The organism is Aliiroseovarius marinus (assembly GCF_050881025.1).
Taxonomy (GTDB): domain Bacteria; phylum Pseudomonadota; class Alphaproteobacteria; order Rhodobacterales; family Rhodobacteraceae; genus Aliiroseovarius; species Aliiroseovarius marinus_A.
This window is the reverse complement of sequence record NZ_JBNNXQ010000003.1, coordinates 1-110,526: the sequence shown is the minus strand read 5'-3', so window position 1 is coordinate 110,526 and position 110,526 is coordinate 1. Positions and strand designations below refer to the sequence as shown.

The 110,526-nt window shown below is 59.7% G+C and carries 116 protein-coding genes and 1 tRNA gene (1 of these 117 only partly in view); 62 read left to right on the top strand and 55 right to left on the bottom strand.

Features of this window, described 5'->3' with window-relative positions; all coding sequences use genetic code 11:
- A protein-coding gene (locus ACRY08_RS09780) for a hypothetical protein (RefSeq protein WP_432449733.1) crosses the window boundary here: on the bottom strand, positions 1-24 show its beginning. It extends 240 nt beyond the left edge of the window; only the first 24 of its 264 coding nucleotides appear in the window; it begins with the start codon at positions 22-24; its stop codon lies beyond the left edge, outside the window.
- 304 nt (positions 25-328) lie between these two features.
- On the opposite strand from ACRY08_RS09780, the gene ACRY08_RS09775 reads away from it, so the two are divergent.
- From ACRY08_RS09775 to ACRY08_RS09740, 8 genes are all read left to right on the top strand, one after another.
- Entirely contained in the window at positions 329-688 is a 360-nt protein-coding gene (locus ACRY08_RS09775) for an SUF system Fe-S cluster assembly protein (RefSeq protein WP_432449732.1), read from the top strand.
- A 118-nt stretch (positions 689-806) separates the two neighbouring features.
- On the top strand, positions 807-1,457 hold the full coding sequence (locus ACRY08_RS09770) for a MarR family transcriptional regulator (protein ID WP_432449731.1): 651 nt from the start codon (positions 807-809) through the stop codon (positions 1,455-1,457).
- Complete coding sequence (locus ACRY08_RS09765) at positions 1,450-2,157, top strand: DUF3307 domain-containing protein (RefSeq protein ID WP_432449730.1); 708 nt, start codon at positions 1,450-1,452, stop codon at positions 2,155-2,157. Before ACRY08_RS09770 ends, ACRY08_RS09765 begins: the two co-directional genes overlap by 8 nt.
- A 29-nt stretch (positions 2,158-2,186) precedes the next feature.
- A complete protein-coding gene (locus ACRY08_RS09760) occupies positions 2,187-2,579 on the top strand; it encodes a HesB/IscA family protein (RefSeq protein WP_432450276.1) in 393 nt (130 codons plus the stop codon).
- 113 nt (positions 2,580-2,692) lie between these two features.
- Positions 2,693-3,439: a triose-phosphate isomerase gene (gene tpiA, locus ACRY08_RS09755; protein ID WP_432449729.1), complete on the top strand. Its 747-nt coding sequence runs from the start codon at positions 2,693-2,695 to the stop codon at positions 3,437-3,439.
- 157 nt (positions 3,440-3,596) lie between these two features.
- Positions 3,597-4,994 (top strand): pyridoxal phosphate-dependent decarboxylase family protein, encoded by a 1,398-nt coding sequence (locus tag ACRY08_RS09750; protein WP_432449728.1) that lies wholly within the window; start codon positions 3,597-3,599, stop codon positions 4,992-4,994.
- 142 nt (positions 4,995-5,136) lie between these two features.
- Positions 5,137-5,778: a PAQR family membrane homeostasis protein TrhA gene (gene trhA / locus ACRY08_RS09745; RefSeq protein WP_432449727.1), complete on the top strand. Its 642-nt coding sequence runs from the start codon at positions 5,137-5,139 to the stop codon at positions 5,776-5,778.
- Between the two features lie 217 nt (positions 5,779-5,995).
- Entirely contained in the window at positions 5,996-7,534 is a 1,539-nt protein-coding gene (locus ACRY08_RS09740) for a trimethylamine methyltransferase family protein (protein ID WP_432449726.1), read from the top strand.
- Between the two features lie 341 nt (positions 7,535-7,875).
- On the opposite strand, the gene ACRY08_RS09735 is transcribed toward ACRY08_RS09740, so the two are convergent.
- Together ACRY08_RS09735 and ACRY08_RS09730 are read right to left on the bottom strand one after the other, a co-directional pair.
- Positions 7,876-9,711 (bottom strand): ABC-F family ATP-binding cassette domain-containing protein, encoded by a 1,836-nt coding sequence (locus tag ACRY08_RS09735; protein ID WP_432449725.1) that lies wholly within the window; start codon positions 9,709-9,711, stop codon positions 7,876-7,878.
- A gap of 51 nt (positions 9,712-9,762) precedes the next feature.
- Positions 9,763-10,509 carry a GNAT family N-acetyltransferase gene (locus ACRY08_RS09730; RefSeq protein WP_432449724.1) on the bottom strand — a complete coding sequence of 249 codons (747 nt, stop codon included), beginning with the start codon at positions 10,507-10,509 and terminating at the stop codon, positions 9,763-9,765.
- Between the two features lie 123 nt (positions 10,510-10,632).
- Between ACRY08_RS09730 and msrB the strand changes: the two genes are divergently transcribed.
- The gene (gene msrB / locus ACRY08_RS09725) at positions 10,633-11,040 is read left to right on the top strand and encodes a peptide-methionine (R)-S-oxide reductase MsrB (RefSeq protein WP_432449723.1); all 408 of its coding nucleotides are present in this window, start codon (positions 10,633-10,635) and stop codon (positions 11,038-11,040) included.
- 75 nt (positions 11,041-11,115) lie between these two features.
- Here the strand turns inward: msrB and ACRY08_RS09720 are convergent, their stop codons facing one another.
- Positions 11,116-11,586 (bottom strand): outer membrane protein assembly factor BamE, encoded by a 471-nt coding sequence (locus ACRY08_RS09720; protein WP_432449722.1) that lies wholly within the window; start codon positions 11,584-11,586, stop codon positions 11,116-11,118.
- Positions 11,587-11,710: 124 nt separating this feature from the next.
- On the opposite strand from ACRY08_RS09720, the gene ACRY08_RS09715 reads away from it, so the two are divergent.
- From ACRY08_RS09715 to ACRY08_RS09680, 8 genes are all read left to right on the top strand, one after another.
- Positions 11,711-12,301 carry a YceD family protein gene (locus ACRY08_RS09715; RefSeq protein ID WP_432449721.1) on the top strand — a complete coding sequence of 197 codons (591 nt, stop codon included), beginning with the start codon at positions 11,711-11,713 and terminating at the stop codon, positions 12,299-12,301.
- Positions 12,302-12,547: 246 nt separating this feature from the next.
- Positions 12,548-12,757 carry a 50S ribosomal protein L32 gene (gene rpmF, locus ACRY08_RS09710; protein WP_432449720.1) on the top strand — a complete coding sequence of 70 codons (210 nt, stop codon included), beginning with the start codon at positions 12,548-12,550 and terminating at the stop codon, positions 12,755-12,757.
- A gap of 56 nt (positions 12,758-12,813) precedes the next feature.
- Complete coding sequence (gene plsX / locus ACRY08_RS09705; protein ID WP_432449719.1) at positions 12,814-13,902, top strand: phosphate acyltransferase PlsX; 1,089 nt, start codon at positions 12,814-12,816, stop codon at positions 13,900-13,902.
- Entirely contained in the window at positions 13,899-14,873 is a 975-nt protein-coding gene (locus ACRY08_RS09700) for a beta-ketoacyl-ACP synthase III (protein ID WP_432449718.1), read from the top strand. Before plsX ends, ACRY08_RS09700 begins: the two co-directional genes overlap by 4 nt.
- A 130-nt stretch (positions 14,874-15,003) precedes the next feature.
- The gene (gene ihfA / locus ACRY08_RS09695; RefSeq protein WP_432449717.1) at positions 15,004-15,306 is read left to right on the top strand and encodes an integration host factor subunit alpha; all 303 of its coding nucleotides are present in this window, start codon (positions 15,004-15,006) and stop codon (positions 15,304-15,306) included.
- Between the two features lie 62 nt (positions 15,307-15,368).
- Complete coding sequence (locus ACRY08_RS09690) at positions 15,369-16,535, top strand: MerR family transcriptional regulator (protein ID WP_432449716.1); 1,167 nt, start codon at positions 15,369-15,371, stop codon at positions 16,533-16,535.
- Positions 16,536-16,646: 111 nt separating this feature from the next.
- A tRNA-Pro gene (locus ACRY08_RS09685) sits at positions 16,647-16,723 on the top strand.
- Positions 16,724-16,808: 85 nt separating this feature from the next.
- The gene (locus tag ACRY08_RS09680; RefSeq protein ID WP_432449715.1) at positions 16,809-17,882 is read left to right on the top strand and encodes a 2'-deoxycytidine 5'-triphosphate deaminase; all 1,074 of its coding nucleotides are present in this window, start codon (positions 16,809-16,811) and stop codon (positions 17,880-17,882) included.
- 6 nt (positions 17,883-17,888) lie between these two features.
- Here the strand turns inward: ACRY08_RS09680 and ACRY08_RS09675 are convergent, their stop codons facing one another.
- The 8 genes from ACRY08_RS09675 to ACRY08_RS09640 form a co-directional block, all read right to left on the bottom strand.
- A complete protein-coding gene (locus tag ACRY08_RS09675) occupies positions 17,889-18,572 on the bottom strand; it encodes a phytanoyl-CoA dioxygenase family protein (RefSeq protein ID WP_432449714.1) in 684 nt (227 codons plus the stop codon).
- Between the two features lie 56 nt (positions 18,573-18,628).
- Positions 18,629-18,838, bottom strand: a complete 210-nt coding sequence (locus tag ACRY08_RS09670; protein ID WP_432449713.1) for a hypothetical protein — start codon at positions 18,836-18,838, stop codon at positions 18,629-18,631.
- Positions 18,839-18,983: 145 nt separating this feature from the next.
- A complete protein-coding gene (scpB, locus tag ACRY08_RS09665; protein WP_432450275.1) occupies positions 18,984-19,643 on the bottom strand; it encodes an SMC-Scp complex subunit ScpB in 660 nt (219 codons plus the stop codon).
- 34 nt (positions 19,644-19,677) lie between these two features.
- Positions 19,678-20,472, bottom strand: coding sequence for a segregation and condensation protein A (locus tag ACRY08_RS09660; RefSeq protein WP_432449712.1), 795 nt, complete (start codon positions 20,470-20,472; stop codon positions 19,678-19,680).
- A 28-nt stretch (positions 20,473-20,500) separates the two neighbouring features.
- A complete protein-coding gene (locus ACRY08_RS09655; protein ID WP_432449711.1) occupies positions 20,501-21,499 on the bottom strand; it encodes a glycoside hydrolase family 3 N-terminal domain-containing protein in 999 nt (332 codons plus the stop codon).
- A 4-nt stretch (positions 21,500-21,503) separates the two neighbouring features.
- Positions 21,504-22,571 carry an SPOR domain-containing protein gene (locus ACRY08_RS09650; RefSeq protein WP_432449710.1) on the bottom strand — a complete coding sequence of 356 codons (1,068 nt, stop codon included), beginning with the start codon at positions 22,569-22,571 and terminating at the stop codon, positions 21,504-21,506.
- A 346-nt stretch (positions 22,572-22,917) separates the two neighbouring features.
- Positions 22,918-24,639, bottom strand: a complete 1,722-nt coding sequence (gene argS, locus ACRY08_RS09645; RefSeq protein ID WP_432449709.1) for an arginine--tRNA ligase — start codon at positions 24,637-24,639, stop codon at positions 22,918-22,920.
- A gap of 67 nt (positions 24,640-24,706) precedes the next feature.
- The gene (locus tag ACRY08_RS09640) at positions 24,707-25,849 is read right to left on the bottom strand and encodes a deoxyguanosinetriphosphate triphosphohydrolase (RefSeq protein WP_432449708.1); all 1,143 of its coding nucleotides are present in this window, start codon (positions 25,847-25,849) and stop codon (positions 24,707-24,709) included.
- A gap of 154 nt (positions 25,850-26,003) precedes the next feature.
- On the opposite strand from ACRY08_RS09640, the gene ACRY08_RS09635 reads away from it, so the two are divergent.
- Positions 26,004-26,339, top strand: a complete 336-nt coding sequence (locus ACRY08_RS09635) for a HesB/IscA family protein (protein WP_432450274.1) — start codon at positions 26,004-26,006, stop codon at positions 26,337-26,339.
- 11 nt (positions 26,340-26,350) lie between these two features.
- Here the strand turns inward: ACRY08_RS09635 and ACRY08_RS09630 are convergent, their stop codons facing one another.
- Positions 26,351-26,767: a globin gene (locus ACRY08_RS09630; protein ID WP_432449707.1), complete on the bottom strand. Its 417-nt coding sequence runs from the start codon at positions 26,765-26,767 to the stop codon at positions 26,351-26,353.
- Positions 26,768-26,908: 141 nt separating this feature from the next.
- On the opposite strand from ACRY08_RS09630, the gene ACRY08_RS09625 reads away from it, so the two are divergent.
- From ACRY08_RS09625 to ACRY08_RS09590, 8 genes are all read left to right on the top strand, one after another.
- Complete coding sequence (locus ACRY08_RS09625) at positions 26,909-28,099, top strand: NAD(P)/FAD-dependent oxidoreductase (protein ID WP_432449706.1); 1,191 nt, start codon at positions 26,909-26,911, stop codon at positions 28,097-28,099.
- A 63-nt stretch (positions 28,100-28,162) separates the two neighbouring features.
- Positions 28,163-28,942 (top strand): exodeoxyribonuclease III, encoded by a 780-nt coding sequence (gene xth / locus ACRY08_RS09620; RefSeq protein WP_432449705.1) that lies wholly within the window; start codon positions 28,163-28,165, stop codon positions 28,940-28,942.
- A 9-nt stretch (positions 28,943-28,951) separates the two neighbouring features.
- Positions 28,952-29,890: a nucleoside hydrolase gene (locus ACRY08_RS09615; protein ID WP_432449704.1), complete on the top strand. Its 939-nt coding sequence runs from the start codon at positions 28,952-28,954 to the stop codon at positions 29,888-29,890.
- On the top strand, positions 29,887-30,333 hold the full coding sequence (locus ACRY08_RS09610) for a GNAT family N-acetyltransferase (RefSeq protein WP_432449703.1): 447 nt from the start codon (positions 29,887-29,889) through the stop codon (positions 30,331-30,333). The genes ACRY08_RS09615 and ACRY08_RS09610 overlap by 4 nt, the downstream gene beginning before the upstream one ends.
- 34 nt (positions 30,334-30,367) lie before the next feature.
- On the top strand, positions 30,368-31,777 hold the full coding sequence (locus ACRY08_RS09605) for a protein adenylyltransferase SelO (RefSeq protein WP_432449702.1): 1,410 nt from the start codon (positions 30,368-30,370) through the stop codon (positions 31,775-31,777).
- Positions 31,778-31,844: 67 nt separating this feature from the next.
- Positions 31,845-32,540, top strand: a complete 696-nt coding sequence (locus ACRY08_RS09600) for an endonuclease/exonuclease/phosphatase family protein (RefSeq protein ID WP_432449701.1) — start codon at positions 31,845-31,847, stop codon at positions 32,538-32,540.
- A gap of 89 nt (positions 32,541-32,629) precedes the next feature.
- Entirely contained in the window at positions 32,630-33,886 is a 1,257-nt protein-coding gene (locus tag ACRY08_RS09595; protein WP_432449700.1) for a cation:proton antiporter, read from the top strand.
- A complete protein-coding gene (locus ACRY08_RS09590; protein WP_432449699.1) occupies positions 33,886-34,722 on the top strand; it encodes a PhzF family phenazine biosynthesis protein in 837 nt (278 codons plus the stop codon). The genes ACRY08_RS09595 and ACRY08_RS09590 overlap by 1 nt, the downstream gene beginning before the upstream one ends.
- Before the next feature lie 120 nt (positions 34,723-34,842).
- On the opposite strand, the gene ACRY08_RS09585 is transcribed toward ACRY08_RS09590, so the two are convergent.
- Complete coding sequence (locus tag ACRY08_RS09585) at positions 34,843-35,505, bottom strand: TetR/AcrR family transcriptional regulator (RefSeq protein ID WP_432449698.1); 663 nt, start codon at positions 35,503-35,505, stop codon at positions 34,843-34,845.
- Positions 35,506-35,701: 196 nt separating this feature from the next.
- Between ACRY08_RS09585 and ACRY08_RS09580 the strand changes: the two genes are divergently transcribed.
- The 5 genes from ACRY08_RS09580 to ACRY08_RS09560 all read left to right on the top strand — a co-directional run bounded on the left by ACRY08_RS09580 (position 35,702) and on the right by ACRY08_RS09560 (position 39,808).
- Positions 35,702-36,118: a Fur family transcriptional regulator gene (locus ACRY08_RS09580; RefSeq protein ID WP_432449697.1), complete on the top strand. Its 417-nt coding sequence runs from the start codon at positions 35,702-35,704 to the stop codon at positions 36,116-36,118.
- Between the two features lie 121 nt (positions 36,119-36,239).
- Positions 36,240-37,112 (top strand): DMT family transporter, encoded by an 873-nt coding sequence (locus ACRY08_RS09575; RefSeq protein WP_432449696.1) that lies wholly within the window; start codon positions 36,240-36,242, stop codon positions 37,110-37,112.
- Positions 37,113-37,195: 83 nt separating this feature from the next.
- Entirely contained in the window at positions 37,196-38,470 is a 1,275-nt protein-coding gene (gene eno, locus ACRY08_RS09570) for a phosphopyruvate hydratase (RefSeq protein WP_432449695.1), read from the top strand.
- Between the two features lie 130 nt (positions 38,471-38,600).
- Entirely contained in the window at positions 38,601-39,377 is a 777-nt protein-coding gene (locus tag ACRY08_RS09565) for a hypothetical protein (RefSeq protein WP_432449694.1), read from the top strand.
- Between the two features lie 5 nt (positions 39,378-39,382).
- Positions 39,383-39,808: a cupin domain-containing protein gene (locus ACRY08_RS09560; protein WP_432449693.1), complete on the top strand. Its 426-nt coding sequence runs from the start codon at positions 39,383-39,385 to the stop codon at positions 39,806-39,808.
- A 3-nt stretch (positions 39,809-39,811) separates the two neighbouring features.
- On the opposite strand, the gene ACRY08_RS09555 is transcribed toward ACRY08_RS09560, so the two are convergent.
- On the bottom strand, positions 39,812-41,299 hold the full coding sequence (locus ACRY08_RS09555; RefSeq protein WP_432449692.1) for a divergent polysaccharide deacetylase family protein: 1,488 nt from the start codon (positions 41,297-41,299) through the stop codon (positions 39,812-39,814).
- 130 nt (positions 41,300-41,429) lie between these two features.
- Between ACRY08_RS09555 and ACRY08_RS09550 the strand changes: the two genes are divergently transcribed.
- The 6 genes from ACRY08_RS09550 (at position 41,430) to lexA (ending at position 46,389) form a co-directional block, all read left to right on the top strand.
- On the top strand, positions 41,430-42,041 hold the full coding sequence (locus ACRY08_RS09550) for an anthranilate synthase component II (protein WP_432449691.1): 612 nt from the start codon (positions 41,430-41,432) through the stop codon (positions 42,039-42,041).
- Complete coding sequence (gene trpD, locus ACRY08_RS09545) at positions 42,038-43,054, top strand: anthranilate phosphoribosyltransferase (protein WP_432449690.1); 1,017 nt, start codon at positions 42,038-42,040, stop codon at positions 43,052-43,054. Before ACRY08_RS09550 ends, trpD begins: the two co-directional genes overlap by 4 nt.
- A 23-nt stretch (positions 43,055-43,077) precedes the next feature.
- Positions 43,078-43,878, top strand: coding sequence for an indole-3-glycerol phosphate synthase TrpC (gene trpC / locus ACRY08_RS09540; protein WP_432449689.1), 801 nt, complete (start codon positions 43,078-43,080; stop codon positions 43,876-43,878).
- On the top strand, positions 43,875-44,363 hold the full coding sequence (gene moaC, locus ACRY08_RS09535) for a cyclic pyranopterin monophosphate synthase MoaC (protein WP_432449688.1): 489 nt from the start codon (positions 43,875-43,877) through the stop codon (positions 44,361-44,363). Before trpC ends, moaC begins: the two co-directional genes overlap by 4 nt.
- Positions 44,360-45,532: a molybdopterin molybdotransferase MoeA gene (locus ACRY08_RS09530; protein WP_432449687.1), complete on the top strand. Its 1,173-nt coding sequence runs from the start codon at positions 44,360-44,362 to the stop codon at positions 45,530-45,532. The genes moaC and ACRY08_RS09530 overlap by 4 nt, the downstream gene beginning before the upstream one ends.
- Before the next feature lie 158 nt (positions 45,533-45,690).
- Positions 45,691-46,389: a transcriptional repressor LexA gene (gene lexA / locus ACRY08_RS09525; protein ID WP_432449686.1), complete on the top strand. Its 699-nt coding sequence runs from the start codon at positions 45,691-45,693 to the stop codon at positions 46,387-46,389.
- A gap of 134 nt (positions 46,390-46,523) precedes the next feature.
- On the opposite strand, the gene phaR is transcribed toward lexA, so the two are convergent.
- From phaR to ACRY08_RS09510, 3 genes are all read right to left on the bottom strand, one after another.
- Positions 46,524-47,090: a polyhydroxyalkanoate synthesis repressor PhaR gene (phaR, locus tag ACRY08_RS09520; RefSeq protein ID WP_432449685.1), complete on the bottom strand. Its 567-nt coding sequence runs from the start codon at positions 47,088-47,090 to the stop codon at positions 46,524-46,526.
- A 172-nt stretch (positions 47,091-47,262) separates the two neighbouring features.
- Positions 47,263-47,706 carry a phasin, PhaP gene (locus ACRY08_RS09515; protein ID WP_432449684.1) on the bottom strand — a complete coding sequence of 148 codons (444 nt, stop codon included), beginning with the start codon at positions 47,704-47,706 and terminating at the stop codon, positions 47,263-47,265.
- Positions 47,707-47,854: 148 nt separating this feature from the next.
- Positions 47,855-49,660, bottom strand: a complete 1,806-nt coding sequence (locus ACRY08_RS09510) for a PHA/PHB synthase family protein (protein ID WP_432449683.1) — start codon at positions 49,658-49,660, stop codon at positions 47,855-47,857.
- Positions 49,661-49,773: 113 nt separating this feature from the next.
- Here ACRY08_RS09510 and phaZ point away from each other — a divergent pair, with 113 nt between their 5' ends.
- Positions 49,774-51,084, top strand: a complete 1,311-nt coding sequence (gene phaZ, locus ACRY08_RS09505; protein ID WP_432449682.1) for a polyhydroxyalkanoate depolymerase — start codon at positions 49,774-49,776, stop codon at positions 51,082-51,084.
- A 53-nt stretch (positions 51,085-51,137) separates the two neighbouring features.
- Here phaZ and ACRY08_RS09500 read toward each other — a convergent pair whose 3' ends face one another.
- From ACRY08_RS09500 to ACRY08_RS09485, 4 genes are read right to left on the bottom strand one after another with little or no spacing between them, the layout of a single operon-like run.
- Positions 51,138-51,848: an alpha/beta fold hydrolase gene (locus ACRY08_RS09500; protein ID WP_432449681.1), complete on the bottom strand. Its 711-nt coding sequence runs from the start codon at positions 51,846-51,848 to the stop codon at positions 51,138-51,140.
- 60 nt (positions 51,849-51,908) lie between these two features.
- On the bottom strand, positions 51,909-52,880 hold the full coding sequence (locus ACRY08_RS09495) for an alpha/beta hydrolase (RefSeq protein WP_432449680.1): 972 nt from the start codon (positions 52,878-52,880) through the stop codon (positions 51,909-51,911).
- The gene (locus ACRY08_RS09490) at positions 52,877-53,638 is read right to left on the bottom strand and encodes an alpha/beta fold hydrolase (RefSeq protein WP_432449679.1); all 762 of its coding nucleotides are present in this window, start codon (positions 53,636-53,638) and stop codon (positions 52,877-52,879) included. Before ACRY08_RS09490 ends, ACRY08_RS09495 begins: the two co-directional genes overlap by 4 nt.
- A 13-nt stretch (positions 53,639-53,651) precedes the next feature.
- On the bottom strand, positions 53,652-54,320 hold the full coding sequence (locus tag ACRY08_RS09485) for a DNA-3-methyladenine glycosylase I (protein WP_432449678.1): 669 nt from the start codon (positions 54,318-54,320) through the stop codon (positions 53,652-53,654).
- Between the two features lie 160 nt (positions 54,321-54,480).
- On the opposite strand from ACRY08_RS09485, the gene thrS reads away from it, so the two are divergent.
- The 5 genes from thrS (at position 54,481) to ACRY08_RS09460 (ending at position 59,471) form a co-directional block, all read left to right on the top strand.
- Positions 54,481-56,427, top strand: coding sequence for a threonine--tRNA ligase (gene thrS, locus ACRY08_RS09480; protein WP_432449677.1), 1,947 nt, complete (start codon positions 54,481-54,483; stop codon positions 56,425-56,427).
- A 425-nt stretch (positions 56,428-56,852) separates the two neighbouring features.
- Positions 56,853-57,149, top strand: a complete 297-nt coding sequence (locus ACRY08_RS09475) for a BufA1 family periplasmic bufferin-type metallophore (protein ID WP_432449676.1) — start codon at positions 56,853-56,855, stop codon at positions 57,147-57,149.
- A 100-nt stretch (positions 57,150-57,249) separates the two neighbouring features.
- The gene (gene bufB, locus ACRY08_RS09470) at positions 57,250-58,116 is read left to right on the top strand and encodes an MNIO family bufferin maturase (protein WP_432449675.1); all 867 of its coding nucleotides are present in this window, start codon (positions 57,250-57,252) and stop codon (positions 58,114-58,116) included.
- Entirely contained in the window at positions 58,113-58,901 is a 789-nt protein-coding gene (locus tag ACRY08_RS09465) for an HvfC/BufC N-terminal domain-containing protein (RefSeq protein ID WP_432449674.1), read from the top strand. The genes bufB and ACRY08_RS09465 overlap by 4 nt, the downstream gene beginning before the upstream one ends.
- 21 nt (positions 58,902-58,922) lie before the next feature.
- Positions 58,923-59,471, top strand: a complete 549-nt coding sequence (locus tag ACRY08_RS09460) for a DoxX family protein (protein ID WP_432449673.1) — start codon at positions 58,923-58,925, stop codon at positions 59,469-59,471.
- Positions 59,472-59,554: 83 nt separating this feature from the next.
- Here ACRY08_RS09460 and ACRY08_RS09455 read toward each other — a convergent pair whose 3' ends face one another.
- The 3 genes from ACRY08_RS09455 to ACRY08_RS09445 form a co-directional block, all read right to left on the bottom strand.
- A complete protein-coding gene (locus tag ACRY08_RS09455; protein WP_432449672.1) occupies positions 59,555-60,898 on the bottom strand; it encodes a uracil-xanthine permease family protein in 1,344 nt (447 codons plus the stop codon).
- Between the two features lie 328 nt (positions 60,899-61,226).
- Entirely contained in the window at positions 61,227-61,583 is a 357-nt protein-coding gene (locus ACRY08_RS09450) for a hypothetical protein (protein WP_432449671.1), read from the bottom strand.
- A gap of 35 nt (positions 61,584-61,618) precedes the next feature.
- Positions 61,619-61,954 carry an arsenate reductase family protein gene (locus tag ACRY08_RS09445; protein WP_432449670.1) on the bottom strand — a complete coding sequence of 112 codons (336 nt, stop codon included), beginning with the start codon at positions 61,952-61,954 and terminating at the stop codon, positions 61,619-61,621.
- A 263-nt stretch (positions 61,955-62,217) separates the two neighbouring features.
- Between ACRY08_RS09445 and ACRY08_RS09440 the strand changes: the two genes are divergently transcribed.
- A complete protein-coding gene (locus ACRY08_RS09440; RefSeq protein WP_432449669.1) occupies positions 62,218-62,436 on the top strand; it encodes a cold-shock protein in 219 nt (72 codons plus the stop codon).
- 88 nt (positions 62,437-62,524) lie between these two features.
- The gene (locus ACRY08_RS09435) at positions 62,525-62,647 is read left to right on the top strand and encodes a hypothetical protein (protein ID WP_432449668.1); all 123 of its coding nucleotides are present in this window, start codon (positions 62,525-62,527) and stop codon (positions 62,645-62,647) included.
- A gap of 85 nt (positions 62,648-62,732) precedes the next feature.
- Here the strand turns inward: ACRY08_RS09435 and ACRY08_RS09430 are convergent, their stop codons facing one another.
- Both ACRY08_RS09430 and thyX read right to left on the bottom strand, forming a co-directional pair.
- A complete protein-coding gene (locus ACRY08_RS09430) occupies positions 62,733-63,635 on the bottom strand; it encodes a hypothetical protein (RefSeq protein ID WP_432449667.1) in 903 nt (300 codons plus the stop codon).
- Positions 63,632-64,540: an FAD-dependent thymidylate synthase gene (gene thyX, locus ACRY08_RS09425; RefSeq protein ID WP_432449666.1), complete on the bottom strand. Its 909-nt coding sequence runs from the start codon at positions 64,538-64,540 to the stop codon at positions 63,632-63,634. Before thyX ends, ACRY08_RS09430 begins: the two co-directional genes overlap by 4 nt.
- A gap of 152 nt (positions 64,541-64,692) precedes the next feature.
- Here thyX and ACRY08_RS09420 point away from each other — a divergent pair, with 152 nt between their 5' ends.
- The gene (locus ACRY08_RS09420; protein WP_432449665.1) at positions 64,693-65,121 is read left to right on the top strand and encodes a VOC family protein; all 429 of its coding nucleotides are present in this window, start codon (positions 64,693-64,695) and stop codon (positions 65,119-65,121) included.
- A gap of 136 nt (positions 65,122-65,257) precedes the next feature.
- Here ACRY08_RS09420 and ACRY08_RS09415 read toward each other — a convergent pair whose 3' ends face one another.
- The 3 genes from ACRY08_RS09415 to ACRY08_RS09405 all read right to left on the bottom strand — a co-directional run bounded on the left by ACRY08_RS09415 (position 65,258) and on the right by ACRY08_RS09405 (position 66,620).
- Positions 65,258-65,755 (bottom strand): MarR family winged helix-turn-helix transcriptional regulator, encoded by a 498-nt coding sequence (locus tag ACRY08_RS09415; protein ID WP_432449664.1) that lies wholly within the window; start codon positions 65,753-65,755, stop codon positions 65,258-65,260.
- A gap of 155 nt (positions 65,756-65,910) precedes the next feature.
- The gene (locus ACRY08_RS09410) at positions 65,911-66,219 is read right to left on the bottom strand and encodes a succinate dehydrogenase assembly factor 2 (protein WP_432449663.1); all 309 of its coding nucleotides are present in this window, start codon (positions 66,217-66,219) and stop codon (positions 65,911-65,913) included.
- Positions 66,219-66,620 (bottom strand): helix-turn-helix domain-containing protein, encoded by a 402-nt coding sequence (locus tag ACRY08_RS09405; RefSeq protein ID WP_432449662.1) that lies wholly within the window; start codon positions 66,618-66,620, stop codon positions 66,219-66,221. The genes ACRY08_RS09410 and ACRY08_RS09405 overlap by 1 nt, the downstream gene beginning before the upstream one ends.
- 107 nt (positions 66,621-66,727) lie before the next feature.
- Between ACRY08_RS09405 and ACRY08_RS09400 the strand changes: the two genes are divergently transcribed.
- Both ACRY08_RS09400 and ACRY08_RS09395 read left to right on the top strand, forming a co-directional pair.
- Entirely contained in the window at positions 66,728-67,930 is a 1,203-nt protein-coding gene (locus ACRY08_RS09400; protein ID WP_432449661.1) for a pyridoxal phosphate-dependent aminotransferase, read from the top strand.
- A gap of 13 nt (positions 67,931-67,943) precedes the next feature.
- Positions 67,944-68,336: a hypothetical protein gene (locus ACRY08_RS09395; RefSeq protein ID WP_432449660.1), complete on the top strand. Its 393-nt coding sequence runs from the start codon at positions 67,944-67,946 to the stop codon at positions 68,334-68,336.
- A gap of 22 nt (positions 68,337-68,358) precedes the next feature.
- Here ACRY08_RS09395 and ACRY08_RS09390 read toward each other — a convergent pair whose 3' ends face one another.
- The 5 genes from ACRY08_RS09390 to ACRY08_RS09370 form a co-directional block, all read right to left on the bottom strand.
- Entirely contained in the window at positions 68,359-69,729 is a 1,371-nt protein-coding gene (locus ACRY08_RS09390; protein WP_432449659.1) for an MATE family efflux transporter, read from the bottom strand.
- Between the two features lie 116 nt (positions 69,730-69,845).
- Complete coding sequence (locus ACRY08_RS09385) at positions 69,846-71,000, bottom strand: lytic murein transglycosylase (RefSeq protein WP_432449658.1); 1,155 nt, start codon at positions 70,998-71,000, stop codon at positions 69,846-69,848.
- Between the two features lie 210 nt (positions 71,001-71,210).
- A complete protein-coding gene (gene ppk2, locus ACRY08_RS09380) occupies positions 71,211-72,191 on the bottom strand; it encodes a polyphosphate kinase 2 (protein WP_432449657.1) in 981 nt (326 codons plus the stop codon).
- 341 nt (positions 72,192-72,532) lie between these two features.
- Positions 72,533-74,824, bottom strand: a complete 2,292-nt coding sequence (locus ACRY08_RS09375; RefSeq protein ID WP_432449656.1) for a glycosyl hydrolase family 28-related protein — start codon at positions 74,822-74,824, stop codon at positions 72,533-72,535.
- 231 nt (positions 74,825-75,055) lie between these two features.
- The gene (locus ACRY08_RS09370; protein WP_432449655.1) at positions 75,056-76,717 is read right to left on the bottom strand and encodes a lysine--tRNA ligase; all 1,662 of its coding nucleotides are present in this window, start codon (positions 76,715-76,717) and stop codon (positions 75,056-75,058) included.
- 179 nt (positions 76,718-76,896) lie between these two features.
- On the opposite strand from ACRY08_RS09370, the gene ACRY08_RS09365 reads away from it, so the two are divergent.
- Both ACRY08_RS09365 and ACRY08_RS09360 read left to right on the top strand, forming a co-directional pair.
- On the top strand, positions 76,897-77,268 hold the full coding sequence (locus ACRY08_RS09365) for a tellurite resistance TerB family protein (protein ID WP_432450273.1): 372 nt from the start codon (positions 76,897-76,899) through the stop codon (positions 77,266-77,268).
- Positions 77,269-77,371: 103 nt separating this feature from the next.
- On the top strand, positions 77,372-78,070 hold the full coding sequence (locus tag ACRY08_RS09360; protein WP_432449654.1) for a glutathione binding-like protein: 699 nt from the start codon (positions 77,372-77,374) through the stop codon (positions 78,068-78,070).
- Positions 78,071-78,124: 54 nt separating this feature from the next.
- On the opposite strand, the gene dacB is transcribed toward ACRY08_RS09360, so the two are convergent.
- Both dacB and ACRY08_RS09350 read right to left on the bottom strand, forming a co-directional pair.
- Positions 78,125-79,612, bottom strand: coding sequence for a D-alanyl-D-alanine carboxypeptidase/D-alanyl-D-alanine endopeptidase (gene dacB / locus ACRY08_RS09355; protein ID WP_432449653.1), 1,488 nt, complete (start codon positions 79,610-79,612; stop codon positions 78,125-78,127).
- A 64-nt stretch (positions 79,613-79,676) separates the two neighbouring features.
- A complete protein-coding gene (locus ACRY08_RS09350; RefSeq protein ID WP_432449652.1) occupies positions 79,677-80,273 on the bottom strand; it encodes a nicotinate-nucleotide adenylyltransferase in 597 nt (198 codons plus the stop codon).
- A gap of 146 nt (positions 80,274-80,419) precedes the next feature.
- Between ACRY08_RS09350 and ettA the strand changes: the two genes are divergently transcribed.
- Complete coding sequence (gene ettA, locus ACRY08_RS09345; protein ID WP_432449651.1) at positions 80,420-82,075, top strand: energy-dependent translational throttle protein EttA; 1,656 nt, start codon at positions 80,420-80,422, stop codon at positions 82,073-82,075.
- 43 nt (positions 82,076-82,118) lie between these two features.
- A complete protein-coding gene (locus ACRY08_RS09340; RefSeq protein ID WP_432449650.1) occupies positions 82,119-83,015 on the top strand; it encodes an SDH family Clp fold serine proteinase in 897 nt (298 codons plus the stop codon).
- A gap of 223 nt (positions 83,016-83,238) precedes the next feature.
- Here the strand turns inward: ACRY08_RS09340 and ACRY08_RS09335 are convergent, their stop codons facing one another.
- From ACRY08_RS09335 to ACRY08_RS09300, 8 genes are all read right to left on the bottom strand, one after another.
- Entirely contained in the window at positions 83,239-83,619 is a 381-nt protein-coding gene (locus tag ACRY08_RS09335; RefSeq protein ID WP_432449649.1) for an acyl-CoA thioesterase, read from the bottom strand.
- Positions 83,620-83,698: 79 nt separating this feature from the next.
- Positions 83,699-84,124 (bottom strand): homoprotocatechuate degradation operon regulator HpaR, encoded by a 426-nt coding sequence (gene hpaR / locus ACRY08_RS09330; protein ID WP_432449648.1) that lies wholly within the window; start codon positions 84,122-84,124, stop codon positions 83,699-83,701.
- Positions 84,075-84,524, bottom strand: a complete 450-nt coding sequence (locus ACRY08_RS09325; RefSeq protein WP_432449647.1) for a hypothetical protein — start codon at positions 84,522-84,524, stop codon at positions 84,075-84,077. The genes hpaR and ACRY08_RS09325 overlap by 50 nt, the downstream gene beginning before the upstream one ends.
- Before the next feature lie 74 nt (positions 84,525-84,598).
- Complete coding sequence (locus tag ACRY08_RS09320; RefSeq protein WP_432449646.1) at positions 84,599-85,831, bottom strand: Tm-1-like ATP-binding domain-containing protein; 1,233 nt, start codon at positions 85,829-85,831, stop codon at positions 84,599-84,601.
- On the bottom strand, positions 85,828-87,195 hold the full coding sequence (locus ACRY08_RS09315; RefSeq protein WP_432450272.1) for an aldehyde dehydrogenase family protein: 1,368 nt from the start codon (positions 87,193-87,195) through the stop codon (positions 85,828-85,830). Before ACRY08_RS09315 ends, ACRY08_RS09320 begins: the two co-directional genes overlap by 4 nt.
- Complete coding sequence (locus ACRY08_RS09310; protein ID WP_432450271.1) at positions 87,177-88,796, bottom strand: tripartite tricarboxylate transporter permease; 1,620 nt, start codon at positions 88,794-88,796, stop codon at positions 87,177-87,179. The genes ACRY08_RS09315 and ACRY08_RS09310 overlap by 19 nt, the downstream gene beginning before the upstream one ends.
- Positions 88,797-88,824: 28 nt before the next feature.
- Complete coding sequence (locus ACRY08_RS09305) at positions 88,825-89,514, bottom strand: tripartite tricarboxylate transporter TctB family protein (RefSeq protein ID WP_432449645.1); 690 nt, start codon at positions 89,512-89,514, stop codon at positions 88,825-88,827.
- Positions 89,515-89,592: 78 nt separating this feature from the next.
- On the bottom strand, positions 89,593-90,534 hold the full coding sequence (locus tag ACRY08_RS09300) for a tripartite tricarboxylate transporter substrate-binding protein (RefSeq protein ID WP_432449644.1): 942 nt from the start codon (positions 90,532-90,534) through the stop codon (positions 89,593-89,595).
- A 197-nt stretch (positions 90,535-90,731) separates the two neighbouring features.
- Between ACRY08_RS09300 and ACRY08_RS09295 the strand changes: the two genes are divergently transcribed.
- Both ACRY08_RS09295 and ACRY08_RS09290 read left to right on the top strand, forming a co-directional pair.
- On the top strand, positions 90,732-91,538 hold the full coding sequence (locus tag ACRY08_RS09295; RefSeq protein ID WP_432449643.1) for an IclR family transcriptional regulator: 807 nt from the start codon (positions 90,732-90,734) through the stop codon (positions 91,536-91,538).
- Positions 91,535-92,887: an aspartate aminotransferase family protein gene (locus ACRY08_RS09290; RefSeq protein ID WP_432449642.1), complete on the top strand. Its 1,353-nt coding sequence runs from the start codon at positions 91,535-91,537 to the stop codon at positions 92,885-92,887. The genes ACRY08_RS09295 and ACRY08_RS09290 overlap by 4 nt, the downstream gene beginning before the upstream one ends.
- A 48-nt stretch (positions 92,888-92,935) precedes the next feature.
- Here the strand turns inward: ACRY08_RS09290 and ACRY08_RS09285 are convergent, their stop codons facing one another.
- Genes ACRY08_RS09285 through ACRY08_RS09270 form a run of 4 tightly spaced genes read right to left on the bottom strand, consistent with a single transcriptional unit; the run spans position 92,936 to position 96,287 of the window.
- Entirely contained in the window at positions 92,936-93,304 is a 369-nt protein-coding gene (locus ACRY08_RS09285; protein ID WP_432449641.1) for a VOC family protein, read from the bottom strand.
- 52 nt (positions 93,305-93,356) lie between these two features.
- Complete coding sequence (locus ACRY08_RS09280; RefSeq protein WP_432449640.1) at positions 93,357-93,668, bottom strand: 2Fe-2S iron-sulfur cluster-binding protein; 312 nt, start codon at positions 93,666-93,668, stop codon at positions 93,357-93,359.
- Between the two features lie 26 nt (positions 93,669-93,694).
- Positions 93,695-94,984, bottom strand: a complete 1,290-nt coding sequence (locus ACRY08_RS09275) for a glutamine synthetase (protein ID WP_432449639.1) — start codon at positions 94,982-94,984, stop codon at positions 93,695-93,697.
- A gap of 43 nt (positions 94,985-95,027) precedes the next feature.
- On the bottom strand, positions 95,028-96,287 hold the full coding sequence (locus tag ACRY08_RS09270) for a cytochrome P450 (RefSeq protein WP_432449638.1): 1,260 nt from the start codon (positions 96,285-96,287) through the stop codon (positions 95,028-95,030).
- A gap of 86 nt (positions 96,288-96,373) precedes the next feature.
- Between ACRY08_RS09270 and ACRY08_RS09265 the strand changes: the two genes are divergently transcribed.
- Positions 96,374-97,084: a type 1 glutamine amidotransferase gene (locus ACRY08_RS09265; protein ID WP_432449637.1), complete on the top strand. Its 711-nt coding sequence runs from the start codon at positions 96,374-96,376 to the stop codon at positions 97,082-97,084.
- A gap of 3 nt (positions 97,085-97,087) precedes the next feature.
- Here the strand turns inward: ACRY08_RS09265 and ACRY08_RS09260 are convergent, their stop codons facing one another.
- Positions 97,088-97,738, bottom strand: coding sequence for a GntR family transcriptional regulator (locus tag ACRY08_RS09260; RefSeq protein WP_432449636.1), 651 nt, complete (start codon positions 97,736-97,738; stop codon positions 97,088-97,090).
- Positions 97,739-97,990: 252 nt separating this feature from the next.
- Between ACRY08_RS09260 and ACRY08_RS09255 the strand changes: the two genes are divergently transcribed.
- From ACRY08_RS09255 to pta, 6 genes are all read left to right on the top strand, one after another.
- Complete coding sequence (locus tag ACRY08_RS09255; RefSeq protein ID WP_432449635.1) at positions 97,991-99,388, top strand: aspartate aminotransferase family protein; 1,398 nt, start codon at positions 97,991-97,993, stop codon at positions 99,386-99,388.
- A gap of 96 nt (positions 99,389-99,484) precedes the next feature.
- Positions 99,485-100,072: a GNAT family N-acetyltransferase gene (locus ACRY08_RS09250; RefSeq protein ID WP_432449634.1), complete on the top strand. Its 588-nt coding sequence runs from the start codon at positions 99,485-99,487 to the stop codon at positions 100,070-100,072.
- 96 nt (positions 100,073-100,168) lie between these two features.
- Entirely contained in the window at positions 100,169-100,471 is a 303-nt protein-coding gene (locus tag ACRY08_RS09245; protein ID WP_432449633.1) for a hypothetical protein, read from the top strand.
- Between the two features lie 55 nt (positions 100,472-100,526).
- Complete coding sequence (locus tag ACRY08_RS09240; protein WP_432449632.1) at positions 100,527-101,990, top strand: PLP-dependent aminotransferase family protein; 1,464 nt, start codon at positions 100,527-100,529, stop codon at positions 101,988-101,990.
- Positions 101,991-102,116: 126 nt separating this feature from the next.
- Complete coding sequence (gene xsc, locus ACRY08_RS09235; RefSeq protein ID WP_432449631.1) at positions 102,117-103,892, top strand: sulfoacetaldehyde acetyltransferase; 1,776 nt, start codon at positions 102,117-102,119, stop codon at positions 103,890-103,892.
- Between the two features lie 126 nt (positions 103,893-104,018).
- Positions 104,019-105,023, top strand: a complete 1,005-nt coding sequence (gene pta, locus ACRY08_RS09230; RefSeq protein ID WP_432449630.1) for a phosphate acetyltransferase — start codon at positions 104,019-104,021, stop codon at positions 105,021-105,023.
- Here the strand turns inward: pta and ACRY08_RS09225 are convergent.
- The 4 genes from ACRY08_RS09225 to ACRY08_RS09210 are packed head-to-tail and all read right to left on the bottom strand — an operon-like array spanning position 105,020 to position 107,949.
- Entirely contained in the window at positions 105,020-105,883 is an 864-nt protein-coding gene (locus tag ACRY08_RS09225) for a phosphate acyltransferase (protein WP_432449629.1), read from the bottom strand. The two genes, pta and ACRY08_RS09225, sit on opposite strands and share 4 nt — an antisense overlap.
- A 17-nt stretch (positions 105,884-105,900) precedes the next feature.
- Positions 105,901-106,695: a metal ABC transporter permease gene (locus ACRY08_RS09220; protein ID WP_432449628.1), complete on the bottom strand. Its 795-nt coding sequence runs from the start codon at positions 106,693-106,695 to the stop codon at positions 105,901-105,903.
- Positions 106,688-107,461 (bottom strand): metal ABC transporter ATP-binding protein, encoded by a 774-nt coding sequence (locus ACRY08_RS09215; protein ID WP_432449627.1) that lies wholly within the window; start codon positions 107,459-107,461, stop codon positions 106,688-106,690. The genes ACRY08_RS09220 and ACRY08_RS09215 overlap by 8 nt, the downstream gene beginning before the upstream one ends.
- Entirely contained in the window at positions 107,458-107,949 is a 492-nt protein-coding gene (locus tag ACRY08_RS09210) for a Fur family transcriptional regulator (protein WP_432448864.1), read from the bottom strand. The genes ACRY08_RS09215 and ACRY08_RS09210 overlap by 4 nt, the downstream gene beginning before the upstream one ends.
- 72 nt (positions 107,950-108,021) lie before the next feature.
- Here ACRY08_RS09210 and ACRY08_RS09205 point away from each other — a divergent pair, with 72 nt between their 5' ends.
- On the top strand, positions 108,022-109,119 hold the full coding sequence (locus tag ACRY08_RS09205; protein WP_432448865.1) for a zinc ABC transporter substrate-binding protein: 1,098 nt from the start codon (positions 108,022-108,024) through the stop codon (positions 109,117-109,119).
- Positions 109,120-109,272: 153 nt separating this feature from the next.
- On the opposite strand, the gene ACRY08_RS09200 is transcribed toward ACRY08_RS09205, so the two are convergent.
- Positions 109,273-110,526: methyl-accepting chemotaxis protein (locus tag ACRY08_RS09200; RefSeq protein ID WP_432449626.1), on the bottom strand; the 1,254-nt coding region annotated here is incomplete at its 5' end.

The following is a 110,526-nucleotide window of genomic DNA, read 5'->3' as shown; positions in this document are numbered from 1 at the left end:
CGCGGGGTCATCACTCCTATCCATCAGCACTACTCCTGGCCTTGATCATACTCTTCACCACAAACTCAAGCGCAACACTCTGACCCACTCTGGCCGGTTTGCCATGGGTGAGGGTTACTGGCCCGATCCTGTTCGCACATCGACCTATATCAACTTTTCACGGCAATTTCAGGCTGTTTTCCATCTTCTCCCGGCTTTGTGAAGGAAATACGGCGTATCGCAGGGCGTTGCGCAGCGGGATGGGAGATCAAGGGCGCACAGCCCCTCTGGACGTTGGCAACCGCTATCCTTATATGTTCGCTCAGGATTAACAAACTCCGAGAACATCATGACCGCTTCCGACCGGATAGAAGGCGAACCGCTGATCAAACCTTCCAGCGTGGAACATGCGCTCTATGACAGTATTGTCGAAGCCTGTCGCACGGTGTTCGACCCCGAGATCCCGGTGAACATCTTTGACCTTGGGCTGATCTATACTATTGAGATCAATGACCAAAACGAGGTCGACGTGATCATGACCCTGACCGCACCCGGCTGCCCTGTGGCAGGCGAGATGCCCGGCTGGCTGATCGAGGCAATCGAACCCGTTGCCGGTGTGAAGCAGGTCAATGTCGAACTGACATGGGAGCCGCCCTGGGGCATGGAGATGATGTCCGACGAGGCGCGGCTGGAACTGGGCTTCATGTAAGCCCAGCGCAACCCAAAAGGGTTGCACATAAGGAAAAGCACCCCTTTTAGGGTGCACAACACCAAACGCAACCAAAAAAGGTTGCGTTTTTCGCTTCGCAACCTATTATGGTTGCACCATGAGTGAAAAACAGACCCATATCGCTGTCCTGACCGGGGACATCATCGGCTCGACCCAATTGTCGCCCGAGGACTTGGAACGTGCCTTTGAGGCGCTGTCCATCTCAGCGGAGGTTCAAGCTGATTGGCACGGCGAAAGCCTGCACTTCACACGACAGCGCGGCGATGGCTGGCAAGTCAGGTTGGCTCGCCCGGAACTGGCATTGCGTACGACACTAGCCTTTCGTGCTGCCTTGCGAAGTGAGGGCAAACAGTTCTCTACGTTTATGGCCGTGGCAGAGGGAGACGCCACACCAATCACACCGGGAGCCGATCTCAACACAGCAGCCGAAACCGTATTTGTTGAAAGCGGGCGACTACTGGATTGGTTGAAGGACCAAGAGAAGCCAATTCAGATCGCGCACGACCAAGGAGGCGCAACCGGCGCAGCGCTTATCCTCGCCGACCACATTTCTCAAGGGTGGACTCCTGCACAAGCCGCAGCAATCCGTCCCCTCCTGATACCTGACAGGAAACTCTACTACACGGATGTCGCCGACTTCCTTGGAAAGTCACGGCAGGCCGTTACCAAAGCACTTGACGGCGCAGGCTTTCACTCCATCTGGATGGCTCTGATTGCCTTCGAACACGAAGAAGCCCAAAATGATTGAAACCTTCACCGCCCTCCTCTTCGCCCATATCCTTGCCGACTTCGTGTTCCAAACCAATTGGATCAACGACAACAAGCACCGCGCGCCGGTTCTGTTTCTGCACGCACTCATTGTGCTGGCCACGGCGCAGGTTGCGCTGGGCATCTATGACGCGCCGGAACTCTTGGTGCTGGCCGTGGCTCATCTGATCATCGATGCGGTGAAGCAATGGGCTGGCGCGCGAAAGCTGTCTGGCTTTTTGTGGGATCAGGCAGCACATCTTGTGACCCTTCTGGCGCTGGCCGCCTATGCGCCCGGCCTTTGGGGCACATGGCCCGATGCCGCCCTGCCCCTGATGGCCCTGGCAGGCGGTTTCATCATCGCCACCCGCGTGGGCGGCTTTGCTGTTGGGCTTTTGATGCGCCCGCATTCCCAGCGCATCCGCAACAATGGCCTGAAGGGCGGGGGCTGGACCATTGGCGTGCTGGAACGTGGCCTCGTTTTCGTGCTGATCCTCGCCGGCCTGCCCTTGGGCGTGGGCTTTCTGATCGCCGCCAAATCCATCCTGCGCTTTGGCACCGCCAGCCGTGACCAGCGCACGGCAGAATATGTGATCATCGGCACGCTGGCCAGTTTCGGCTGGGCCATATTGGCGGGTTTCGCCACACAAGCCCTGCTTTCCGCGCTGCCCCCGCTTGAGATCGCCGCCCTGCTCGCCTAGATATGGGTGAAGCGAAAAGGATCACCCACATGTTCGGCATTCCCGGCAAATCCCCCATCTCGATGACCCAAGCGGCCGAGGCACAAATCGCCAAGCTGATGGCCCGTGATGGCCATAAGGGGCTGCGCATCGGCGTCAAGAAAGGCGGCTGTGCAGGCATGGAATACACGATGGATTACGTGGACGAGGTCGAAGCCCATGACGAAGTGGTCGAACAGGGCGACGCCCGCGTGATGATCGCCCCCATGGCACAGATGTTCCTCTTTGGGACCGAGATCGACTATCAGGTCTCGCTCTTGGAAAGCGGGTTCAAGTTCAACAACCCCAATGTGACCGAGGCTTGCGGCTGCGGGGAATCGATCAAGTTTGACGACGCGCTTGAGGCACCCGCCGATCTGACCGCCCCGCCAAAGCTTTCCTGAGCCGCCTTCGCCTTCAACCCAGACCACCCTCCGCAATCGATTGATGGCGCAACCGGGCTTGACGCCCCCTGCCCCGCGTTTCACAACACTGCGAGACAATGAGGGAGATCGACATGCGGCGCAAACTGGCAGCTGGCAACTGGAAAATGAACGGCTTGCAAGCGAGCCTGGCCGAGCTTTCGACCCTTGCGGCGGAACATGCAGAGGCTTCGAGCGAGGTCCTGATCTGCCCCCCCGCCACATTGATCGGCGCGGCCGTAGCAGCCTCTGACGGCGCGATTGGCATTGGCGGGCAGGATTGCCACGCCGAGGTTTCAGGCGCACATACTGGCGATATCTCGGCCCAGATGCTGAAAGACGCAGGCGCGACCCATGTGATCCTTGGCCATTCCGAGCGGCGCGAAGATCACGGCGAAAGCGACACGGATGTGCGCACGAAAGCCCGCGCAGCCATCGACGCGGGCCTGAAAGTGGTGATCTGCATGGGCGAAAGCCTGGACGAACGCGAGGCCAACAACACGCTCGACATCATCGGCGGACAACTGGCGGGTTCGATCCCGGATCAGGTGACCGGCGAGAACCTGATCGTCGCCTATGAACCCATTTGGGCCATTGGCACCGGCAAGGTCCCGACGCTGGACCAGATCGGCGAGGTACATGATTTCGTACGCGCGCGTCTGGAAAAACGCTTTGGCGAAGGTGTTGGCCGGTCCGTGCGCATCCTTTATGGCGGCTCGGTCAAACCCGGCAATGCAGCCGAGATCTTCGCCGTGTCCAATGTCGACGGGGCCTTGGTTGGCGGGGCCAGCCTGAAGGCCAAGGATTTCGGGCCGATCATCACCGCCCTGGACAATTCATGATCCCAAAACCCCGGCCCCAGCGCCGGGGTTTTCTTTGAAGGCGCTCCCATATGAGCGGGCACGCTATCGAATGTGGGCATGCTTTGGGCTTGACGTGGCACACCTTTTTGTTAACAAGTTAACTTAATTGCCCCAATTGCAGCACAAGAGGCCCGCGATGACCTATGACGACTTGGCAGAATGGCAAAAACGCGCCGCAGATTGGGCGCGTGACTATCACGCTGGCCTGCGTGACCGCCCGGTGCGCCCGGACATCGCCCCCGGTGACTTCCTGTCAAAAATCGAGGCGCCCGTGCCAGAGGTGCCCGAACCCATCGCGACCATCTTTGACGATTTCACCCGGCTTGTGCCGGACGCCATGACCCATTGGCAGCACCCGCGTTTCTTTGCCTATTTCCCGGCCAATGCGGCCCCGGCCTCGATGCTGGCCGAACAGCTGGCCAATGCCATGTCAGCGCAGGCCATGCTGTGGCAAACCGCGCCTGCGGCCAATGAAATGGAGGATCTGGTGATCCGCTGGCTGCGTGACGGCATGGGGTTGCCCGCCGATTTCACCGGCACCATTCATGACAGCGCGACCACCGCGACCTTTTCCGCCGTGACCACCATGCGCGAGCTGGCGCTAGGACATACAGGCATCACCAAAGGACTGTCCGGCGCGCCTGAGCTGCGCATCTATGCCAGCGCGCAAACCCATTCCAGCGTCGACAAGGCCGTGCGCCTGTCAGGCATCGGGCAGGACAATCTGGTGAAAGTGCCAACCATTCCCGGCCACCCCACATGGTCGATGGACCCAAAGGCGCTGGACCGCCTGATCCACGAAGATATCAAGGCGGGGCGCAAGCCCGCGGGCGTGGTGCTTTGCGTCGGCGGCACCTCGATCGGGGCCTGTGACGACATCGGGGCCTGTATCGACATCGCCCATGGCCATGGCCTGACGGTGCATGTGGATGCCGCCTGGGCCGGGTCCGCAATGATCTGCGAAGAGTTCCGCCATCTCTGGGCCGGGATCGAGCGCGCCGACAGCATCATCTTCAACCCACATAAATGGCTGGGCGCGCAGTTTGACTGTGCCGTGCAATTCCTGCGCGACCCTGCCCCGCAAATCGGAGCGATGGGTTTGAGGCCGGAATACCTGAAGACGCAAGGCGCGGATGAGATCGTGAACTACAACGAATGGACCCTGCCGCTGGGTCGTCGGTTCCGGGCGCTGAAAATCTGGTTCCTACTACGCGCCGAGGGGCTGGAGGGGCTTCGCGCTCGTATCCGCAACCACGTGGCTTGGGCCAATGACGCCTGTCGGGCCATCGAGGCCCTTCCCGGCGTCACGATCACCACACCCCCCATCCTGTCCCTGTTCACCTTCCGGTTTCAGGATGACGCCGCCACCGCCGCGTTGCTTGATCGTGTGAACCGCGACGGGCGCATCTATCTGACCCAGACCCAGCATGATGGTCACTATGTGATCCGTGTCTCTGTAGGACAGTTCAATTGCACGCGAGAGGATGTGATGATGATCCCCGAAGTTCTGAGCGCGCTGACGCAAGAGCTGTAGCGGCATGAAATCTTTACCTTTCTTTGCCACGCTGGATTTTGCGCGGCGGTGGGTCACGTTTACCTGACAGAATCTTGACCCGGCTTCGGCATGCTGACGCCCCGATTGGGTGATATCTGTAAGGCAAGCAGAGGGTGAAATAATGGAGTTCGACAAGGAATTTACCTACGAAGAATATGTCGCGGACGGTGTGGTTCACGGCCTGGGTGTGATCGCGGCTTTGGCAGGAGCCCTGTCGCTGATCCTTTGGGCCGGCAGCGAAGCGCCGATGGGGCATTTACCGCCGATCCTGGCCTATGGCGCGGGGCTGATTGCCAGTTTTTCCCTGTCCGCTGCTTACAATATGACACTTCACAAATCTGCCCGCCGGGTGCTTCGCCGTTTTGATCATGCGGCGATTTTTCTTTTGATCGCAGGCACCTACACACCGATTGCCCTGATCGGGATCGGGGGCACAAACGGTTGGGCCTGGGCCGCACTCGTGTGGAGCGTCGCGGCTTTCGGCATGGTACTGAAGCTTTTCTTCTTTCGCCGGTTCGAACGGTTAAGCTTCATGCTGACGCTGATGCTGGGCTGGATCGGTGTCTTGATGGTCGGCCCGATGCTGGCCGCCTTCAGTTTCCCGGTTCTGGTCCTATTGGTCGGCGGTGGGGTGTTGTTCACGCTTGGTGTGCTGTTTCACGTCAGCGAACATTGGCGTTTCAACCGGGCCATCTGGCATGTTCATGTCTTGCTGGGCGCAATGGCCCACTATGCGGCCGTGGTGATTGTTGCCGGATCGTGATGTGAAAATCCGACCTTGATGACGCAAACAAGACAGACCTGCCGCATTTCGCCCTTCTAGGCTTTGTGCAGGGAGGACGCATTTGGACCGGATGGACTGGATCATTGCCATTGTCATACGCACCATTGGTGCGGAACGCGGCCGCGCGGCCCGAGGTCGTCCGTTGAACGCCTGATCGCTTTTCATTGATCTGACGCTCAACACATGGACCACAAATATGACAGCACAACCCAGCCGCCGCTCTGGCGGTCGCACAGCCCGTAAAGCGCTCCGTGCCGCCCCGCTTGCCGCAGAAGCCCGCCCTATCCGCGCAGGGCTTGAGGGTGGACAATTTAAACCCCTTACCGCGGAAGGCATGGCACGCATTCACCACGCCGCCCTTGACGCACTGGAACAAATCGGACTGGCCGATGCGCCCCCCTCGGGCATCGACATCATGACCCGCGCGGGCGCCATTTTGGGCGATGATGGTCGCCTTCGCTTTCCCCGCGCGCTGGTGGAAGACATGCTGGCCAAGGCCAAGAAAGACGTCGTGCTATGTGGCCGCGACCCACGACATGACCTCGACCTGTCCGGCACGCGGGTGCACTACGGCACGGCAGGTGCCGCTGTGCATATGGTCGATGTGGACGGGCGGGAGTATCGCGATTCAACCGTGCAGGACCTGCATGACGCCGCCCGCATCGCCGACCAGCTGGACAATATCCACTTTTTGCAGCGCCCCATGGTCTGTCGCGATATCCCCGACAATCGCGAGATGGACTTGAACTCGATCTATGCCTGCACCACCGGCACCACCAAACATGTGGGCGTCTCTTTCACCGAGCCCGGTTTCGTGGATGACGGGATCGAAATGTTGCACATGATCGCAGGCGGTGAAGAGGCGTGGCGCGCGCGGCCGTTTGTGTCCAACACCAATTGTTTCGTGGTGCCGCCTATGAAGTTCGCCACCGAAAGCTGCGAGGTGATGGAGAAAGTGATCGCGGCCGGTATGCCTGTGCTGCTTTTGTCAGCCGGCATGGCCACCGCCACGGCGCCCCCCACACTGGCCGGTGCCATCATGCAGGCGGTGGCGGAATGTCTGGCGGGCGTGGTTTATGTGAACGCCATCTCGCCCGGGCACCCGGCGATTTTTGGCACATGGCCCTTCGTGGTCGACCTGCGATCAGGCGCAATGTCGGGTGGGTCGGGCGAACAGGCGCTCTTGTCAGCCGGTTGCGCGCAGATGCACCAGTTCTATGGGCTGCCCGGCGGGGCGGCGGCCGGGTTTTCGGACGCCAAACTGCCCGATATGCAAGCCGGGTGGGAACAGATGTGTTCAAACGTTCTGGCTGGGCTGTCGGGGTTGAACATGGTCTATGAGGCCGCCGGGATGCATGCGTCATTGCTGGGCTTCTGCCATGAAAGCCTGATCCTTGGCGATGACATCATCGGGCAGGCTCTGCGCTGCGTGCGCGGGATCGAGGTGACCGAGGACGCCGTAGATCTGGACCTGATGCGGTCGGTTTGTCTGGGTGGACCGGGGCATTATCTGGGGGAAGATCAGACGTTAAAGCTGATGCAGACCGAATATGCCTATCCGACGCTTGGGGATCGGTGCTCACCCAAGGAATGGGCCGAAGTGGGCAAACCCGACCTGGTTCAAGCCGCAACGGCGCGCAAAGAGGCCATTCTTGCCAACACGAGCGCAGCCAGACTGGATCCGGTCGTGGACCAGGCAATCCGGGCACGGTTCAACATCCACCTGCCAAAATGACGCCTGCGCGAGGCCCAAAAGCGTTTCGAGATTAAGCCCGATCACAGCTTGATTTCGAAACGTCCACGACATTGGTAGGTTCCGCGCGTTTCGACTTATTGTCGTGCCTCAACGCTAAGTCGAAACGCTTTAGGCCTCGCGCGCCCCGCCCGCAGCATGCGCTTTGAATTTACAATTCAAAGGAAACCACATCTACAAATCAGAGCTGCTCCCGCGCCCTTACGGCTTTCAGCCGACAGGCTTGGGGGTGGCCCCTTTGGGGCATAGGGGCGCTGCCCCCGCATGAGTTTCCTGCGGAAATTCATGCTCCCCCGAGGTATTTCGGACAAGAAAATGCCGGCTCAACCGCCCGCTGCCTCGGCCTTTTCTTCAAGCTCCAGCCATTCTTCTTCGCACGCGGCCAGTTTTTGTTGCCGTTCCGCCAACCCTTCTGACGCTTTCTTGAACTTCACCGGTTCTTTGGAAAAAAGATCAGGGTCCATCAGAAACTCTTCCAGCTTAGCAATCTCGGCCATCAGGCGGTCAATCTCGGCAGGCAGCGCTTCGAGGCGGTGCTTTTCGGTGAAGCTCAGACCCGTTTGGCTGGATTGGGTCGGCTCTTTCGGTTTCGATGCAGCTTTAGGTTTCGATGATTTCTTCGCGGGTTTCTTGTCAGGCGATGGGGCCATTTCCCGACGCTGGGTCTGGTAGTCCGACCAGCCGCCTGCGTAGATCGTGGCCTGCCCTTTGCCCTCCATCGCGATGGTACGTTCTGAGACGCGATCCAGAAAATCGCGGTCGTGGCTGACCACGAGCACGGTGCCATCAAAGCCCGAGATCAGCTCCTGCAGAAGGTCCAGCGTTTCCACATCCAGATCGTTGGTGGGTTCGTCAAGCACCAGAAGGTTCGATTGCCGCGCCATGATACGCGCCAGAATAAGCCGCGCTTTTTCGCCACCCGACAACGAGCGCACGGGCGCGCGGGCCTGTTCGTCCGAGAAGAGGAATTCCTTCAGATACCCCACCACATGTTTCGGGTTGCCGCGCACCATGACCTGATCGGATTTGCCAGAAATGCGCATCTCGGGATCCGATGTCAGGTTCTCCCACAGGCTGGCATTTTCATCGAGCGTCGAGCGGTTCTGGTCAAACACCGCCATTTCGATCCCGGTGCCAAAACTGACGCTGCCTGTATCCGGCTCTTCCTGTCCCGTGAGCATTTTCAAAAGGGTCGTTTTGCCTGCACCATTGGGGCCGACAAAGGCGATGGTTTCACCGCGCATGATGCGCAGATCAAACTCTCGCAAGATCACCTTGTCGCCGTAAGCCTTTGAAATACCGCGCGCTTCAATCACCTTGCGGCCTGATTTCGGTCCGGCCTCCAGCGCCATTTCAGCAGCGCCCTGCCGTTTGATTTGAGAGGCGCGTTCAGCCTTCAAATCCCCCAGCGCGCGCAGACGGCCCTGGTTGCGTTTGCGCCGGGCCGAGATGCCTTCGACCGCCCAGCGGGCCTCGGATTTGATCAGGCGGTTCAGTTTGTGGCGGCTGACATCCTCTTCCTCCCAGACCTTGTCGCGCCAAGCCTCGAAATGCTCAAACCCCTTTTCCTGACGGCGGACCTGACCACGATCCACCCAAAGCGTGGCCCGCGTCAGCGCCCGCAGGAAGGCCCGGTCGTGACTGATCAGAACAAACCCGGCGCGGGTCTGTTTCAATTCGTTCTCCAACCATTCGATGGCTTCAATATCAAGGTGGTTGGTGGGCTCGTCCAACAACATCAGCTCGGGCGCTTCGGCCAGAAGTTTCGCCAAAGCCGCGCGGCGACGTTCCCCGCCCGAAGCGGTGGCCACCGGCGTATCCAGCCGCATTTTCAGCCCTTCGGCGACCCGTTCCACAAGATAGTCCTGCCCCGGTTCCAGCCCGGATACGGCAAATTCGCCCAGTGTTTCAAAGGCCGACAGGTCCGGGTGCTGTTCCATATAGCCCACGGACACGCCGGGCGACAGAACCCGCCCGCCACGGTCCGGTTCGACCATTCCGGCCATGATTTTCATCAAGGTGGATTTGCCCGACCCGTTGCGCCCCACCAGCGCCACTCGGTCACTGGGCTGCACCACAAGGTCCAGCCCGTCAAACACGGGGTCGCCGCCAAAGGTCAGCGCGATATCGGTCATTTGCAAAAGGGGTATACGTGCCATGGGCTTGGGTTACGGCGTCCGCGCCATAGGGTCAAGCATGCCAGCGCGGGCTTACGCCATCTGCGCCGCATCCGCCCGCAAAAGCCGCGCACGCGCGGGCGGGACGGCGGCGATTTCAACGCCGGTAAACACATGCAACGTGCCAAGATCTTCATCCACCACCGCGTGATCTGACACCCACCCGCCCAGCATCAGATAGCTGCGCAGAAGCGGCGGCAAACCGGATTGCGCGCGTTTCGGATCAGGCTTTTTGCGCAGCCGCCCGGCAAAACGCACAACCTTTGGCGCCTTCACCCGAGGCAACCAGCGTTTGGGGGCCAAATGCCGTTCACCAAGCAACGCAAATGTATCGCGGTAGAGCGTCGCATCCGTACCCGCAAAAGACGAACACCCAAAAAGCATACCCGCCCCCTCTGCGTCCACATCCCGCGTCACCACCCCCCAAGCCAGACGCAGAATATCGGCCGGCGCTTTTGCATCGGGGTGGATGCAGAACCGCCCGATCTCGATCATCGGGTCAGAGAATTCTTCCAAGGCAGACAGTTCGTAATACTGCGCGGCATAGCTTTGGCGGATCGCACGCCCGCTTGTCAGCGGCAACAGGCGAAAACAGGCCACAAGCCGCCCGGTCGCCTCCTCCTCGATCAGGACATGGCGGCACAGGGCATCAAAGTCATCGTGATCCAACCCGTCGCCCGGCCCGCGAAAGCACCGAAAGCGCAAGGCCTGCGCCGCGCGCAAATCCTGCGCGCCGGCGCCGTAACGCGCTTTGTAACGGGGTGAACACTTTCCCGGCATCTCGGCTCTCCGCCCTTGGTACAGCGCATCCTAAGACCTAAATATGTCCCCGAGCGCATCTTGGTACAAGATGCGTCTTGGATATGACGCCAAGATGAAACCGTATCGAATGACGGAGGGGTAATGTCAAAAACCAACAAAACCACCAAGACCGATGACGAATGGCGCAAAGAGCTGGGCGATGAACTGACATTTCAGGTGACGCGCAAAGCCGCCACCGAACGGGCATTTTCACATCCCGGCTTTCCCGAAGGCGACGGGCGTTTTCTGTGCACCTGCTGCGGGGCAGAGCTGTTTCAGAAAACCGAGAAATACGACAGCGGCTGTGGCTGGCCATCTTTCACCGCCCCCAGCACGGATGCGCCAGTGGGTGAGAAAGAGGATCTGAGCCACGGGATGCGCCGCACCGAGGTCATCTGCACCAATTGTGACGCCCATCTGGGACACGTGTTTCCAGACGGCCCCGGCCCCACCGGGCAGAGATATTGCATCAACGGCGTCTGCCTGAGGTTTGAACCAAAGGCCAGCTGACGCCTGCGCAATTCCAACGGAAAACGGCGCGTCCCAAGGGCGCGCCGTTTTTTGTTCAAGATTCTTTTAACCGGGTCAGCCGCCCAGCTGGTCGGCCAGGTTGATCCGGCCAAACGAGCCAAAGAGCTGACGCAGGAAGCTGACGCCTTTGACATTGCTGTCGGTCACGCGGCGCTCCAAGACGACGACCTGCCCGTCCTCAAGCCCAAACCGTTCGATGTTTTCCACCGTGCCGGATTTGGTAAAGGTGATCGCCAGAACCTCGCGGTCGATCTCTTTCGGTGCGTTATAAAGATAATGCTCAAAGCGCGACCGCACATAGTAATAGCCGCTTTCCGCGAGCAACCCGGCCGTGCCCGGCTTGCCAATGGCCGCATCCACGCTTTCGCGGGTGTCCTTGCCAACCTGGATCAATGCGACATCCTCGGGCAGCGGCATATAGCCATGATTGCGATAGGTCGCCGTGCAGGCGGTCACGCTGGCCACAAGCAGCAATGCTGCGACACTGCGTGCGACTTTGTGAAGCCTGTCGTGAAGATAAGACATGCTGCCCCCTTGCCTTCCTGTCTCTCTCTTTTGTATCGGCTTAACTCAGGATGGGTTGTGGTTCAAGAAACGATAGTGTTTCGGTGCAAAGACACCGCCCGTCGCAAATCAAGGAGACGCAAAGATGAGCGCCCGCCCCACGCCACAAACCCCACCCCCCAACCGCGTCCTGCGGGTGGCCGACCTGCCAACGCGCACCGTGACCCGGTTTCGCCATGTGGCAGACGAGGCGGAATGTCAGGCCATCGCCGATGAGCTTGGCCTGAACGCGCTGCGCAAACTGCGCTTTGAAGGGGAGCTTCGCGCCAAGGGCAAAAGCGATTGGCTGCTTGAAGGGCTTTTGGGCGCCACCGTGGTGCAGGACTGCGTTGTCACGCTGGACCCAGTGACCACGCGCATCGATGAAAACGTGCGGCGGCGCTGGGTGCGCGACCTGCCCGAACTGGAAGAGGGTGACGAGGTCGAGATGCCCGAGGATGAAAGCCTCGAGGCGCTCACCGCGGAAATCGACCTGACCGCCGTGATGGTCGAAGCACTGGCGCTGGCGCTGCCGCTTTACCCGCGCACCGAGGGCGCAGCCCTGACCCAGCAAAACTTCGCCGAGCCGGGCGTCGCGCCGATGTCGGATGAAGATGCCAAGCCATTTGCCGGGCTTGCCGGGCTGAAAGACAAGCTGTCAGGCGGGACAAGCGACGAAAACGAAGACGACAGTTAAGGCGCATCCCCCGCTGATTCCCCCATTTGGGCGCAAAAACGCGCCAATCCGGGGCGCAGGGCACAATCTTCTCTTGCAACGCAAAAGAATCCCAGTATTTTCCCGGCTTCTTTCACAAGATGGGTTGGACAGCGCCCCGCAAACCGCGTATGAGGCGCCGAGACTCACTTACGAGACCGAATAACCGGCCCCCGAGGGCCAAAGAGATCACCGGGCCATGCGCCCCACAATACGAAGGTTGAGACCATGGCCGTCCAACAGAACAAAGTATCCAAGTCGCGCCGCAACAACCGCCGTGCGCATGACGCCCTGGTTGCTGCAAACCCGAACGAATGTTCGAACTGCGGCGAGCTGAAGCGCCCCCACCACGTGTGCCCGTCCTGCGGCCATTATGACGACCGTGAAGTCGTTTCCATGGCAGACGAAGTCGACCTCGACGACGAAGACGCGGCGTAAGGCACTTGCCCGGCGCGGGCTGGCATGTCAGAAAATCCCCGAGCATGGGATGAAGAATGACAATGGACGCCCCCAAACGCACGATTGTATCGGTTGACGCCATGGGCGGCGACCACGGACCGGCAGCGGTTGTTGCCGGTCTTGCGCTGTCTGCGGACAAGAACCCGGCCATCGGGTTCATCCTGCACGGCAATAAACCCGAACTTGAAAAGCTGGTCGCCCGCAAACCGGGCCTGTCGGACGTGTGCGAAATTCGCCATGCGGACGAGGTTGTCACGATGGAGGACAAACCCTCTTACGTGATGCGCAACGGGCAGAACACATCCATGTGGTCCACCATCGACGCGGTGCGCAACCACGAAGCTGACGTGGCCGTCAGCTGCGGCAACACCGGCGCCTTGATGCTTCTGTCCATGGTGCGGCTCAGGAAGCTGCCCGGCGTGAACCGCCCGGCAATCGCTTGCCTGTGGCCCTCGCGCAATCCCGGCGGGTTCAACGTGATGCTGGATGTGGGTGCAGATGTGCGTGCCGATGACACGGACCTTTTGCAATACGCGATGATGGGTGCCTCTTATGCGCGCAACGGTCTGGGCCTTGCCCGGCCCCGCATCGGGCTTTTGAACGTGGGCACCGAAGAACATAAAGGCCGGGCCGAGCTGAAAAGCGCCCATGAGCTGATCGGAAACGCCGCCGAACGCGCCAATATCGACTTCGTGGGCTTTGTCGAGGGCGTCGATATCCCCTCGGACCGGGTTGATGTGATCGTGACCGATGGGTTCACCGGCAACGTGGCGCTGAAGACCGGCGAAGGCACCGCCAGCCTGATCTCGGGTTTTCTGCGCGATGCGTTCAACGCCACGCCCCTGTCCAAGATCGCAGCGCTCTTGTCGATGACATCCCTGAAACGCCTGCAAAAACGCATGGACCCGCGCCGCAACAATGGCGGCGTGTTTCTGGGCCTGAATGGGACGGTGGTGAAAAGCCACGGGTCGGCAGATGCCACGGGCATGTCGGCGGCGATCAAACTGGCCTTCACGCTGGCCGAATCGGGTTTCAACCAGAAGCTCGCCGCACGGGTTGCATCCGCCGACGCAAAGCGCCAAGATGCCGCGACGGAAAGCCCGCAAGAAGAGCAGCAAGCATGACAATACGCGCCGTGGTCAAGGGCGTTGGGCACTATCTGCCTGAACGCGTGGTCCCCAATTCCTATTTCGAAGACAAGGTCGACACATCGGACGAATGGATTCGCACCCGTTCAGGCATCGAACGTCGCCATTTCGCCGCCGAGGGTGAAACCACATCTCAAATGGGCGCCAAAGCGGCGCTTGCCGCACTGGCCAATGCCGGGCTGGCGCCTGATGACATTGACGCCATCGTGCTGGCCACCTCGACCCCGGATCTGACCTTCCCGTCCGTCGCCACCATGGTGCAAAACGAGCTGGGCATGACGCGCGGTTTTGGCTTTGACGTACAGGCGGTCTGTGCGGGCTTTGTCTTTGCCCTGACCAATGCCAATGCGCTGATCCTGTCAGGTCAGGCCAAACGCGTGCTGGTGATCGGGGCCGAGACGTTTTCGCGCATCCTGGACATGAGCGACCGCGCGACCTGTGTGCTGTTTGGCGATGGCGCCGGTGCGCTGGTGCTGGAGGCCGAAGAGGGCAGCGGCGACACCACGGATCGCGGCATCCTGTCCGCCGACCTGAATTCCGACGGCCGGATGCGCGAGATGCTCTATGTGGATGGCGGCGTGTCGACCACACAAACCTCGGGCCATTTGCGCATGCAAGGCAACCCGCTGTTCCGTCAGGCCGTGGGGAAACTCACGCAAACCGCTGAAACGGCTTTGGAAAAAGTCGGTCTGGGCGATGATGATGTGGACTGGATCGTCCCGCATCAGGCCAATATCCGCATCATTCAGGGCACTGCCAAGAAGATGGGCGTGCCCATGGACCGCGTGATTGTCACCCTGCAGGACCACGGCAACACATCGGCCGCCTCGATCCCGCTGGCACTGTCGGTGGGCATGGCCGAAGGCAAGATCAAACAAGGCGACCTTCTTGTCACCGAAGCCATCGGTGGTGGTTTGGCCTGGGGTGCGGTGGTGCTGCGCTGGTAAGCGCCCCCCTTTTTAACCCGCATGCCCGCATCGCGCGGGGAACACCTATTCATTGGCTTTCCCAAGCCATTGATATTGACTCGGAAAATCAAACCGACCATGCTTCCTGAAATGAATTCAGGGGGATGATATGAGTGAAAAGACTTTGACGCGCATGGATCTGAGCGAAGCCGTGTTTCGCGAGGTGGGATTGTCGCGCAATGAAAGCGCCCAATTGGTCGAGACTGTGCTGGGTCACGTGTCCGACGCTCTGGTCAAGGGCGACAGCGTGAAAATCTCTTCTTTCGGCACCTTCTCGGTCCGCGACAAAGCCGCCCGCGTGGGCCGCAACCCCAAAACCGGCGAAGAGGTTCCGATCCTGCCGCGGCGGGTTCTGACCTTCCGCCCCTCACATCTGATGAAAGACCGCGTGTCCAACGGCAACAAAGGCTGAAACAGGCACGCCACGGCGTCGGAGAACCCGATAACGCCCTGTAAAACAGGCAGTTTTTAAAGATGGACAAGAAGTCTCGCGATGCGTTTCGCACAATCAGCGAAGTGGCCGATTGGTTGGGCGTGCCCACCCATGTGCTGCGCTTTTGGGAAAGCCGATTTTCGCAAGTAAAGCCTGTGAAGCGGGCCGGCGGGCGCCGGTACTATCGCCCTGCCGACATGGAGCTTCTGGGCGGCATCCGAAAGCTTTTGCATGAAGACGGGCTGACCATTCGCGGGGTGCAAAAACTGCTGCGTGAGGAGGGCGTGAAACACGTGGCCTCCCTGTCCCCGTCGCTTGACAGCGACGAGATGCGCGAAGAGCCAGAGACAAATGTGGTGCCTTTGGAGCGGCCCGAGCTTGCAGACCCGGCCCCAGCACCGGAACCTGTAGCGCAGCCAATTTCAGAACCTGAGCCTGAGCCGGTTGCCGACGACGCGGTTGAACCTGCCCAAACGCCTCCCGAAAGCGCGCCGGAAGCGCCTGTTTTGGACGCTGCGACACCTGATCCGGAGCCGGCCCCCCTGCCCGATCCGGTTCCAGAAGCCGCGCCCGCGCCCGAGGTGACGGCCGAGGCTGAACCGGATGTCGCTCCTGCGGCACCCGCAGCCCCGCTCGAGACAGCACCCGACCTGCCTGAGGCAGAGCCGCCGCTGGCCGAGGTTGCCGTGCAAGGCGAGATGCCCACGGTTGAGACGCCCACAAATGACAGCGCCATAGACGCGGAGCCGCCCGCAGCCGAACTGCCTTCCCTTGGCGAAAACGGCCAGCTTTCATTTGAAGGTGATGGGGACACGGTAGACACGTCGGAAGCTCTCGAAGGGGCGCCCGCGCTGGAGGAAGTGCAAACCACCGCGCCCGAACAACCTGCCCCCGTCACCGACGCTGCGCCGACACCAGACACGACACCTGCCCCGGAACAGACGGCGGCGGCCCCGCCCATGCCGGAGAGCCCGGCACCCGATGCACCGGCAGAGGCTGCACAAGAAACCGCGATCGACATCTCACATATCGCGGCGGACCCACAGGACGGGGATGTGTCTGTTGAAGACGCCGCAATACTGACCCATCGTCTGCGGGCCGCCCGCGCCGGGCAAGTCGCGCTGTCTTTGGCAACATTGCAGGCACTTTCTGATCGCGCCCAGACCCTGTCGACCCGTATGGAAGCGGTTTCCAAGCGCATGGGATAAGCAATCCACCGCAGGTTTCGGCCTGTCGGTTGAAAGAGGTTGAAGAATGACGAATATCCCCTCTTTTCCTGCTTGCCCTGCCCGAGAAAATCACTATGTAAGGGCCTCAGTCGGGCTATGGCGCAGCCTGGTAGCGCGTCCGTCTGGGGGACGGAAGGTCGCAGGTTCGAGTCCTGCTAGCCCGACCAAATTCAAAACCGCCCGCCCGGTCATCGGGCGGGTGTTTTTGTATCTGCCGCTTGGCGGACTGACAGCGTTCAGGGGAGGATGCGCATGAAAACCGGGGTTTTGGCCGATCACCAGATCCGGCAGATGATCACCGAGGGCGGCATTGCGGCCAGCTCGCCGATCCTGAACGAACAAATCCAGCCCGCTTCACTTGATCTGCGCCTAGGGGACAAGGCTTACCGCGTGCGCGCCTCCTTCCTGCCGGGCAAAAACTCGACCGTTGCCGAGCGGCTGGAAGCGCTGACCATGCACGCGCTGAGCCTGACCGGCGGCGCGGTGCTGGAAAAGGGCTGCGTCTATGTGATTCCCCTGATGGAGCGCCTGCGCCTGCCCGAGGGTATGACCGCCGCCGCCAGTGCCAAAAGCTCGATTGGACGGCTGGACCTGATGACCCGCGTGATCACCGATCAGGGCATTGAATTTGACCGCGTGCCGGAGGGCTATGACGGCCCGCTTTACGCCGAACTATGCCCGCAGAGCTTTTCGGTGGTGGCCCAACCCGGCCAACTTCTGACCCAGATCATTTTCCGGCAGGGCAAGACCATTCTGTCGGATGACGAATTGCGCGCGGTCCATGCGCGCAGCCCCATCGTCTCGGGCGATCCCGTAATCTCGGACGGGCTGGGCTTTTCGGTTGATCTGCGCCCCGAGGGCACCGATCTGGTTGGCTATCGCGCCAAGCGCCATTCCGGCGTCGTGGACCTGTCGAAGCTGGCTCACTACGACCCCGCCGACTACTGGGAGGAAGTGCGCACCACCGAAGGCCGCATCATCCTTGACCCGGGCGCATTCTATATTCTGGTCAGCCGCGAAGCGATTGCCATCCCGCCCGATTGCGCCGCAGAAATGGCCCCCTACCTGGCCATGGTCGGCGAGTTCCGCGTGCACTACGCAGGCTTCTTTGACCCCGGCTTCGGCTATGACGCCGCTGGCGGGTCGGGGTCACGCGGCGTCTTGGAAGTCCGCTGCCACGAGGCGCCTTTCGTGCTGGAGCACGGGCAGGTTGTCGGGCGGCTGGTCTATGAAACCATGAGCGCGGTGCCAGAGGCGCTTTACGGGGTCGACATCAAGTCGAACTATCAGGGCCAAGGCCTGAAGCTGTCGAAACACTTCCGATAGCGCCACTTAGCTGGTCGCCCATCGCAAAGGCGCTGGTAGGTCAAACCCCGCATAGTCAAACCGAAAGACCCGGCGGCTGGACTGCCTCACTGCCGGTTTCGACGCGTGCAGGGTTAGCATGTTCATAATCAACACATCCCCTCGCTGCGCATCGCCCGAGTCAATTGGAAAACTGGAAGCCGCCGCTTCAGCTTTCTCGGAAGGAACCAATCCCAGCGCATGGCTGCCTATGGCCGTTTGCATCGCCCCGTTCTGGTCGTCGGCATCGTCCAAATGAACACGTACAAACAGCATCTGGCGCAGCAGTTCGACGGGTGGCTCACAATGCACCACGCCAGCCTTTTCAGTCCAGTTGGTAAAGCCTGGGACATCTTGCCGCTGATCGACACATATTACCCGGTCCTGATGCCATGGGACACCCCAGTTTGCGCCTTCAATCTTGTTAAACACAACAGCGCGAACAGGCTGTGCTTGTGTGTCGATCTTGTTGATCAGCTGCTGCAACGGAGCATCCGGGGCCAGAACCTTGCGCAGTTCCGCACCTTTCGCAGGTAAACGCTGACCAGCACGGTGGTTTTGATCAGCAATAACATCGAATGGAGCCAGCTGACTATCGGACAAAGCGCTCCGCAACCAAAGATGGCCACGCTTTTCGAATTCGAAGGATTTGCTATTTGGGAATCCCTGCATGCTGGCACCCTCTTGACCCCAAGCCTGCAATCTCTCGCCAGCCCAACATGTTAGCGTCAGAACAGACGTCGCGTGACCCGGCGCGCCTGACGCGCGCGTTTGGCAATATCCTTGCCCTGTTGGGCGCGGGCGTGATCCTCGGGCGTCATGTCCTCTTTGGACTTTCCGCGCCGCGACACCATATCAATGCCCGTATTCACGCCCGTGTTGATCAGGCGCCGGGTCACCATACGGATGACCATGTTGATGATTTGGTTGGCGTTCATGACCGCCTCCTTTCCTGCTCGCAGAGCAGTATATAGGACAATTTGGGCATTTTCACGGCAGGGTTCAACCCACGCCCGCCCGAGCGCGCTTCCGCGCGCGCGACATGCTGTGTGCCGCAGGCGCGCCGCTGTCGAGCGCTGTGGATCAGTCCTCGAACAGCTCGGACTGGCCTTCCGCGCTTTCCTCTTCCTCGTCACTATGTGGGCCGGGCATCGCACCGGGCGGCGGGCGGCTTTCCAACAGCCCGGCCGAGCGCAGCTCTTTCAGTCCCGGCAAATCACGTGCGCTTTCCAGACCGAAGTGATCCAAGAAGCCGGGCGTGACCACAAATGTCACCGGGCGGCCCGGTGTCATGCGGCGGCGGCCAAAGCGAATCCATTCCATTTCAATAAGTTGGTCGATGGTGCCTCGGCTGACGGACACACCGCGGATTTCCTCGATCTCGGCGCGGGTCACGGGCTGATGATAGGCGATGATGGCCAAGGTTTCGATCGCCGCGCGGCTCAGTTTGCGCGTCTCGACCGTTTCTTTCTGCATCAGATAGCCCAGATCAGGCGCTGTGCGAATGGCCCAGGCATCGCCCACTTTCACCACCGCCACACCGCGCCCTTCATAGCGTTTGCGCAGATGCACCAGCGCTTCGGCCGCATCACAGCCATGGGGCAAGCGCTCTTCCAGCTCGCGCGCGGTCACCGGTTCGGCCGAGGCGAAAAGCACGGCTTCGACCATACGCTCCTGTTCAGCCATCGGCGGGGCCTCGAAAAGGCTGTCCTCCTGCCCGGGCGCAGGCGCCACGCGCGGCATCTTGGGCATATCGTCCAATTCGTTTGGTGTCACATCATCCGTCATCTGATTTCCTGCGGATTTGAATGGGCGAAAAAGTCTCGCCCTGCCTAAGCTCAAGTTCGCCCCGTTTGGCCATTTCCAACGTGGCGGCAAAATTGGCCGCCATGGCCGAGCGGCGCTTGGCGGGGTCTGCCTCCCACCCTTCGGGCAGGTAGGATGTCAGCTCGGTCCAGTCGCCCGCATAGCCGATCAGCCCGCGCATCCGATCGAGCGCCTGTTCCATCGTCATCACCGCGTCGCGGTCCATCACGAAGGGGCGAAATTCGTCCTTGGTGCGGATGCGCGCATAGCCCTGCATCAGGTCCAACAGCGTGGCCGTATAGGTCACGCGGCGCACCCGGGTCACATCTTCGGTCAGGCCGCGGGCAAAGAAGTCCCGGCCCTTTTGATCCCGCGCCATCAGCTTGGCCGCCGCATCGCGCATGCCTTGCAGGCGTTCCAGCTGAAACGCCAGATGCGCGGCCAGTTCTTCGCCAGAGGGGCCTTCTTCGGTGGGGTCCGGCGGCAAAAGCAGGCGGGATTTCAGAAAAGCCAGCCACGCCGCCATAACCAGATAATCTGCCGCCAGTTCAATGCGCAGATGACGGGCTTTTTCCACAAAGCCCAGATATTGCACCGCCAGTTCCAGGACCGAGATCTTGCGCAGGTCGACTTTTTGCGTGCGCGACAGGGTCAGCAACAGGTCAAGCGGCCCCTCATAGCCCTCGACGTCCACAATCAGCGCCTCGGCCGCAAGCCGGTCGCTGACAGAGATGTCATCCGCCTGAAAACTGTCCGTATCGCTCATTGCTGCCCGGGCCGCCTGAATAAATGGATCAACCGATCATCAGGCTCTGAAATTCGGCCTCAAGCGCCTCAATGTCAATGGGAACGGGTGGTTTGCGCCACGAAAGCGCCGTTTGGGCACGGGTTTGCGCGTTTTCAGAGAGCCTACCGCAAGCATCGGCGACCTCTTCCATTTCCGCCACGGTGCCATTGCAATGCAAAACAACATCGCATCCCGCCCGAAGCGCCTGACGCGCCCGCACGGAAAGCGCCCCATCAAGCGCCTGCATCGAGATATCATCGGTCATCAAAAGCCCGCCAAACCCGATCTTTTCACGGATCAGGGCAATCATACCGGGGCTTTGCGTGGCCGGATGCTCCGGGTCGATATCCTCAAAAACGATATGAGCCGTCATGCCCAGTGGCAGACCCGCCAGAGGTTCAAACGCCATGAAATCGGTCCAGCCCAATTCCTTGAACCGGGCCTTCACCCGAGGCAGTTCCAGATGGCTGTCCAGTGTTGCGCGACCATGTCCGGGGATGTGCTTGACCACCGGCAACACGCCACCATCCAGCAGCGCCTGCGCCACGCTCATGGCCCGTTCGGCCACTTTCACCACGTCGTCGCCGTAACAGCGGTTGCGCAACACCGCATGTGTGTTCGGCGTCGCGATATCGGCCAGTGGGGCGCAATTTCCGTCGATCCCAACCGCCATCAGCTCGTCGGCAATCAAACGATAGCGCAGGTAAAGCGAGCGCACCGCCTCGCGCGGGTTCAGGTCCACCTGATCAAGCGCGGGCAGCCATTCGCGCCAATGCGGCGCGCCCATCCGGGCCACGCGTCCACCTTCCTGATCTATGAATATAGGCACATCGCGCCCAACGGCCCCGCGCAGCTCGGCCGTCAGGGCGCGCAACTGGTCGGGCGTGTCTACATTGCGAGCAAAGAGGATAAAGCCCCAGGGCTGGGCGCGTTCGAAGAAATCCCGTTCGGCACGCGAGAGGACCAACCCCTCGCAGCCAAAGATATATGCGCCCTGCTCTGACATGGGATCAGCGGGTCACAACCGGAATGCAGGCGGCCTTGGCAGCCATCAGAACCGAACAGAACCGGCGCGCATCCGCCAGATCGGCAAAGCCCATGGCGCGCAGACGATAGAAGGTCTTGCCGCCGGATTGTGCCTGCTGGATGACGCGGGATTTGCCTGTCATATAGTCCTCAAAGCGACCTGACAGCTTGTCCCATTCTGCACGTGCCACCTCTGCGCTGTCGAAAGCGCCAAGCTGTACAAGTCGTGTGCCAGCCGCGATTTTTTCAGGTGCGACGTCCTTTACGGTCGCAATCGCAGCAGCCGCGGCCGCCGCATTGGCCGAAGCGGACACCTGCGTCACTTGTGTCGTATCCAGTGACGCGGGGCGGCCTGCCGGGCGCGGCGACTGATGCACACCGGGCACGCTGGCTGGGATCACATTCGTTGCGGGCGCGGGGGTTGGCACAAGGGCGGCGACAACCTCTGGTTCTGCCGTGCCCGTGGCACCGGAAAGCGGTGCTGCATCGCGTGTCAATTGTTCGGCCAGCGCAAGCGCTTCAGCCACGGGGTCTGATGCCGGGCCAGAAGGCGCGGGAACGGGCGTCGCGCTCTGCATGGCAGCCTGCTCAATCGCAGGCGCCTCCATCGGGCCAAGCCCTGTTGTGTCAATATCGGTGCGCGCCACGGCAGCGCCCAGGCTGTCTTCGTCGCCAAGCGCGTCGGGTTGAGGCGCCAACGCCAATCGATCGGCAGTTTCAGACACCTGCCCATCAGCCTGAACCGCATTCACGGCAAGCCCCTGATGGGCAGCGCTCTGCCCGCCCGGATTGACAGGTTGCTCGCGCATCGGTCCTTCCAAAGCCCGCACAACCGGAATGCCGGTCACGTCGCGCATCGCCAGCTTGTAGCCCCAGACCCCAAGCCCAACGACCAGCGCCACGGACAATGCCGCGCCAGCGTAGTTCAGCATACCGCCCAGCGCGGCCGCGCGCGCGGGTTTCGGGGCATCACTTGCCCCGCCATGACCATTGAAGTGACCATGATAGGGGTCTTGCATGGCTGCCGACTGCCCCTGAGGGGCATGGGCCATGTGAACTGCATGCGGGTTTGCCTGTTGATACGCGGCCTGTGAACCAGGATGCCCCGCTGACGCTTGCGTCGGTTGAGGGTGCGGCGCGGGTCCGCCATGAGCGGGATGCACATAATGCGACGGCGCGGCGTGCTGCGGCGCATGACCGCCACCATATGCGGGCGTTGCGCTTGCCTGCTTTCGGGCCTGCTGTTGGGAAGTGTAGAATCCAGCCTGCGGGGCGCCCTGCCCCCAGTTTGCGTCTGCCATTTTGCCTCACATCCGGTTAGGGGACATTGGCCTTATGGCTCTTCGTGGTCCCGGTCCGGTTTTCTGATCTGCTCAACCGGACCGAGGCACACTTGTCTCAGCGCATTTCCTCAGCCGGAGTGACGCCCAAAATACCCAAACCAGACGAAATGACAACGGCCACTGCACGCGGCAGTGCAATTTTTGCCGCAGATGAGTCTTTCTTGCCATCCTGCAGGAAGCGCAGCTCTGGCTTGTCATTCCCACGGTTCCACAAGGCGTGGAATTCTGATGCCAATTCATACAGATAGAAGGCAATCCGGTGGGGTTCATGGGTGCGTGCGGCGATCTCGACCAGACGCGGCCATTCGGCCAGTTTCTTGGCCACGGCCAGCTCGGCCTCGTCTTCCAGATGGGGCGTGTCGGTCAGAGCGATATCCTGCTCGGCCGCCTTGCGCAGCACAGATTGCACACGCGCATGGGCGTATTGCACGTAAAAGACGGGGTTGTCGCGGCTTTGCTCCAGCACCTTGTCGAAATCAAAATCCAAAGGCGCATCGTTCTTGCGCGTCAGCATCACAAAGCGGGTCACATCCGCGCCCACCTGATCCACCACGTCGCGCAGCGTGACAAAGGTGCCCGCGCGTTTCGACATCTTGAAAGGTTCACCGTTTTTATAGAGTTTCACCAGCTGCGTGAGCTTGATATCCAGCGGCACTTTGCCATCCGACAAGGCCGAAACCGCGGCCTTCATCCGTTTCACATAGCCACCGTGATCGGCGCCAAACACGTCGATCAACGCGTCGAACCCGCGTTCAACCTTGTCATAGTGATAAGCAATATCGGGCGCGAAATAGGTCCAGCTGCCGTCCGACTTCTTGACCGGGCGGTCCACGTCATCCCCATGTTCGGTGGATTTGAACAGGGTCTGCTCGCGCGGCTCCCAATCCTCGGGCTTTTTGCCTTTGGGCGGCTCCAGCACGCCTTCGTAGATCAGACCTTTATCGGTCAGCGTCTCCAGCGCGCCTTCGATCCGACCAGTGCCGTAAAGCGACTTCTCGGAATAAAAGACATCCATCTTCACGCCCAGCTGCGCCAGATCTTCACGGATCAGATCCATCATCGCCTCAGTTGCGAACTCGCGGATCTCGACCAGCCAGTCGGCCTCGGGTTTGCCAACAAAGGCGTCCCCCACCTTGGCCTTCAGCGCCTCGCCAACGGGGACGAGGTAGTCGCCGGGATAGGTGCCATCTTCAAAAGCGACCTCCTGCCCATGCGCTTCAAGATAGCGCAAATACACAGAGCGGGCCAAAACATCGACCTGCGCGCCGCCGTCATTGATGTAATATTCCCGCGTCACGTTGTGACCGGCGAACTCCAGAAGGCTTGCCAAGGCGTCGCCGAACACGGCGCCGCGCGTGTGACCCACATGCAAAGGACCGGTCGGGTTTGCGGACACATATTCCACATTCACCTTCTGCCCCGCCCCCATGGTCGAGCGGCCATAGCCAGCATCGGACAACACGCCCGTTACCAGCCCGGTCCAGACATCGCCCGACAGGCGCAGGTTCAAAAAGCCCGGCCCGGCCACTTCGGCCACCTCAATGCGTTCGTCCGCCGCCAGTTTGGCGGCCAGCACGTCCGCGATGTCGCGCGGCTTCATCTTGGCAGGCTTGGCCAGAACCATCGCGGCATTGGTCGCCATATCGCCATGGGCCGGATCACGCGGCGGTTCAACGGCCACATTGTCAAAGCTCAGCCCCTCGGGCAAAGCGCCCTCGCCCACCATCTGGGTCAGGGCATCGATCACAAGCGCGCGGATATCGGCAAAGAGGTTCATGTCATGGGTCCTTCATGTCTCGCGCGCACTCCTACCAGCCCCACCTTAAAGGTCAAGCCGCGCGCATCTATCCGCCCAGCCCCAGCCGCTTGTGTTCCTGCAACGCGAAACGATCCGTCATCCCGGCGATGTAGTCCGACACCAACCGCGCGAGCGCCGTTTCATCCGCCGCCGCCTCAATCTCGCGGCACCATTCGTCAGGCAACCCCATCGGATGCGCCATGAAATGCCCAAAAAGATCGGCCACGACCTGCGTGACCCTCTCGCGCATCTCAACCACCGAAGGCGCGCGATACATGCGGGTGAACAGGAATTTCCGGATCACTTTCAGATCAGCCCAAAGCGCGGGCGAGAAGCGGATCACCGCATGATCCAGCGCGCGGATATCTTCGACAGATTGGGGGTTTGCCGATTTCAACAGTTGGGCAGAGGTGGACAGCACATCTTCGACCATCACCCCGAAAACGCGCCTCAGCGCCTCGTGCCGCCGCCGCCCAGCATCCAGTCCGGGGTAGCGCTGATCGACCTCGGCAATCGCGGCTCCCACTATCGGCAAATCAGCGATCTCATCCATGGTGAACAAGCCCGCACGCAACCCGTCATGCAGGTCGTGATTGTTGTAAGCGATGTCATCGGCCAGAGCCGCCACCTGCGCCTCGGCGCCCGCATGGGTCGACAGTTCCAGATCATGGCGCGCGTCATAGTCGGCCAGCGCGTAGGGCAGATCACCCGTAACCGGGCCATTGTGCTTGGCGATGCCCTCGAGCGTCTCCCATGTCAGGTTCAACCCATCCCAATCCGCATAGTGACGCTCCAGCGAGGTGACAATTTTTAGAGCCTGTGCATTGTGATCGAAGCCACCAAAGGGGGCCATCAACTCATCCAGCTTATCTTCGCCCGTGTGCCCAAATGGTGTGTGGCCCAGATCATGGGCCAAAGCGACCGCCTCGGTCAGATGCCCGTTCAGCCCCAATGCACCGGCAATCGTGCGCGCCACTTGCGCCACCTCGATGGAATGGGTCAGGCGTGTGCGGAAATAGTCGCCTTCATGCTCTACAAAAACCTGCGTTTTATGTTTGAGCCTGCGAAACCCCGACGAATGAATGATCCGGTCCCGGTCCCTTTGAAAAGGTTCGCGAAATTCGCTTTCCGCCTCTGGGTGAAGCCGTCCCCGGCTGCCACCGGGCGTTGTTGCATAAACGGCGAGCATAGGTGCCCCCTTTGCCTGTCACTGCGACCATGGGCGGGGGTCCCGCCCCGCATCATCGTCTGTCTGTCCCGATATCTATAGAGGCGTCTTGTCGCGCCCGTCCTGCCCACCTATATTCCCTTTGGCGTGAACATGAAACGGATTTCCCATGGACCTGACCCTGCCCCCAAAAGTGACTGACCGGGCTTTTGCCCGTCTGGCCGAGATCGGCGCGGGCGCGCAGGGCAAAGCGCTGCGCGTGGCGGTCGAAGGGGGTGGCTGTTCCGGCTTTCAATATGAAATCGCACTGGATGACCCGGCCGAAGGCGACCTTGTGCTGGCAGGCACAGGCGAAGGTGAAGGCGAACAGGTGGTGGTGGACGAGGTGTCCCTGCCCTTCCTTGCCAACGCCACGATTGATTTCAGCGAAGAGCTGATCGGGGCGCGCTTCGTGATCGACAATCCCAATGCCAGCGCCTCCTGCGGCTGTGGCACATCTTTTTCGATCTAATCGGCGCGCCTTTACGCGGCCATCAGCCCGGCACCATCCTCCATCGCGGTCAGCGCCTCTTCTTTCATGATGCGCCATGCATAGGCGAAATCGCTTTGCCATGAATTGCCCAGCTGGCGCTTCAACGCCCCGACAAAGGTGTTGGCCATCACTTCGCAATAGTCCATCTGCATGCCACGCATGGCCAACCGAAAGCCAATCACGCGCATGCCGGTGCGCAGCGCCTCTTCGTCTCCGACAAAGGCAATCATCATCTGGCACAACACATCCAACTGCACCATTGGGTCGTCAATCCCTTTTGGAAACAAGCTCTTAAGTTGCGGAGCACGTTGAAAGAGCAGCGGAAAGAACGCCTGCGCAAACGCATCCTCGCGCCCCACAAGAAGGTCCAGCGAGTGTTGGCATTGTGAACGAATAAGATGATCCATGGCAGCGGTTCCTTTCCCCGTGTTTCCGATTTGTCTCAAACTTGACGGATTAGGGTTAACAAGTTCTCACCAAGCGGCAGAAAATCGTCCCCTCGCCGCAATTTCCTTCCCCCTCGGAGCTGAACCCGTTACGAGGCACGCATGAACACGGATTGGCACACGATCATCATCGGCGCAGGCGCTGCGGGGCTTTTTTGCGCGCCTTTCGCGGCAGCGGCTGGTCCCACGCTGGTGATGGACCATGCCAAGAAGCCGGGAGAGAAAATCCGCATCTCGGGTGGCGGGCGTTGCAATTTCACCAATATGTATGCGGAACCGTCCAATTTTCTTGGTCAAAACCCGCATTTCCCGAAATCCGCTTTGGCGCGATACACGCCTTGGGATTTCGTGGCATTGGTCGATCAGGCGGGCGTCAAATGGCATGAAAAAACGCTCGGCCAACTGTTTTGCGACGAAAAATCCACGCAGATCGTTCAGATGTTGACCCAACGCCTGACGGATGCGGGCGTAACGCTGTCGCTGGGCAGCACTGTCAGCGCGGTGCAAAAAGAGCCGCAGGGCTTCCAGCTGGACACATCGCACGGGCGACTGCGCTGCCGAAATCTGGTCATCGCGACTGGCGGCAAATCCATCCCAAAAATGGGCGCGACCGGGTTTGCCTATGATATCGCCCGGCAATTCGGTCATGACATCATCGACACGCAGGCCGCGCTTGTGCCCTTCACCTTCCCCGATGGGCGGTTCTCAGCTCTGTCCGGGGTTTCGCTGCCCGTGCGGGTCTGGAACGATCGCGCCAGCTTTGAAGAGGCGCTTTTGTTCACCCATCGCGGCCTGTCTGGTCCGGCGATCCTGCAAATCTCGTCCTATTGGCAGCCGGGCGGCGGTGTTCATATCGACCTGACCCATGGGCTGGATCTGCTGGCCACGCTGCGCGCCCAGCGCCAGAGCGCGGGCCGTCGTCAGCTGTCGACCGAATTGTCGCGTCACCTGCCCGCGCGTTTGGTGGAGTTTCTGGCCACCGAATGGGCCGGTCTGGTTGACCTGACCCAGCGCCTGGCCGATCAGTCGGACAAAGCGCTTGAGGCACTGGTGGCGCGCCTGTCTGATTGGCAATTGACCCCATCCGGCACCGAAGGCTATCGCACCGCGGAAGTCACACTAGGGGGTGTCTCGACCGATGGGCTGGACAGCAAATCCATGATGTCAAAGACCGTGCCGGGGCTATATTTCATCGGCGAATGCGTGGATGTCACCGGCTGGCTGGGCGGGTTCAACTTTCAATGGGCCTGGGCCAGCGCGCGTGCTGCCGGGCAGCATATCGCCGACAGCTGACGACCCACGCTTGCACCCGGGCTCGATTGCGCCCAGAGTGCCCGCAACTACGGAGAGACCCACATGAAAATCGCCAGCTTCAACATCAACGGAATCAAAGCGCGTTTGCCCGCGCTGATGGACTGGCTGGACGAGGCGCAGCCGGATGTGGCGATCTTGCAGGAAATCAAATCGATTGACGAGAACTTCCCCCGCGAAGCCTTTGAAGACAAAGGGTATAATGTCGAAACCCATGGGCAGAAAAGCTTCAACGGCGTGGCGCTTTTGTCGAAGCTGCCGCTGGAGGATGTGACGCGTGGATTGCCCGGTGACGACGCGGACGAACAGGCGCGCTATATCGAGGCCACGGTGGTAGGCGAACAGGCGGTGCGCATTTGCGGACTTTATCTGCCCAATGGCAATCCGGTGCCGGGGCCGAAATACGACTATAAACTGGCGTGGATGGAGCGTCTGCGCGCCCGCGCCCAAGCGCTTTTGGCCGAGGAAATCCCCTTTCTGATGGCAGGGGATTACAACATCATCCCACAGCCCGAAGACGCCGCGCGGCCTCAGGATTGGGTGGAGGACGCGCTTTATCGCCCCGAAAGCCGCGAAGCCTGGCGCAAGCTTCTGAACCTTGGCCTGACCGAGGCCTTCCGCGCCCGCTCGCCCGCGCCCGAACAGTTCACCTTCTGGGACTTTCAACGCGGCTCGTGGCAGCGCAATGACGGTATCCGCATCGACCATTTCCTGCTGTCACCGGATTGCGCTGACATGCTGGAAGACTGCCAGATCGACAAAGAGGTGCGCGGGCGCGAAAAGCCCTCGGACCATGTGCCGATCTGGGTAAAGCTGGCAGCGTAAGGCATTCAGATGGCGCGTAAAATCATCATTGACACGGACCCCGGACAGGATGATGCGGTCGCCATTCTTCTGGCACTGGCCAGCCCCGAGGAGATCGAGGTTCTGGGCATCACCGCGGTGGCGGGCAATGTGCCCCTGTCGTTGACGGCCAAGAACGCGCGTATCGTCTGCGAACTGGCTTGCAAACCAGAGACGCGGGTCTTTGCAGGCTGCGATCGGCCGCTCAATCGCGATCTGGTCACAGCGGAATATGTGCATGGCAAGACCGGGCTGGACGGCCCGGAACTGCCAGATCCGACCATGCCGCTTCAGGACCAGCACGCGGTGGATTTCATCATTGAAACCCTGCGCGATCACCCGGCGGGCACGGTCACCCTCTGCCCGCTTGGCCCCCTGACCAACATCGCCACGGCCTTTCAGCGTGCCCCCGACATTGTTGAAAAAGTGCAAGAGATCGTCTTGATGGGTGGCGCCTATTTCGAAGTGGGCAATGTCACGCCCACGGCCGAGTTCAACATCTACGTGGACCCACAGGCCGCGGACATCCTGTTCCGATCCGGTGTGCCCCTTGTGGTCATGCCGCTTGATGTGACCCACAAGGCGCTCGTCACCAAACCGCGCAATGACGCCTTTCGCGCGTTGCCCGGCGACGTGGGCCATGCGGTCGCCGAGATGACGGACTTCTTTGAGAGGTTCGATATTCACAAATATGGGTCAGAGGGCGCACCGCTGCACGACCCCACCGTGATCGCCTATCTGATCCGGCCAGAGCTTTTTTCGGGACGCCATATCAATGTGCAGATCGAAACCACCTCGGAACTGACCATGGGCATGACCGTCGCCGCTTGGTGGGGGGTGACGGATCACCCGCCCAACGCGCTATTCATCGGCGATCTGGATGCGGACGGATTCTTTCAGCTTTTGACACAAAGGATCGCCCGCCTATGAGCAGCCTGCGCCTTGCCACGATGGACGATCTGGACCGCCTGATGAAACTGGTGGCCGCGTTTCATGCCGAAGAAGGCATTGCGCAGGATGACGAGACCCGCCGGGGCGCGCTTGAACCTCTGCTTCAGGGCTCGCCCCATGGCGCAATCTGGATGATCGGCCCCAGCATGGCCCCCGTCGGCTATATCGCGGTCAGCTTCGGCTGGTCGATCGAATTTGGTGGGCTGGACGCCTTTCTGGACGAGTTTTTCGTCCGCGAGCGGGTGCGCGGGCGCGGCATGGGCTCCGAGGCGCTGGCCACTTTATTGCGGGCGCTGTCGGGACAGGGCATTGCCGCAATGCATCTGGAGGTCGATACAGGCAATACCCGCAGCCGCCATCTTTATGAGCGCATGGGGTTCAAAACGCGCGATCACTATCATCTGATGTCACAATTGTTATGACGGACCCCAATCGTAAGAGTTAGACTTCGTATAGATGCCCCAAGACCTTGATAACAGCTATGGCCAATTGCCAGCCCGGTTCTATACCCGCCAATCCCCCGACCCGGTGGCGGCGCCAGCAACGCTGCGCCTCAACCAAAGGCTTGCCCGTTGTCTTGGCATAGAGCCAGAGATGCTGAGCGCAGAGGTGCTGACCGGCAACGCGCTTTTGCCCGGTTCTGACCCTTTGGCGCAGGTCTATGCGGGCCACCAGTTTGGCGGCTGGGTGCCCCGGCTGGGCGATGGGCGCGCGATCTTGCTGGGCGAGGTCACGGGGGATTTCGGGCGGCGTGATCTGCAACTGAAGGGCGCAGGTCAGACCCCCTATAGCCGCAATGGTGACGGGCGCGCCTGGCTGGGACCTGTGATGCGCGAATATATCGTGTCCGAGGCTATGCATGCCCTGGGGGTGCCCACCACGCGCGCACTTGGCGCGGCGCTGACCGGCGAAACGGTTCAGCGTGAACGCCGCTATCCCGGTGCCGTTCTGCTGCGCGTTGCGGCCAGCCACATTCGCGTCGGCACGTTTCAGTATTTCGCCGCACAGGGTGATCACGAGGGGCTTGCCCTTTTGCTGGACCATGCCGCCCAGCGCCACCACCCAGACGCCAGAACGCCCATGGCCTTTCTGGCAGCGGTCACGAAAGCTCAGGCAGAACTGGTGGCCCATTGGCTGAGCTTTGGCTTCATCCATGGCGTGATGAACACCGATAACATGACCGTGTCCGGCGAAACCATCGACTATGGCCCCTGCGCCTTTATGGATGCCTACCATCCGGGCACGGTGTTTTCCTCGATCGACCAGCACGGGCGCTATGCGTTCAATGCCCAGCCCAATATGGCCCTGTGGAACCTCGCCCAGCTGGCCACGTCGCTTTTGCCCCTGATGCAGGGTGACGCTGACGCCGCTGCCGAAGAGGCCACAGAGGTATTGGAAGCATTCAGCCCCCATTTCAACGCCGCATGGCAGCACCTGCATCGCGCCAAGCTGGGGCTCACAACCGAAGAAGACGGGGACGAGGCGCTGGTCATGGGGCTGTTGTCACGCATGGCCAGCTCTCAGGCGGATTTCACCGCAACCTTCGCGGCCCTGCGCGATGGTGACGCAAGCGCCCATGTGACCGATACCGACGCATGGGACAGCTGGGCGCCGGACTGGCAGGCGCGCCTCGCGCGTGAACCGGGCGACCCCAGCCAGACCATGGCCCGCGCCAACCCGATCCTGATCCCCCGCAACCACCGGATCGAAGAAGCCATTCAGGCGGGTCTTCAGGGGGATTACGCCCCATTCCACCGCCTTGCCGATGCGCTTGAAACCCCTTTTGATCCGGCCCCCGAATATCTGGACCTGGCCACCCCACCGCGCGACGACCAGCGCGTGATGCGCACATTCTGTGGCACCTGATCGGGCGTGATGTCATGATATCTCTGCCCCACGCACCTCGAACTCGCTGCAAATCAATAACCCCGTGATGGACCTGAAAATCGCCACATATAACATGCGCAAAGCCGTGGGGCTGGATCGCCGCCGCGACCCGCATCGCGTTCTGAACGTGTTGAATGAACTGGAGGCGGATGTGATCGTGCTGCAGGAAGCCGACCGCAGGCTTGGCCCGCGCCCCTCTGCCCTGCCCTTTCACCTGATTGACAGCGAAACCGATTTCACCCCAGTGCCCTTTGCCACCAACGGTCTGTCACTGGGCAGCCATGGCAATGCGGTGCTTGTGCGCCGCGGTCTGACCATACATGACGTGAAAACCGTCGAGCTGCCGGGGCTTGAGCCGCGCGGGGCGGTTTCGGTCGGGATCGGGGGCAAGCTACAGGTGATCGGCACCCATCTGGGCCTTTTGCGCCCCTATCGACACCAGCAAATGCGCGCGCTGGCCCATCATTTTGACCATATCGAGCTGCCAACCGTCATTCTTGGTGACTTCAACGAATGGTCCCCCCGACGCGGGTTTGAACCGCTCGAGACCCATTTTGACATCCACGCGCCGGGCCGGTCCTTTCATGCCTCGCGCCCCATGGCGGCGCTGGACCGGATCGCCACATCCCATGGGGTCGAACTGCGCGATGCAGGCGTCGATCAATCGAAACTCGCGCGGGTTGCCTCGGATCACCTGCCGGTCTGGGCGAAACTGCGCGTGACCCCAACCGACACAGACTGAATAAATCTGCCGCGGCCCAACATGTTTGTCGACGTCGCATCACATGTTAAGAGGCGTCCAAGGCGCGTTTGGATCACACGGAAAACATCATGACATTTCTACAAATTGCATCGCTTTTGATTGTGCTGGCCGGATTGTTCGGAGCCATCAACTATCTTTTCCTGAAACTGCCATCGGCCATTGGCATCCTTGTGGTGTCGCTGGCGGCCTCGCTGGCAATCCTTGTGCTGGATCTGGTGGCGCCCGGTCTGGGGGTCGCCGATCAGGTGCGCACACAGGTGACCAGCATTGATTTCTCGGACGCCCTTCTGGAAGGCATGCTGGGGCTGTTGTTGTTTGCAGGTGCGCTGCATGTGAAAATCTCGGACCTGCGCCAACAGTGGCGGCTGGTGTTTTTGATGGCCACCATGGGGGTCGCGCTGTCGACCGTGGTGGTTGGCGTGGGGTTCAGCTGGATCACCGGCATGCCTTTGTTGATCGCGCTGGTCTTTGGTGCGCTGATCACGCCCACCGATCCCGTGGCGGTTCTGGGCGTCTTGCGCGAGGCCAATCTGCAAAAATCGCTGGAAACCAAGATTGCCGGCGAAAGCCTTTTTAATGACGGTGTGGGCTATGTTGTGTTCCTTGTGCTGGTGGGGCTGGCCTTTCCATCCGACAGCCACGCGGCGCATGGGGAAAGCGCTGCCATGGGCGCCATCATGCTGTTTTTGCAAGAAGCCGTGGGCGGGGCGGTTCTGGGCGTTGTTCTGGGCTGGCTGACCTTTCGCATCATGCGTCAGATCGACGACTATTCGCTTGAGGTTCTGTTGACGCTGGGGCTGGCCTTTGGCGGCTATGAACTGGCCGTGGCGCTGCATTTCTCGGCCCCGATCATGGCGGTTTGTGCGGGGCTTTTAATCGGCGACGTGGGCGCCAAACATGGGATGAGCGAAGAGACCCGCAAATATGTCGACGCCTTCTGGAAGCTGATTGACGAAATTCTGAACGCGGTTCTTTTCCTGATGATCGGGTTCGAGGTCTTCGCGGTCGCCTTCACCATGGACGCCGTGATGGCCGGCACGCTGGCCATTGCGCTGGCGCTGGTGGCGCGCCTGACCGCCGTGGCGGTGCCGGTGACGCTATTGAAACCCTTCCGCAGCTTCTCGAAAGGGGTGATCCCGATCATGACATGGGGCGGACTGAAGGGCGGCATCTCGGTTGCGCTGGCGCTGTCGCTGCCCGACAATGAATGGAAACCGCTGATCCTGACGGCCACTTATATCGTGGTGATCTTCTCGATCATCATACAAGGCCTGACCGTGGCGCCGATGGCGAAACGGATCGGCCGCGAACCGGAGCTGATGTGATGCGTGATTATGCTGTCTATGACGTCTTTACCAAAACGCCCTATGGGGGCAATCAGCTGGCGGTGATTCCAGAGGCCGAAGGGTTAACCCCAGAGCAGATGCAGACCATCGCGCGGGAATTCAACTTCTCGGAAACCACCTTTGTGCTGCCGCCCGAAGACCCGGCGCATACCGCGTGCATCCGCATCTTCACCCCTGCGCGCGAGCTGCCTTTTGCAGGCCACCCAACCATTGGCACCGCCGTGATGCTGGCCGAGATGGGGCATGGTCCCGATATGGTGCTGGAACTGGGCGTCGGCCCGCTTTGCGCCCGTGCCGAGGCCGGGCAGGCCAGCTTTGTGACCCAAGTGCCGCTGGAACGCAAAGCCAAGCCCGCACCCGAACTTGTGGCCCGCACCATCGGTTGCACGCCAGATCAGATCATCGGAGAACCGGAAATCGCGTCTTTGGGGAGCGATTTTGTCTATGTCCAGCTGGACAGCCGCAAAACGCTGTCGACACTATGCCCGAACACAGACGCAATGCGCGAAGGGGCCGCGCTGTTTTCAAGCAACGATGAATTCGATGTTTATGCCTGGGTTGAAGCCCCCGATGGCGCGATCCATGCGCGCATGTTCGCCCCGTTGGGTGGTATTCCTGAAGACCCGGCAACCGGATCGGCGGCGGCACCTCTGGCCGCAGTTTTGTGTCAGGATCGCGGGGCAGCGCAGGCGTTCACCATTCATCAGGGTGTCGACATGGGCCGCCCGTCGCAGATTCACCTTCGGGCAGAACCGGGCAGCGTGACCGTGGCAGGGGCCGCTCTGCGTATGATGTCCGGCAAGCTCTTGCGATAAAGCGTTTCGAGATTAACTTGAGACACAAGTTGATTTCGAAACGCCCACGACATTGGTAGGGTCCGCGCGTTTCGTCTCATTGTTGTGCCTCAACAATAAGTCGAAACGCTTTAAGCGCCATCAGGCCGTGGTGGGCGGGTCCATCACCGCTTCCAAAATCAGCCGGGCGGCGGGTTCAAAGCTGGGCGCGAACGCGTGGGCGGCGAAAGCCTCTTGCAGATCCTCGGGCAGCGTGCCCGGATCGCGGCACGCCGAAATATCAAACTGCGCGGCCCCCAACATTGCCATCTGAAGGGTGCTCGCCAGTGGCGCCACCTTTTCCGGGGCAACCCCGGTCACATGACCCAGATGCACCGCCCAGTCCTGCCCCAATGACAGCAACTGGCGTTTGGCCGCGAAAAACGGCTCATCGGCGACATTTGCTTCGATCACCGCCACAAGGCGGGCGAACAGAGATAAAAACAGCGGCGTGGATTGCGCGTTCACCGTCATCAGGCGGGCCAGATCGGCGGCGCTGTCGCCGGGCTTCGCGGTTGTCTTGAAGCGGGTGACAACCTCGTCCATCGCTTCGACACATAACAGCAAGAACAGCTCTTCTTTCGTGCGCACGTAAAGATAAAGCGTGCCCTTGGCCAAGCCGGCGCGCTTGGCCAGACCGCTCATCGTCACACCGTCAAACCCGCTTTCATCAATAATGTCGCGGGCCGCGGACAAGATGGCGGCCTGCCGCTGCGCTTTCTGATCTTGCGATCTGGCGCGCCTTAGCTTGTCATCCTGTTGCATTGATCACGCTTGCCCATTCTCTGGTGTCACAGGCCCTGATGACCCCGGTCATGCCCCCTGCCACCAAACCATCTTCCCCCTCTCTACTCAATGGCAGCGCGCATGGGAAAGAAAATCCACACGGCTTGGCCGCTCTGCCCCTTTGCCTGATCAGGATTTCACGGCATAAGGGGCGTAAGGATCACGCGAGGGGACCATGTCAGGCGCATCCATCTTGAAACGCTGCGAAGAAATGGGGCTGCGCATGACCGAGCAGCGCCGGGTTATTGCACGCGTGCTGGAAGATGCCCACCACGACCACCCCGATGTCGAAGGCCTGCACGCCCGCGCTGCCGCCGTGGACAACCGCATTTCGCTGGCCACCGTCTATCGCACCGTCAAACTCTTTGAAGAGGCTGGCATTCTGGTCAAAAACGAGTTCGGCGACGGGCGCGCGCGTTATGAAAGCGCGGACCGTGACCACCACGATCACCTGATCGACCTTGCCACCGGTGAAGTCATCGAGTTTCTCGACCCCGAGATTGAGGCCCTGCAGGAAAAGATCGCTGCCAAACTGGGCTTTGAGCTGAAAGGCCACCGGTTGGAACTTTACGGCATACGCAAGAAAAGCTGACCCACGCGCAGACCCATCACGCGCCGTGATTTGACACATCAGGGAAATCCCCCTTGCCGCAATCGGGCAAATCGGCTTTGGTCGCCGGACTGCGCCCCCATCACGCGCAACGGGACGGACCATGCAAAACATTCGCGGCATCATTTTTGTGACCTTTGCCATGGCGGCTTTCGCCGGGGAAGATGCGTTCATCAAGTCGATGTCGCGCGGCATTCCCGTATCCGAAGTACTTATTTTCCTGGGTCTTGGCGGCATGATTGCCTTTGGCGTTATGACCTTGATCCAGCGCGGTACGCTGGCCCCCTTGGTGCATCGCGACATGCGTTCGCCGGTGATGCTGTGGCGCAACGCCTCGGAAGCGGTGGCCGCTATGTTCTTCATCACCGCCCTGTCTTTGGTGCCCCTGTCGACCGTTGCGGCGGTGTTTCAGGCAACCCCGCTGGCAATCACGGCGGGGGCCGCGCTGTTTCTGGGCGAACAGGTGGGCTGGCGCCGCTGGAGCGCCATTGGCATCGGCTTCATTGGCGTTCTGATCATCATTCGGCCCGGCAGCGACACGTTCCAGCTTGCTGCACTTTTGCCCCTTGGGGCCGTGATCACCATTGCCGTGCGTGACCTGCTGACCCGCCAGATCGACCCGTCCATCCCCTCGATCAGCGTGGCATTTTATGGCTTTTTCTCGGTGGTGCCCGCGGGGTTTCTGCTGGCCCCGATCAACGATCCCTTCGTGATGCCGCAGGGCGTGGAATGGGGGTTCATGCTGGGCGCCATCATCTGCGGCGTGTCAGGCTATTACGCCATCGTGCAGGCGATGCGCATTGCTGAAACCTCGATCATCATGCCGTTTCGCTATATGCGGCTGATCTTTTCGATGATCCTTGGCATGCTGGTCTTTGCCGAACGCCCCGATGGCTGGACGCTTTTGGGCGCAGGCATCGTGATTGCGACCGGAAGCTACATGTTTTTGCGCGAACGCAAGGCCAGCGTGCGCTAACATTCCCCTGCCCTGTTGTCGTGCGGCACAGGACGCGTTAAAGACGCCTCAACTGAAGTTTTCTTCTTATTGGGAGCGCTAACATGAGCACCATCGTCGATATTTTCGCCCGCGAGATTCTGGACAGCCGGGGCAACCCCACCGTTGAGGTGGACGTGATCCTGGAAGACGGCACGCTGGGCCGCGCCGCTGTGCCCTCGGGCGCGTCAACCGGTGCGCATGAGGCCGTGGAAAAGCGGGACGGCGACAAGGCACGCTACCTTGGCAAAGGCGTTCTGGCCGCAGTCGAGGCCGTGAACGGCGAGATTGCAGACGCTCTGGTGGGTTTTGACGCGACCGAGCAGGAAGCCATCGACGCCGCCATGTGTGAGCTGGACGGCACCCCCAACAAAGGCCGCCTTGGTGCCAACGCCATTCTGGGCGTGTCGCTTGCTGTGGCGAAAGCCGCTGCCGATGCAAGCGCCCTGCCCCTCTACCGCTATGTCGGCGGCGCCTCGGCCCGCGTGCTTCCCGTGCCGATGATGAACATCATCAATGGCGGCGAGCATGCCGACAACCCGATCGACATTCAGGAATTCATGATCATGCCGGTCGCGGCCGAGAACATCCGCGAAGCCGTGCGCATGGGCGCAGAAGTGTTCCACACGCTGAAAAAAGAGCTGTCGGCGGCGGGCCTGTCCACCGGTATCGGCGATGAGGGCGGCTTTGCGCCCAACATCGCATCGACCCGTGACGCGCTGGACTTCATCATGAAGTCGATCGAGAAAGCGGGCTACAAGCCGGGCGAAGACATCTATCTGGCGCTCGATTGCGCCGCGACCGAATATTACAAAGACGGCAAATACGTGTTGTCGGGCGAAGGCAAATCGCTGTCATCGGAAGAAAACGCTGCCTATCTGGCTGCGCTCTGCGACGACTACCCGATCATCTCGATCGAAGATGGCATGTCGGAAGATGACTGGGACGGCTGGGTCGCGCTGACCAAGGCCATTGGTGACAAGGTGCAACTGGTCGGCGACGATCTCTTCGTGACCAACCCCGAGCGTCTGGCCGAAGGCATCGCCAAGGGCGCGGCCAATTCGATGCTGGTGAAAGTGAACCAGATCGGGTCGCTGTCGGAAACGCTGAAAGCCGTCGACATGGCGCATCGCGCGCGCATGACCAACGTCATGTCGCACCGCTCGGGTGAAACCGAAGACGCCACCATCGCCGACCTTGCCGTGGCCACCAATTGCGGCCAGATCAAAACCGGCTCGCTGGCACGTTCGGACCGGCTCGCGAAATACAACCAGCTCATCCGCATCGAGGAACAGCTGGGCGCAACCGCCGAATATGCAGGCCGTTCGATCCTGAAATAAGCAACGCGCGCAAGATACGAAATCGCCGGGGTCGATCCCCGGCGGTTTTGTCCCCCCCTCCGCAGACAACCCGACATGACAAATCCGTCATCGCGGTTGCCCCGCCCCGGCAAGCGACTAAACTCGCGCCATGGCTTTCATCGCCCAATACCAGCTGCAGCTTCTGCTCTCGGCCTTTGCGCTGGGGGTGATTGGCGTGTTGTTTCTGTTTCGCAAACCAGCCGGTCACCGGGCGTGGAAACTGGCGGACCTCTTGTGGGTTGTGCTGGGGGGTGTGGGCGCATTGGTGGCGATTGTCGCGGGGCTTTACACCGCAGACAGCTCGCGGCTGGATCGGCAGATCGACCTGGCCTATGCGCTGACCCGCGCCTTTGACGGCGACGCTGCCCGGTTCCGGTTGCGCTATTGCGAAGGGGCCAGTGACCCGCAGCTTTTGGTCCTATGCGAGAAGATCGAGTTCCTTTCGGCCTCGACCGCCAAGAACGCCGACTTGCCATTGTTCATCGAGGTCACCCAATCCGTTGCCCCGCTGGCCGGGCTGAGCTTCCTGTTCGGAGAACGGAAAACCCGTCAGACTGAGCGCCGGATGGACATGGTCGAACATGTTGACGCCTTTGCCATCGAGCGTTTCGTGGTCTTTGCCGCGCGCGACGAACGCACCACCCAAGCCGCCGCCGCCCTGACCCCAACCCGCCCCGAAGTGGCCGGGGACTTCAACGTGCTCGCCCAGAGTTACGAGGTCCTGGTCGCCGAAGTGGGCACCCTGAAGGACGAATGGGAATATCTGCAGCAACATGCGGATATCCTGATCTGGCAGTTGGTCGCGCTGTGCATGGTCAGCTTCGCTGCTCCCTTCCGGCTGGGCAAATCGCTGGTCGAACTGCGCGCCAGCCTGAAACGGGAATGACACCCATGACCGCTGACGACATCATCGCCCATCTGCAGCTTGACCCCCATCCCGAGGGCGGACATTACCGCCAGACTTGGGTGGACAGCGGCAACACGGGCCGCCCCGCTGGCACCTGCATCTATTTCCTTTTGAAAGAGGGCGAGCGCAGCCATTGGCACAAGGTCGATGCCACTGAAATCTGGCTCTACCATGCAGGCGCACCCTTGGTGCTATCGGTCGCCGATGACGACGCGGGCCCCGCGCGCGAACAGCTTCTGGGCCCGGATTTGGCCGCAGGACAGCTTCCACAACGCATTGTTCCCAAAGACCGTTGGCAGGCCGCACGCTCAACAGGCGCCTATACGCTGGTCAGCTGCACGGTCTCGCCGGGCTTTCAGTTCGAGGGCTTCACCCTTGCGCCCGACGGGTTTGACATTCCGGTCGCTTAAACTCTACAGCCCACCCAGCAGCGTGGCCGACAAGGGCGCCATGGCGACCGAGTTCACCCGGCTGCCAAGGCTCCATTCCACCAGCGCCTGCACGGTGTCCGGCTGGGCGCGTCCGATCAGGATCACGCCCTCTTCCTGACGCGCTTTGAAAGCAGCATTGTCCAGAAAGCGGCGGATGACCTTGCCGGTCTGACCGTCGCCATCCAAATCGCGAAACACCAGCCCCGAGGCCACGCCCGCTTTCAGCGCCGTCTTATGGCCCGTGTTCAGCCCCTGCGGGTCGGTCAAGAGCCCGTGCCCGGACACAATCAGGATCTCGGCCACCTGTTTGGCCAGCTGCGCGTCTGATTGCACAGCACTTTCAGGCGCGAGGTAAACCGCCGTACCTTTGTTGATCAGCGGCTCCTGCACCTGCAGGTTCACCTCGGCATCCACCGGGGTGGCGCCGGGGGGTAGATTGGCCTCGACCACGACCTCAAGCCCGGCTTTCTTGTAAAAGGCAATCGCCTCATCCGCGTCTGGTGCGATGGCTGACACGATGACGCTGACCGGGAACGGCAGTTTTGACAGGCCTTCGATCTTCTCTCGCTCCGGGCCCATGTCTTTCAAAACAATCGACATCAACGGGCGCGCGTCGGGGTTGTCGAAGGGCAACGCATTGCGTTCGATGGCCAGCGGGCTGTCATTTTCGGCGGCCTCGGTCGGAGCTTCCTCGTCCTCCGCCGCGTCATCCGGCGTGGCGTCGATCGAGGGCAAACGACCCGTTGTCACGTCCGGTGCCTGATCTTGGATCGGGGCAACAGGATCGCTTTTGATCGTGGGTGGGGCCTCTGCTTCGGCCTCTTGCGCCTCGGCTTCGGTTGCGCCGGGTGCCGCCCCCGCTGCGCCATCGCTGTCAGGCACGTCCTCGGTTATCGGCGCTGGGGTCACGTCCGGCTCCATGCCCGTCTCGCCCTCTACGTCGGCATTGTCCTGTTCAGGGGCCGGGGCGGGCAAGTCAGGTGTGGGCAAAGGCTCGGGCGTATGGGTTGGCAGGAAGGTCGGGTCATTTGCTGGGTCCACGTCCTGAGGCGCACCGTCCGGCTCCATACCCGGTGCCATATCCCCGTCCTGAGGAACCTCCTTGGCAGGAGAGGCGGCATCTGCCGCGGGCGTATCCGCATTGGTGTCTGGCATGGCAGCATCGCTTGGCGCTTGCATATCCGCGCCTGTGTCTGTGCTCGTATCCGTGCCGCTATCTGCACCCGAATCTGGCGCGGCAGTTTCCGGGGTCTCCGACGGCGTGTCTTCGGACATTTCCGCAGGCGCGACAGGTGCCACGGGCGCCACATCCGGCGCAGCCTCCTGCGATGGCGTCGCAGGCATTTCGGCCACGACATCGCCGTTCAGGTCATTCTGACCCACGGGCGGCAGTATCAAGGACACCGCGCTAAGACCGGCCACAGAGACCACACCACCAACGATCACACCTGACAGGAAGCCTTTTGCCATGGCTTTCTCTCCCCGAAACCTCAATTCCGCCCGCACCGCTCTTGACCCTCGGCGCAGGACTGGACCATGTATAGCCCGACAGGGGCGCTGCGTAACCCCTGCAAAGAGTTTCTGGGCGAAAGGCCGCAAAATGATCCTGCTGATCGATAACTATGACAGCTTCACCTACAACCTCGTGCATTATTTCGGCGAGCTTGGCGCGGATGTGGTCGTGCGTCGCAACGATGCGCTGGATGTGCAAGAGGCGATGGGCATGGGTGCGGATGGCATTGTTCTGTCCCCCGGCCCCTGCGATCCGGCCCAGGCAGGCATCTGTCTGCCCCTGACCATGGCCGCAGCCGAAGCCAAGGTGCCGCTTTTCGGGGTTTGCCTGGGGCACCAGACCATTGGCGAAGCCTTCGGCGGCGACGTGATCCGCGCGCCTGAGATCGTGCATGGCAAAATGGGCGAGATCCAGCACGAGGGCAAAGGCGTGTTCGAAGGCCTGCCTGCACCGCTTCTGGCCACGCGCTACCACTCGCTGGTTGTCGATCGCACCACCCTGCCCGATTGCCTAGAAATCACAGCCGAGTTGGACAACGGCTTGATCATGGGGCTGCGCCACAAGGAGCTGGACGTGGAAGGCGTGCAGTTCCACCCCGAAAGCATCCGGTCGGAACACGGCCACGCGATGCTGGCGAATTTCCTGAAACGCACAGGCACCACGCTGTCGGAGAGCAAGTTGAAAGAGGTGACATCATGAGCGACGCGATGAAACCGCTGATTTTCGCAGCCACCGAAGGCCCGCTGTCACGCGCGCAGGCTGAGGATGCGTTCGAGGAGCTCTTCGAAGGTCGGGCCACCGACGCCCAGATCGGTGCGCTGCTCGCGGCCATGCGCACGCGGGGCGAAAGCGTCGCGGAATATTCCGCCGCTGCAGCTGTAATGCGCGCCAAATGCAATGCCGTTTCTGCGCCCGAAGGCGCGATGGACATCGTGGGCACGGGCGGCGATGCGCTTGGCACGCTGAACATCTCGACCGCCACCGCCTTTGTCGTCGCGGGCGCGGGTGTGACGGTGGCCAAACACGGCAACCGCAACCTGTCGTCGAAATCCGGCGCGGCTGATGCGCTTGGCGAAATGGGTGTGAACGTGATGGTCGGCGCAGATGTGGCCGAACGCGCCATCAACGAGCTGGGCATCGGCTTCATGATGGCACCCATGCACCACCCTGCGATCAAACATGTCATGCCCGCGCGTATGGATATGGGCTGCAAGACGATCTTCAACATCCTCGGGCCCCTGACAAACCCGGCCGGCGTCAAACGCCAGCTGACCGGCGCTTTTGCGCCCGACCTGATCCACCCGATGGCCGAAACCCTGCTGGCGCTGGGGTCCGAAAAGGCCTGGCTGGTGCATGGGGCAGACGGGATGGACGAGATTTCGATCACCGGGACCACCGCCGTGGCCGCGTTGGAAGATGGCGCGGTGCACACGCGCGAGCTGCATCCCGAAGATGCGGGTCTGCCAGTGCATCCGCTCTCCGCGATCCTTGGTGGAGAACCTGCCGAGAATGCCGAAGCCTTCCGCGCGCTTCTGGACGGCGCGCCCTCGGCCTATCGTGATGCGGTGCTGTTCAATGCTGCTGCGGCGCTGGTGGTGGCCGACAAAGCTGCTGACCTGAAAGAAGGCGTGGCCATGGCCGCTGAAAGCATTGATCGCGGGGCTGCCAAAGCCAAGATCGAGGCACTGGCCGCCCTGACCTCGGCCGCCTGACCCATTTGACGAAAGAGACCCCGATGAGCACCGTTCTGGACAAGATCAAAGCCTATAAGCTGGAGCATGTGGCCGCCTGCAAAACCGCCCGGCCGCTGGCAGATGTCGAAGCCGCCGCCCGCGCAGCCAGCCCCACGCGGGGGTTTGCGAAGGCGCTGATGCGCGATGCAGAAGCGGGCTATGGGCTGATTGCCGAGATCAAGAAAGCCAGCCCGTCCAAGGGTTTGATCCGCGAAGATTTCAACCCGCCCGAACTGGCCCGCGCCTATGAGGCCGGCGGTGCCTCCTGCCTGTCTGTTCTGACCGACACGCCCTCGTTTCAGGGGGCTGACGAATTTCTTGTGGAGGCCCGCAACGCCGTGTCCCTGCCCGCGCTGCGCAAGGATTTCATGTATGACACCTATCAGGTGGCTGAGGCGCGCGCGCTGGGTGCCGACTGCATCCTGATCATCATGGCCTCGGTCGAAGACACCCAGGCGCAAGAGCTTGAAGATGCAGCTTTTTCCTGGGGCATGGATGTGCTGGTCGAGGTGCATGACGAAGACGAACTGGAACGCGCGCAGGTGCTGAAATCCCCACTTCTGGGGGTGAACAACCGCAATCTGAAGACGTTCGAGACCTCTCTCGACACCACGAAACGCCTGTCAAAACTGGCAGGCGAAGACCGTCATCTGGTCTGCGAAAGCGGGCTTTTCACCCCTGCTGATCTGGCAGATATGGCGGGCCACGGCGCGCGGTCTTTCCTGATCGGGGAAAGCCTGATGCGCCAAGAGGATGTCGAGGCCGCCACCCGCGCGATCCTGGCCGATCCGGTGTCGGCATGAGCGACAAAAGCCCCCTCACCCATTTCGACGCCGATGGACAGGCGCATATGGTCGACGTGTCGGACAAAGCGGTGACGAACCGCGTGGCGCTGGCCGAAGGTTTCGTGCTCATGACGCCCGAGACGCTGGCGCTGGTCACCTCCGGTTCCGCCAAGAAAGGCGATGTGTTGGGCGTCGCACGGCTGGCAGGCATCATGGGGGCGAAACGCACTTCGGACCTGATCCCACTGTGCCATCCGCTGCCGATCACCAAGGTTGCGCTGGAACTGACCCCCGCCCCCGATCTGCCGGGCCTGCGCATCACCGCAACCGTCAAGACCGGCGGGCAAACCGGGGTCGAGATGGAGGCGCTGACCGCCGTGTCTGTCGCCTGCCTGACCGTCTATGACATGCTCAAGGCTGCCGAGAAGGGCATGGCGATCACCGGCATCCGCCTGTTGCGCAAAGAAGGTGGGAAATCAGGGGTTTACGAGGCAGAAAAATGATCACGGTGACCGAGGCCCTGGACGCCATCTTTGACCTTCTGGCCCCTCTGGGCACCGAAGATGTGGCGCTGACCGAAGCCGCTGGCCGCACCCTGGCCGGTCCCGTAACCGCCACCCGCCTGCAACCGCCCTTTGCCGCCTCGGCGATGGATGGCTATGCGTTGAAGGGCGTCGAGGCCGACCCCGAGGCCATGTTCCGCGTGATCGGTGAAAGTGCCGCCGGGCACGGGTTTCAGGGGCGCGTTGGTCCCGGCGAATGCGTGCGCATCTTCACCGGCGCGCCGATGCCCGAAGGCACCGACCGCGTGATCATTCAGGAAGATGTGGACCGTAAGGGCAAGCTGATCACATTGGCGCGCAAGCTGGACAAGGGGCCGCATGTGCGCCCCGCCGGAGCCGACTTCGCCCCCGGTGACACGATCCCCGCGCCCCGCGTGTTGACGCCCGCCGATCTGGCGCTGGCGGCTGCGATGAACGCCCCGAAACTGACCGTGACCCGCAAGCCCGTCGTCGCGCTTTTGGCCACGGGCGACGAGCTGGTCATGCCCGGCGAGATCCCCGGCCCGGATCAGATCATCGCCTCGAACGGGTTTGGCCTGAAGGCGCTGGTCGAGGCCCATGGCGGTCACGCCCGCCTCTTGCCCATTGCGCGCGACAATCTGGACAGCCTGCGCACGGCCTTCGAACTGGCCGCGGATGCGGATCTGATCGTGACGATTGGCGGTGCCTCTGTGGGCGATCATGATCTTGTGGGCCATGCTGCCGCCGAACTGGGCATGGAGCAAAGCTTTTACAAGGTTCTGATGCGTCCCGGAAAACCCCTGATGGCGGGGCGTCTGGGCAATACCGCGATGATTGGCCTGCCGGGTAATCCCGTGTCTTCAATGGTTTGCGGCCATGTGTTCCTTGTGCCCGCTTTGCGAAAGATGCTGGGGCTGGGCGCAGCCCCTGCCCCACGCCTGACCGCACGGCTTACCGCCCCCGTGCGCGCCAACGGCCCGCGCGAACACTATATGCGCGCCCGGGTTGAGAGCGGAGAGATCACCATTTTCGACCAGCAAGACAGCGCGCTTCTGAGCGTTCTGTCGCAGGCCAACGCGCTGGCGGTGCGGCCACCTTCTGACCCAGAGCGCCCTGCTGGCGAGGTTCTGGACTACCTGCCGATTTAACACGCCGCAAACGCATCGACCCGATCACCTGCCCCAATCCTTGACACAAAAAGGGAACATGGGTAGAACATCTCTTGAACGCCCCGACACGAGGGCATTGGGCCGGGTGGGTCTGAAACCACGCCCCGCCCCCATCGAGAGGACGGAGGATCGCGGCCATGTTGACCCGCAAGCAGTTGGAACTTCTTGAGTTTATTCACAAGCGCATTCAGCGTGACGGCGTACCGCCATCGTTTGACGAGATGAAAGAGGCGCTGGATCTGCGCTCGAAGTCCGGTATCCACCGGTTGATCACGGCGCTGGAAGAGCGCGGCTTCATTCGCCGCCTGGCCCACCGCGCCCGTGCCATCGAGATCGTGAAACTGCCAGAGCCAATGGAAAACGCCGGTCGCGCCGGGTTTGAGCCCCGCGTGGTCGACGGCGGTCGCCCCGACAGCACGCCGGCAAGTGCCGTATCTCTGGACGCGCTGGGTATCAGCGACCTGCCCCTGCTGGGTCGTATCGCGGCAGGTGTGCCGATCGAGGCGATCACCGATGGCGCGCAACACGTGTCTGTTCCCGACAATATGCTGGGCTCTGGCGGAAAGCACTATGCGCTTGAAGTCAAAGGGGATTCAATGATCGACGCCGGCATCAACAATGGTGATGTCGTGGTCATTCGAGAAACAAATTCCGCCCAGAACGGCGATATCGTGGTGGCGCAGGTTGATGGGTATGAAGCCACGCTGAAGCGGTTTCGCAAAACCGATGGCATGATCGCGCTGGAAGCCGCCAACCCCGCCTATGAAACCCGCCTTCTGCCCGAAGGTCAGGTGAAAGTTCAGGGCAAGCTGGTCGGCCTGATCCGTACTTACTGAACACACTCATCTCAGAAAACGACAAAAGCCCGGATGGAAATCCGGGCTTTTTTAGAAAGTTTCGGTTTCAACCTGAGACAGGGCTTTTTAAAGCGTTTCCGCACTATGTTGAGGCAGCATGATCTGGAAACGCTTTAGCCCAGACCCGACAATTTGGATTGCAACTCGGCCAGTTGCTTTTTGATCTTCTCCAACTCGTCGCTGTTGCCTTCATCACTTGCCGCGTCGTCCGCAGCGTCATCCGCCGAGGTCGTCGTAGCCGAAAACCCACCCATCATGGCTTTCATGAAAGCCTCCTGTTGGGCTTGCATGGCCTCGAACCCCGGCATTTGCGCCATCGGGTTGCCCATGGTGCCCAGGTTTTCCATCATCTTCGACTGGCCATCACGCAGCATCTCGAAGCTGGCGGCCAGAAACTGTGGCACCACACTTTGCGCCTGCGTCGTGTAAGAGCGAACCAGATCGGTCAACACATCCACGGGCAGCACATTTTCGCCCCGGCTTTCATGTTCTGCGATGATTTGCAGCAGATATTGCCGCGTCAGATCATCCCCGGATTTCAGGTCAATGATCTGAACCTCACGCCCATCGCGAATGAAGCCCGCGATATCGTCCAAGGTGACGTAGTCCGACGTTTCGGTGTTATATAGCCGACGGCTTGCGTACCGTTTGATCAGCAATGCGTCTTTGTCTTGCGCCATGTTACCTCCCCGCAGCGATGACCGCTGCTGCACTGCAAAAGCCTATCAACACAGCGCCCAAAGGCAAGCCCTTTGATCAAATGGGCCCATTTGCCCCACAACGAAAAAGGGCGCGCCCATGGCACGCCCTTTCGGAACTGGTCGGGGGGAGGAGGCTCCGACCCTTATCCGTTTACTTCGCGGTTGCTTTTTTGGCAGCCTTCGACACTTCGTCGGTGGCTTTTTTAACAGCAGCCTGAGCTTCTTCGCCCATTTCCTTGCCGGCAGCCATCATCAGCTCAACGGTTTCGGCCTGAACTTTTTTGGCGACTTCAGCGAAGGCAGCCATGTTTTCAGCAGCCAGCTCTGCCTGAGCCGAAGCGAAATCGGTCATGGCTTTCGAATAGTCAGCAGCTTCGTCTTTGGCCGAAGCAACTTCGCCAACTTTGGCGATGGTTTCTTTGGTCCATTTGGTCGAGATTTCGGCCGATTTGTCAGCAGCCTGCAGGGCCACTTTCGACAGTTTCTCACCCAGGGCAGCCTGGTTTTTGAAAGCGTCCTGAGCGATCGACATATCAACCGGGAAGTTGGCCATCATGTCCTGGAACATCTTGGTGTAATCTTGGGTCTTGGTCATGGTCTTTCTCCATATTGCGGCACCAAAGGGAGGAGGCGGCACCTATTTCTGCGTCTGCAAACAATATGGATGCTGCAGCGCAGCAAATCAAGCTTTTTCTGCACTGCAGCATGTAACACTTTTAAGTTGTGTGTTTTCAGGGTTTTGATCAGGGCTTTGGCTTGGCCACTACATAGGTCCCCGGGGCCGGTGCCAGAAGCGCGCGTCCCGAATCACCGGGCATACGCGCGTCGACTTTCTTGCCGGATTTCTTGGCAAGCCACTGATCCCAGCGCCCCCACCACGACCCTTCATGATAGGTCGCCCCGGATTGCCAATCCTTGGCAGCCGCTGGCCAGTCCTCGTTTGTATAATGGCCATATTTCTTCTTCGATGGCGGGTTCACGATCCCCGCGATATGACCGCTTTCCGACAGGATGAAGGTCTTGTCTTTGCCCGACATCTGCCGCATGCCCAGATAGGACGACTTCCACGCCGCAATGTGATCGGTCTCACAGGCAATGGCGCAGATCGGGGTTTCCACATCCGACAATGACAGGGTTTCGCCGAAAAGCTCAAAGCCTCCATCGGCAAATTCATTGCCCACACACAACCCGCGCAGATATTGCACGGTCATCTTCGCGGGAAGGTTCGTGCTGTCGCCATTCCAGTACAGAAGATCGAATGCAGGCGGCGTTTTGCCCAGCATATAGCTGTTGATCGCAGGGCCATAGATCAGGTCATTGGGGCGCAGATAAGAGAAGGTGCGCGACATGAAGAAACTGTCCAGATAGCCCGCGGCAGTCACCTCTTCTTCAATCCCGTCAACGAAATCATCGTCAAGGAACACGCCCACCTCGCCCTGATCAGAGAAATCCGTCAGCGTGGTGAAGAAGGTGGCCGAATTGATCGAGCTGTCACCGCGTTTCTTCATCAGCGCCAGCGTCAGAGACAACGTGGTGCCGGCGATGCAATAGCCAACCACATTCACCTTCTTCTGTCCGGTAATCTCTTTCGCCTCGTTGATCGCGGCCATGTAGCCTTCTTCAACATATTCCTCCAACCCGACATCCGCGTAATCCGCGCCGGGGTTCACCCAGCTGACCACGAAAAGCGTATAGCCCTGATCGACGATCCATTTGATCAGGCTGTTTTGTTCCTTCAGGTCCATGATGTAGAATTTGTTGATCCAGGGCGGGAAGATGATCAACGGGCGCGCGTGCACCTTTTCGGTGGTGGGCGTGTATTGGATCAACTCGATCATGCGATTGCGAAAGACCACGTGACCGGGCGTGGTGGCGATGTTGCCGCCGACCTCAAACGCGCTTTCATCCACCAGCTTGACCAGAAGCTCGCCGTCATTGGCCTCCAGATCAGCCACGAGGTTTTGCAACCCATTGACCAGCGACTGCCCGTTCGTCTCGATCGCGCGCTCCATCGCGTCGGGATTGGTCCCAAGGAAGTTTGTCGGGCTCATCATGTCGATGATCTGATGAGTGAAGAACTCCATGCGCTTGCGGTCGTCTTCCTCAAGCCCCGAAACCCCGTTCAGCGCCTCTTCCATCGCATCAGAGCTGATCATGTATTGCTGCTTGAGGTAGTTGAAATACGGGTGCGTTTCCCACAGCGGGTTCGAAAACCGTCGATCCTTGGGGCTGTGATCCTCGGGCGCTTTGAACTCGCCCGACAAAAGCGCAGACTGCGCCTCGACCGCATGTTCCAGCGTTTTGCCCCAAAAGGCCGCTTGCTGTTCGATCATCTTGGCGGGGTCCGCCATGTAGTCAGCCCAGAGGGTCGAGGCCGCCTTCATGTAAAACTCCTGCCCCGGCCCCTGCAGGCTTGGGCGCACCGGTTTGCGATGTGCCATGATCTCGGCCAGCCGGGCAGATAATGCTTCAATCCGTGCGAGATTTTCGTTCAACTCGCTCAACTCCTGACCCTCGTTCCCGTGACGTTCCTTATGATCAGTTGTCATGAAGCAATTTCCCCCCTATTCTGTTTGCACTTGCAGCATTGCAAAAGCCGCATATGTTAATCACTATGCGAGTGACCAGCCTGAAAAGCAAAGGCTAAATAAGGGGAACGCGAATGCGCTACATGGCGACCTACGACCTGATGGAGACCATCCGCAACACGAATCAATGGCTCGGCGCGACCGCCGCCGCGATGGGTTCCTACCCCGCAACGGCCCTGATGCCGACGCCATTTTTCCAAATGATGGCCGCATGGGGCGAAGTGACCGAACGCAGCTTTCACCGCATGATCGTGAAGCCCGATTGGGGCATCACCAGTGTCGTCGCGGAAGATGGGCGTGACCATATCGTTCAGATCGAAAAGCTGGTGGAACGCCCTTTTGGGGACCTGATCCAGTTCAAGGTGCTGGGCCGCCCGGAAAAAGAGCGCCGCGTGCTGCTGGTCGCCCCGATGTCGGGCCACTATGCGACCTTGCTGCATTCCACCGTCGCAAGCCTTTTGCCCGACGCAGAAGTCTATATCACCGACTGGCATAATGCGCGCGACATCCCGGTCAGCGAAGGCAAGTTCGACGTCGAGGACTATACGCTCTATCTTGTTGATTTCATGCGACATCTTGGCCCGGACATCAACGTGATTGCAGTGTGCCAACCCGCGCCGCTGACACTTGCCGCCACCGCCTACCTGGCCGAGATCGACCCCGAGGCCCAGCCCCAGACGCTGACCCTGATCGGTGGCCCGATCAACCCCGATGCCGCTGCGACTGACGTCACCGATTTTGGCCGTCGCGTGACCATGGGCCAGCTGGAAGAAATGGCCATTCAGCGGGTGGGTTTCAAATATGATGGCGCGGGTCGCATGGTCTATCCGGGCCTGTTGCAGCTTGCCGGTTTCATGTCGATGAATTCCGAAACGCACTCCAAGGCCTTCGCCGATCAGATCATGCGCGTGGCCAAGGGCGACGCATCGGATCACGACAAACACAACCGCTTCTACGATGAATATCTTGCGGTGATGGATATGACCGCCGAGTTTTATCTGTCCACCGTCGAACGCATCTTCAAAAACGGCGAGATCGCCAAGAATGAATTTGTGGTGGACGGGCACAGAATCGATATCGGCGCGATCACCGATGTGGCGGTGAAAACCGTCGAAGGCACCAAAGATGACATCACGGCGCCCGGCCAATGTATCGCGGCGCTGGACATGCTGACCGGTCTCTCTGATGACAAAAAAGCCAGCCATGTCGAAGAGGGCGCAGGCCACTACGGCATTTTCGCGGGCAAAAGCTGGCGCAGCAATATTCGTCCGCTGGTTCTGGAGTTTATCGATCAGAACGCCGGTCGCCACGCCGCACAGGCTGCCAAGAAAAAAGCCGCGAAAAAGAAAGCACCGGTGGAAGTGAAAGCCAAAAAAGCCGGCTGATCATCGCTGAAAACTCAAACCAGAACGCGCCTTTCGGGGCGCGTTTTGTCGTTTCAGCGCAGCTCCAGCGGCATATCCATCCAGGCGCGCAGCCCGACATTCACCTGCTCGGGCACTTCAAGCGGCGGCAGATGACCAGCATCGGGCAGGATCACAAGCTCGGCGCCGGGGATCAAAGCCGCCATGGTTTCATGCCGTTTGGGCGGGGTCAGACCATCCTGCCCGCCACACAGGACCATGGTGGGTACTTTCAGCTTCTGAAGCGCGCGTTGCGCATCCGGGCGGCGTTGCAGCGCGCGTGACTGGCGGATGAAACACTCGGCCCCCAACCCCTGCGCCATCGCGTGAACCAGTGCCATGATGTTGGAACGGCGCTCGCCCTGCGCCAGATGCTCGGCGGAAAACGCCTCGGCCATGGCTTCGTCCAGCCGACCGGCACTGGCGCGCACGATCTGCGGTTCGCGCCACGACGCTTGCGCGGGCGTATCGGGCAGCGGCGTCGTTGAGATCAGCGCCAAACGGTTCACCCGGTCGGGTGCACGCCGGGCCATCTCCATCGCGACGATGCCGCCCAGGCTGAGGCCCGCAAGGGCAAACCGCGCAGGCAGGTCATCAAGCAGGATCGAGGCCATTTCGCGCACGGTCTCCCCGCGCGTGGGCGCCGCGACGATCACGGTATGGTCGCGCGATAAATCATTGATTTGCGGTTCAAAAACCCGCGCGTCGCACATCATTCCAGGGATCAGAACCAACGGCTCACGCATCACAGCTCACCTCATTTCGCCTCAGGTGGGAGTGTGGACGTGATGCGCCGGTGGCGCAAGTTATAACCCGCGCGCCCAGCTTAGAATTCGCGCAACCATCGGCGCGGTGCCTGCAGGGCTGACAATATCGCCCGCCAACACGTGGCCCATCGGGTCAAGCTCTGGCGTCAGTTCAACCACGTGCCGGGTAACCTCACCGCCCCAGCCACCTGCAACTTTTTCGGTCGCATCGGCATCCACAACCGCATCCTCAGGCGCATATATAAACAGCGCTGGCGTGTCCACGATCCCATAGCGCGACTGAGCTGCCACTTTCACCATCGCCGCCATCGGCATCAATGCGGTGACCGGATAGCTTTCCGTCCAGTACCGGGCCTGTGCGTCATTGAGCGGCGTGAATCCACGCGTTTTCCCGGCCACAAGTGGCAACCAGTACCGTGCGGCGGGAAAGGTCAAAAGCGGGGCTTTTGCATCGTTGATCCCGAAATTCGGAGAGACAAATGTCACCCCCTTGAGTGCACGCGATGCGGCCATATCAAAGGCCCCCAGCGCTGCAATCGCGCCGCCGGTTGAAGTGGCAATCACCAAGACCTCGTCGCCGATCGCGCGGCCCACGGCCATGGCTTCGGCATAATCCACCATCCAGTCGTTCTCAGTTGGGCCCGCCATTGCCGTGGCCGACCGCCCATGTCCGGCAAGCCGCGCGAAATAGAGGTTCGCGCCAAGCCCCTTTGCCACAAGGTCCGGCACCGGGCGAAGTTCTTCAGCACTGGCAGAAAACCCGTGCAGATAGACCACCGAAAGCGGCGTCTTCTCCCCCGGCTGTCCTGCCCATTGAATGCGTTTCTCTGCCCCCGGAACAATGTCGTCAAAGACCCCTTCGCGCTGTTCCAGATAGGCGGCGGGATCGGCGCCGATGGCGCTGTCGTCAAAGCGCACCGCAAGGTCGACCGGCTCGTAGGGACCGATGACAAACACAGCCGCCAGCAGCGCCGAGACCGCCATCGCCCCGCGCAGAACGCTCTTTCTCATGATGCGGCCCGCGACAGCACAACCTTCACCATCTTTTGGATCGTGCGCAGGCATTCGTCATCCGAGAACCGGTGATCCGCGCCCTTCACAAGGGTCAGGCGGATGTCTTCGCCCTCGGCATGCTCCAGCAGTTTCACGGCTTGCGCCGTCGGCACGGCCTCGTCCTCGGTCCCTTGCAGGAAACGCACGGGCATATCCAACTTAAGGGGGGACCGCAGAACGAAGTTCTCGCGCCCATCCTCGATCAGGCGTTTGGTGATGATGTAATCCTCGTCGTAATCCGACGGGATCGACAGGAAGCCTTCTCGCTCCAACTCGGCCTTCTGATCATCCGAAAAGCCTGCCCAGTATCCGTCCTCGGTAAAATCCGGTGCGGCGGCGATGGTCACCAGCCCCATCACACGATTGGGGCGCGCGCGCGCCAGCAAAAGCGACTGCCAACCACCCATGGAACTGCCCACGGCCAGAACCGGCCCGTCGATCAGCTTGTCCACAACCTCAAGCGTGTCTTCGTGCCAATCGCCAATACAGCCGTCGCGGAACTCGCCCGAGCTGACGCCGTGCCCCGAATAGTCAAAGCGCAGAAAGGCGCGGCCCTGTTCTTTCGCCCAAGCCTCAAGCGCGACGGCCTTGGTGCCTTCCATGTCCGATTTCAAACCGGACAGAAACAGAATGGTCGGCCCAGTATACCCCTCGGCCCCGTCTGTTTTCACATAGGCAATGCGGCGGCCCTGCGCCGTGTCAAGATATGCGGTCACCCCGGTCTCCTTCTTAGTCAATACTATAGGCCAGAACACGCGAGATTTCGGTGAAGCTGCGCCCGCTTTCGTCCTGCCACGTGTTGAACGCGGCCTGCACAGCCGCCTTGGCCGCTTTCGAGGTCGGCGCCTTGTCGATGACGCCTTCAGCGACCAGCCGAGCCACCACATCGCGGGTCATCATGAACCCGTCGCGCCCCATCATCCGCATCGCATAAGCACCCGTGTTCCCACCCAGACGAGCACCGTTGGATTTGAGCCAATCCAGCAGTCCGAAATAGTCCTCCTGCGGCCAGTCCCCGATTTTGCGCCCAAAACTGCCTGCCTCTGCCGAGACCGCCTGAATAAACACGGCGTTTTCCTGAATTGCGCGGATTTTTGGGGCGCTGCGGATGACACGCGTGTCGGTCAGAAGCTCATCAAACCAGTCATCGGACATCAATGCGCAGCGGCCAATATCAAAGCCGTGGAACGCTTCTTCGATACCGTCCCACTTGTTCACGATCACCTGCCACGCCAGCCCGGCCTGAAAAATCCCTTTGGCAAAACAGGCCAGCCACGCGCTGTCCTCCAATGCGGCCAATTCGTCGGTGGATTTCGGTTCGGCAATTTCTCCCAAAACCGCTTCAAACGAGCCTTTTCGTTCGACCGCCATCATCAGAATGTCGTCAAATCTGCGCATCTCATCCTCCTGCCCCGCATCTTGCCCCCACCCCTTTCGAATGCAAGCGGGTTTTTCCCAACACCGCCGTTGACTTCGCCCCCCGCGCAGGCGAAAACCCCCGCACACATAACCCGCAACCGGGCGTTCCGTGGGCGCCAAAACGACGAGGAGAAGGCCAATGAGCCAGATTTCCCTTACTTTCCCCGATGGCAATGCACGTGACTACGATGCAGGGATCACCCCTGCCGAGGTCGCTGCCGGCATCTCCAATTCGCTGGCCAAAAAGGCCATCTCTGCCACCGTGAACGGCGCCCATTGGGACCTGCAATGGCCGATCGAAAACGACGCCGAGATTGCTATCCACACGATGAAGGATGCGGAACCCGCGCTGGAGCTGATCCGGCACGACTTCGCCCACGTCATGGCGCGCGCCGTTCAGGAAATCTGGCCAGACGTCAAAGTTACCATCGGCCCGGTTATTGAGAACGGCTGGTATTACGACTTCGACCGCGAAGAGCCCTTCACGCCCGAAGATCTGGGCGCGATTGAAGCCAAGATGAAAGAAATCATCAACAAGCGCGACCCGGTCACCACCGAGATTTGGGAGCGCGAGCGCGCAGTGAAATTCTATGAGGCCAATGGCGAGCCTTATAAGATCGAGCTGATCGAGGCCATTCCGGGCAATGAACCCCTGCGCATGTATTGGCATGGCCACTGGCAGGATCTCTGCCGTGGTCCGCACCTGCAGCACACCGGCCAGCTGCCTGCCGACGCGTTCAAACTGATGTCGGTTGCCGGGGCCTATTGGCGCGGCGACAGCGACCGCGCGATGCTTCAGCGTATCTATGGTGTGGCGTTCCAGAACAAAGAGGGCCTCAAGAAACACCTGCATATGCTGGAAGAGGCTGCCAAGCGCGACCACCGCAAGCTGGGCCGCGAGATGAACCTCTTCCACATGCAGGAAGAGGCCCCCGGTCAGGTGTTCTGGCACCCCAACGGCTGGACCATCTACACCGAACTGCAGGACTATATGCGCCGCCAGCAACGCCGCGGCGGCTATGTCGAGGTGAACACGCCGCAGGTCGTGGACCGCAAACTGTGGGAAGCTTCGGGCCACTGGGACAAGTACCAGGAAAACATGTTCATCGTCGAAGTGGACGAAGACCACGCCCGCGAAAAGGCGGTGAATGCGCTCAAGCCCATGAACTGCCCCTGCCACGTGCAGGTCTATAATCAAGGCATGAAAAGCTACCGTGATCTGCCGCTGCGCATGGCCGAATTTGGCTCTTGCGCGCGCTATGAACCCTCGGGGGCGCTGCATGGCATCATGCGGGTGCGCGGCTTTACGCAGGATGATGGCCACATCTTCTGCACCGAAGATCAGATCACCGAGGAAACGGCGACCTTCATCGACTTCCTGTCGCGCATCTATGCCGATCTGGGCTTCCATGACTGGACGATCAAACTGTCCACCCGGCCTGAAAAGCGTATCGGGTCGGATGAAAGCTGGGACCGGGTTGAGAAAGCCCTGGGTGATGCCTGTAACGCGGCCGGTCACGAATATGAGCTTTTGGAAGGCGAAGGCGCGTTTTACGGCCCGAAGCTGGAGTTCACACTGACCGACGCCATTGGCCGTGACTGGCAATGTGGCACGCTTCAGGTGGACCCCAACCTGCCCGAACGTCTGGACGCCACCTTTGTCGGCGAAGACGGTGCCAAGCACCGCCCGGTCATGTTGCACCGCGCCACGCTGGGATCGTTTGAGCGTTTCATCGGCATCCTGATCGAAGAACACGCGGGCAAACTGCCCTTCTGGCTGGCCCCGCGTCAGGTGGTTGTGGCCTCGATCGTGTCGGATGCGGATGACTACGTGCACCAGGTGGTCGATGCGCTGAAAGCCAAGGGCATCCGCGCCGAGGCCGACATCCGTAATGAGAAGATCAATTACAAGGTCCGCGAACACTCGGTCGGCAAAGTGCCGGTGATCCTGGCTTGCGGTATGAAAGAAGTCGAAGAGGGCACCGTGTCGATGCGCCGTCTGGGCGAGAAGCACTCGAAAGTGTTGCCGCTGGACGAGGTGGCCACAAGCCTTGCCACCGAGGCAACGCCGCCCGATTTGGCCTAAGCGCCCTTCTCAAGATGTGAAAACGCCCCCGCGCCCTTGGCCGGGGGCGTTTTTCATGCCTGCAGAGGCCTTCGCAGTGTTACAATCGCTCACGCCGCAGGTGATCCTGCCCGCGCTGCAGCGCAGAATACTGTAACATAACGGTTTTCCAGCCTCTGCTCTCTGAAATCTCTTGCAGCATTTCCTCGCGCCCACGTGATCCCGGAGGGCCGCGCCGTGATGGTTAACCCAAGGTAACCCCTGTAAATACAGCCCCGCGCGCCAAAAAAGGTGGGCGCCGCAGATCACGCCCGCGTGATCCGAGCTCACGCGCGCCTGACAGGCCCGTGATCCACGTTTTCGTGAGTGGAGACAGCCCGAACCGCCGCCTAAGTTTTCCTTACCGCTTCAAGGCGGATCGAATTACAAACCCGAAAGGAAACTCGATGTCGAAGAAAACTGTAGCCATCCTGGGCGCCGTCACTGCCGCTGTTGCTGCCAACGCTGCCCCGGCTTTTGCTGAAGACAATGAAAAGTGCTTTGGCGTGTCGCTTGCCGGTCAGAACGATTGCGCCGCCGGCCCCGGCACCACCTGCGCCGGTTCGTCGACCGTCGACTATCAGGGCAACGCATGGAAACTGGTTCCGGCTGGTTCGTGCGAAACCATGGAAATCACCGACGCTGACGGCAAGATGCACAAAGGTTCGCTGACCGCGACCGAAATGAACCTGCCCGCAAGCTGATCCTCGCCTTCCCCGCGCCCCCAAAGCTGCGGGGAACGCATCCCCGGTCCGCCCGGCCCCAACCGGGCGGACCCTCTTTGCCCATCAGAAGGACCTTGATATGCCTGAGCTGCACCATCACAACACGCTGCCCGCCGGTGCGGGTGTCGGCTATAAGCCTCAGCATTTCCAGTCCCTTCTTGACCAGCCCGGCGCGGTAAGCTGGTTGGAAATCCACGCCGAAAACTACATGATCGACGGCGGACGTCAGCTTGCCCAGCTGCGCCATCTGGCCGAACACTTCCCAATCTCGGTTCACGGGGTTGGCGCCTCGATCGGGGGCGAGGGCCGTCTGGACCCTGAACATATGGCGCGGCTGAAAACCCTTGTGGACTGGCTGAACCCTGCGATGTTTTCCGAGCATCTGGCCTGGTCGACCCATGACAGCGCCTTTCTGAATGACCTTCTGCCCGTGCCCTATACCAACGAGACCCTGACGCGCGTTGTGGCCCATATCAACGAAGCGCAGGACCTGCTTGGCCGCAAAATGCTGCTGGAAAACCCGTCTTCCTATCTGGCCTTTGCTGAAAGCACATGGTCCGAACCCGATTTCATCCGCGAGGTTGCCCGTCGCACGGGCTGCGGGCTGCTATTGGATGTGAACAATGTCTTCATTTCAGCCACCAATCTGGCATTTGAGGCGCTTGAATATCTTGACGCCTACCCGCTGGCGCTGGTCGAAGAAATTCATCTGGCGGGCCATGATGAAGACGCGGATGAGCTGGGGCGCAAACTGCTGATCGACAGCCATGGCAAGCCGGTGGATGAACCCGTCTGGGCGCTGTTTGACCACGTGATCAGCCGCACCGGCCCACGACCGGCGTTGATCGAATGGGACAATGATGTGCCGGATTGGCCCGTGCTGGAAGCCGAGGCCGCCCGCGCCACCGAACAGATGAAACGCGCTGCCCAAAAGGTGCCCGCATGAATACACTGGCCCCCACCCGCAAGGACGCAACCGTCAGCCAGACCCAGTTTCGCACCGCCCTTCTGGACGCGCGCATAGACGTGCCGCAAGGCCTTGTGAACCCCGATGGGGTGCAGGCGAGCAAGCGGTTTTCAGTCTATCGCAACAACGTGGCCCACAGCTTGTCCGAGGCGATGCTGACCGGCTTTCCCGTCTTGACCAAACTGCTGGGCGAGGATTTTTTTCGTGAAATGGCAAAGGTTTATCTGCGCATTCACCCGCCCAGCTCGCCTTTGATGATGCATTACGGCGCGGCCCTTCCCGGCTTTCTGGAAAGCTTCCCGGGCACGCTCCACCTGAAATACCTGCCCGACGTCGCACGTTTGGAACTGGCTTTGCGCCGGGCCTATCATGCGGGTGATGCGCCTTTGATGGATCCCACGGATCTGACCGCGTTGGACCAGCATGCACTGATGGAGGCCCGTCTGATCCTGGCACCTGCCTGCGAGGTTCTGCGTGCCAAATGGCCGGCCAAGTCGATCTGGGATTTCAACATGAAAGACGGTCCCAACCCGACCGCCGGTCCCGAGGACATCCTGATTTCCCGCATAGGCTTTGACCCGGTTGCCGAAGTCCTGCCAGAAGGCGGTGCGCGTTTCGTGAGTGCTCTGCTTAAGGGGCGCAGCTTCGGGACGTCTTTGGGATTGGCCACGGCAGAATGCCCGGATTTCGACCTGTCCCAAACCCTAAGCCGGATGATCGCGGCGCAGGCCATTGTCGGCATCGACCACGGCTCAGATAGATAAGAACAAAAGGAAGGACACGCGATGCGCGCCTTGGCACAACTTCACAACCGATTGGCCGATCTGGTCACGCGGAGCTCTCCGGCCCTGCTGCCGACACTGGCACGGTTCACCTTTGCGGCAACCTTGCTTGGCTATTTCTGGGCCTCGGCCCTGACCAAAACAGGGGACGGCCTGTTTGGGGTCTTCTCTCCGTCGCTGGGCGCCTACGCCCAGATTTTCCCCAAAGCGATGGAGGCCGCGGGCTATAACGTCAGCGAATTGGGCCTGTTTCACTGGACGGTTGTGGTCTCGGGCACGCTGGCAGAGTTCATCTTGCCGCTTCTGGTGGTCATAGGCCTCTTCACCCGTCTGGCCGCGCTTGGCATGATCGGTTTTGTCGTGGTGCAAAGCCTGACCGATCTTTATGGACATGGCGGTATTGCCCACCCAGAAACTCTGGGCGCATGGTTTGACCGTATTCCGGACAGCCTGATCCTGGATCAACGTTTGTTCTGGATGGTGGTTCTGGTCACGCTGGTTGTGAAGGGCGCAGGGCCGCTTTCACTAGACAGGGTTCTGAAGCTGAAATAATCCCCAAATTGAACCGCCCGCGCCATAGACAGCGCGGGCGGTTTTTGATTTTGCGCTTGGTATTTAAAACCGCGTCGGGCCAATCAGCCCAGATCTTCCGGCAATACCAGGTTCAGCACAATCGACAGGAATGCTGCAGGCAATAGGCCCGACGTCAGCAATATCTGCCAGGTTCTGCCCATGTGCTGAAGCGCCTCTGGCACCAGTTGAAGCCCAAGCCCCATCGACAGTGACACGGCCAGGATAACCATGTTGCGGCGGTTCCAGGTGACCTCGGACAGCATGTTCAGACCAGCCGCAGCCACCATGCCAAACATCACGATCACCCCGCCACCCAACACGTTGATGGGCACGGTCGATACGATGGCGCCAATGCGCGGCACAAGCCCGCACAGCACCAAGAACAGCGCGCCAATGGTGACCACATGGCGGCTCATCATGCCGGTCATGCTGATCAAGCCCACATTCTGGCTGAACGAGGTGTTGGGCAAACCGCCGAAAATCCCCGCCACGGCTGTGCCCAGACCATCTGCGTAAGTGGCACCGGAAATCTCTTTGTCTGTGGCCTCGCGCCCGGCACCACCCTTGGTGATCCCCGATACGTCACCCACGGTTTCAATCGCCGAGATCACCGCCATGAAACACATGCCAATGATAATCGCCGCGTTGAATTCCATGCCCCATTTGAACGGCATCGGCAGGGCAAACCAGCCAGCCTTACCCACATTGCCGAAATTCACCTGCCCCATCATCAGTGCGACCAGATAACCCGCGACAAGCCCGATCAACACGGCCGCAACGGACATAAAGCCCTTGGTGAAAAACTTGATGGCCAAAGTGACGATGATCACCACCAATGCCGGTGTCCACATGGCCAGACTGCCAAAGCCGGGCTTGCCCATAAGCGGCACGCCCCCGGCAGCATACTGAATGCCCACTTTGATCAGCGCCAAGCCAATCATCAGCACAATAAGCCCCGTGACCAGCGGCGGCAGCGCAAAACGAATACGCCCGATCACCATCCCCAGAAGGAAATGGAACACGCCGCCAATCATGATCCCGGTCATCAACCCGGCCAACCCGGCCGTGCCCTGCCCGGCCACCGCCGGGATCATCACCGGCAGAAAGGCAAAGCTTGTGCCCTGCACAATCGGCAGACGCGCGCCCACGGGCCCCATGCCCATGGTTTGAAACAACGTGGCAATGCCCGCAAACAGCATCGACATCTGGATCATGTAGATCATCACTGGAAAATCGGGCGAATTCGAGCCAAATCCAAACCCGGCGGCACCGGCGACAATAATCGCCGGCGTCACGTTCGAGGCAAACATCGCCAGAATATGTTGAATGCCCAACGGCACGGCCTGTCCAAGAGGCGGCATATGGTTGGGGTCACGCAGGGCCTCTGCGTTGCTGATATCTGTCATCTCACTTCCCTGTTCACATGGGGCATTGCCAGAGGCCTTGCCCGTTTCAATGCGCGGGTTCACCGCGTCTTTTGTGAATGTGAGACTGACCGCGATCCGTTTTTATTGCAAATTCTGGTCACGCAGGTGCAGCAAACACCGCGCCGCGGGGCAGCAAAAAACGCCTGCGGATGTGCTCCACAGGCGCTTGATTTTCCATAGTTTTGCGGTCGACCTAAAGCGTTTCGAGATTAACTTGAGACACAAGTTGATTTCGAAACGCCCACAACATTGGTAGGGTCCGCGCGTTTCGTCTCATTGTTGTGCCGCAACAATAAGTCGAAACGCTTTAGTGCGGGTCGGGCTTGGTCGCCACCAATGCCAGAATGCCACCCAGCCCGGCCAGGGCGATTGGGAACATGGTGAAGACACCGTAGCCAAAGGCAAAATACATCCCGGCAGCCGAGGCCAGCATCAACCCGCCCCCAATCTGCGCGACAGAGCGTGCCATCGCCCCACCGGCCAGCGCCAGTAGCGGCGCGACCAATGCAAACACACGGACCCGGCCGGGGTTGTCCACCTGCTCAGCCAAATCTGGAAGCTCGCCGAACCGGTCGATCACTTCCGTGTACCCATATCCAAAAAACCCGACGATCATGCCCAAAACACCTGCAATCACACCAAGAACCAAAGCGGCATTGCGCATCGTTTTCCTCCTGCTCTTTCACCCCAGATAAGGGGTCAGGCGTGGTTCTCCAACCATTTCGCTTGCGTTTTTGCATCCCAACCCAAGGTCAATTGGCCATCCGCCTCGATCACCGGACGCTTCATCAGGGTCGGATGCGCCGCCAAAAGCTGAACCGGATCGCCCGCCCGCTCCGCATCGGACAACCCGCGCCATGTGGTCGAACGCTTGTTCACCAGCGCCTCACCGAACGCCGCAAAGAACCGCTCCAGATCACCCCCGTGCACGCCATCTGCGCGCACATCCACGTAATCGATCCCATGTCCGGCCGCCTCCAGCGCCTTCACCGCCTTGCGGCAGGTATCACAGTTTTTCAAACCCCAAACACGCATGCGCCACTCCGTCATAACCCTGTCACACGGCCCTTTCATGGTGCCGCCAGCGCCGTTTATGACCCCAAATTGCGCGAAACGAAAGGATGCAGAGACCCGCCGGATTTTCCCTCTCCCAAGGTTTTTCTTGCAATCTGTCGCCCCAGCCCCCATGTGGACGGGGTAAGACAGAACTATCTACCGCCTCCTTTCATGCAGTCGGACGATACCTGATTGCGTACGAAGGCCCGCACACTGCAGGGCTAAATATAGGAGAAGCGGATATGTCCGATAAACAAACCGGCACCGTAAAATGGTTCAACACCACCAAAGGCTACGGCTTCATCGCACCCGATAACGGCGGCAAAGACGTGTTTGTACACATCTCGGCTGTTGAGCGTTCGGGCCTGACCGGTCTGGCTGACAACACCAAAGTGACCTACGACCTGCAAGAAGGTCGCGACGGTCGCCAGTCGGCAGTTGAGATCGAAGTTCAGGGCTGATGAGACGCAAATCCTGATACGATCATAAGTGTATTCACCGGCCATTCGAGGCAGCGATTGCCCGCAATCGCGTTCGAAGGAGAGGAGAATGCCGCTGATCGGATTTGCTTTGTCCTTTCAGGATTTCGAAACCCCGCGGAGTGAAAGCTCGGCGGGGTTTTTCTTTGGGGGAGTGCATCATCTGCTGAGGGCGGCGCCTGACCTCGGTTGAGAGCAGAGCGCTCAAGTCTAAAACTTACTGAAAATAGCTAAGGCGCACGTCGCGTCCGTAAGGACATTTTCCAAAAACTATTCATTTATTTTGACGGATGAGTATGCCATCCACAGCTTTGACAACTTAAATAGCTTTCACCTTGTTCTCCCAGATTAATATCAAAATGAATATTTATTTTCCTGGACGAACATCTTTCGCACTCTGTTGCCCCCTCGCTCTCAAACCTTGTTAAGCCAAAAAGAAAATGACCAATCATTGCATCGACAGATTGCATGGCGATTAGGCAAGACATCTCATCGGCGTTTTGAGCATGCGTAAGCCAACTAACTAGCTCCCAACATTCCCTTGAAGATGAACGGACAAACTTCCTTAACGCTTGGTTTTTTCTGCCCTGAAAAAGTCCACCTGCAATGCACTCGGCCCAAGCTTTAAAGTCTCCTTTCCTAGGCTCAACAAAATCATCTTTGAAGTTAATGAACTCCGGGAGAATCGCGACAACTCTCAAAAGGGTCTCTCTTAGTTGGAGTCCGATCTGTTGAAACTCAATGGCATCAACGGCAATGTCATATGCCTCATGAACCGCTGTTTGCCTTCTTTCTATTTCGCCAAATTGAACTGCCTTTTCTGACGGAGGTGCGGAATCCCTCTCAGCGAGGCGTGCCATCAATCCAATATGAAAGGAAATAGTGAAATCCAGACTAGGGAAAAACTCTTGAGAGTACAAATTCGTCATGTCTGAGATCACCCACCAACGGCATTTGTCGGTTGTCACATCCCACACTCTGTACCTTCGACCGAGAACAATTTCTTCTTTGATAAACTCGACGTGTTTGACATTCTCACCCTGAGCTTGCCCTTCCACGTAGCTCACGACGTCACCAGCTTCAAACTGTTCAGGCTGAAGCGAATACTTAGGTAATATATCGATAGGCAAGGCTGTAGGCTCAACGCATTCGTCGCTGCGAACTTCCTCTTCCTTAATCACCCCTTCAACTCCGCTTCAAACTCGCGCCACTCCCCCTTCGACATGCCCGAGTTCTCCTGCGTCACCTCTTCGCCTTTCAGCATGCGGCGGATGCAGTCCATGGCGCGGCCAGAGAGGTTGGCGCCGCCAAGGCGGTAGTCCTCGAACGCGCCATAGGCGGCGGGGACCCAGTCGGCGACGACCTTGCAGATCGCGTCCGCATAGACGCGGATTTCGTATTGGGCGTGGTGGTCGGCGCGCAGGCGCAGGAAGTGGAACAGGTTGTGCAGGTCCACTTTCCAATACCATTGCGTATAGATGTTGGCGGGCAGGTTCATGCGCGCCAGTTCGCGGGCCAGACCGTCTTGGCCTTCGTCACTGATCATTTCTTCATAGTGATCATAAGCGCGGTTGCTATCGGCTTTCAGGATTTCCAGAACCCGCGCGGCTTCCTCGCCCTGAAGCGCTGCGCCTCGGCCTTGGTTGTTCACCACGGACTGCGCGGCGATATGTTCGGGCGCGGGGATATAGAACTCGCGGTCGAGGATCGAATAGCGGGCCGAGTATTCGTTCACATTCGCGGTGCGGTGGCGGATCCACTGGCGGGCGACAAAAACGGGCAGTTTCACATGCAGCTTGATCTCGCACATCTCAAAGGGTGTCGAGTGCCAGTGGCGCATCAGGTAGCGGATGAGCCCTTCGTCGTTTTGCACCGATTTGGTGCCCTTGCCGTATGACACCCGCGCGGCCTGACAGATCGCGGCATCGTCGCCCATATAGTCGATGACACGCACGAACCCGTGGTCCAGCACCTCATGCGCGGTGTAGAGGTGTTTCTCCATCCCCTCGCTGATGGCGCGCCGGGTGGTGCCGGTCTGGGCGCGTTGTTCTTCGATTTCTTTTAGCTGCTCGGGGCTCAATGACATTTCGAATCTCTCGTAGGGTTGCTGCCCGGCCACTATATCTAGTTGCGGGCTTCGGAAAAACAGCCATATGACGGAAAAATGCGGCATCTTCCGTTCGCGCCCGTCAGTGCTATGGTGGCGCAAACAAATGATGTGAAATCAGGAGGCACCACATGAAACTGCGCTATCTACACACGATGGTTCGGGTGAAAGACCTGGACGCCAGCATGCGGTTTTTCGCGCTTTTGGGGTTGGAAGAAACCAAACGGCGTGATGACGAGGCGGGGCGATACACGTTGGTTTTCATGGCACCGCCGGGACAACCGGATTGCCCCGTGGAGCTGACCTATAACTGGGATGGAGATGACGGGTTGCCGTCGGACAGCCGCCATTTCGGGCATCTCGCCTATGAGGTCGAGGATATCTATGCCCTGTGCCAACATCTTCAGGACAACGGCGTGGTGATCAATCGCCCGCCGCGCGACGGGCATATGGCCTTTGTCCGGTCGCCTGATCATGTCTCGGTGGAATTGCTGCAGGCCGGCCCGTCATTGGCCCCGCAAGAACCATGGGCCAGCATGGAAAACACAGGGCATTGGTGAACGACATCGGGCGTTGGGAACGCTTTAGATGACAAAATGACCGGCGCAGGCAAGCGCCGGTCATTTTGAGATATCCTGCAGAGAAAGGCGCGTGGCCGCCACGGGTCTGGCCTTCCTGCATGAAAGTCCTGACAGGTCAGTAGATATAGCGGATTTGATCCGTCCAATAGCGTTCGACCCGTTTCAACGCCGCGCTGATCTCGTTGATCCCGCCTGTGCTCAGCACATCACGCATCTGCAACCCATCGGCGTGGCGTTCAAAAAGAGCGGCCACCGTGTCGCGGATGTTGCGCCCTTTTTCGGTCAGGCGCACGCGCACGGACCGGCGATCAACGTCGCAACGCTGATGGTGCATATAGCCCATATCCACCAGCTTCTTGAGGTTGTAGGACACGTTGGACCCTTGATAATAGCCGCGGGATTTCAGCTCCCCGGCTGTGACTTCATTGTCGCCGATGTTGAACAGAAGCAAAGCCTGTACGGCGTTCACCTCCAACACACCAACGCGTTCAAATTCATCTTTGATCACGTCCAACAACAATCTGTGCAGACGCTCCACCAGGGCCAGGACTTCAAGATATTGAAAAACGAAGCCTTGGCTGGTGTCCTGCCCAATTTGGGAATGCATGCTCATTCGTCTCTCCGACCTATTACTTGGTCGACTATTCAGAGCAAAATGAGAACATTCAGTTAAATATGGGCGAAATGCGGCGCGCAGTTAGGTAAAATTTTCGAAAAGCACCGCGTCACGGGCCGCAAGCATCGAGAGCAAGGTCGATACCTGGCCAGTTAGCGCGCACGCATGTGTTGTGCGATACGTGCCACCAGTTCGGCAAATTGGGCAGGCGCATCCTGCTGACCTGAAACCCACTGATAGAGATCCTGATCGTTCTCCCCCAATAGCGCCTCGTAATGGTCAAGCTCGTCAGGGCTCATGGCCGCCAGATGCTGATCCGCATAGCGTGACAGGATAATATCCATTTCCTTGATGCCGCGCCGCATCGACCGCATGGCAAGGCGCTTGATGCGGTGTTCGTGCGTTTCCCCCGGCCGTGCACCGGGTGTTTCCTTCAACTGTTCAAGCGAAATACCAGCCATCACATATGTCCTTCCAACCGCTTGCGGAACCGTTTCTCCAGCCGTCCCAATTGTTCAGCCGAGCGCGCCATCTGCATTTTGATATCGCGGATTTCCAAAAGAAGATCGCGCAGCTCTGGCGGCTCTTCGCTCTCCAACTCAGGATTATCCACGCCGTCGCCTTCGCCGGTCAGAAGCCAGCGCAAGGACACATTCAGCACCCCCGACAGCATCTGCAACTTGTTGGCACGCGGCTCTGACAGGTCTTCTTCCCATCCGCGCAGGGTCTTAAGCTTGACACCGATCTTCTTGGCCAAAGCTGATTGGGTCAGGCCCACCGCATCACGCGCGCCGGCCAGACGATCTCCGAATGTGGCACTGTCTTCTGAAAACCAGCCATCATCTGCAGTATAGTCGTCCATATAAGGGTCCTCCTCGTGCAATCGGCGTGCGGGGTGTCGCTTGACGCTTGATCGGCCTCGCGCCGCACCCTAGAAGAAATGCAACCAACATACAAACCGAGGCCGCCATGTCTTTCCTGTCCGCGACACTTGACCGCGTAAAACCATCCCCGACCATTGCTGTATCCACTCTGGCTGCCGAATTGAAAGCCGCGGGGCGCGACGTGATCGGGCTGGGCGCGGGCGAGCCGGATTTTGACACGCCTGACAACATCAAAGCGGCGGCCAAGGCGGCGATTGACGCGGGCAAGACGAAATACACGGCACCTGATGGGATGCCAGAGCTGAAGCAAGCCATTTGCGACAAGTTCAAGCGCGAGAATGGGCTGGACTATACGCCTGCGCAAATCTCGGTCGGAACAGGCGGCAAGCAGATCCTTTACAACGCGCTGATGGCGACGCTGAACCCCGGTGACGAGGTGGTCATCCCGGCCCCCTACTGGGTCAGCTACCCGGATATGGTGCTGCTTGCCGGTGGCGAGCCTGTGGTGGTGGAATGCCCGATCGAGACCGGGTTCCGCATGACACCGGAGCAGCTTGAAGCCGCGATCACACCAAAGACCAAATGGCTCATCTTTAACTCGCCCTCGAACCCAACGGGCGCGGGTTACACGCGCGATCAGCTGAAGGCGCTGACCGATGTCTTGATGCGTCACCCGCATGTCTGGGTGATGACGGATGATATGTATGAACACCTCGCCTATGGCGATTTCGAGTTCTGCACCCCGGCCGAAGTTGAGCCCGGCCTTTATGACCGCACGCTGACCTGCAACGGGGTGTCCAAGGCCTATGCGATGACTGGCTGGCGGATCGGCTATGCGGGCGGCCCGGTGGAGCTGATTGCCGCGATGCGTAAAATCCAGTCGCAATCGACATCAAACCCCTGTTCGGTCAGCCAATGGGCGGCGGTCGAGGCGCTGAACGGGTCTCAGGATTTCATCCCCGAGAACAACAAGATGTTCGTGCGCCGTCGCGACCTTGTGGTCGAGATGCTGAACGCGGCCGAAGGCATCGAATGCCCGGTGCCGGATGGCGCGTTTTACGTCTACCCGTCGATCAAGGGCTGCCTTGGCAAGACCACGGCAGGCGGGGTGAAAATTGACAATGACGAGGTCTTCGCCAAAGCTCTTTTGGAAGAAAAAGGTGTGGCCGTGGTGTTTGGCTCGGCCTTTGGCCTGTCGCCCAATTTCCGCGTCAGCTACGCCACATCTGATGACGCGCTGCGCGAGGCCTGCACCCGCATTCAGGCTTTCTGTGCCGCGCTGAGCTGAGGGGTCAAACGACATGTCCGCTGAACTGCCCGAATATTACTTTCGCGTGCGTGAAAACGGCGCCTTCGTCTATCGCGTCGATGTGGCCAACCGCCAGCGGCGCATCGAGATGGATCAGGTCGCCGTGGTCAACATCAAAAACGGCGAGGTCAAACCCCATGGTGGGCGTGAACTGGACGATGCGGATCGGGCGGCGATTTCAGACTGGATGGAGGCCCGCCGCGAAACGCTGGCGCGCCGGGATATTGACGACATCCTGCGCACGGTGGACCACCTGAACCTGACAGCACATTGGGCACAGTCCAAAGCATCAGACGAGGCGCTGGAAGAGGTGACAGATGCGCTGCTTCTGGCCATGCACGATCTGCGCACGGTTCTGGTGCGCAAAAAGGCCGAGCGGTTATAAGCCACGCGGCCTGACGGATCGCCTACCCTGCGGGCGTGTCCGCTGGACCAATGCGCGATGAGCGCATCCAGAACCGCCAGGACATGAAGCCTCCGGCGCAAAGAAGACCCAAGAGCAGCCCCCACCAGACACCAATCGCGCCAAAGCCCAGCGTGATGCCGAAAACATAAGACGATCCCATTCCGACAAGCCAGTAGCTGAGCGAGGCGATGATCATCGGCACGCGTGTGTCCTGCACCCCGCGCAACAGCCCCATGGCAATCGCCTGCGCCCCATCGGCAAACTGAAACAGCGCAGCCACAACCAGAAGCGAACTGCCCAAAAGCACGATCTGGTCACGCCGCAGTTCTTCTGGGTCAAGGAACAGCTGGATCAGCGGCTCAGGCAGGAACAGGAACAACAGAACCGTTAGCCCGCCAAACAAGACCGAGGCCAGCGTGACCGCCAGCGCCCCGCGCCTCAGCCCCAATTCGTCGCGCCGCCCAAGGGCCCGCCCAGCCCGCACCGTGGCCGTCATCGACAGGCCCAAATGCACCATGAAGAAGGTCGCGGTGATCTGCAGCGCAATCCCGTGCGCCGCCAACTCCACCGTGCCGATCAACCCCACTACGATGGTCGAGGCCGAGAACATCCCCACCTCGGCCAAGGTGGTCAGCCCAATGGGAATGCCCAGCTTCAGAAGCGCACCCAGCGCCTCCCAATCGGGTTTCCACAGCCGCCGGAACAGCGCTTGCTCGGGGTTCAGCCGCAGCGCATAGATCCACAATACGATGCCCGCGGCGATCTGGATCGTGACCGAAGCGATCGCTGCCCCGCGCACGCCCAGTTCGGGCGCGCCCCAATTGCCGAAGATCAGCGCATAATTGATGACCCCATTCATCACGGCCGCCAGGATCGTCGCCCATAGGACGATGCGGGCGTGCTCCAGTGCCGACAGGTAACTGCGCAGCGCCATCACCGTCAGCGCGGGCACCATGCCAAAGCCCGCAATGCGCAGATAGTCCTGCGCTATCAGGCTCAGATGTTCGTCCTGCCCCATCGCCATCAGGATCGGCGCGGACAACCACATCAGCGGCAAGACCGCCACCGCAAACCCCAGCGAAATCCACAAAGCCATGCGGGTCAGGCGCCGCATCCTGACATCGTCACCGGCCTCGGCGGCCTCGGCCACCATCGGCATCAAGGCCCAGGCCGGCCCCGAGCCCATGATCAGGAAGATGAAAAAGAACGTGCCCGCCAGCGTCACGGCGGCCAGTTCCTCGACCCCATACCAGCCCAGCATGATCGTATCCGTGATCTGCACGGAAAACTGCGCCAGCTGCGAGGCCACCAAAGGCGTGCCCAGCACCAGCACCGCGCGCATATGCGCAGGAAGGGTCATCACTTGTGTCATTTCCCAGCCCTACGCCCGGATTTCTGCGCTGGCAAGCCAGAAAGATGGCGCTAACGTGTTTGGCACTCAAGCCGTGAAGCCAGTTGATTTCGAACGATGCCCAGAATCGAGAGGCTTTAGCGCAGCGCCTGCAACAGCGCCGGGCTGGGCGTGCCGGTCACGGACAGACCGCGTGCGCGCTGATAGGCCTCGATCGCGGCGAAGGTCTTTTTGCCCAGAACGCCATCAGCCTCGCCCACATCAAACCCCGCGCGGTTCAGCCCCACTTGCAGCGCTTTGCGATCCTCAAGCGTCAGCCCGTATTTGTCAGGTCCGAACTTGGCGCGCAGCGGCGGGCGCCCGACCAGACGGTCAGACAGATGTCCCACCCCGATGATATATTTCTGTGCGTTGTTATAGCGCCCCAACACCCCGTAGTTGTGATAGGCCTCAAACACCGGACCACTGTCGCCTGCGGGCTTGACCACCCTGCCCCGACCCGTCGGCGCCTGCCCGGTGATTTCCTTGCCCCAAAGCTGCCCGCGCTTCCAGCCTGACCGGCTGAGATAGGCCGCCGTCGAGGCCAGCGCGTCCGTGGGGTCATCCGACCAGATATCACGCCGCCCATCCCCGGTGAAATCCACCGCATAGGCCAGATAAGATGTCGGGATAAACTGCGTATGCCCCATCGCCCCGGCCCAGCTGCCGGTCATCTTCGCAGGCGTGGTGTCGCCGCGTTCAAGGATTTTCAACGCCGCCATCAGCTGGCTTTCGAAGAACTTGCCGCGCCGCCCGTCATAGGCCAGCGTCGACAGGGCCGAGACGACCGGCACATCGCCGCGCCGCGTGCCATAGCGGCTTTCCAGCCCCCAGACGGCCACGATCACCTCTTTTTCGACCCCGTATTTTGCCTCGAGCTGGCCCAGCGTGCGGGCATGTTTGCGCAGCATGGCACGACCCGTGGAGATACGTTCATCCGAGGCAGCAATGGCGATGTAATCCTCGAACGAGCGCACAAATTCGGTTTGATTGCGGTCGCGTTCCACCACACCGGGCAGATAGCCCACGCCCCGGAATGCGCGATCAACCGTACCCGCCGAAATCCCACGTGCCCGTGCGCGCGCCTTGGCACCGTCGACCCAGGCGTCAAAACCTGCATTTGGCACCGCGCGCATGGTCGATCCGCTGCCCGACCGGGTCGAGGTCTGCGCCACCGCGCCCCCTCCGCCCCGGCAGGCTGACAGCCCGGCGACCCCAAGGCCTGCAAGAATGAAACGTCTGGAATAAGCCATGAAAACACCCCGAAAAATCACTTCTGTTCACGGGGGCAATCCTAAAGCGTTTCGGGATAAACTTGAAGCACGCGTTTATTCCGAAACGCTTTAGTCACTTTCTGGGCGAGCACAAAAGAAAAGGAGCGCCGGGGCGCTCCTTTGCCGATCTTTGCATCAACGCCTGAAGCGTTTCGGTTTTCCCCTGTCTCAGGTGAAAATCGAAGCGCTTTAGCTTGTGCGGCGCTGATCGGGGTGCAGACTGGCACCCAGAATATGATCCGAGTTGTGGATCACCTGGCTGGCGTGGCCCACGATCAACGGGTCAACCACGCGGGTCAGTTCGTGATCTTTGTCCGGGTATTCAATCGAATTCAGGAAATGGCGCATGCATTCAAGACGCGCGCGTTTCTTGTCGTTCGACTTGATGATGGTCCAAGGCGCATCGGCTGTGTGCGTGTAGAAGAACATCGCCTCTTTGGCCTCGGTGTAGTCATCCCATTTCGACAGGGATGCCACATCAACCGGAGACAGTTTCCAGCGCTTCAATGGGTCGTCCTTGCGGCTGTCAAAACGGCGCTTTTGCTCTTCGCGCGTGACCGAGAACCAGTATTTGTAAAGGCGGATGCCCGAGCGCACGAGCATGCGTTCATATTCCGGCGTCTGGCGCATGAACTCCAGATATTCATTGGGGGTGCAGAAGCCCATAACCCTTTCCACGCCAGCCCGGTTGTACCACGAGCGGTCATAAAACACCATTTCGCCTTCAGTCGGCAGGTGGTTGATATAGCGTTGATAGAACCACTGACCGCGTTCCGCATCGGTGGGTTTGTTCAGCGCCACAACGCGGGCTTCGCGCGGGTTGAGGTGTTCCATGAATCGTTTGATCGTACCGCCCTTGCCGGCCGCGTCCCGGCCTTCAAACAACAAAACGAATTTCTGACCGGTTTCGCCAACCCAGCGCTGAACCTTCAGAAGCTCGGCCTGAATAAGCGCCTTTTCCGCTTCATATTCCTTGCGCCCCAGCTTCTTGTCATAGGGGTATTTTCCGTTCTCAAACGTCGCACGGATCTGATCCGCACTGACTTTGGGAAAGTCGGGCTGCTTTGCAGCGTCTGGCATTGCTGCGGTATTTGCGGGCTTTTCGGTCGCAGGTCTCGCCGCAGCTTTCTCGGCGGGTTTGGACGTTTTTGCGGGCTGCTTCACGCTCATTCAACACTCTCCTTGCTTTTGTCGCGCCTCACCTATCATGCAAGTGTTTGTCCCGCCTTGATCCGCATCAACATTTTTGCGATTCTGACTTTGTTAACGAACAGTTCGTATTGATGGCCAAGACACGAGCCGCAAGACGACACGAGGCAGAGATGAGCATCCTAACCCAGATCAGTTTCGATCAGCTTGCGGTAAGCGCAATCGTGACGCTGTCGCTTTATGAGCTGCACCGAAGCTGGCGACATATGCAGACCAACCGCTAACCTGCGTGACAGGTAAACGGCCACAAAAAAGGGCCCGCCAAAAGCGGACCCTTGGGTGATCAATAGATGGTGTTGCCGTCAGTTGGGGCGGTCAACCCGCATGGTTACATGCGCCCTGCCCTTCACGGCGCGGGAAAACTTCAAACGAACCTGCTTGTAGCTTGCGCCTTGGTTCACCAATACATGCGGGTTATCCCAGCACTGGTTGTTCGATCCGTCGCGCAGATCGCCCTCGATCACCACCGATGGCACCGTACGGGCATTGCCGCCAAACGGGAAGTAATCTGACCCATCCAAGGTCCAGGTCGATGCCTCTGTGTTCTGGTTGAATTCCAATGTCACCGGTGAGATCGTTTTCTGACTTACGCCCACGTAGACATTGTTTTCAAACGTCACGTCTCGCATGCTCCAATTGTCCAGCCCCGCATGTGTCGTGACCACGCCCTCGACCCGGTCAATAGTCCCCAATACGGTACGGAACACATTGTCAGTTACATGCATACCTTGCAGAAAATGCCCCGTTCCAAAGGGCTTGATCAATATCCATTTGAACCAGCTCGCAGCGTCAATACAAATGAAGCTGTTGCCCGTAATGGACATGCCGCCGAACGAGTATTCCGACCCGAAATCTGGATTGGCATCATGCTCGTTGTTCAATTCGATCGAACAATTGTCGATATAGTTGCCGTTGATCACCGTATTGTTGTTTTCATAGGTGAACACCATGCCCGATGTACGTGGCCCGGCCGTAACCTCATCCCCCTGAAACAGGTGATTGCCCTGGATGATATGGTTCGAGCCATGGAAGATCATCGACAAGCCCATACGCTGGAACCGATTGTCCCTGATTTTGGCGTCATTGGCATTCACGTTGAAGGCGACCGAATTTCGCGAGGTCGCTGGAAGCCCTTGTTCAGAGGAAATGAACTGGCAACGATCCAGATGTAGATCCTGGCACCCGCGACCGATCGAGCTGATGCCGCGATCCTTCGGCTTGATAAAGAAACAGTCTTGGAACACGAAGTTTTCGCCGTCCCGCGGGAGCATCACCGCAGAGGCAAACTTGTTGCACTGGAACTCGACCTCAGTGAAGTTCATACGGTTGATCTGCGAGAACCCACTGAAATCAATGATATATTTATGCCGCGTAAAGGTATAGGTCTGGTTTGCGGACGGTCCCCACAACGGCTGACTTAGCTCGACCTCCTGTGCCCCGATATTGACGGTCTTAACGTAGACTTCGCGCCCCACTCCGTTCCCGGTGACCACAGAACCGGGAAGAATGTCAGAAACATTTGCCACATCCGTCAGTTTGAACGGATTGGCCGGATTGTATTTCGCAGCCGAACTGGTGGTCTCGTCATCCCAGGCAGCGCCGCCGATGACATAGAACTGACCATTCTTGATGACGCGTCGGATCAGGAAACTGTCTGAGGTATTATAGGCGGCCTGCATGTCGATCGGTTCGGTCACGTCGATGCGGCGGCCACACATATCAAGGATCTCGTGATCAGAGTAGTTCAGAAGCGCCTGAAACGCTTTGCGAAATCCGGTCAGCTCATCGCCGAAAGCATCAATATAAGTGGGCAGGTCAAACGACCGTGTCAAAGACAGGAACACGTTGTCAGACATGGTCATTGTGCCTTCGAAGCGAATATCCGAATGCAGCGTCAGATTGGACGCGATCCGGAACGTGCCTTCGGGCACCAGAAGCGTGCGCCCATTGGCCGCTGCATCTGCGGCAACAAAGGCTGCCCGGTCATCGGTGATCCCATCGCCCACCGCGCCAAAGTCGCGCACGTCGACCCAATCCATCATGTCGCGCAGATAGGCGCCTGTGACATCTTCGATGACAATGTCATCAATGCGCACCACACCACCATTCGACCCAATCAGATCAAGGCCGAAATGGGCATAATCCACATCATCGCCCCACACCATATCAACGCTGGACCGGCTGCCTGACCCGATGATGGCGGACACCTCGACCACCTCGCCATAGCTGGTCAAGGCGACCGCAGGGGCGGTTTCCACATATCCTGATGCATGTGCCCCACCTGCGGTTGCGGGCCAGGCGGCAATCCGCACCGATGGCAGCGTGCCCGAGATGGCCTTTACCCGTGCACTCACACGAAGGTAGCATCCTGTTTCAAAGGGTGTTTGGCCCATATAGCGCAGCTTTTGAGTGTTCTGGTCCTTAAACAGCTCCAGACAGCCGCTGAAATCCTGGTCGGCTGGTACGATGGCCGCATTGCCCGCACCTGCATAGGTGTTCGAGCCGGGCGTGCCGTCCTCGCTTGACCAAACGCTCAGCCCATCTGCGAATTCGGGGGGCATGAAGACCACGCCGTCGGTAATCGCCTTGTTCATTGATATCCCTTTCAGGTCGAAAATTCACGCAGGGCCCCGCGCGTGTCATGTGCGCCATGACGGGCCGCACGAGATGCGCGCGGACACGGGGCGAGAAACGCCAAAAGAGGTAACAAACGAGGTTTAACGAGGGTTAACAGGACCGTGCGCCCGACCGCCTCCACGCAACGCAAAACGGCGCGCCCCAGAAGGCCGCGCCGTTAAATTCTGCTCGGTTGGTCCGGACTGCCGTCAGCTGACGAGGTCCCCTGCCAAGGCGCGGTCAATCAGGGCGACGGTTTCTTCTACACCGTACAGTGCGGCAAACCCGCCAAACCGTGGGCCTTGGCTCGCGCCCAGAAGCACCTCATAGAGCGCTTTGAACCAGTCGCGCAGGTTTTCAAACTCATGCAGCTTGCCCAGCGCGAAAACCACCGATTGCAGGAATTCGTCCGAACCGAAATCAACCTCGGGCAGCGGATCGTCATTGCCCATCATCTGGTTCTTGCGTGCAATGGCGTCCAGCGCAACGTCGCCATCACGCAGCGCGCGTGACAGCTCTTCCAAAGCGGCGCGCTCCTGATCGGTGGGCAGGCGGAAGACCTTCTCGGGCTCCACGAAATCCTGATAGTATTTCACCGCATAGCCTGCCGCCGCATCCAGATCCGGGTGCGTTTCCGGCGTGGCCTCGGGCGCATAGCGCTGAATAAAGCCCCACAACTGCGCCTTATCATCGGCCGACGCCACCGAGGCCAGATTCAGAAGCATCGAGAAGGGCACAACCATATTCGAGACCGGCACGTCGCCCGCGTGGATATGCCAGACCGGGTTGTTCAGCTGCCCTTTCAGGTCCTGCTTGTGATAGGCATTCAGTTGCTGGTGATACTCGTCCATCGCCTTTGGGATCACATCAAAATGCATGCGCTTGGCGGTTTTTGGCTTCAGGTACATGAAATACGCCAAGCTCTCGGTCGAGGCATAGGTCAGCCATTCATCGATCGAAATCCCATTGCCCGAGGTCTTCGAGATTTTCTGCCCATTGGCATCCAGAAAAAGCTCGTAGGTGAAGTGTTCCGGCGCGCGATGACCCAGAATGCGGCAGATCTTGTCATAGATCGGCGTGTTGGTGGAGTGGTCCTTGCCATACATCTCAAAGTCCACCTCCAGCGCGGCCCAGCGCGCGCCAAAGTCGGGCTTCCACTGCAGCTTCACATTGCCGCCGGTGACGGGCAACGTCCACTCGCGGCCATCCTCGTCATCAAAAGTGATGGTGTGGTTTTCAGCATTCACCTCTTTCATCGGCACGTAGAGAACACGTCCGGTTTCTGGGTGAATGGGCAGGAAAATCGAATAGGTCTGACGACGCTCTTCCCGCAGGGATTTCAGCATCACCTCCATGATGTCGTCATACTTCTCGACCGCCCGCTTCAGCACCTCGTCAAACTGGCCGGAGCCATAGAATTCGGTGGCGGAGTAAAACTCATATTCAAAGCCAAACGTGTCCAGGAACCGGCGCAGCATGGCGTTGTTATGATGGCCAAAGCTTTCATGGGTGCCAAAGGGGTCCGGCACGCTGGTCAGCGGCTTTTGCAGATGATCATGCAGGCTTTCGGAATTGGGCACATTGCCGGGCACCTTGCGCATGCCGTCCAGATCATCCGAGAAACAGATCAGCTTGGTGGGAATGTCCGAGACCACCTCGAAGGCGCGCTGGATCATTGTCGTGCGCGCGACCTCGCCAAAGGTCCCGATATGCGGCAGACCCGACGGGCCATAGCCCGTTTCGAACAGCACATATCCCTTCTCAGGTGCGCCCTTCTGATAGCGTTTCAGCACCCGGCGCGCTTCTTCAAAGGGCCAGGCTTTCGACGCCATCGCGGCGTCACGCATTTCAGGGCTGATCTGATCAGTCATCTGCTGTTTCCTTTATCACTCGGCGCATCTCCGCGCCCTTTCGGGGCCTCATACCCCTAAGCTCCTCTCCCTATTGCCTAGGTGGACTGGGGTCAATATTCTGCACCGCAACAGAGGAGCAATTCCAAGTGCAAGATATCCCCCATTCCCTGACCCCGCAGGACAGTCTGATCGCCGTGATGATGGCAGTCTCTGCCTCGGATGAAGAAATTACATCCGCCGAGCTTTTGACCATCGAACGCATCGTCAACCACCTGCCGGTCTTCGCCACCTACGACCCGGATCGGATCAAAACCGTCTCGCAGACCGTGTTTGACCTTCTGGCCGTCGAAGATGGTCTGGACGCAATTTTTGGACTGGTGCGCGAAAACCTTCCCGAGACCCTGTGGGAAACCGCCTATGCGCTGGCCTGTGATGTGGCTGCGGCGGATGGCGTGTTGCAAGGGCCCGAGCTGCGCATCCTCGAAGAAATTCGCTATGAGCTGAATATCGACCGGTTGCACGGCGCGGCCATTGAACGGGGTGCGCGGGCACGCCATATGACCCTGTAACCCGGACATCGCGGCGCGTGGTGGTTCGGGAAATCAAGGATTTTCCGGCCATTTTTGCGTGCGCATCGCGCGCAGAAATGGCTCCCCCCCGAAAGGTAAAGACATGCTTGAGCAATTCGACATCACCAAACGCTGGCCCGCCAAGGATGCAAGCCGCATTCAACTTTATTCACTGCCGACACCGAACGGCGTGAAGGCCTCGGCGATGCTGGAAGAAACCGGCCTGCCATACGAAGCGCATTTGGTCAGTTTCGCCACCGATGATCAGTTCACGCCTGAATTCCTGTCGCTGAACCCCAACAACAAGATCCCCGCCATTCTGGACCCGAACGGTCCCGACGGCGCGCCCCTGCCCCTTTGGGAAAGCGGCGCCATCCTGATCTATCTGGCCGAGAAATCAGGGAAACTCTTGCCCACCGATCCCGTTGAACGGGCTGAGGTCTTGCAATGGCTGATGTGGCAGATGGGCGGGTTTGGTCCAATGCTGGGCCAGTTTGGCTTTTTCTACGCCTTTGGCGGCAAAGAGATTGAAGACAAGCGCCCGTTGGAACGCTACCGGGCCGAAGCGCTGCGCCTTTTGAAGGTTCTGGACACCCAACTGGACGGGCGCGATCACGTTGCGGGCAGCGCCTATTCGATTGCGGATATCGCGATCTGGCCATGGGTGCGGGCGCTGATTACCGGATATGACGCGGCCGAGACCCTGAAGCTTGACCAGTTTTTGAACGTCAAACGCTGGCTGAAAGCCTGCATGGAGCGTCCCGCATCGCAGGCTGCTGTGAACATCCCACCGCGCCCCTGAGCTGGTCTAATGCATTTCGGGTAAACATGTGCCTCAGGCCTATCCCGAAACGCTTTAGCCATCTGGCCCATAAAGCGTGGCCCAGCGCGAAATAAGCTGATGTTGGAGCCGCCGTGATCTGCGGCTCCAGCTTTTCGCCCCTTTGGGCCGTTCGCGATTGGCCCGCGCGATCCCTGCGCGCCGCTCCATGTCGGCAGTGAAGATCGCAAAGGCCAGTTCCCGCCCGTCCGGCAAGGTCACATAGCCCGCCAAGGTAGACACGAAGTTCAGCGTTCCGGTTTTTGCACGGATCGCATAGCCTGCCACCGGCGGGTTATCGATCTTGGGAGCAACGGCTTTCAACAGCCCATGCAGCTCTCCGGATGGTCCCAGCGTGACCAAGGCGCGCACCATGTCTCGGGCCGACAGGCGCGAGGCATCGCTGAGCCCGCTATGGTCCGCAAAGGCAATTCGCGACGCCCCAAGCGCCTGTTGCGCCCATTCAGACATCTGCGCCGCCGAGCCGGCAAGATCAGCCGGTTTCTGATCGGCCTGCGCGCTGGCGGCAAGGCCCAGCACCTCGGCCGTCAGATTGGTCGAGTATTTCAGCATACCCTTTACAATCTCAGGCAGCGGGGCCGAGCTGTGGGTCACCAAAACCGTGCCCGCCGGGATATCTGCCCCGACCTCGGGCCGTGGCAAAACCACCCCCTGACTGCGTGCCAGCACCTGAAACACTTCTCCCGCATAAAGATCGGGCCGCCGCACAGGCAGCCAACGCGATCCCCCGTTGCCAAGCGCGGCTTTGGCCACTGTCCAGCTGTCCGTGCCCGCCGCGTCCTTGTAGGTGAATATCGGCACTTTACGGTCGACAACGGCCATCCGTGCCATCTTGACGGGAGGGCGCAAATTGTCGGACCGCGCATCCATCAAAAGATCATAGGTCCCGCCTGCGCGCTTCCACTGGAAATGCACGCGGTTGTAATTCAGGTTCAGCCCGGAAACGGCGGGATTATAGCCCAAGTGGTCCGGCTGTCCGGGATCAATCACGCGCTGATAGGGCAGATAGGCGCCTGTCACCCGGAACGCGCCAGCGATCTGCACCACACCCGCAGCCTTTAATGCCCGCGCCATACCCGCCAGCGCATCTGTGTCCAGCGTCGGATCCCCACCGCCGACAAGCACAAGATCGCCCTCGACCTTGCCATTCACGACGGGGCCGGTGGCGACAATGCGCGTCTCGAACTGGTGGTCTGTGCCAAGTTCAGACAGGGCATAGGCACCCGTGATGGCTTTGGCGACGCTGGCAGGTGGCAGAGGTAAAACCGGGTTGCGCGCTTCCAAGATCGTGCCTGTGCGCGCATCCGCGACCACAAAACCATATTTACCACCCAAGCCGGCCTCACTGATCAGGTGGTCAATCGATGGCAGGCTGCGCTTGGCATAATCTGCGGGCTTAGGGGCAGGCAGGATCGAGGTCAGCGGCGCGTTTGCCATGGCCGGTACGCCAAGGGTTGCCCCTGCGCCAGCCAGAAATGCACGCCGTGAAAAATCCTTGGTCATCCTGAGAGTTAAGCAAGTGCAACCGGGCGTGGCAAGCGCAATTCAGCGCCCGTGCCATTCTGCCCTACCAGTCTCCGCGTGCGCGGATTTGGGACGAAGACACATCTTTCATCGGCACATTCACAAGACACCATGACGGGGCCTCTGACACCCCCAAGGTCATCGCCTGCCGCCCACTGATCTGCGCATGCCTATATTGGCGCGCCGCGGGCGACATGCGCCCTGCACCGCGGTCTCCGGGGCGGGCGATGACCCCAACGGGCACGTTTTCCATGATCCAGCCCCAGCGCTCCCAGCGGTGGAAATCCGCCAGATTGTCCGCCCCCATCAACCAGACAAACCGCACCCCCGGATAAAGCCGGGTCAGGGCCGCAAGTGTCTCGGCGGTATAACGCGTGCCGGTATGGGCCTCTATGTCGGTGACCTCGACACGCGGGTGCTGCATCACCTGCCGCGCCCGTTCCAAACGCTGTGCCATCGGCGCGGGCCCGTGTTCTTTCAACGGATTGCCCGGCGTCACCAGCCACCAGACCCGATCCAACCCAAAGCGTTTCAACGCCTCGCGCGTGATATGGGCATGCCCGTCATGGGCCGGATCAAACGACCCACCCAAAAGACCGATCACCTGACCGGGCCGTGCATATGGAAATCCGTGACGCATTCCACCCCCGACAAACCGCTTTTCCCTATCGCGAGGCAATTGCCCTCGTCCAGCGAAATCGCTATTTGCAGGGGAACGCGCAAATCACTGCGCCCAAAAGATCAACGGGCACACGCCCCCCGCACCGTGTATTCAGGAGCATTCACATGGCCGCTTATCAATATGTCTATCACATGGACGGCGTTTCCAAGACCTATCCGGGTGGCAAGAAATGCTTTGAAAACATCCGCCTGAGCTTCCTGCCCGGCGTGAAAATCGGCGTGGTCGGCGTGAACGGCACCGGTAAATCGACGCTCATGCGCATCATGGCGGGCATCGACAAGGACTTTCAGGGCGAAGCCTGGGCCGCCGAAGGCGCCAAAGTGGGCTACCTGCCGCAGGAGCCCGAACTGGATGCATCCATGGACGTGCGTGGCAATGTCATGCAGGGCGTGGCCGAGAAAAAGGCCATTCTGGAACGCTATAACGAGCTGGCCATGAACTACTCGGACGAAACCGCCGAGGAAATGGCCAAGCTGCAAGACGAGATCGACGCTCAGAACCTCTGGGACCTCGACGCGCAGATCGACGTCTCGATGGAGGCCCTGCGCTGCCCCCCCGATGACGCCGACGTCACAACCCTGTCGGGTGGCGAGAAACGCCGCGTTGCGCTGTGCAAGCTCTTGTTGGAAGCGCCTGACATGCTGCTGCTTGATGAGCCGACCAACCACTTGGACGCGGAAACCATCGCGTGGCTGCAGCAGCATCTCATCGACTACAAGGGCACCATCCTGATCGTCACCCACGACCGTTACTTCCTGGATGACATCACCGGCTGGATCTTGGAACTCGACCGCGGCTCGGGCATTCCCTACGAAGGCAACTACTCGGCATGGCTCGAGCAGAAAGCCAAACGGCTGGAACAGGAAGCCCGCGAAGACAAATCCAAACAGAAAACGCTGGAGCGCGAGCTGGAATGGATGCGTCAGGGCCAGAAAGCCCGTCAGGCGAAATCCAAAGCCCGTATCGCCGCCTATAACGAGATGGCGAACCAGTCCGAGCGCGACAAAGTTGGCCGCGCCCAGATCGTCATCCCCAACGGCCCCCGTCTGGGTGGCAAGGTGATCGAGGTCGCGGGCCTGAAGAAAGCCATGGGTGACAAGCTGCTCATTGAAAACCTCGATTTCTCGCTGCCCCCCGGTGGCATCGTCGGCGTCATTGGCCCCAACGGCGCGGGTAAATCGACGCTCTTCAAAATGCTGACCGGGCAGGAACAGCCCGACGAGGGCACGGTGGAACTGGGCGACACGGTGAAACTCAGCTACGTGGACCAGTCGCGCGACGACCTAAACGATGGCGACACCGTCTGGGAAGCGATTTCCGGCGGCGCCGAGATCATCGAGTTGGGCGACGCGCAGGTGAACTCCCGCGCCTATTGCTCCAGCTTCAACTTCAAAGGCGGCGATCAGCAGAAGAAGCTGAACCTCTTATCAGGCGGTGAACGCAACCGCGTGCATATGGCGCGTCTGCTGAAAGAGGGCGGCAACGTGCTGCTCCTTGACGAACCGACCAACGACCTGGACGTGGAAACCCTGCGGGCCTTGGAAGACGCGCTGGTGGATTTCGCCGGCTGCGCCGTCGTCATCTCGCACGACCGCTTCTTCCTTGACCGTATCTGCACCCACATCCTCGCTTTTGAAGGCGACGCCCATGTGGAATGGTTCGAAGGCAACTTCGAGGACTATGAGGAAGACAAGAAGCGCAGGCTGGGACCGGACGCGCTGGAGCCCAAACGCTTGAAGCATAAGAAGTTTACGAGGTAGTATTACTCAACATTGGGTAGAATCATATTTCGAGTGGACTAAAATGGATACAATTCGAGCGGATGAAGTTATCAATTCCACGCTTTGCTCAGCAAATGCAGCGCTTGGCAATCACTTCGATGCAGATGTTGTATCCATTTTTGCACCCATGACATACGGCGTCGATGACCTTGTTCGAAATGAAGTGGAACACCTCAGCGAAACCCACCAAGGAAAAAAGAACTCACGACTTGTGGTTATACTAGAAACAAATGGCGGCTACGTCGAAGTGGTTGAGCGTATCGTTCGGGTATTTCGAAGGCACTACAAAACAGTCGAATTTGTGATTCCGAACCACGCGTTTTCAGCCGGAACAATTCTTGCTCTCTCGGGGGACGAGATTCACATGGACTATTTCTCGGTGCTCGGTCCAATTGATCCACAGTTCCCAAACGAAAATGGACGCTTCCTTCCAGGACTAGGATACTTGACTAAGTACAATGACTTGGTTGAAAAAATTAATGACCCGGCAGCCGGAGGAACGCTTCAAGCTGAGATAGCGTTTTTGTTAAAGAAATTCGATCCAGCACAATTGTTCCATATCGAACAGTCAATCGAACACTCTAAAGCTTTGATTACTGAGTGGCTCCCAAAGCACAAGTTCAAGAATTGGAAAGTGACGGAAGCAAACGGCACAAAGGTCACTCCTAAAATGCGCCGCGATCGAGCTGAGCAGATTGCAACTGTTTTGGGTGATGCTTCGAAATGGCATTCACACGGTCGCGGTATTTCGCTAAAGGAACTGCAAGCACAAGAGATCGGCTTAAAGGTCGAGGATTTTAGTGACGATGCGGAGCGTTCAAGCTATATTAGGCATTATGCTGGCCTACTGAAAGACTATATGGAAAAGCTTGGAATGGACGCCGCTGTTCATACCGAACAACGACTCTCGGGGACCTAGATGAAAAGCACTGCGAAATTCGACCTAGAACACAAAATGTTGCGGAAGAGAGCAGAAGAGCACAATGGTTTGAAGGATCTGCTTGAGCTATTGGATCACATTTCACTAGAAGACGAGAAGTCTGAGTCTAGAGAAAATCGACGACTGCCTTATGGAGTCCAACCAAGTCGCAAACAGGGTACCTGGAAGCGTACTGGATAGCTGAACAAACAACCGGTAGAGTTCAGGATACCACCACCGGCTGCCCCTCTTCATCCAGCGCCACAAAGACAAACACGCCCTCGGTCACCTTGTGTTTTGACCGGCCGCGATCCCGTTCGGACCACGCCTCCAGCGTGATGGACATGGAGGTCGTGCCGACCCGTGTGACCTCGCCGTAAAGGCACAGAACGTCGCCCACTTTGACCGGAGAGATGAACTTCATCGCGTCCACCGCCACGGTCGCCACGCGCCCGCCTGCGTATTCCGCCGCCAGCACGCCGCCCGCGATGTCCATTTGGGACAGCACCCAGCCACCGAAGATATCTCCGGCCACGTTGGTGTCCTTGGGCATGGCCAGCGTGCGCAGGATGATGTTGCCTTCGGGGGCGTCGGTATCGGACATGAGGGGCCTCGTTCGTTGCTGACCCATAGGTAAGCCGCGACCGTCGCCCCTGCAAGAACGCCGTTACGTGACGCGTTGTTCAGGCGGCGCGGGCCACGTCATAAAGCTCGTTCAGAAGGTCCAGCAGGGTTTCCATCTTCTCGGTCCCAAAGCGGGTTTCGAGGTCTTCATAGATGCCTGCCGCCTTTTGCGACATGGTGGTGTATTTCTTGCACCCGTCTGGCGAAATCTGTACGCGGCGACGGCGCGCGTCGCTGTCTTCGACCCGTTCGATCAGCCCGCGTTCGGTCAGGGTTTTCAGGATGCGCGACAGGCTGGGGGGCATCAAGACGCAGCGTTCCGCCAGTTCGGTGGCGCAGCAGGGTTTGCCTTCAGCCAGCACGCGGATCACCCGCCATTGCTGCACGGTCAGGCCGATTTGGTCCAGCTCGTGCCGGAAGGGTTTCAGGGTTGCTTCACGGGCGTGGAGGAGTGCCAGAGGCAGCGCGCGATCGAGTTTCTTCATTGTCATCTTGGGTCCTTTCGCGGATGGCCGCGTGGATCGTGCTCCAGCTTTTGCGGCTGAAGCGGGTTTCAATGTCCTGAACCTCAAGGCTGAGTATGAAGGGCGTGTTGCCCATCTGCGGGCGCAGCGCGTCCTCAACCGCGCCATAAAGGGTGTCGGCGATGGCCTCGCGCGTGGCCTCGTCCCGTCCCTGCCCAAGTCTGAGGATCATATCGAGGAAGTGATACCCGCCTGCCCCGTCGCCAATGGCATCGATGTCAGCTTCGAACCCACGCACGCGGATGCCACCCACAGGGCACTGCCCGGTGGCGACCAGTGCCGCGCGCATGACCTCGGCCAGGGATCGCAGGTCTGCCTGCTGGCCCAGCCCGGTGCTGTATTCGAAAGACAGGTGTGGCATGATCACTCCTTAACACTGGCAGTAAATACCCACGGCGCAGGAAAAGCAATTCATTGCGGGTGCAACAAGTTGCCTCAGGTCGTCACGACCCCGTTTGCGACCCATGTATCGAACTCGGCCAGCACCCGATCCGAAAATCCGGCGTCGTTGATATGCGCGTCCAGCTCGATCAGGGTTACGTTGTCCGGGCAATGGGCGCGGATTTCGTCGACGAACGCGGCGAGCCCTTCTGCGTCATGCAGCGGGCCACCGGGACGGTCCCATTCATTGCCCCCCTCAAGCGGCACGATCAGGTTCACGGGACCTTTCGCGCCTGCAAGTTGGGTACACATGGCGCGTGCCATCTCGCGGCGCTGGTCGGGCGTCATCATGACCGACGAGAGCAGCCGGTTATGCGCATGCACCTCTTGGCCTGCCAGTTTCGGCGGCACATCCTGCCAGCCGATAAAATCCACAAGGTCATAGCAGCCGATCGACACCATCTGCGGCGTGGCAGATGCGCCCGCATTGGTCATCCGATCCGGCCCGGCCGAGATGGTCGAGCCCATGATGTGATTGCCCAACTCTTGCGGCGCGAAATCCAGAACGGCGGCAAAAGCGCCCTCACCCGCAAGGCTTTCAAACGCGCGCCCGCCCATACCGGTGGCATGGAAGACGGCAACCTCGAACCCACGCTCTTCCAGCGCGGGTTTCAAGCTGACCATATAGCGCAGCACGGTTTTCCCGAAGCTGGTCATCCCGATGAGCGGCTTTTGGAAGTCCGGTTTCTCAACCGCACGGGCCGCGCCCAGCACGGCTCCAGCGGCTTGGCTCAGCGATGCTTTGCAAATTGAATTCAGCCCATAAAGCCCGCCGGCCCAGAGGATCATCTGAACATCCGCCGGAAGACGTTCGGGCGGGATAAGGGGCGAGAAGCTGACCGTCGAGACGACGTATTTCGGCACGCCAATAGGCAAGGCCTGACACAGGTCCAGCGCCGCATCCGTGCCCATGGTGCCACCCAGCACGATCAGCCCGTCAAACACGCCTTCACGGTAGAGTTTCAACGCCAAAGCCGCCGAGCCCTGCGCCATGATCTGCATGGCGGTGTTCTCGTCCCCGCTGTCGATGGCGGCCTGAATGGATGATCCGCCGGCCTCGGCCACGTCATGTTTGGAATAGTCACACGGCGCGCTTGGATCACCCAGAACCGAGATGTCCATCGTGGCCACGCCACCACCCTGCGCCCGGATCACATCGGCGATATAGTTCAGTTCATCGTCTTTGGTGTCATAGGTCCCGACGACCAGAATTACCTTGTCGCTCATAGCTGCATCCATGCTGTCTTGAGGTCGAAATATTTATCGAAGGCATGCATCGACTTGTCATGCCCGTTGCCCGATTGCTTGACGCCGCCCAAGGGAACGGTGCCATCCGCGCCGCCATAGGTGTTCACGTGCACAACGCCCGCCTGAATGTCGCGCACCATGTTATGTGCGCGGCTGAGGTTCGACGTCCAAACCCCTGCTGCCAAACCAAATTTCGTTGAGTTGGCAATGGCAACCGCGTCTTCGTCTGTCTTGAACGGGGTCACGGCCAGAACCGGCCCGAAGACCTCGTTTTGGGCCACGTTGTCTTGCGGCTTCACGCCTTTCAACACGGTCGGCTCCATGAAATAGCCGCCCGTGTCTTGCATGATGCGCGCGCCACCCAGCGCAATCTCGGCACCCTCTTCAACCGCCTTGTTGACGAAGTTCAGATTGCCTTCCAATTGGGTCAGGTTGTTCACCGCGCCGATATTGGTGGTAAGATCCAGCGGGTTGCCGACTTTCATCGCGGCGGCGTGGCGCGAGAGCGCCTCGACAAACTCGTCGTGGATACTCTCCTCAACCAGCAACCGAGACCCCGCCACGCAGACCTGCCCTGCGTTGCGGAATATGCCAGCGGCGGAAACCTTGGCCGCCTGTTCCAAATCAGGGGCGTCCGCGAAGACCACGTTGGGGGACTTGCCACCCAGCTCCAGATAGCAACGTTTCAGGTTCGAGCGCGCCGAGTATTCCAAGAGCCTGCGCCCCACCCCACCCGAGCCGGTGAAGACCAGCACGTCCACGTCCATCGACAAGGCCAACGCCTCGCCAGTGACGGAGCCAGCCCCGGTGACGACATTCAATACGCCATCCGGCAAGCCAGCTGCAGCCGCCAGTTCCGCGAGCTTCAACAGCGACAGCGACGCGGTTTCGGCAGGCTTCAACACCACAGAGTTCCCGGCGGCCAGCGCAGGCGCCAGTTTCCACGCGCCAATCATCAGCGGGAAATTCCACGGCACAATCGCACCGACGACGCCCACGGGTTCCTTGTGCACAAGGCCTAATACACCCGGCGCGGTTGGGGCAATCTCGCCATAGACCTTGTCCAGTGCCTCGGCATAATACCGAAACGTACCCGCCGCAGACCCCGGCTCGGCCTTCAGGGCCATGCCAATCTCGGTCCCATTGTCGCGCACGCCCAGCACCGCCAGTTCCAGCGCATTCTGTTCAATCAGATCGGCCAGCTTGTGCAACACCTTCTTGCGATGCGCAGGCGCTGCGCGCGACCAACGCCCGTCGTCAAACGCACGACGTGCCGCCGTAACCGCCCGGTCCACATCGCGAGCGGACGCCCGCGCAATCGTGGTCAGTCTTTTTCCGTCAATCGGCGAGAGAACGTCTTGCGCTTCGCCCTCAGCGTCTTGCCACGCTCCGTCAATATATAGTTTCTGCGGCGCGACAGGATTGCGGGAAAGCTCGTTGATGCGTGACTGGTCTGCCATTCGTCAGTCTTTCTTTCTTTATAGTCCAGCCAGACCCGGCGGAAATGCAGGGCCAAGACAAGGACAATCATTCCAAACAGGATCGCCGCGATCGGGCGATCAATAAAGTCTAGCGGGGTCTTCACGCGCGCCATGGCGCTGCGCAGTTTCACTTCCATGATGCCACCCAGCACCATGCCCAGAACGATGGGCACGACAGGCAGCTGCATGCGTTTCATGATGAAGCCAAAGATGCCAAAACCGGCGGCGATGATGCAGTCGGTCAGCGAGTTGCGTAAGGAATAAACGCCCACAAAACTGAGGATCAGGATGCATACACCAAGGAACCGGTTGGGGATCTTCACCACTTTGATCAGCTGATTGGTCGCCACCAGCAGGAAGGCCACGACAAGCACATTCAGGATCAAAAGCGCCAGGTAGAGCGCCACGACAAAGTCCATGTCGTTTTGGAAGAGTTGCGGGCCAGGGATCACGTTGTGCACGTAGAAGACAGACAGCATCATCGCGGTCAGCGCCTCGCCGGGAATGCCCAGCGCCAAAAGCGGCACCATGGCGGCGCCGGGCACGGCATTGTTGGCGGTCTCGGCCGCGATCAAGCCTTCGGACGATCCATGCCCGAAATCCTCGGGCCGCTTTGAGGACTTCTGTGCGTAGGTATAGGACATGAACTGCGCGGTGAACTCGCCCACCCCGGGGATCATGCCCATAACCACGCCGAACGTGGCCGAGATACCCGCGATGCGCGGGTGGCGGGCCAGTTCCCGGAAACCCTGAAAGAAGCTGCCTTTTAGCTTGGTCAGACGGACCTTTTCGTCGTCGCCGTGCAACAGCGTAAAGGCTTGGCTCAGTGCAAAAAGCCCCAGCACCACCACGATCAGGTTCACCCCACCCGACAGCCAGCTTTGGTCAAACGTGTAGCGTTTTGAATAGCTTGCCGGGTGCAGGCCTATGGTATTCAGCCAGATGCCAAAACAGGCCATCGCCGCCGCAATAAGCGTGTGTTTGCGGTGCGCGGTGACGACCAGAATGATGCCCAGAAGGGCTGCCAGAAATATCTCACGTGAGCCAAACATCGGGGCAATCTTTGCCAGAATTGGTGCAAAGAGGATCAGGCAAATGACCGAAAAGATGCCACCAAAGAAGGACGAGCTATAGGCCAGCGACAAGGCGCGCCGTGCCTCGCCCCGCGTGGTCATCGGATAGCCGTCATAGGTGGTCAGCGCGTTCACCGCCGTGCCGGGCGTGTTGATCAGAATGGCGGGGATTGAGCCTCCATACATCGAACTGCCATATATGCCCAAAAGCACGGTCAGCCCCACGATGGGGTCCATCGAAAACGTCGCGGGCAGCAGAATGGCGATGGCGACGGCAGGCCCCACGCCGGGGATCGCGCCGATCAGCACGCCACCGACCGAGCCCACCAACAGGGCCAGCACCACATCCCAACGGGCGAGATACGAGGACGAGGCCTGTACTTGGCTCAGGAAATCAAAGATCAGGTCCATGCCGCCCTCAGAAGTTCAGGATAAAGAAGGAACGCAGCGCGCCCGGAAGGTATTCATAGATGGCCGCGCCGGGGATTTTCACCTGCAGAAAGCTTTTGAAAATCAGCACGACCAAAACGGCAAAGACGCCCGCGCTCCACATCATCACGCGCGAACGGTAGCCCACCCGCCATGTCAGGATCAGTGAGAACGCAATGGTGACCGGCAGATATCCGATCAGGGGCACCAGCAGCACATAGGCCAGGAACCAGCCTGCCCATTCAAAGACCGACGCCCAGATCTTGGCTTCGCGCCGGTCGGTCCAGTGTTGATAGAGCCACGTCACGCGAATGATGGCGACCAGAAAAACAAATGGCGCCGCTGCGACGGGACCAAGCCAGAGCGCCAGAGCGATTGCCAGCACCGCCCAGAAAAGGCTTTCAGCCCATTGGAACCAATCCGCCTCGCGCATCCAGCGCGGCAGGCGACGTGGTTTGCGCGGCAAATGCCAAAAATGCAGCGCCGTAAACAGCACCATACCGCCCACGCCAATCGCTGGCCAGAACCGCGGCTGTGCGAAGAAGTCTTTGCCTTTCAGCCACTTGGTTTGATCCTCAATAGCGGCCAACAGAAGCGTGGCGCAGATCAGGAAGAGGGCCGCGAACAACACCTGTCCGCGCTGGGGGCGGTCGGGATGTTCTGTGATTTCATCGCTCATGTCGCGCGCTTTCCGGGGGCATTTGCATCAGTCGGGGCCAGCCAAAGCCAGCCCCGCACAAGGTCGTGTCACGCGGAATTACTCGAGGATACCGCTGATCACAGCACCGGTTTCCTGATCCGCAGCGATCCGCGCGGCCGATGCTTCGGCGTCCATCCAATAGACCAGAGCGCCAGTCTCTTTGGCAACGGCCTGTGCACGCTCGCTCATCACGGTTTTCGCGGCCACGGCGGCGATCTTCTCGCGCACGTCAGCGGGCGTGTCCTTGGTCACGAACAAACCATTCCACAAAGCGATGTTCAGCTGCGCGTCCAGCTCGCCGATGGTCGGCGTATCCGGCACAAGGCTGATGCGCTCGTCGGTGACGGCCATCAGAACTTTTACGTCATCCAGACAAGGCAGGATCAGCTGCAGCGTGGTGTTGATGACGTCCGCATCGCCCGAGGCCAGCGTGTTGCAGTCCAGCGCATCAAAGGCTGCGTCCGAACCCCAATTGAAACCCGCATTCTTGGCATAGGCTTTCGTCACCTGCGTCGGCGTCAGCACGTCTCCAAAGTGCCCCAAAGCCACGTCGTTTTCCTTGGCATAAGCCGCCAGCTCTTCCATCGAGCTGTAAGGCGCGTCGCCCGAGGTCGCGACCACAAACGGATAGGTCAGGAAGATGCCAATCGGGTCGAACTTTGCGGGTGCCAGTTCGTCGATGCCGATCTCGTGGCCAATGACGGGCACGGCGGGCACGAAACTGCCGATCGTATAGCCATCAGCGGGCGCCGTGGCCACGTCAATCGCGCCGGGGAACGGACCACCGCCCCCGCCGGGCTTGTTCACAACCGCGGCGGATACGCCGTATTCGGCCTGAAAATCCTCGGCAATCATGCGTGTCAGCACGTCTTCCAGATCACCCGGAGGCCACGGCACAATGAAGCTGACCGGCTTTTCCGGATACTCCGCCATCGCCGGTGCGGCGATCATGGATGCAGTTACGGCCAGCGCGCCGGCCAGAATGGATTTGGTGTTCATGACGGTCTCCCTGTTTCGTCAGATCAAATTTCGTCGTTTGCTTTGCGCTTCGGATTATTGTGGTTCATTATTTGAACCGTTGGTTTTAAAATAGATTGACAGCGTGGAGCGATTCCTGTCAAGAAAACATTGAACATGTAAACGAAAAACTGCGCCTCACGCCGAGGAACCCGCGCAGGAAATACCCGGAAGGTGAAATGGGAACAGCGTCCAAAGCCTTGTCATTGCTGAATTATTTCAGCCGCGCCCAGTCGCAAATCGGGCTGACTGACATGGCGCGCCTGTCGGGCATGAACAAAGCAACCGTTTATCGCCTGATGGGCGAATTGGCAGACCATGGATTCGTGGAACAGGTCGGCGCCGGGCGTGAATACCGCCTTGGCCCCGCCTTTCTGCGCCTTGCAGCCTTGCGTGAAAAAGCCGTTCCGATGCGCGAGCTTGTGTTGGCTGAACTGACCAAACTCAGCGAGATTACCGGCGAGACATCCCATATGTCGCTTTTGAACGGAGAGGTTCTGTCCAACCTCACTTACAGCTATGCCCATCACCACGGCACGATGGTGATGATGGAAGATGCCGAAGTGTTGGAGCTGCATTCCACCGGCTCTGGCCTTGCCGTGTTGGCCTTTTCGCCCGCCCCGTTCGTGGACGCCGTGTTGGACAAGCCGCTGGTGGCACGCACGTCGGAAACCCTGGTCGATCCCGATGCCATACGCGCGTTGTTGCCGCGCATCCGGGATCGCGGCATGGCGCAGTCCATTGGCGGCTATGAACAGGATGTGCATTCCCACGCAGTGCCGATATTTGACGCCTCGTCGCAATGCATCGGGGCCGTGGCCGTGGCCGCACCGGTATCACGTATGACCGATCAGTTGCGCAACACGATCCAAACCGAACTTGCCCTGACCGCAGGGCGTACGACACGTGTACTTGGGGGCTTCCCTCCTGACAGTTTTCCAACATTTCGACCCGCAGCTACCCCTGCAGAAAGCGAGCTGACATGAAAGATTCCAACTTTCTGAAAGAAAAGAACGCCCGTTCGCTCTGGCACCCCATGGCGCATCCCGCCGACAGTTTACAGAACCCGCCAACCATTGTGACCGGTGCCTCCGGTGTGAAGATCAAGGATGTCGACGGCCATGAAGTTGTCGATGCCGTGGGCGGTTTGTGGAATGTGAACCTTGGGTTTTCCTGCCAGCCGATCAAGGACGCCATTGCCGCGCAACTGGACACCCTGCCCTATTATTCGACCTTTCGAGGCACCACCAATGACAAGGTCATCGAGCTGTCTGAAATGCTGCGCGATTTCTTTGAGCCTGATGGCCTGACGCGCGCATTTTACACCTCGGGCGGGTCTGACAGCGTGGAAACGGCGCTGCGTCTTGCCAGACAGTATCACAAGATCAAAGGCGCGCCCGGCCGCACCAAGTTCCTGAGCCTGAAGAAAGGCTATCACGGCACGCATATGGGCGGTGCATCGGTCAATGGCAACGCCAATTTCCGCACCCAATACGAGCCGCTATTGCCCGGCTGCTATCACATCCCGGCGCCCTATACCTATCGCAACCCGTTTAACGAAACCGACCCCGAACGCTTGGCACAGCTTTGCCTGCAGGCCATGGAAGACGAGATCGCGTTTCAGGGTGCAGACACCATCGCCGCGATGATCATGGAGCCCATTTTGGGCGCAGGTGGTGTGATCCCGCCGCATGAAAGCTTCATGCCCGGCGTGCGCGAGATCTGCTCGAAGCATGGCATCCTTCTGATCGCGGACGAGGTGATCACCGCCTTTGGCCGCACCGGCGGTTGGACCGGCAGCCGGTATTGGGGTGTGCAGCCTGATTTCATGTGCACAGCCAAAGCGATCACCAACGGCTATTTCCCCTTCGGCGCTGTGATGATCGCCGAGCATGTGGTGGAAACCTTCGAAGCCGACACCACAGGGAAAGCCGCCATCGGGCATGGCTATACCTATTCGGGCCACCCGGTCGGTGCCGCCGCCGCGATTGCCTGCATGAAAGAAACCCTGCGCCTGAAGGTCAACGAAAACGCCGCCGAACGGGGCGCTGAGCTTTTTGCCGGGCTGCAGGCCTTGGGCGACAGCTATGACGCGATTGGCGACGTGCGCGGTGGGCATGGTCTGATGTGCGCGCTGGAGCTTGTGTCCGATCCGGCAACGAAAGCGCCCATCGACAAGCAGAGCATCGGCACGTTGCAGGAGGTCGCCTATCAGAACGGCGCGATGGTGCGCATCTCAGGACCGAACGTCATCATGTCACCGCCTCTGGTGCTGACCTCGGATGACGTGCAGACCATCCTGTCCGCGCTCAAGGCAGGTTTCGCCGCGATCTGACGCCGCCCCAGTCACGCACAAAGGCCGCCCTGTTCCGGGCGGCCTTTTTTATCTGTGTTGATCGACTAAAACCGGAAACCCGTCGGGGTCGGTGACCACAAAACTGGCCGGACCCTCCTTGCCGCCTTGCTCTTGCGTGATCTCAACCCCTTCTGCGGCAAGCTGCGCCTTGATGGCCCGCACGTCTTCGAACGGATCGACATGCGTCGCGCTCTGGTCCCAACCGGGATTGAAGGTCAGCATGGCCCCTTCAAACATTCCCTGAAACAGCCCGATCAGCGTGTCACCGTTTTTCATGATCAGATAATTGTGGTCCTCGGTGCCCGCGAAAGCCGTGAAGCCCAACGCCTCGTAGAACGCCTTGGACTTTCCAAGGTCCTTCACCCCGAGACTGACAGAAAATGCGCCAAGTTGCATAACGTGATCCTCCCTTTGCGATCAGCTTACCACAAAAGGGGGACCAGAGCGGTCAGACAGGCACGATCAGCCGGATGCCGTCCAGATCGTCGGATGCTTCGATCTGGCACGACAAGCGCGAGGCATCCGTCACCTCGCCATCCGCCATATCCAACATCGCCTCTTCAAAATCGCCCTTCGTCCCGGTTTTCGACAGCCAGTCACCATCCACATGCACATGGCAGGTGGCACAAGACAGCGACCCGCCGCATTCGCCCTGAATGCCCGCGACATTGTTCGCTTGGGCAGCTTCCATCAGGTTCACGCCCGTCTGGACATCAGCCACAACTTCCTCGCCCCCAGGCAAGACCCAGGTTACTTTCATCTTACATCTCCTTGTTTTTACGTCACTTAAACGAAGTTCACATAGAAGTCGCGCAGCCCGTCGCCCTCAAGATCTCGGGTCTTGATGACCTCTTTGCGCTTCATGAAAACATGGTTGTCCACCAACATACGCCCCACGCGGTCGCCCAGAACGGTGTCGGCCTCAAGGTCATTCATCGCCGCTTTCAAGTTCACGGCCGTGCCTTCCTTGGCCTCGGTCCGGTCAAAACCGTCGCCGCCCTCAATGGGACCAAGCGGATAGTTGTTTTCCAGACCCAGCAGCGATGCCTGCAACACTGCAGCCACCGCCGTATAGGGATTGGCGGTCGCGTCCGCCATGCGGTGTTCCAGCCGCGATTTCGCACCGCCCTCGCCTGAGATGCGCGTGGTGACATTGCGGTGATCCCCGCCCCAGTTGCGCCAGTACCCGGACAGAGATCCCGGCTGCAAACGCTGATACGAATTTGTCGTGGGCGCCACCAATCCGGCCAGCCCCTTATGGTGGTGCATCAGGCCTGAAATACAGCCGCGCGCCAGATCGTTCATATGCTCAGGCCCGCCAATGGGTCCATTGTCCAACGCATTGCCGCCCGAGCGATCCCGGAAGCTGTAGTTGATATGCATGCCTGATCCGCCCGCCTCGGCAATCGGCTTGGGCATGAAGGTCAGGACCAACCCGTGTTCCAGCGCGACCTCGCGCGCCATCTGGCGGAACAGCACAATGTCATCCACATGTTTCAACGCCTCATCAAAGGTCAGCGTGAACTCAAATTGCGGGCTGTCATATTCGCCCGTCATCATTTCAAGGTTGAAGCCCAGCTTTTCAGCCCGTTCCCAAATATCATCAGTGAAGCGCAACGGGTCGGTGAACGGCCCGGTGCCATAGACCACACCACCCGGCGCGTCATAGGGAACCAATCGGCCAATCTCGTTGGCCATCAGGGCAAAGCATTCCAGTTCGATCCCGACCATCGGGGTCAGACCACGCTCTTCCCAAGCGGCAATCGCACGTTTCAACGCCTGACGCCCGCACAGCTCCAGCGGCACACCGTCTTGGTCATACAGGTCACCGATGACAATCTGCGTCGAGGCCTCCCACCCGTCGCGAATATCCTCGGCGCGCCATCTGAGCTCCATGTCCGGCAGGCCCTGCTTCATCATCGCACCGGGCGCGTCCAACAAATCCTTGTCGTAATGCACCCCATAGGTGGACCGGCAGAACCGCGTCTCGCCCGTGCCGATTTTTGATCCCGGCAGATACTTGCCGCGCAGAATGCTCAGATGATCAAGCCAAAGGGCTCGCAAACGGTCTTTCATTGATCCTCCCTGCCCGGCTTAGCCGGGTCGCCCCGTTGAGGGGTTACTTGGCCTGCAGTGTCACAGGCAATTCCTTGATCCCACCCACGAAGTTCGAGCGCAGGAACTTGTGCTCCCCGGCAGGTTCCACCATTTTCACGCGTTTCGCCAGTTCTTCGAACAACACCCGCACCTCAAGACGCGCCAGATGCATGCCCAGACAGACATGCGGCCCGCCCTGCCCAAAGGACATGTGGCGGTTGGGGCTACGAAAGAGGTCCACGCGGTTGGGGTCGTCAAACACCTCTTCATCGCGATTGGCCGAGGACCACCAGTATAGCACCTTATCGCCCTCTTTGATCTGCTTGCCGTGCATCTCGTGATCGCGCGTGGCCGTGCGGCGGAAGTAAAGCGCGGGCGTGGCCCAGCGGATGATCTCATCCGGGGCCGTAGCCCAGATATCGCCGCCCTCCTGCATCTGCCCCAGCAATTCCCCTTGATGCGCCATGGCCTGAATGCCTGCTGCAATCGAATAGCGGGTGGTGTCATTGCCCGCGGCGACCAGCAGACAAAAGAAGTTCCGGAACTCCTGTTCCGGCATCACGTGACCATCTTTGTCCGGCTGCATGATCATATGCAGCACACCATCCGTGTCGCCCTTGCGGTTCTTTTCTTCGATGAGCCGCTTGGCATAGTCGAAAAGCTCAGCCCCGGCCGGTGAGTTGAAGGGCATCATGCGGTATTCGTCGGTCTGCATTTTATCCAGCACGTGATCGGTGAAATCCGGGTCCGTGTTGGCAATCAGCGCATCGCCCTTTTCCACCAGCCACGGCAGGTCTTCGTCGGGCGTGCCGATAATCCGGCCCAGCATCATCATCGGCAGCTGGCGGGCAATCATCTTGGTGGCATCAAATGTGCCGGCTTCAAGTGCTGCGTCCAGAATGGGGTGGCACAGCTCGCGGATCTGATTCTCGAACCCGGCGACAACCGGGCGCGAGAACGCCTTACCCACTTTCACCCGCGTCTTCATGTGCTCCGGCGGATCGGTTTCCTGAAAGGTGCGGCGGGCCAGATATTCCTCGTAGGTCTGGTCCTCCATGCGGATGCCGCGGGCCGAGGACATCAGCTCGTAGTTCCGATTGAGCTCGGTGATATCTGCATGGCGCACCACGTTCCAGAACCCCTCGCCCCCGTCCCAATCGGTCCAACTGAGCGGGTCCTCGCGGCGCAGACGTGCAAAGGTATTGTGCGGCGCGCCGTTCACAAATGTATCGTGACTGGACAGATCAGCAAAACCGTCGTCATTTGGGGTCCAGACTGTCATGCGCATCTCCTTGGCGATTAGCTGTTGTGTGTCGCGCTTGACTAAATATATTATAGAACATGTTAAATATGTAAAGCGGGGAAATAATGCATATCGGTATCCTGATGACCAACACGGATGAAAGCGATTTTGCCCAACAACATCCGAAGGATGGCGAAAAATGGACCGGTCTTTTGTCCCCGAAACGGCCGGATTGGCGCTTCACCACCTATGCGGTGAAAGACGGAGAATTTCCGAAAAGCGAGTCGCTTTGCGATGGCTGGGTGGTGACCGGAAGCCCGGCCTCTGTTCATGATGATGCGCCGTGGATTGCAGACTTGCTGGAACTGATTACCCGCATCAACGCCGCGCGCATTCCCATGATGGGGGCCTGTTTCGGCCATCAGGCCATCGCTTTGGCGCTTGGGGGCCGTGTCGAGGAAAATCCCAACGGCTGGGTGTTTGGGTCGGTTGAAATGGAGACCACCACCCCCACCCCCTGGACCGAGGTGAAACGGTTCTGGCAATATGGCGCACATATCGAACAGGTCACGAAACTTCCCATTGATGCGCGCGTGATCATGCGCCATGACGACTGCCCGATCGGCGGTTTTGCGATCGGAGACCACGTCTTCACCACTCAAAACCATCCCGAGATGAGCGGTGACTTCATTGCTGCCCTGATCGAGGAACTGGCCGATGAGAAACCCGACGCGGTGATTGCGCGCGCGCGTGCATCCCTGCCGCTGTCCGCGGATAACGGGATGTTTGCAGATTGGATTATTCGATTTTTTGAACTGGAACGCGCCGCCGCGTGACGATCAGTCAAGCGCGGCCAACAAATCCATCACGGTGACGCGGTCAAATTGCACATGGCGCACCATCAGCGCCTCTGCCTGATCAGCCTGGCCCGACAGGATCAGTTCCGCGATTTCGCGATGCTCGTGTGCGCTCTCGGCAATCGCACCGGCATACCGATACCGCGCCCGGTAATAGGCCAACAGCTTGCGCGCATTCATCTTGATCATCTCAAGAAGAAACGGATTGCCAGAAGCTTCACCAACCAATTTGTGGAACGCCAAGTTCAGCGCATAATACCCATCCGGGTCGTCATCGCCATGGGTCCGGGCATGGGCTTCGCAGGCCGCCACCACCTTCTCTAACGCCTCTTTTTGCGCAGAGGATATGCGCCGCGCCGCCAGCCCCGCCGCCTGACCTTCAAGGCGCGCATGGACTTCAAGTATGGCAAGAAACTCCTCAAGGCTTGGCCGAAACAAAACGGCCCCCTTGCGCGGTTGGCGCAACACCAGTCCCATTGCTTCAAGGCGCAGCAAAGCTTCCCGCAACGGGGTGCGCGAAACCCCGTAGCGGGCAATCAACGCGTTTTCGTCAATCGGATCGCCGGGGTTCAATTCCCCTTCGTCGATCCCTGACAAGATTGCATTCAGCACGGATTCGGTTTGACCAGCCATAGGGCGAGTTAAGCAAATCCCCATGTGAAATCCAGCCCTTACCCCGTGCGCCCCAAGGATTTGAGTGTTCTTTGCGTATCATTTCACCCCTGATCAAGGGCTTGGAAATGCGGAAAACCCTAACCTCTGGACATAAACTAAAACACTTCTGGCCCTATTTCTCACGCCCCATTCCGAGGTCATTATTTGATCAAAGAATCTCTGTTCCCACGGCCCGCTTCGCACGGGGAACCTTCAGTATCGGAGGACGTCATGGACGGTCAAATGAAAGAAAACGATCTTAGCCACGTGGTCGAAGCCGACAAGGCGCATGTGTGGCATCACCTCACCCAGCACAAAGCTCTTGAAACCGGCGACCCGCGCATCATTGTCGAGGGCAAAGGCATCAAGGTTTGGGACCAGAACGGCAAGGAATATATCGATGCCGTGTCGGGCGGGGTCTGGACTGTAAATGTGGGCTATGGCCGTGAAAGCATCGCGGATGTGGTGCGCGATCAGCTGGTGAAAATGAACTATTTCGCCGCTGCTGCAGGGTCGATCCCGGGCGCGCTCTTCTCTGAGAAACTGATCGAAAAGATGCCCGGCATGAGCCGCGTCTACATCACCAATTCAGGGTCCGAGGCGAACGAAAAAGCCTTCAAGATGATCCGTCAGATTGCACATAAAAAATACGGTGGGAAGAAGACCAAGATCTTGTATCGCGACCGTGACTATCACGGCTCGACACTGGCCACGATGTCGGCTGGCGGGCAGGATGAGCGCAACGCTCAATACGGCCCCTTCGCCCCTGATTTCATTCGCGTGCCCCATTGCATGGAGTACCGCAAGCACGAACTGGGGCTGGAGCATCTTTCGGGGGCTGAATTTGGCCGCGCGGCAGCAGATGCCATCGAAGATGTGATCCTGCGCGAAGGCGCGAACACCATCGGTGCGCTGTGCCTTGAACCCATTACCGCAGGCGGCGGCGTTATCGAAGCCCCCGAAGGCTATTGGGAGCGCGTGCAGGAGATTTGCACCAAATATGACATCCTTCTGCATATCGACGAAGTCGTCTGTGGACTGGGGCGCACCGGCACGTGGTTTGGCTATCAGCACTACGGCATCAAGCCCGATTTCGTCACCATGGCCAAAGGTGTGGCCTCTGGCTATGCGGCGATTGCCTGCTGCGTGACCACCGAGCGTGTGTTTGACATGTTCAAAGAAGACGCCTCGGATCCGATGGGGTATTTCCGCGACATCTCGACCTTTGGCGGCTGCACCGCCGGCCCTGCTGCTGCGCTGGAAAACCTGCGCATCATCGAGGATGAAGGCCTGCTGGAAAACACCACCAAGATGGGCGAACGCATGATCGCCAATCTGGAAGCGCTGGCTGAAAAACACGCTGTCATTGGGGACGTGCGCGGCAAGGGCCTGTTCCTTGGCGCCGAACTTGTGCAGGACCGGGAAACGAAAGAACCGGTGGACGAAAAGCTGGTTGCTGCCGTCGTTGCGGACTGCGGGGCGCAGGGCGTGATCATCGGCGCCACCAACCGCTCGCTTCCGGGGCGCAACAACACGCTGTGCTTCAGCCCCGCCCTGATCGCGACCGAACAGGACATTGATCGCATCTGTGATGCGGTCGACCAGGCACTGACCAAGGTATTTGGCTGAACCCGGTCAATCTGACCTGATGAAATCTGACAAAGGCGGTCCTGTTCTACGGGCCGCCTTTGCTGTATCAGAGCCGCGGTAAAAAGGAGTATCCCCATGTGGCCAGCCCCCATCACGTTGACCGGCACCCATGTCACGCTTGCCCCGCTTTCGATGGATCACGCCCCCGGCTTGCGCGCAGCCAGCGCTGATGGCGAACTGCACCGGCTGTGGTACACCACCGTGCCTGAGGCGGACGAAATGGAGAACGAAATCACCCGGCGTCTTTCCCTGCAGAAAGCCGGAACCATGGTGCCATTTTGTGTTATGACCCCGGACGGCACCCCTGTGGGGATGACCACCTATATGAATATTGACGCGACAAACCGGCGGTTGGAAATCGGGTCAACATGGTATCGAAAGTCGGTACAACGCGGCCCCTTGAATACCGAAGCAAAGCGGCTCCTGCTCTCGCATGCCTTTGACGATCTGAACTGCATCGCGGTAGAGCTGCGCACCCATTTCATGAACCACCAAAGCCGCACCGCGATCGAACGGCTGGGGGCTAAACTTGACGGTGTGCTGCGCAGCCATATGGATCAGGGCAACGGTGTTATCCGGGATACGGCCGTCTATTCGATCATTGCCTCTGAATGGCCCGCTATACGCGCCAATCTGACATGGAAGCTTGAAAAGCCAAGGTAATAAGGGCTTTCACGGCAAGGTGATCACAGCACGCTGGACAATTGTTCATTTTGTTCTATATTTGTTCTCATTCCTGATATAGTCGGAGATGAGATCATGCCCACAGCCAACACCTTGCCGCCTACGCCCAAGCAAGTGGACTATGCCCGCGCGATTTCGACCCGCCTGGGCGAAGCGATCCCGGCCGAGATGATCCATGACCGCGCGGCTCTTTCGGGTTGGATTGGCGCACATCAGGCGCAGCTGAAAGCACGCAGTGCTCAACCGCGTGACAGCCGCGCCACGTCGCGACAGGTGGCCTATGCCGAGCGGATCGCGCGCGCCAAACGGCGCAGCGTTCCAGACGAATGTTTTCGGGATGCGGGCCTGATGTCTGCATGGATTTCGTCAAACCGCTGACCGATTTGGATATATCCAGATTGCACCCAAACTAGGTCCACGCTATGCTCCGCTCATGGCTGCACCTGTTGAAACTTTCTTTCTGGATCCCGACGCCCAAGGCACGCTGCAGGCGCAGATCCAACAAATGATTGCCGAGGCGATCCTGTCTGGTCGTTTGCCACGCGGCGAGAAGCTGCCCTCGACCCGAAAGCTGTCCAATCACCTCGGGGTCAGCCGTATCACGGTCACACTTGCCTATACCGAACTTCAGGCGAACGACTATCTGACGTCACGCGGACGATCCGGGTTCTACGTGTCGGAAAACGCACCAGAACCGCCCAGCTTCCAGCCCCGCTCGCGCGGCGAGGACAAAGTGGACTGGCATCGCGCCATCGGCCATCAGTTCACCGGAGGGTCAACCCCGCGCAAACCCCTGGACTGGCGGCAACAGAAATACCCGTTCATCTATGGTCAATCGGACCCAACACTGTTTGACCACAACGCCTGGCGACTTTGCGCGCTGCGAGCGCTGGGGCAAAAAGATCATGCCGCGATGATGGGGGACTATTATGATCAGGATGATCCGCAGCTGATCGAGTTTATTGCCCGCCATATCCTGCCCCGGCGCGGCATATTGGCGAAACCGGAAGAAATCCTGATCACCATGGGGGCACAGAACGCGCTTTGGATGTCGGCGCAGGTGCTTTTGACTCAGCGGCGCATGGCGGCCATTGAAGACCCCTGCTATTATTCGCTGCGTGATATCCTGACCCAAAGCCGGTGCCATCTTGTCCAGATCCCGGTGGATCGCGACGGTCTGCCCCCGGAAGCCCTGCCCGATGGAACGGACGTGATTTTCACAACCCCAAGCCATCAAAGCCCAACCACGGCAACCATGTCGATCGAGCGGCGCAAAGCGCTTTTGGACCGCGCACGCGCGCTGGATGCGCTGGTGGTTGAAGACGATTACGACTTTGAAATGTCCTTCCTGAAACCACCCTCGCCCGCGCTGAAATCCCTGGATCGTGAAGGCCGGGTGATCTATGTGGGCAGCTTCTCGAAATCACTATTTCCCGGTCTTCGGCTTGGCTATATCGTCGGCTCAGAGCCCTTTATCCGCGAGGCGCGCGCCCTCAGATCCGCGGTTCTGCGCCACCCCCCCGGCCTGATCCAGCGCACCGTCGCCTATTTCCTGTCATTGGGGCACTATGATGCGCTGATCCGTCGGATTGGAAATGCCTATCAAGAGCGGCGCGAGGTCATGAACCGTGCCATCGACGAAACGGGGCTGACCCTGTCAGGACGCGGTGTTTTTGGTGGTTCGGCCTTCTGGATGGAAGCCCCGCATGGCATTGACACGACAGAACTTGCCGAACGTCTGCTGGAGAAAAGCGTCCTGATCGAACCGGGGGCGCCGTTCTTTCGCGGCCCCAGCCAGCCGCGCAATTACTACCGCATCGCCTACAGCTCTATTCCGGCCAACCGGATCACCACCGGGATATCTCTGATCGGTCAAGAAATCGCCAATATGCGCTGATCTGGAATCAAACGGCGAACCCAACTGGCCCTATAGAGCATCGCGTGGCCTGCCTAAAAATACTCGCAACATCAATGTCGGGGACGGATCGAATCCCACCCCTTCCACCCCCAGGGAGAGCCGCTCATGAAAATGACCACCGAAGAAGCCTTTGTAAAAGTGCTGCAGATGCACGGGATTGAACATGCCTTTGGCATTATCGGGTCGGCCATGATGCCGATCTCTGACATTTTCCCCGATGCGGGCATCACGTTCTGGGACTGTGCCCACGAAGGTTCAGGCGGCATGATGGCCGATGGCTACACCCGCGCCACCGGCAAAATGTCGATGATGATCGCGCAGAACGGCCCCGGCATCACCAACTTCGTGACCGCCGTAAAGACCGCTTACTGGAACCACACCCCGCTGCTCTTGGTGACCCCGCAGGCCGCCAACAAAACCATCGGCCAAGGTGGCTTTCAGGAAATGGAACAAATGCGCATGTTTGCCGATTGTGTGGCCTATCAGGAAGAGGTGCGCGACCCCTCTCGCGTGGCCGAGGTTCTGAACCGCGTGATCATGAATGCCAAGCGGGCTTCGGCCCCCGCGCAGCTGAACATTCCGCGCGACATGTGGACCCAGGTGATCGATATCGAGCTGCCTGCCATTGTCGATTTCGAACGTCCCTCAGGCGGTGAGGATGCTGTGGCCGAGGCCGCGCGCCTGATCTCGGAAGCCAAGAACCCGGTCATCCTGAACGGCGCCGGTGTGGTGCTGTCGCGCGGCGGCATCGACGCGTCAAAACGGCTTGCCGAACGTCTGGATGCGCCGGTTTGCGTAGGCTATCAGCACAATGACGCCTTCCCCGGCTCGCACCCGCTGTTCGCAGGCCCCTTGGGCTATAATGGCTCGAAAGCCGGTATGGAGCTGATCAAAGAGGCCGACGTGGTGCTGTGCCTTGGCACCCGACTGAACCCGTTTTCCACCCTGCCCGGCTATGGCATGGAATACTGGCCAAACGACGCCAAGATCATTCAGGTCGACATCAACGCCGACCGGATCGGGCTGACCAAAACGGTCAGTGTTGGCATCATCGGTGACGCCGCCAAAGTGGCCGAAGGCATCCTGTCGCGCCTGTCTGATACCGCAGGTGACGCAGGCCGCGAAGAGCGCAAAGCCCGTATCGCCACCACGAAATCGGCCTGGGCCCAGCAATTGACCGAGATGACCCACGAAGACGACGATCCGGGCACCACCTGGAACGAGCGCGCCCGTGCGGACAAACCCGACTGGATGAGCCCGCGCATGGCATGGCGCGCCATCCAACAGGCGCTGCCGAAAGAGGCGATCATCTCGTCTGATATCGGCAACAACTGCGCAATCGGGAATGCCTATCCGTCGTTCGAGGATGGCCGCAAATATCTTGCACCGGGTCTGTTTGGTCCCTGTGGCTATGGTCTTCCGGCCGTTGTCGGCGCCAAGATCGGTTGCCCGGATGTGCCGGTTGTGGGCTTTTCGGGCGATGGTGCCTTTGGCATTGCCGTGACCGAACTGACCGCCATCGGCCGCGAGGAATGGCCCGCCGTAACCCAAGTGGTGTTCCGCAACTATCAATGGGGTGCGGAAAAGCGGAACTCGACCCTGTGGTTTGACGACAACTTCGTTGGCACAGAGCTGGACCAGCAAGTGTCCTATGCCGGCATTGCCAGTGCCTGTGGCCTGAAAGGCGTTGTGGCGCGCACCATGGACGAGTTGACAGCGGCACTTAATCAGGCGGTCGAGGACCAGAAGAACGGCATCACCACCCTGATTGAAGCCATGATCAATCAGGAATTGGGCGAACCCTTCCGCCGCGATGCAATGAAGAAACCGGTCCGCGTGGCCGGGATCAGCAAAGACGACATGCGCCCGCAAGAGGTGTGATGTGACCCGCTTGGGCGCCCCTGTTGCGGTCGCGCCCAAGCCTCTCTCGGTACGGGGTGGACTTTTCGACCATCCCGTTTCGACCCCGAGTTTCCAGGGCATTTGCCCCAAGCTGCGAGATCCAAGATGAAACCGCTTGAGACGCTTTTGAAGAACGCAGCCCGGTCGAAACACCGGATCATCTTGTCAGAGGGCAGCGACCCTCGCGTTGTGGAAGCGGCCCATACTGCCGTCACGCAAAGCATTGCGAAAATTGGCTTGGTGGGGAACGAGGCCGACATTCGCGCTGAATTCGCGGCCCAGAAACGTGACATACCAGACGGGATCACCCTGCATGATCCCGCAACTTCGCCGCTGACAGATGCGCTGGCTGACCTCTACTACGACCTGCGTAAACACAAAGGCATGACGCAGGAAGAAGCGCGCGACGTCGCGCAACTGCCCCACGTCTTTGCTGCTCTCATGGTGAAGTCAGGCCATGCCGACGGCACCGTGGGCGGCGCGGTGGCGACCACGGCAGACATCGTTCGCGCCGCCATTCAGGTCATCGGAACAAAACCCGACACCAAACTTGTATCGTCCTTTTTCCTGATGCTGTTTTGCGAAAGCCATCATGATCGCAAAGGCGCCCTGATCTTTGCCGACAGCGGTCTTGTGGTGGACCCGGATGCCGAAGAGATGGCGCAAATTGCGATCAGTTCGGCAGATTCTCTGGATCGGTTGATCGGGAAAGTGCCTCGTGTGGCGATGCTGTCATTTTCAACGCGCGGCAGCGCGGAACATGATGCGGTGTCAAAAGTGGTCACTGCCACGGGCATCGTGCGCGACCGCCGCCCCGATATTCTGGTGGATGGAGAGCTTCAGTTCGACGCGGCCTTTGTGCCCGATGTCGCCGCCCGCAAGGCCGAAGACAGCCCCTTGAAAGGCAACGCAAATGTTTTCATCTTTCCCAATCTGGAAAGCGGAAACATCGCCTATAAAATTGCTCAACGCATGGGAGGCGCGGTTGCGATTGGTCCGGTATTGCAAGGATTGGCCAAGCCGGCAAATGACCTGTCGCGCGGCTGTTCTGCCGAAGATATCCTGCATATGATCGCCGTGACCGCCGCGCAGGCCAACGCCCAGAATTAAGCGCTGGACGCACAAGCAATGGCCAGGATGGTTCCGTTGACAATCTCGTCAACACTCGCGCCGCGGCTGAGATCACAGATCGGTGCGCGAAAGCCCTGAAGAATGGGACCATAGGCGCGTGCGCCTGCCAGTTGAACCATGAGTTTGTAGGCGATGTTTCCCGCATCTAAATTGGGAAAGATCAGCACATTGGCATCGCCGCCTGCGCAGCCTTTTTGTTGTGCCGTCGCTGGATCAAGTGCGGCATCCGCCTGAACGGGGCCGGTGAACCCTGTACGCTGCGCAACCGCACGCATCTTTTCCACCGTTGCCCCCGCGCCCGAATGCCCTGTCGAGAAAGACAAAAGCGCCACATCCGCATGGCCCAGCAAAGCCTCGGCCCGCCGGGCGGTTGCCGTTGCAATATCCGCCAGCGCGGTCTCGTCAGGGTCCACATTCACCGCGCAATCGGCAAACAGGAATGCGCGGCCATCCGGGAAATCCATCAGAAAGAAACTTGATACGGTATCTATTCCGGGTTCGATGCCGATCGCCAAAGAGGCGGCCTCGATCACGCGCCGCGTAGGCGCCACCGCCCCTGCGACCAAAAGATCAGCCTGCCCGGCCCCCACCATTGCTGCAGCGCGGATCAAGGGACGGTTCAACAGGCGACCCGCAATCGCCGCGCGCATGCCGCGTTGCGCAACCAGCTGATCGGTCAGGCGGTTGTTGGCGTCTGCAACCGGGACCGGAACAGCCAGACCTTCCTGTGACAATCGACGCGCGGCCTCGGCAATACGAGGATCGTCCATTTCAGGCAAAACAACCCGTGCCTGCCTTTGGCGAGCGATCTCATAGGCGCGGTCTAAGGGGCGGGTCATGGGCGGCTTTCAACAGGTCAGTTGCGAGTGACTGCTGCCCTATAGAGCGAAAACACCACGAAGATCAACGCAGCCGTCACAATGATCGACGGTCCGGCCGGTGTATCCAACTTGAGCGACGCATAGAGCCCCCCTCCGCTGGCGGCCCAGCCAACCAATACGGAACCGATGGCCATCTGGACAGGACGATTGCTCACCTGACGCGCGGCCATTGCCGGGATGATCAACATGGCAGAAACCAGCAAAGCACCAACGATTTTCAGCGATACCGCGACCACCAAAGCGATGCCCATCGACAGGATCAGGCCTTCACGTGTTGGGTTCAGCCCCGCCGCTGCGGCCAGATCCCGGCTCAAGCTAGATAAAAGCAGCTTGGACCAACGCCAGATGATCACACCCGCGACCACCAAGGCGCCGCTCCACACCAACACAAGGTCACTGCGTGTGACGGCTAGGATGTCTCCAAACAGGTATGACGCAAGATCAACCCGCACCCCGGGTGCGAAGGATATGGCCACAAGCCCCGCAGAAAGAGCACCAAAAGACAACACCCCAAGGCCGCTGTCGGGCGTTTCACCGCGCGCCATCAGCCAGGTCACGGTCAGGGCCATCGCCACCGCGACAATCAACGTGCCCAAGGTGATCGGCAGCGAAAACAAAAGCGCCAGCGCCACGCCCAGAATTGCCGCATGGGCCGTCGCGTCGCCGAAATAGGCCATCCGCCGCCAAACAACAAAAGCCCCAAGCGGGCCGGTTGCCACGCAAAGCCCGACAGCGGCAAGACCTGAACGCACCAAGAAATCATCAAGCATGGTCCGACGGGTCCTTATCATGAGCGTGCTGGTGATCGTGTCCGCAATCAGTATCGCAATCACCGTGATTGTGATCATGAACATGCTGATACAAGGCCAGCGCACCCTGCGTTCCATGCCCAAAAAGCGCGCGATATTCCGGTGCGTCACGCACCACTTGCGGCTGGCCTTCGCAACACACGTGCCGGTTCAGGCAGATCACACGATCAGACGCGCTCATCACCACGTGAAGGTCATGAGACACCATCAAAACAGCCGCGCCGGTGGCGTGGCGAACGGCTTCAATCAGCCGGTAAAACGCGGCTTCGCCCGGTTGATCAAGCCCCTGCGTTGGTTCATCCAGCACCAAAAGCTGCGGGTGATTCAAAAGCGCTCTCGCCAACAAAACGCGCTGCAATTGCCCGCCTGACAAGGTCGATATTTGCCGCCGCTCCGCCCCCTGCATGCCAACCTGCGCTAACACCTGTGCAATTTCCGTGCGCGGGTGGCGACGTGGCAGGTTCAGGAAATCCAACACGGGCATCGGCATGCTGGATTCAATCACCAGCTTTTGCGGGACATAGCCCACCCGCAGCCCTTCTTTTCGAACCAAATCTCCACTTGCAGTGCGCAGGCCCATCAGCGCGCCCAGCAACGTGGATTTACCCGACCCATTTGGGCCGACGATCGTGACGATTTCCCCGGCATCGATCTGGAAATCCACATGGTCGAGGATCGTTTCTCCGCCCGCCTGAACAGTCAGGCCGCGTGCCGTGATGAGCCTCATGCGTTGCTGCCTGTACGGCAGGAAGGGCACAGCCCTAGCGCCTCAAGATTGGTGCGTTCGACTTGGAAGCCGATTTCCTGGCTTTCCGCATCAACCATGGCCCGCACATCATCAGCCAGCAATTCTTCAACCGCTTTACAGGACCGGCAAATCAGAAAAAGCGGCGCGTGGGATTGCTCTGGCCCAGTGCAGGCGGCAAAGGCGTTGAGCCTGCGGATGCGGTGCGCCAAACCCTGATCCACCAAAAATTCAAGCGCGCGATAAGCGACCGGAGGTTGTGACCCAAACCCATCACTGGACAGTTTTTCCAGCACCTCATAGGCGCCCATCGCGCGATGTTCATGCAGCAGGATTTCTAACGTGCGCCGCCGAACGGGCGTGAGACGCGCGCCCGTATCCCGGCAATGCTGCTCCGCCCGATCCAGAGCAGTTTTCGTACATTTGGCGTGATCATGGTCACCAAAGGCGGACCCGGGTTGAGCGGTCATATTGACACCGTCATATTTGTTATAGTATCACATCACATGATATAAGATTACATCCAGAGACACAAGGTCACCATGTTCAAAACTCTTCTTGCCGCTGCCAGCCTCGCGCCGATCGCTGCCTTCTCTGAAACCCCTAAGGTTATCACCGACATCGCGCCTGTGCATGCCTTGGTGACCCAAGTCATGGCGGGTGTCGGCGAACCCGTGCTTTTGATGCCTCAGGGCGACAATCCGCATAACTTCCAGCTGCGGCCTTCGCAGATGGGCGCTATTCAGGACGCCGACCTGTTTGTTTGGATCGGCCCGGAACTGATGCCCGCCCTGGAACGTGCGCGCAACGCCGCAGATGGTCTCACAGCATTGTCCCTGCTTCACGTGCCCGGACTTGAAACCCTGACCACGGATCACGTGCATGATCACGACCACGATCATGACCATGCCGAGCATGACGATCACAATGACGATCATGACGAGCACAATCACGATGACCATGAACATGAGACGTCTCATGACGACGACCACAGCGAGCACGCGGATCACAAAGACAGCGATCACGGGCATGATGAAGAGGCACATAAGGATCATGATCACGACAGCCATGATCATGATGAGCACGAAGAGGATCATGGGACAGCACAGGGCGAGGCCAAGCGGCTGGACCCCCATGTTTGGCTTTCCCCGGCCAGCGCGATGGTTTGGCTGGATGCCATTGCAGACGAGCTGTCCAAAATCGACCCGGACAATGCCGCGCTGTATCACGAAAATGCACATAAGGCCGAAGAAAGCTATGCCACGCTCGACGCAAAAATCGATGCCCTGCTTGAGCCGGTGCACGAGAAGGGGTTCATCGTGGCCCATGACGCTTACAGATATTTTAACAATCGCTATGATCTGAACCAGAAAGGAACGCTCAGCGAAAGCGATGCAGCCTCGCCAAGTGCGGCACGTCTGGCAGAGATTGAAGAGCTGACGCGCTCAGGCGAGATTACCTGCGTTTTCATGGAGCCTGGTCATTACGAGGGGCTGATGTCAGAGTTCAGCAAATCTGACGGGGTTCGTGTTGGCATGCTGGACCCTACGGGGCAGGATATTCCGATTGGGGCAGACATGCTGGCGGGTCTTCTGTGGATGCACGCCAACGCAGTGCATGACTGCTTGTCCGGCAAGTAACGCCGACCGAAAATATCCAGCGTTTCGCTGGTGCCTGTCACCGACAAAGCACCGAACCGCATGCCGCCAACGCAGGCGCGTGGCTAAAACAATCAAAGCCGGGCAAGGATGACCTGCCCGGCTTTTGCCATTCCCTACTGTCCCACATACCGCTCAAAAGTCCTCCCAATCATCCATATCGGGGTCTTCTGTTGGGGCGGGGTTTGGCCTGTTTTCCAAAGCGGCCTGCCTGTCCAGAGCGGTGGTCCCGTCAGTCGCGAGGGATGGTGGCTGGCCTGGCAGCTCCGTCGACGGGGTGGCGGTGTCCGGGTCAGGATATCCGGGGCCTGTGATATCGTCAGCTGTGGTCGGGCCCGGCCCTTGAACCGGCCCGTGAAGCAGGTTGTCCGGCGCGAGCCTCTCGTGCCCGGTGTTGAAGTTGCGCATCGTGGTCATCAGCGTGTCCGCCTCACGCGTCAGCGCATGGCTGGCGGCCGTTGTTTCTTCAAACATCGCGGCATTTTGTTGCGTCACCTGGTCCAGCTGGTTCACCGCCGAGTTGATCTCGGCCAGGCCGCTGCTTTGTTCCTGTGCAGATGTGGCGATCTCGCCCACATTGCGGCTGATTTCATTCACGCTGTCGACAATCCCCGACAGCGCAGAGCCCGCCTGGTCAACCAGTTCCACACCGCGTTTCACATGCCCGCCCGAGGCCGAGATCAGCCCGTTGATCTCGCGCGCGGCATCCGACGAGCGCTGCGCCAGTGCGCGCACTTCCGAGGCCACCACCGCAAACCCCCGCCCGGCTTCGCCCGCCCGGGCCGCTTCGACCCCGGCATTCAGCGCCAACAGGTTGGTCTGGAACGCGATATCGTCAATCACACCCGTGATTTTCGAGATCTGCTGCGACGAGCTTTCAATCTCGCCCATGGCGCCAACCGCCTCTCGCACAACCGCGCCCGAAGCTTCCGCATTTTCGCGCGCCGTTTCCACAACTTCACGCGCATGCGCCGCCCCATCCGCGGCCGAGCGCACCGAGGACGTCAGCTCGTCCAGCGCCGCCGCCGTTTCCTCAAGCGTCGCCGCCTGATGTTCCGTCCGGCGCGACAGGTCATCCGCCGCGTTCGAGATTTCGCTCGCTTCGCCCTGGATCAGGTCCGCATTCTCGACCACGCCGCACATCGCCGCCCGAAGCTTGTCCGATGCCGTGTTGAAATCCGCCCGAAGCTGTTCGTATTTGGCATCAAACGCCGTATCGATACGGATCGTCAGATCCCCATCTGACAGCTGGCCAAGACCCACACGCAGCGCATCCACAACCGCGGCCTGCGCCGCCTCCATCTCAGCACGCTCCCCCTCCGCACGCAAAATCGCCTCATGCGACTGCGTAACATCATTCCCGATCAATACGATCCGAAGTAGATGGCC

Bases quoted from the DNA above. Each gene is read 5' to 3' on its own strand.
- ACRY08_RS09555 (WP_432449692.1), bottom strand. From the start codon at position 41,299: ATGGCAAAAGGCTTCCTGTCAGGTGTGATCGTTGGTGGTGTGGTCTCT.
- ACRY08_RS09765 (WP_432449730.1), top strand. From the start codon at position 1,450: ATGATTGAAACCTTCACCGCCCTCCTCTTCGCCCATATCCTTGCCGAC.
- ettA (WP_432449651.1), top strand. From the start codon at position 80,420: ATGGCCGCTTATCAATATGTCTATCACATGGACGGCGTTTCCAAGACC.
- ACRY08_RS09410 (WP_432449663.1), bottom strand. From the start codon at position 66,219: ATGGCTGGTATTTCGCTTGAACAGTTGAAGGAAACACCCGGTGCACGG.
- ACRY08_RS09465 (WP_432449674.1), top strand. From the start codon at position 58,113: ATGAATACACTGGCCCCCACCCGCAAGGACGCAACCGTCAGCCAGACC.
- ACRY08_RS09415 (WP_432449664.1), bottom strand. From the start codon at position 65,755: ATGAGCATGCATTCCCAAATTGGGCAGGACACCAGCCAAGGCTTCGTT.
- ACRY08_RS09740 (WP_432449726.1), top strand. From the start codon at position 5,996: ATGACAGCACAACCCAGCCGCCGCTCTGGCGGTCGCACAGCCCGTAAA.
- ACRY08_RS09335 (WP_432449649.1), bottom strand. From the start codon at position 83,619: ATGTCCGATACCGACGCCCCCGAAGGCAACATCATCCTGCGCACGCTG.
- ACRY08_RS09460 (WP_432449673.1), top strand. From the start codon at position 58,923: ATGCGCGCCTTGGCACAACTTCACAACCGATTGGCCGATCTGGTCACG.
- ACRY08_RS09340 (WP_432449650.1), top strand. From the start codon at position 82,119: ATGGATACAATTCGAGCGGATGAAGTTATCAATTCCACGCTTTGCTCA.
- ACRY08_RS09660 (WP_432449712.1), bottom strand. From the start codon at position 20,472: ATGAGCGATACGGACAGTTTTCAGGCGGATGACATCTCTGTCAGCGAC.
- ACRY08_RS09600 (WP_432449701.1), top strand. From the start codon at position 31,845: ATGGACCTGAAAATCGCCACATATAACATGCGCAAAGCCGTGGGGCTG.
- ACRY08_RS09270 (WP_432449638.1), bottom strand. From the start codon at position 96,287: ATGACAGTCTGGACCCCAAATGACGACGGTTTTGCTGATCTGTCCAGT.
- ACRY08_RS09455 (WP_432449672.1), bottom strand. From the start codon at position 60,898: ATGACAGATATCAGCAACGCAGAGGCCCTGCGTGACCCCAACCATATG.
- ACRY08_RS09720 (WP_432449722.1), bottom strand. From the start codon at position 11,586: ATGTCTTATCTTCACGACAGGCTTCACAAAGTCGCACGCAGTGTCGCA.
- xth (WP_432449705.1), top strand. From the start codon at position 28,163: ATGAAAATCGCCAGCTTCAACATCAACGGAATCAAAGCGCGTTTGCCC.
- ACRY08_RS09605 (WP_432449702.1), top strand. From the start codon at position 30,368: ATGCCCCAAGACCTTGATAACAGCTATGGCCAATTGCCAGCCCGGTTC.
- ACRY08_RS09700 (WP_432449718.1), top strand. From the start codon at position 13,899: ATGACAATACGCGCCGTGGTCAAGGGCGTTGGGCACTATCTGCCTGAA.
- ACRY08_RS09375 (WP_432449656.1), bottom strand. From the start codon at position 74,824: ATGAACAAGGCGATTACCGACGGCGTGGTCTTCATGCCCCCCGAATTC.
- ACRY08_RS09260 (WP_432449636.1), bottom strand. From the start codon at position 97,738: ATGGCTGGTCAAACCGAATCCGTGCTGAATGCAATCTTGTCAGGGATC.
- eno (WP_432449695.1), top strand. From the start codon at position 37,196: ATGAGCACCATCGTCGATATTTTCGCCCGCGAGATTCTGGACAGCCGG.
- ACRY08_RS09280 (WP_432449640.1), bottom strand. From the start codon at position 93,668: ATGAAAGTAACCTGGGTCTTGCCTGGGGGCGAGGAAGTTGTGGCTGAT.
- ACRY08_RS09440 (WP_432449669.1), top strand. From the start codon at position 62,218: ATGTCCGATAAACAAACCGGCACCGTAAAATGGTTCAACACCACCAAA.
- thyX (WP_432449666.1), bottom strand. From the start codon at position 64,540: ATGTCATTGAGCCCCGAGCAGCTAAAAGAAATCGAAGAACAACGCGCC.
- ACRY08_RS09515 (WP_432449684.1), bottom strand. From the start codon at position 47,706: ATGACCAAGACCCAAGATTACACCAAGATGTTCCAGGACATGATGGCC.
- ACRY08_RS09420 (WP_432449665.1), top strand. From the start codon at position 64,693: ATGAAACTGCGCTATCTACACACGATGGTTCGGGTGAAAGACCTGGAC.
- ACRY08_RS09385 (WP_432449658.1), bottom strand. From the start codon at position 71,000: ATGGCTTATTCCAGACGTTTCATTCTTGCAGGCCTTGGGGTCGCCGGG.
- ACRY08_RS09220 (WP_432449628.1), bottom strand. From the start codon at position 106,695: ATGCTTGATGATTTCTTGGTGCGTTCAGGTCTTGCCGCTGTCGGGCTT.
- ACRY08_RS09240 (WP_432449632.1), top strand. From the start codon at position 100,527: ATGGCTGCACCTGTTGAAACTTTCTTTCTGGATCCCGACGCCCAAGGC.
- trpD (WP_432449690.1), top strand. From the start codon at position 42,038: ATGAGCGACGCGATGAAACCGCTGATTTTCGCAGCCACCGAAGGCCCG.
- ACRY08_RS09210 (WP_432448864.1), bottom strand. From the start codon at position 107,949: ATGACCGCTCAACCCGGGTCCGCCTTTGGTGACCATGATCACGCCAAA.
- ACRY08_RS09285 (WP_432449641.1), bottom strand. From the start codon at position 93,304: ATGCAACTTGGCGCATTTTCTGTCAGTCTCGGGGTGAAGGACCTTGGA.
- ACRY08_RS09295 (WP_432449643.1), top strand. From the start codon at position 90,732: ATGGGAACAGCGTCCAAAGCCTTGTCATTGCTGAATTATTTCAGCCGC.
- ACRY08_RS09585 (WP_432449698.1), bottom strand. From the start codon at position 35,505: ATGCAACAGGATGACAAGCTAAGGCGCGCCAGATCGCAAGATCAGAAA.
- xsc (WP_432449631.1), top strand. From the start codon at position 102,117: ATGAAAATGACCACCGAAGAAGCCTTTGTAAAAGTGCTGCAGATGCAC.
- ACRY08_RS09495 (WP_432449680.1), bottom strand. From the start codon at position 52,880: ATGAGAAAGAGCGTTCTGCGCGGGGCGATGGCGGTCTCGGCGCTGCTG.
- ACRY08_RS09615 (WP_432449704.1), top strand. From the start codon at position 28,952: ATGGCGCGTAAAATCATCATTGACACGGACCCCGGACAGGATGATGCG.
- pta (WP_432449630.1), top strand. From the start codon at position 104,019: ATGAAACCGCTTGAGACGCTTTTGAAGAACGCAGCCCGGTCGAAACAC.
- ACRY08_RS09250 (WP_432449634.1), top strand. From the start codon at position 99,485: ATGTGGCCAGCCCCCATCACGTTGACCGGCACCCATGTCACGCTTGCC.
- ACRY08_RS09305 (WP_432449645.1), bottom strand. From the start codon at position 89,514: ATGAGCGATGAAATCACAGAACATCCCGACCGCCCCCAGCGCGGACAG.
- ACRY08_RS09320 (WP_432449646.1), bottom strand. From the start codon at position 85,831: ATGAGCGACAAGGTAATTCTGGTCGTCGGGACCTATGACACCAAAGAC.
- scpB (WP_432450275.1), bottom strand. From the start codon at position 19,643: ATGCCGCGCGTGGCGCCTGCGCCCGGGCAGGAGGACAGCCTTTTCGAG.
- ACRY08_RS09610 (WP_432449703.1), top strand. From the start codon at position 29,887: ATGAGCAGCCTGCGCCTTGCCACGATGGACGATCTGGACCGCCTGATG.
- ACRY08_RS09325 (WP_432449647.1), bottom strand. From the start codon at position 84,524: ATGCCACACCTGTCTTTCGAATACAGCACCGGGCTGGGCCAGCAGGCA.
- ACRY08_RS09550 (WP_432449691.1), top strand. From the start codon at position 41,430: ATGATCCTGCTGATCGATAACTATGACAGCTTCACCTACAACCTCGTG.
- ACRY08_RS09370 (WP_432449655.1), bottom strand. From the start codon at position 76,717: ATGACTGATCAGATCAGCCCTGAAATGCGTGACGCCGCGATGGCGTCG.
- ACRY08_RS09715 (WP_432449721.1), top strand. From the start codon at position 11,711: ATGAGCGCCCGCCCCACGCCACAAACCCCACCCCCCAACCGCGTCCTG.
- ihfA (WP_432449717.1), top strand. From the start codon at position 15,004: ATGAGTGAAAAGACTTTGACGCGCATGGATCTGAGCGAAGCCGTGTTT.
- ACRY08_RS09530 (WP_432449687.1), top strand. From the start codon at position 44,360: ATGATCACGGTGACCGAGGCCCTGGACGCCATCTTTGACCTTCTGGCC.
- argS (WP_432449709.1), bottom strand. From the start codon at position 24,639: ATGAACCTCTTTGCCGATATCCGCGCGCTTGTGATCGATGCCCTGACC.
- ACRY08_RS09435 (WP_432449668.1), top strand. From the start codon at position 62,525: ATGCCGCTGATCGGATTTGCTTTGTCCTTTCAGGATTTCGAAACCCCG.
- ACRY08_RS09580 (WP_432449697.1), top strand. From the start codon at position 35,702: ATGTCAGGCGCATCCATCTTGAAACGCTGCGAAGAAATGGGGCTGCGC.
- ACRY08_RS09365 (WP_432450273.1), top strand. From the start codon at position 76,897: ATGATGGCAGTCTCTGCCTCGGATGAAGAAATTACATCCGCCGAGCTT.
- ACRY08_RS09215 (WP_432449627.1), bottom strand. From the start codon at position 107,461: ATGAGGCTCATCACGGCACGCGGCCTGACTGTTCAGGCGGGCGGAGAA.
- ACRY08_RS09245 (WP_432449633.1), top strand. From the start codon at position 100,169: ATGCCCACAGCCAACACCTTGCCGCCTACGCCCAAGCAAGTGGACTAT.
- ACRY08_RS09630 (WP_432449707.1), bottom strand. From the start codon at position 26,767: ATGGATCATCTTATTCGTTCACAATGCCAACACTCGCTGGACCTTCTT.
- ACRY08_RS09640 (WP_432449708.1), bottom strand. From the start codon at position 25,849: ATGCTCGCCGTTTATGCAACAACGCCCGGTGGCAGCCGGGGACGGCTT.
- trpC (WP_432449689.1), top strand. From the start codon at position 43,078: ATGAGCACCGTTCTGGACAAGATCAAAGCCTATAAGCTGGAGCATGTG.
- ACRY08_RS09680 (WP_432449715.1), top strand. From the start codon at position 16,809: ATGAAAACCGGGGTTTTGGCCGATCACCAGATCCGGCAGATGATCACC.
- ACRY08_RS09510 (WP_432449683.1), bottom strand. From the start codon at position 49,660: ATGACAACTGATCATAAGGAACGTCACGGGAACGAGGGTCAGGAGTTG.
- ACRY08_RS09390 (WP_432449659.1), bottom strand. From the start codon at position 69,729: ATGACACAAGTGATGACCCTTCCTGCGCATATGCGCGCGGTGCTGGTG.
- ACRY08_RS09690 (WP_432449716.1), top strand. From the start codon at position 15,369: ATGGACAAGAAGTCTCGCGATGCGTTTCGCACAATCAGCGAAGTGGCC.
- ACRY08_RS09225 (WP_432449629.1), bottom strand. From the start codon at position 105,883: ATGACCCGCCCCTTAGACCGCGCCTATGAGATCGCTCGCCAAAGGCAG.
- ACRY08_RS09595 (WP_432449700.1), top strand. From the start codon at position 32,630: ATGACATTTCTACAAATTGCATCGCTTTTGATTGTGCTGGCCGGATTG.
- hpaR (WP_432449648.1), bottom strand. From the start codon at position 84,124: ATGAAGAAACTCGATCGCGCGCTGCCTCTGGCACTCCTCCACGCCCGT.
- ACRY08_RS09770 (WP_432449731.1), top strand. From the start codon at position 807: ATGAGTGAAAAACAGACCCATATCGCTGTCCTGACCGGGGACATCATC.
- ACRY08_RS09655 (WP_432449711.1), bottom strand. From the start codon at position 21,499: ATGTCAGAGCAGGGCGCATATATCTTTGGCTGCGAGGGGTTGGTCCTC.
- ACRY08_RS09290 (WP_432449642.1), top strand. From the start codon at position 91,535: ATGAAAGATTCCAACTTTCTGAAAGAAAAGAACGCCCGTTCGCTCTGG.
- ACRY08_RS09275 (WP_432449639.1), bottom strand. From the start codon at position 94,984: ATGAAAGACCGTTTGCGAGCCCTTTGGCTTGATCATCTGAGCATTCTG.
- ACRY08_RS09650 (WP_432449710.1), bottom strand. From the start codon at position 22,571: ATGGCCCATGCCCCTCAGGGGCAGTCGGCAGCCATGCAAGACCCCTAT.
- ACRY08_RS09205 (WP_432448865.1), top strand. From the start codon at position 108,022: ATGTTCAAAACTCTTCTTGCCGCTGCCAGCCTCGCGCCGATCGCTGCC.
- ACRY08_RS09405 (WP_432449662.1), bottom strand. From the start codon at position 66,620: ATGGACGACTATACTGCAGATGATGGCTGGTTTTCAGAAGACAGTGCC.
- phaR (WP_432449685.1), bottom strand. From the start codon at position 47,090: ATGGCGCAAGACAAAGACGCATTGCTGATCAAACGGTACGCAAGCCGT.
- ACRY08_RS09750 (WP_432449728.1), top strand. From the start codon at position 3,597: ATGACCTATGACGACTTGGCAGAATGGCAAAAACGCGCCGCAGATTGG.
- plsX (WP_432449719.1), top strand. From the start codon at position 12,814: ATGACAATGGACGCCCCCAAACGCACGATTGTATCGGTTGACGCCATG.
- ACRY08_RS09500 (WP_432449681.1), bottom strand. From the start codon at position 51,848: ATGCGTGAGCCGTTGGTTCTGATCCCTGGAATGATGTGCGACGCGCGG.
- ACRY08_RS09775 (WP_432449732.1), top strand. From the start codon at position 329: ATGACCGCTTCCGACCGGATAGAAGGCGAACCGCTGATCAAACCTTCC.
- ACRY08_RS09735 (WP_432449725.1), bottom strand. From the start codon at position 9,711: ATGGCACGTATACCCCTTTTGCAAATGACCGATATCGCGCTGACCTTT.
- ACRY08_RS09575 (WP_432449696.1), top strand. From the start codon at position 36,240: ATGCAAAACATTCGCGGCATCATTTTTGTGACCTTTGCCATGGCGGCT.
- lexA (WP_432449686.1), top strand. From the start codon at position 45,691: ATGTTGACCCGCAAGCAGTTGGAACTTCTTGAGTTTATTCACAAGCGC.
- bufB (WP_432449675.1), top strand. From the start codon at position 57,250: ATGCCTGAGCTGCACCATCACAACACGCTGCCCGCCGGTGCGGGTGTC.
- ACRY08_RS09590 (WP_432449699.1), top strand. From the start codon at position 33,886: ATGCGTGATTATGCTGTCTATGACGTCTTTACCAAAACGCCCTATGGG.
- moaC (WP_432449688.1), top strand. From the start codon at position 43,875: ATGAGCGACAAAAGCCCCCTCACCCATTTCGACGCCGATGGACAGGCG.
- ACRY08_RS09265 (WP_432449637.1), top strand. From the start codon at position 96,374: ATGCATATCGGTATCCTGATGACCAACACGGATGAAAGCGATTTTGCC.
- ACRY08_RS09485 (WP_432449678.1), bottom strand. From the start codon at position 54,320: ATGCGCAGATTTGACGACATTCTGATGATGGCGGTCGAACGAAAAGGC.
- trhA (WP_432449727.1), top strand. From the start codon at position 5,137: ATGGAGTTCGACAAGGAATTTACCTACGAAGAATATGTCGCGGACGGT.
- ACRY08_RS09670 (WP_432449713.1), bottom strand. From the start codon at position 18,838: ATGAACGCCAACCAAATCATCAACATGGTCATCCGTATGGTGACCCGG.
- ACRY08_RS09300 (WP_432449644.1), bottom strand. From the start codon at position 90,534: ATGAACACCAAATCCATTCTGGCCGGCGCGCTGGCCGTAACTGCATCC.
- msrB (WP_432449723.1), top strand. From the start codon at position 10,633: ATGTCAAAAACCAACAAAACCACCAAGACCGATGACGAATGGCGCAAA.
- ACRY08_RS09560 (WP_432449693.1), top strand. From the start codon at position 39,383: ATGACCGCTGACGACATCATCGCCCATCTGCAGCTTGACCCCCATCCC.
- dacB (WP_432449653.1), bottom strand. From the start codon at position 79,612: ATGACCAAGGATTTTTCACGGCGTGCATTTCTGGCTGGCGCAGGGGCA.
- ACRY08_RS09360 (WP_432449654.1), top strand. From the start codon at position 77,372: ATGCTTGAGCAATTCGACATCACCAAACGCTGGCCCGCCAAGGATGCA.
- ACRY08_RS09675 (WP_432449714.1), bottom strand. From the start codon at position 18,572: ATGCAGGGATTCCCAAATAGCAAATCCTTCGAATTCGAAAAGCGTGGC.
- rpmF (WP_432449720.1), top strand. From the start codon at position 12,548: ATGGCCGTCCAACAGAACAAAGTATCCAAGTCGCGCCGCAACAACCGC.
- ACRY08_RS09350 (WP_432449652.1), bottom strand. From the start codon at position 80,273: ATGCGTCACGGATTTCCATATGCACGGCCCGGTCAGGTGATCGGTCTT.
- ACRY08_RS09565 (WP_432449694.1), top strand. From the start codon at position 38,601: ATGGCTTTCATCGCCCAATACCAGCTGCAGCTTCTGCTCTCGGCCTTT.
- ACRY08_RS09475 (WP_432449676.1), top strand. From the start codon at position 56,853: ATGTCGAAGAAAACTGTAGCCATCCTGGGCGCCGTCACTGCCGCTGTT.
- ACRY08_RS09730 (WP_432449724.1), bottom strand. From the start codon at position 10,509: ATGCCGGGAAAGTGTTCACCCCGTTACAAAGCGCGTTACGGCGCCGGC.
- ACRY08_RS09445 (WP_432449670.1), bottom strand. From the start codon at position 61,954: ATGCGTGTTTGGGGTTTGAAAAACTGTGATACCTGCCGCAAGGCGGTG.
- ACRY08_RS09255 (WP_432449635.1), top strand. From the start codon at position 97,991: ATGGACGGTCAAATGAAAGAAAACGATCTTAGCCACGTGGTCGAAGCC.
- ppk2 (WP_432449657.1), bottom strand. From the start codon at position 72,191: ATGAGCGTGAAGCAGCCCGCAAAAACGTCCAAACCCGCCGAGAAAGCT.
- ACRY08_RS09450 (WP_432449671.1), bottom strand. From the start codon at position 61,583: ATGCGCAATGCCGCTTTGGTTCTTGGTGTGATTGCAGGTGTTTTGGGC.
- ACRY08_RS09395 (WP_432449660.1), top strand. From the start codon at position 67,944: ATGTCCGCTGAACTGCCCGAATATTACTTTCGCGTGCGTGAAAACGGC.
- ACRY08_RS09760 (WP_432450276.1), top strand. From the start codon at position 2,187: ATGTTCGGCATTCCCGGCAAATCCCCCATCTCGATGACCCAAGCGGCC.
- ACRY08_RS09400 (WP_432449661.1), top strand. From the start codon at position 66,728: ATGTCTTTCCTGTCCGCGACACTTGACCGCGTAAAACCATCCCCGACC.
- phaZ (WP_432449682.1), top strand. From the start codon at position 49,774: ATGCGCTACATGGCGACCTACGACCTGATGGAGACCATCCGCAACACG.
- ACRY08_RS09625 (WP_432449706.1), top strand. From the start codon at position 26,909: ATGAACACGGATTGGCACACGATCATCATCGGCGCAGGCGCTGCGGGG.
- thrS (WP_432449677.1), top strand. From the start codon at position 54,481: ATGAGCCAGATTTCCCTTACTTTCCCCGATGGCAATGCACGTGACTAC.
- tpiA (WP_432449729.1), top strand. From the start codon at position 2,693: ATGCGGCGCAAACTGGCAGCTGGCAACTGGAAAATGAACGGCTTGCAA.